121 protein-coding genes and 2 riboswitches (2 of these 123 only partly in view) are annotated in these 115,343 nt (G+C 36.3%); of the genes, 25 read left to right on the top strand and 96 right to left on the bottom strand.

Features of this window, described 5'->3' with window-relative positions:
• The 6 genes from spoIVA to NSQ59_RS11195 all read right to left on the bottom strand — a co-directional run.
• Window positions 1–401, bottom strand: the start of a protein-coding gene (spoIVA, locus tag NSQ59_RS11220) for a stage IV sporulation protein A (RefSeq protein WP_055739432.1). Its footprint begins 1,078 nt before the window's first position; 401 of the gene's 1,479 nt are visible here — the first part of the coding sequence; the start codon lies at window positions 399–401; the stop codon falls past the left edge of the window.
• Window positions 402–693: 292 nt separating this feature from the next.
• Window positions 694–1,404, bottom strand: coding sequence for an LptM family lipoprotein (locus tag NSQ59_RS11215; protein ID WP_055739431.1), 711 nt, complete (start codon window positions 1,402–1,404; stop codon window positions 694–696).
• Window positions 1,405–1,474: 70 nt separating this feature from the next.
• Window positions 1,475–1,678 (bottom strand): DUF2768 domain-containing protein, encoded by a 204-nt coding sequence (locus tag NSQ59_RS11210; protein ID WP_055739430.1) that lies wholly within the window; start codon window positions 1,676–1,678, stop codon window positions 1,475–1,477.
• A 416-nt stretch (window positions 1,679–2,094) separates the two neighbouring features.
• Window positions 2,095–3,135, bottom strand: coding sequence for an NAD(P)H-dependent glycerol-3-phosphate dehydrogenase (locus NSQ59_RS11205; protein ID WP_055741197.1), 1,041 nt, complete (start codon window positions 3,133–3,135; stop codon window positions 2,095–2,097).
• Window positions 3,136–3,154: 19 nt separating this feature from the next.
• The gene (gene der / locus NSQ59_RS11200; protein ID WP_055739428.1) at window positions 3,155–4,465 is read right to left on the bottom strand and encodes a ribosome biogenesis GTPase Der; all 1,311 of its coding nucleotides are present in this window, start codon (window positions 4,463–4,465) and stop codon (window positions 3,155–3,157) included.
• Window positions 4,466–4,736: 271 nt separating this feature from the next.
• Entirely contained in the window at window positions 4,737–5,339 is a 603-nt protein-coding gene (locus tag NSQ59_RS11195; RefSeq protein ID WP_055739427.1) for a YphA family membrane protein, read from the bottom strand.
• Window positions 5,340–5,522: 183 nt separating this feature from the next.
• On the opposite strand from NSQ59_RS11195, the gene NSQ59_RS11190 reads away from it, so the two are divergent.
• Window positions 5,523–5,657 (top strand): YpzI family protein, encoded by a 135-nt coding sequence (locus tag NSQ59_RS11190; RefSeq protein ID WP_083489282.1) that lies wholly within the window; start codon window positions 5,523–5,525, stop codon window positions 5,655–5,657.
• Between the two features lie 63 nt (window positions 5,658–5,720).
• Here the strand turns inward: NSQ59_RS11190 and rpsA are convergent, their stop codons facing one another.
• The 8 genes from rpsA to prsW form a co-directional block, all read right to left on the bottom strand.
• Window positions 5,721–6,860 (bottom strand): 30S ribosomal protein S1, encoded by a 1,140-nt coding sequence (gene rpsA, locus NSQ59_RS11185; protein WP_055739426.1) that lies wholly within the window; start codon window positions 6,858–6,860, stop codon window positions 5,721–5,723.
• Between the two features lie 198 nt (window positions 6,861–7,058).
• The gene (locus NSQ59_RS11180; RefSeq protein WP_055739425.1) at window positions 7,059–7,640 is read right to left on the bottom strand and encodes a lysophospholipid acyltransferase family protein; all 582 of its coding nucleotides are present in this window, start codon (window positions 7,638–7,640) and stop codon (window positions 7,059–7,061) included.
• Window positions 7,637–8,314, bottom strand: a complete 678-nt coding sequence (gene cmk / locus NSQ59_RS11175; protein ID WP_055739424.1) for a (d)CMP kinase — start codon at window positions 8,312–8,314, stop codon at window positions 7,637–7,639. Before cmk ends, NSQ59_RS11180 begins: the two co-directional genes overlap by 4 nt.
• Before the next feature lie 134 nt (window positions 8,315–8,448).
• Window positions 8,449–8,631 (bottom strand): DUF5359 family protein, encoded by a 183-nt coding sequence (locus tag NSQ59_RS11170; RefSeq protein ID WP_055739423.1) that lies wholly within the window; start codon window positions 8,629–8,631, stop codon window positions 8,449–8,451.
• A gap of 285 nt (window positions 8,632–8,916) precedes the next feature.
• Complete coding sequence (locus NSQ59_RS11165) at window positions 8,917–9,567, bottom strand: flagellar brake protein (RefSeq protein ID WP_055739422.1); 651 nt, start codon at window positions 9,565–9,567, stop codon at window positions 8,917–8,919.
• A gap of 136 nt (window positions 9,568–9,703) precedes the next feature.
• Complete coding sequence (gene ypeB / locus NSQ59_RS11160) at window positions 9,704–11,053, bottom strand: germination protein YpeB (RefSeq protein ID WP_055739421.1); 1,350 nt, start codon at window positions 11,051–11,053, stop codon at window positions 9,704–9,706.
• Between the two features lie 13 nt (window positions 11,054–11,066).
• Complete coding sequence (gene sleB, locus NSQ59_RS11155) at window positions 11,067–11,864, bottom strand: spore cortex-lytic enzyme (RefSeq protein WP_055741196.1); 798 nt, start codon at window positions 11,862–11,864, stop codon at window positions 11,067–11,069.
• A 227-nt stretch (window positions 11,865–12,091) separates the two neighbouring features.
• Window positions 12,092–12,766, bottom strand: a complete 675-nt coding sequence (gene prsW, locus NSQ59_RS11150; protein ID WP_055739420.1) for a glutamic-type intramembrane protease PrsW — start codon at window positions 12,764–12,766, stop codon at window positions 12,092–12,094.
• Between the two features lie 149 nt (window positions 12,767–12,915).
• On the opposite strand from prsW, the gene NSQ59_RS11145 reads away from it, so the two are divergent.
• Entirely contained in the window at window positions 12,916–13,890 is a 975-nt protein-coding gene (locus NSQ59_RS11145; RefSeq protein ID WP_055739419.1) for an asparaginase, read from the top strand.
• 101 nt (window positions 13,891–13,991) lie between these two features.
• Here NSQ59_RS11145 and NSQ59_RS11140 read toward each other — a convergent pair whose 3' ends face one another.
• The 5 genes from NSQ59_RS11140 to NSQ59_RS11120 form a co-directional block, all read right to left on the bottom strand.
• Window positions 13,992–14,960, bottom strand: coding sequence for a YpdA family putative bacillithiol disulfide reductase (locus NSQ59_RS11140; RefSeq protein WP_055739418.1), 969 nt, complete (start codon window positions 14,958–14,960; stop codon window positions 13,992–13,994).
• A gap of 361 nt (window positions 14,961–15,321) precedes the next feature.
• Window positions 15,322–16,599, bottom strand: a complete 1,278-nt coding sequence (locus NSQ59_RS11135; RefSeq protein ID WP_055739416.1) for a Glu/Leu/Phe/Val family dehydrogenase — start codon at window positions 16,597–16,599, stop codon at window positions 15,322–15,324.
• 200 nt (window positions 16,600–16,799) lie between these two features.
• Entirely contained in the window at window positions 16,800–17,351 is a 552-nt protein-coding gene (locus NSQ59_RS11130; protein ID WP_055739415.1) for an adaptor protein MecA, read from the bottom strand.
• A gap of 101 nt (window positions 17,352–17,452) precedes the next feature.
• Window positions 17,453–18,226 (bottom strand): metallophosphoesterase, encoded by a 774-nt coding sequence (locus NSQ59_RS11125; protein WP_055739414.1) that lies wholly within the window; start codon window positions 18,224–18,226, stop codon window positions 17,453–17,455.
• A gap of 163 nt (window positions 18,227–18,389) precedes the next feature.
• Window positions 18,390–19,022 (bottom strand): CBS domain-containing protein, encoded by a 633-nt coding sequence (locus NSQ59_RS11120; RefSeq protein WP_055739413.1) that lies wholly within the window; start codon window positions 19,020–19,022, stop codon window positions 18,390–18,392.
• A 166-nt stretch (window positions 19,023–19,188) separates the two neighbouring features.
• On the opposite strand from NSQ59_RS11120, the gene NSQ59_RS11115 reads away from it, so the two are divergent.
• Genes NSQ59_RS11115 through NSQ59_RS11105 form a run of 3 tightly spaced genes read left to right on the top strand, consistent with a single transcriptional unit; the run spans window position 19,189 to window position 20,277 of the window.
• Window positions 19,189–19,407 (top strand): spore coat associated protein CotJA, encoded by a 219-nt coding sequence (locus NSQ59_RS11115; RefSeq protein ID WP_055739412.1) that lies wholly within the window; start codon window positions 19,189–19,191, stop codon window positions 19,405–19,407.
• Window positions 19,408–19,414: 7 nt separating this feature from the next.
• Entirely contained in the window at window positions 19,415–19,675 is a 261-nt protein-coding gene (locus NSQ59_RS11110; RefSeq protein WP_055739411.1) for a spore coat protein CotJB, read from the top strand.
• Window positions 19,676–19,707: 32 nt separating this feature from the next.
• Window positions 19,708–20,277: a manganese catalase family protein gene (locus tag NSQ59_RS11105; protein WP_055739410.1), complete on the top strand. Its 570-nt coding sequence runs from the start codon at window positions 19,708–19,710 to the stop codon at window positions 20,275–20,277.
• A 9-nt stretch (window positions 20,278–20,286) separates the two neighbouring features.
• Here the strand turns inward: NSQ59_RS11105 and NSQ59_RS11100 are convergent, their stop codons facing one another.
• The 5 genes from NSQ59_RS11100 to NSQ59_RS11080 form a co-directional block, all read right to left on the bottom strand.
• The gene (locus NSQ59_RS11100; protein ID WP_055739409.1) at window positions 20,287–20,742 is read right to left on the bottom strand and encodes a DUF2663 family protein; all 456 of its coding nucleotides are present in this window, start codon (window positions 20,740–20,742) and stop codon (window positions 20,287–20,289) included.
• Between the two features lie 110 nt (window positions 20,743–20,852).
• Window positions 20,853–21,569, bottom strand: a complete 717-nt coding sequence (locus tag NSQ59_RS11095; RefSeq protein WP_055739408.1) for a LysM peptidoglycan-binding domain-containing protein — start codon at window positions 21,567–21,569, stop codon at window positions 20,853–20,855.
• 16 nt (window positions 21,570–21,585) lie between these two features.
• Window positions 21,586–22,164, bottom strand: a complete 579-nt coding sequence (locus tag NSQ59_RS11090; protein ID WP_055741195.1) for a CPBP family intramembrane glutamic endopeptidase — start codon at window positions 22,162–22,164, stop codon at window positions 21,586–21,588.
• A gap of 84 nt (window positions 22,165–22,248) precedes the next feature.
• A complete protein-coding gene (locus NSQ59_RS11085; RefSeq protein ID WP_340831194.1) occupies window positions 22,249–23,715 on the bottom strand; it encodes a RecQ family ATP-dependent DNA helicase in 1,467 nt (488 codons plus the stop codon).
• Between the two features lie 5 nt (window positions 23,716–23,720).
• Complete coding sequence (locus tag NSQ59_RS11080; protein ID WP_340831191.1) at window positions 23,721–24,764, bottom strand: helix-turn-helix domain-containing protein; 1,044 nt, start codon at window positions 24,762–24,764, stop codon at window positions 23,721–23,723.
• A 190-nt stretch (window positions 24,765–24,954) separates the two neighbouring features.
• On the opposite strand from NSQ59_RS11080, the gene NSQ59_RS11075 reads away from it, so the two are divergent.
• Window positions 24,955–25,203 carry a ferredoxin gene (locus NSQ59_RS11075; RefSeq protein ID WP_055739405.1) on the top strand — a complete coding sequence of 83 codons (249 nt, stop codon included), beginning with the start codon at window positions 24,955–24,957 and terminating at the stop codon, window positions 25,201–25,203.
• 38 nt (window positions 25,204–25,241) lie between these two features.
• Here the strand turns inward: NSQ59_RS11075 and NSQ59_RS11070 are convergent, their stop codons facing one another.
• The 15 genes from NSQ59_RS11070 to NSQ59_RS11000 form a co-directional block, all read right to left on the bottom strand.
• Window positions 25,242–25,799, bottom strand: a complete 558-nt coding sequence (locus NSQ59_RS11070) for an ECF transporter S component (protein WP_055739404.1) — start codon at window positions 25,797–25,799, stop codon at window positions 25,242–25,244.
• Window positions 25,800–25,953: 154 nt separating this feature from the next.
• Window positions 25,954–26,088: riboswitch (FMN riboswitch) on the bottom strand.
• Window positions 26,089–26,187: 99 nt separating this feature from the next.
• Window positions 26,188–27,054 (bottom strand): peptidoglycan DD-metalloendopeptidase family protein, encoded by an 867-nt coding sequence (locus NSQ59_RS11065; protein WP_055739403.1) that lies wholly within the window; start codon window positions 27,052–27,054, stop codon window positions 26,188–26,190.
• Between the two features lie 397 nt (window positions 27,055–27,451).
• Window positions 27,452–28,618: a hypothetical protein gene (locus NSQ59_RS11060; protein ID WP_340831188.1), complete on the bottom strand. Its 1,167-nt coding sequence runs from the start codon at window positions 28,616–28,618 to the stop codon at window positions 27,452–27,454.
• Entirely contained in the window at window positions 28,611–29,147 is a 537-nt protein-coding gene (gene sigX / locus NSQ59_RS11055; RefSeq protein ID WP_055739401.1) for an RNA polymerase sigma factor SigX, read from the bottom strand. Before sigX ends, NSQ59_RS11060 begins: the two co-directional genes overlap by 8 nt.
• A gap of 381 nt (window positions 29,148–29,528) precedes the next feature.
• Window positions 29,529–31,301, bottom strand: coding sequence for an ATP-binding protein (locus tag NSQ59_RS11050; protein WP_055739399.1), 1,773 nt, complete (start codon window positions 31,299–31,301; stop codon window positions 29,529–29,531).
• On the bottom strand, window positions 31,298–32,014 hold the full coding sequence (locus NSQ59_RS11045; protein WP_055739398.1) for a response regulator: 717 nt from the start codon (window positions 32,012–32,014) through the stop codon (window positions 31,298–31,300). Before NSQ59_RS11045 ends, NSQ59_RS11050 begins: the two co-directional genes overlap by 4 nt.
• A gap of 106 nt (window positions 32,015–32,120) precedes the next feature.
• Window positions 32,121–33,323 carry a c-type cytochrome biogenesis protein CcsB gene (ccsB, locus tag NSQ59_RS11040; protein WP_340831184.1) on the bottom strand — a complete coding sequence of 401 codons (1,203 nt, stop codon included), beginning with the start codon at window positions 33,321–33,323 and terminating at the stop codon, window positions 32,121–32,123.
• Window positions 33,324–33,335: 12 nt separating this feature from the next.
• The gene (resB, locus tag NSQ59_RS11035) at window positions 33,336–34,970 is read right to left on the bottom strand and encodes a cytochrome c biogenesis protein ResB (RefSeq protein ID WP_340831182.1); all 1,635 of its coding nucleotides are present in this window, start codon (window positions 34,968–34,970) and stop codon (window positions 33,336–33,338) included.
• Between the two features lie 17 nt (window positions 34,971–34,987).
• Window positions 34,988–35,527, bottom strand: coding sequence for a thiol-disulfide oxidoreductase ResA (gene resA, locus NSQ59_RS11030; protein ID WP_055739395.1), 540 nt, complete (start codon window positions 35,525–35,527; stop codon window positions 34,988–34,990).
• A gap of 103 nt (window positions 35,528–35,630) precedes the next feature.
• Window positions 35,631–36,362: a 23S rRNA pseudouridine(2605) synthase RluB gene (gene rluB / locus NSQ59_RS11025; RefSeq protein ID WP_055739394.1), complete on the bottom strand. Its 732-nt coding sequence runs from the start codon at window positions 36,360–36,362 to the stop codon at window positions 35,631–35,633.
• Window positions 36,363–36,679: 317 nt separating this feature from the next.
• Window positions 36,680–37,213 carry a spore maturation protein gene (locus tag NSQ59_RS11020; protein WP_055739393.1) on the bottom strand — a complete coding sequence of 178 codons (534 nt, stop codon included), beginning with the start codon at window positions 37,211–37,213 and terminating at the stop codon, window positions 36,680–36,682.
• 5 nt (window positions 37,214–37,218) lie between these two features.
• Window positions 37,219–37,806 (bottom strand): nucleoside recognition domain-containing protein, encoded by a 588-nt coding sequence (locus NSQ59_RS11015; RefSeq protein ID WP_055739392.1) that lies wholly within the window; start codon window positions 37,804–37,806, stop codon window positions 37,219–37,221.
• Complete coding sequence (locus NSQ59_RS11010; protein ID WP_055739391.1) at window positions 37,799–38,917, bottom strand: D-alanyl-D-alanine carboxypeptidase family protein; 1,119 nt, start codon at window positions 38,915–38,917, stop codon at window positions 37,799–37,801. The genes NSQ59_RS11015 and NSQ59_RS11010 overlap by 8 nt, the downstream gene beginning before the upstream one ends.
• Window positions 38,918–39,236: 319 nt before the next feature.
• Window positions 39,237–39,821 (bottom strand): SMC-Scp complex subunit ScpB, encoded by a 585-nt coding sequence (scpB, locus tag NSQ59_RS11005; RefSeq protein ID WP_055739390.1) that lies wholly within the window; start codon window positions 39,819–39,821, stop codon window positions 39,237–39,239.
• Window positions 39,822–40,571, bottom strand: coding sequence for a segregation/condensation protein A (locus tag NSQ59_RS11000; RefSeq protein WP_055739389.1), 750 nt, complete (start codon window positions 40,569–40,571; stop codon window positions 39,822–39,824). It abuts the gene before it with no gap.
• Window positions 40,572–41,039: 468 nt separating this feature from the next.
• Between NSQ59_RS11000 and NSQ59_RS10995 the strand changes: the two genes are divergently transcribed.
• A complete protein-coding gene (locus NSQ59_RS10995; RefSeq protein ID WP_083489277.1) occupies window positions 41,040–41,132 on the top strand; it encodes a YjcZ family sporulation protein in 93 nt (30 codons plus the stop codon).
• Window positions 41,133–41,282: 150 nt separating this feature from the next.
• Window positions 41,283–41,777 (top strand): DUF309 domain-containing protein, encoded by a 495-nt coding sequence (locus NSQ59_RS10990; protein WP_055739388.1) that lies wholly within the window; start codon window positions 41,283–41,285, stop codon window positions 41,775–41,777.
• 37 nt (window positions 41,778–41,814) lie between these two features.
• On the opposite strand, the gene NSQ59_RS10985 is transcribed toward NSQ59_RS10990, so the two are convergent.
• The 20 genes from NSQ59_RS10985 to NSQ59_RS10890 form a co-directional block, all read right to left on the bottom strand.
• Window positions 41,815–42,177: a GNAT family N-acetyltransferase gene (locus NSQ59_RS10985; RefSeq protein WP_055739387.1), complete on the bottom strand. Its 363-nt coding sequence runs from the start codon at window positions 42,175–42,177 to the stop codon at window positions 41,815–41,817.
• 339 nt (window positions 42,178–42,516) lie between these two features.
• Window positions 42,517–43,845, bottom strand: a complete 1,329-nt coding sequence (gene lysA, locus NSQ59_RS10980; RefSeq protein ID WP_055739386.1) for a diaminopimelate decarboxylase — start codon at window positions 43,843–43,845, stop codon at window positions 42,517–42,519.
• A gap of 297 nt (window positions 43,846–44,142) precedes the next feature.
• On the bottom strand, window positions 44,143–45,624 hold the full coding sequence (locus tag NSQ59_RS10975; protein WP_055739385.1) for a spore germination protein: 1,482 nt from the start codon (window positions 45,622–45,624) through the stop codon (window positions 44,143–44,145).
• The gene (locus tag NSQ59_RS10970; RefSeq protein WP_055741194.1) at window positions 45,587–46,180 is read right to left on the bottom strand and encodes a stage V sporulation protein AE; all 594 of its coding nucleotides are present in this window, start codon (window positions 46,178–46,180) and stop codon (window positions 45,587–45,589) included. Before NSQ59_RS10970 ends, NSQ59_RS10975 begins: the two co-directional genes overlap by 38 nt.
• Window positions 46,181–46,213: 33 nt before the next feature.
• Complete coding sequence (locus NSQ59_RS10965) at window positions 46,214–46,636, bottom strand: stage V sporulation protein AB (RefSeq protein WP_055739384.1); 423 nt, start codon at window positions 46,634–46,636, stop codon at window positions 46,214–46,216.
• A complete protein-coding gene (locus NSQ59_RS10960) occupies window positions 46,626–47,246 on the bottom strand; it encodes a stage V sporulation protein AA (protein WP_055739383.1) in 621 nt (206 codons plus the stop codon). Before NSQ59_RS10960 ends, NSQ59_RS10965 begins: the two co-directional genes overlap by 11 nt.
• A gap of 390 nt (window positions 47,247–47,636) precedes the next feature.
• Window positions 47,637–48,395: an RNA polymerase sporulation sigma factor SigF gene (sigF, locus tag NSQ59_RS10955; protein ID WP_055739382.1), complete on the bottom strand. Its 759-nt coding sequence runs from the start codon at window positions 48,393–48,395 to the stop codon at window positions 47,637–47,639.
• A 12-nt stretch (window positions 48,396–48,407) separates the two neighbouring features.
• Complete coding sequence (gene spoIIAB / locus NSQ59_RS10950; protein ID WP_055739381.1) at window positions 48,408–48,848, bottom strand: anti-sigma F factor; 441 nt, start codon at window positions 48,846–48,848, stop codon at window positions 48,408–48,410.
• 2 nt (window positions 48,849–48,850) lie between these two features.
• Window positions 48,851–49,201 (bottom strand): anti-sigma F factor antagonist, encoded by a 351-nt coding sequence (gene spoIIAA, locus NSQ59_RS10945; RefSeq protein WP_055739380.1) that lies wholly within the window; start codon window positions 49,199–49,201, stop codon window positions 48,851–48,853.
• Between the two features lie 116 nt (window positions 49,202–49,317).
• Complete coding sequence (locus tag NSQ59_RS10940) at window positions 49,318–50,487, bottom strand: D-alanyl-D-alanine carboxypeptidase family protein (protein WP_340831170.1); 1,170 nt, start codon at window positions 50,485–50,487, stop codon at window positions 49,318–49,320.
• A 209-nt stretch (window positions 50,488–50,696) separates the two neighbouring features.
• On the bottom strand, window positions 50,697–52,001 hold the full coding sequence (locus NSQ59_RS10935; protein ID WP_126648197.1) for a pyrimidine-nucleoside phosphorylase: 1,305 nt from the start codon (window positions 51,999–52,001) through the stop codon (window positions 50,697–50,699).
• Window positions 52,001–52,831 carry a purine-nucleoside phosphorylase gene (locus NSQ59_RS10930; RefSeq protein WP_055739377.1) on the bottom strand — a complete coding sequence of 277 codons (831 nt, stop codon included), beginning with the start codon at window positions 52,829–52,831 and terminating at the stop codon, window positions 52,001–52,003. Before NSQ59_RS10930 ends, NSQ59_RS10935 begins: the two co-directional genes overlap by 1 nt.
• 11 nt (window positions 52,832–52,842) lie before the next feature.
• Window positions 52,843–54,030 carry a phosphopentomutase gene (gene deoB / locus NSQ59_RS10925; RefSeq protein WP_126648198.1) on the bottom strand — a complete coding sequence of 396 codons (1,188 nt, stop codon included), beginning with the start codon at window positions 54,028–54,030 and terminating at the stop codon, window positions 52,843–52,845.
• Window positions 54,031–54,242: 212 nt separating this feature from the next.
• Complete coding sequence (xerD, locus tag NSQ59_RS10920; RefSeq protein WP_055739375.1) at window positions 54,243–55,136, bottom strand: site-specific tyrosine recombinase XerD; 894 nt, start codon at window positions 55,134–55,136, stop codon at window positions 54,243–54,245.
• A 6-nt stretch (window positions 55,137–55,142) separates the two neighbouring features.
• A complete protein-coding gene (locus NSQ59_RS10915) occupies window positions 55,143–55,364 on the bottom strand; it encodes a YqzK family protein (RefSeq protein ID WP_126648199.1) in 222 nt (73 codons plus the stop codon).
• Window positions 55,365–55,561: 197 nt separating this feature from the next.
• On the bottom strand, window positions 55,562–56,035 hold the full coding sequence (gene fur / locus NSQ59_RS10910; protein ID WP_055739373.1) for a ferric iron uptake transcriptional regulator: 474 nt from the start codon (window positions 56,033–56,035) through the stop codon (window positions 55,562–55,564).
• A 111-nt stretch (window positions 56,036–56,146) separates the two neighbouring features.
• On the bottom strand, window positions 56,147–56,797 hold the full coding sequence (gene spoIIM, locus NSQ59_RS10905; RefSeq protein ID WP_055739372.1) for a stage II sporulation protein M: 651 nt from the start codon (window positions 56,795–56,797) through the stop codon (window positions 56,147–56,149).
• 183 nt (window positions 56,798–56,980) lie between these two features.
• Window positions 56,981–58,162 (bottom strand): class I SAM-dependent methyltransferase, encoded by a 1,182-nt coding sequence (locus NSQ59_RS10900; protein ID WP_126648200.1) that lies wholly within the window; start codon window positions 58,160–58,162, stop codon window positions 56,981–56,983.
• Between the two features lie 14 nt (window positions 58,163–58,176).
• Window positions 58,177–59,346, bottom strand: coding sequence for an endonuclease Q family protein (locus tag NSQ59_RS10895; RefSeq protein ID WP_445669240.1), 1,170 nt, complete (start codon window positions 59,344–59,346; stop codon window positions 58,177–58,179).
• Window positions 59,333–59,890, bottom strand: a complete 558-nt coding sequence (locus tag NSQ59_RS10890) for an NUDIX hydrolase (protein WP_083489273.1) — start codon at window positions 59,888–59,890, stop codon at window positions 59,333–59,335. Before NSQ59_RS10890 ends, NSQ59_RS10895 begins: the two co-directional genes overlap by 14 nt.
• A 233-nt stretch (window positions 59,891–60,123) precedes the next feature.
• Here NSQ59_RS10890 and mciZ point away from each other — a divergent pair, with 233 nt between their 5' ends.
• From mciZ to NSQ59_RS10870, 4 genes are all read left to right on the top strand, one after another.
• Window positions 60,124–60,252, top strand: a complete 129-nt coding sequence (gene mciZ, locus NSQ59_RS10885) for a Z-ring formation inhibitor MciZ (protein ID WP_083489272.1) — start codon at window positions 60,124–60,126, stop codon at window positions 60,250–60,252.
• Window positions 60,253–60,320: 68 nt separating this feature from the next.
• Window positions 60,321–61,232 carry an aldo/keto reductase gene (locus NSQ59_RS10880; RefSeq protein ID WP_126648202.1) on the top strand — a complete coding sequence of 304 codons (912 nt, stop codon included), beginning with the start codon at window positions 60,321–60,323 and terminating at the stop codon, window positions 61,230–61,232.
• A gap of 503 nt (window positions 61,233–61,735) precedes the next feature.
• A riboswitch (cyclic di-GMP riboswitch) is annotated at window positions 61,736–61,819 on the top strand.
• Window positions 61,820–61,845: 26 nt separating this feature from the next.
• Window positions 61,846–61,989 carry an anti-repressor SinI family protein gene (locus NSQ59_RS10875; RefSeq protein ID WP_083489271.1) on the top strand — a complete coding sequence of 48 codons (144 nt, stop codon included), beginning with the start codon at window positions 61,846–61,848 and terminating at the stop codon, window positions 61,987–61,989.
• A gap of 149 nt (window positions 61,990–62,138) precedes the next feature.
• A complete protein-coding gene (locus tag NSQ59_RS10870; RefSeq protein ID WP_055739367.1) occupies window positions 62,139–62,471 on the top strand; it encodes a helix-turn-helix domain-containing protein in 333 nt (110 codons plus the stop codon).
• Window positions 62,472–62,522: 51 nt separating this feature from the next.
• Here the strand turns inward: NSQ59_RS10870 and NSQ59_RS10865 are convergent, their stop codons facing one another.
• The 4 genes from NSQ59_RS10865 to NSQ59_RS10850 all read right to left on the bottom strand — a co-directional run bounded on the left by NSQ59_RS10865 (window position 62,523) and on the right by NSQ59_RS10850 (window position 65,550).
• Window positions 62,523–62,780 (bottom strand): YqkE family protein, encoded by a 258-nt coding sequence (locus tag NSQ59_RS10865; RefSeq protein WP_055739366.1) that lies wholly within the window; start codon window positions 62,778–62,780, stop codon window positions 62,523–62,525.
• A gap of 82 nt (window positions 62,781–62,862) precedes the next feature.
• Window positions 62,863–63,531, bottom strand: a complete 669-nt coding sequence (locus NSQ59_RS10860) for a CoA transferase subunit B (protein WP_340831159.1) — start codon at window positions 63,529–63,531, stop codon at window positions 62,863–62,865.
• A gap of 29 nt (window positions 63,532–63,560) precedes the next feature.
• A complete protein-coding gene (locus tag NSQ59_RS10855; protein ID WP_340831157.1) occupies window positions 63,561–64,250 on the bottom strand; it encodes a CoA transferase subunit A in 690 nt (229 codons plus the stop codon).
• A gap of 112 nt (window positions 64,251–64,362) precedes the next feature.
• Entirely contained in the window at window positions 64,363–65,550 is a 1,188-nt protein-coding gene (locus NSQ59_RS10850; protein ID WP_340831155.1) for an acetyl-CoA C-acetyltransferase, read from the bottom strand.
• A 264-nt stretch (window positions 65,551–65,814) separates the two neighbouring features.
• Here NSQ59_RS10850 and NSQ59_RS10845 point away from each other — a divergent pair, with 264 nt between their 5' ends.
• From NSQ59_RS10845 to NSQ59_RS10820, 6 genes are all read left to right on the top strand, one after another.
• On the top strand, window positions 65,815–66,471 hold the full coding sequence (locus tag NSQ59_RS10845) for a 5-bromo-4-chloroindolyl phosphate hydrolysis family protein (RefSeq protein WP_340831153.1): 657 nt from the start codon (window positions 65,815–65,817) through the stop codon (window positions 66,469–66,471).
• Window positions 66,468–67,646: a toxic anion resistance protein gene (locus NSQ59_RS10840; RefSeq protein ID WP_126649734.1), complete on the top strand. Its 1,179-nt coding sequence runs from the start codon at window positions 66,468–66,470 to the stop codon at window positions 67,644–67,646. Before NSQ59_RS10845 ends, NSQ59_RS10840 begins: the two co-directional genes overlap by 4 nt.
• Window positions 67,647–67,763: 117 nt before the next feature.
• Complete coding sequence (locus tag NSQ59_RS10835; protein ID WP_340831151.1) at window positions 67,764–68,660, top strand: hydroxymethylglutaryl-CoA lyase; 897 nt, start codon at window positions 67,764–67,766, stop codon at window positions 68,658–68,660.
• Between the two features lie 70 nt (window positions 68,661–68,730).
• Window positions 68,731–68,862, top strand: coding sequence for a hypothetical protein (locus NSQ59_RS10830; protein ID WP_268888405.1), 132 nt, complete (start codon window positions 68,731–68,733; stop codon window positions 68,860–68,862).
• Window positions 68,863–69,390: 528 nt separating this feature from the next.
• A complete protein-coding gene (locus NSQ59_RS10825) occupies window positions 69,391–70,311 on the top strand; it encodes an alpha/beta hydrolase (RefSeq protein WP_340831149.1) in 921 nt (306 codons plus the stop codon).
• Window positions 70,312–70,390: 79 nt separating this feature from the next.
• Window positions 70,391–70,603: a CDGSH iron-sulfur domain-containing protein gene (locus NSQ59_RS10820; protein ID WP_055739358.1), complete on the top strand. Its 213-nt coding sequence runs from the start codon at window positions 70,391–70,393 to the stop codon at window positions 70,601–70,603.
• Between the two features lie 36 nt (window positions 70,604–70,639).
• On the opposite strand, the gene NSQ59_RS10815 is transcribed toward NSQ59_RS10820, so the two are convergent.
• The 7 genes from NSQ59_RS10815 to NSQ59_RS10785 form a co-directional block, all read right to left on the bottom strand.
• Window positions 70,640–70,972 carry a YolD-like family protein gene (locus tag NSQ59_RS10815; RefSeq protein WP_340831146.1) on the bottom strand — a complete coding sequence of 111 codons (333 nt, stop codon included), beginning with the start codon at window positions 70,970–70,972 and terminating at the stop codon, window positions 70,640–70,642.
• Window positions 70,969–72,255, bottom strand: coding sequence for a Y-family DNA polymerase (locus tag NSQ59_RS10810; RefSeq protein ID WP_055739356.1), 1,287 nt, complete (start codon window positions 72,253–72,255; stop codon window positions 70,969–70,971). Before NSQ59_RS10810 ends, NSQ59_RS10815 begins: the two co-directional genes overlap by 4 nt.
• A 350-nt stretch (window positions 72,256–72,605) precedes the next feature.
• Complete coding sequence (locus NSQ59_RS10805) at window positions 72,606–72,785, bottom strand: FeoB-associated Cys-rich membrane protein (RefSeq protein WP_055739355.1); 180 nt, start codon at window positions 72,783–72,785, stop codon at window positions 72,606–72,608.
• Between the two features lie 12 nt (window positions 72,786–72,797).
• Window positions 72,798–74,807, bottom strand: a complete 2,010-nt coding sequence (feoB, locus tag NSQ59_RS10800; RefSeq protein ID WP_340831144.1) for a ferrous iron transport protein B — start codon at window positions 74,805–74,807, stop codon at window positions 72,798–72,800.
• A complete protein-coding gene (locus NSQ59_RS10795) occupies window positions 74,804–75,037 on the bottom strand; it encodes a FeoA family protein (RefSeq protein ID WP_055739353.1) in 234 nt (77 codons plus the stop codon). The genes feoB and NSQ59_RS10795 overlap by 4 nt, the downstream gene beginning before the upstream one ends.
• A gap of 190 nt (window positions 75,038–75,227) precedes the next feature.
• On the bottom strand, window positions 75,228–76,025 hold the full coding sequence (locus NSQ59_RS10790) for an SDR family NAD(P)-dependent oxidoreductase (protein WP_340831141.1): 798 nt from the start codon (window positions 76,023–76,025) through the stop codon (window positions 75,228–75,230).
• Window positions 76,026–76,192: 167 nt separating this feature from the next.
• The gene (locus tag NSQ59_RS10785) at window positions 76,193–77,158 is read right to left on the bottom strand and encodes an MBL fold metallo-hydrolase (RefSeq protein ID WP_126649835.1); all 966 of its coding nucleotides are present in this window, start codon (window positions 77,156–77,158) and stop codon (window positions 76,193–76,195) included.
• A 447-nt stretch (window positions 77,159–77,605) separates the two neighbouring features.
• On the opposite strand from NSQ59_RS10785, the gene proC reads away from it, so the two are divergent.
• Both proC and namA read left to right on the top strand, forming a co-directional pair.
• Window positions 77,606–78,421 (top strand): pyrroline-5-carboxylate reductase, encoded by an 816-nt coding sequence (proC, locus tag NSQ59_RS10780; RefSeq protein ID WP_055739350.1) that lies wholly within the window; start codon window positions 77,606–77,608, stop codon window positions 78,419–78,421.
• 80 nt (window positions 78,422–78,501) lie between these two features.
• Complete coding sequence (gene namA, locus NSQ59_RS10775; RefSeq protein ID WP_055739349.1) at window positions 78,502–79,524, top strand: NADPH dehydrogenase NamA; 1,023 nt, start codon at window positions 78,502–78,504, stop codon at window positions 79,522–79,524.
• 51 nt (window positions 79,525–79,575) lie between these two features.
• Here namA and rnz read toward each other — a convergent pair whose 3' ends face one another.
• Window positions 79,576–80,502 (bottom strand): ribonuclease Z, encoded by a 927-nt coding sequence (gene rnz, locus NSQ59_RS10770; protein WP_126649837.1) that lies wholly within the window; start codon window positions 80,500–80,502, stop codon window positions 79,576–79,578.
• Window positions 80,503–80,855: 353 nt separating this feature from the next.
• Between rnz and zwf the strand changes: the two genes are divergently transcribed.
• Window positions 80,856–82,364: a glucose-6-phosphate dehydrogenase gene (gene zwf, locus NSQ59_RS10765; protein WP_055739347.1), complete on the top strand. Its 1,509-nt coding sequence runs from the start codon at window positions 80,856–80,858 to the stop codon at window positions 82,362–82,364.
• A 155-nt stretch (window positions 82,365–82,519) separates the two neighbouring features.
• Here zwf and NSQ59_RS10760 read toward each other — a convergent pair whose 3' ends face one another.
• The gene (locus NSQ59_RS10760) at window positions 82,520–83,977 is read right to left on the bottom strand and encodes an IS1182 family transposase (RefSeq protein WP_340830316.1); all 1,458 of its coding nucleotides are present in this window, start codon (window positions 83,975–83,977) and stop codon (window positions 82,520–82,522) included.
• 216 nt (window positions 83,978–84,193) lie between these two features.
• Here NSQ59_RS10760 and NSQ59_RS10755 point away from each other — a divergent pair, with 216 nt between their 5' ends.
• A complete protein-coding gene (locus NSQ59_RS10755; RefSeq protein WP_055739346.1) occupies window positions 84,194–84,643 on the top strand; it encodes a YueI family protein in 450 nt (149 codons plus the stop codon).
• Here NSQ59_RS10755 and NSQ59_RS10750 read toward each other — a convergent pair.
• From NSQ59_RS10750 to mce, 5 genes are all read right to left on the bottom strand, one after another.
• Entirely contained in the window at window positions 84,640–85,875 is a 1,236-nt protein-coding gene (locus NSQ59_RS10750) for a DNA polymerase IV (protein WP_340831137.1), read from the bottom strand. The genes NSQ59_RS10755 and NSQ59_RS10750 overlap by 4 nt on opposite strands.
• 35 nt (window positions 85,876–85,910) lie before the next feature.
• Window positions 85,911–86,390, bottom strand: coding sequence for a chemotaxis protein CheW (locus NSQ59_RS10745; RefSeq protein WP_126648955.1), 480 nt, complete (start codon window positions 86,388–86,390; stop codon window positions 85,911–85,913).
• 295 nt (window positions 86,391–86,685) lie between these two features.
• Window positions 86,686–87,807, bottom strand: coding sequence for a tripeptidase T (locus tag NSQ59_RS10740; RefSeq protein WP_055739343.1), 1,122 nt, complete (start codon window positions 87,805–87,807; stop codon window positions 86,686–86,688).
• 144 nt (window positions 87,808–87,951) lie between these two features.
• Window positions 87,952–89,499, bottom strand: coding sequence for an acyl-CoA carboxylase subunit beta (locus NSQ59_RS10735; RefSeq protein ID WP_340831134.1), 1,548 nt, complete (start codon window positions 89,497–89,499; stop codon window positions 87,952–87,954).
• 34 nt (window positions 89,500–89,533) lie between these two features.
• A complete protein-coding gene (mce, locus tag NSQ59_RS10730) occupies window positions 89,534–89,932 on the bottom strand; it encodes a methylmalonyl-CoA epimerase (protein WP_126648953.1) in 399 nt (132 codons plus the stop codon).
• A gap of 179 nt (window positions 89,933–90,111) precedes the next feature.
• Between mce and prli42 the strand changes: the two genes are divergently transcribed.
• On the top strand, window positions 90,112–90,204 hold the full coding sequence (gene prli42, locus NSQ59_RS10725; protein ID WP_126648952.1) for a stressosome-associated protein Prli42: 93 nt from the start codon (window positions 90,112–90,114) through the stop codon (window positions 90,202–90,204).
• A gap of 69 nt (window positions 90,205–90,273) precedes the next feature.
• Here prli42 and NSQ59_RS10720 read toward each other — a convergent pair whose 3' ends face one another.
• The 12 genes from NSQ59_RS10720 to NSQ59_RS10665 all read right to left on the bottom strand — a co-directional run bounded on the left by NSQ59_RS10720 (window position 90,274) and on the right by NSQ59_RS10665 (window position 107,306).
• Entirely contained in the window at window positions 90,274–90,711 is a 438-nt protein-coding gene (locus NSQ59_RS10720; RefSeq protein ID WP_055741192.1) for a BrxA/BrxB family bacilliredoxin, read from the bottom strand.
• Window positions 90,712–91,059: 348 nt separating this feature from the next.
• On the bottom strand, window positions 91,060–92,184 hold the full coding sequence (gene meaB / locus NSQ59_RS10715) for a methylmalonyl Co-A mutase-associated GTPase MeaB (protein WP_340831131.1): 1,125 nt from the start codon (window positions 92,182–92,184) through the stop codon (window positions 91,060–91,062).
• Window positions 92,185–94,353 (bottom strand): methylmalonyl-CoA mutase, encoded by a 2,169-nt coding sequence (scpA, locus tag NSQ59_RS10710; RefSeq protein WP_126648950.1) that lies wholly within the window; start codon window positions 94,351–94,353, stop codon window positions 92,185–92,187. It lies immediately after the preceding gene.
• A gap of 7 nt (window positions 94,354–94,360) precedes the next feature.
• The gene (locus NSQ59_RS10705) at window positions 94,361–96,205 is read right to left on the bottom strand and encodes a methylmalonyl-CoA mutase family protein (protein ID WP_340831127.1); all 1,845 of its coding nucleotides are present in this window, start codon (window positions 96,203–96,205) and stop codon (window positions 94,361–94,363) included.
• 532 nt (window positions 96,206–96,737) lie between these two features.
• The gene (locus NSQ59_RS10700) at window positions 96,738–98,021 is read right to left on the bottom strand and encodes a dihydrolipoamide acetyltransferase family protein (protein ID WP_055739338.1); all 1,284 of its coding nucleotides are present in this window, start codon (window positions 98,019–98,021) and stop codon (window positions 96,738–96,740) included.
• Between the two features lie 18 nt (window positions 98,022–98,039).
• On the bottom strand, window positions 98,040–99,023 hold the full coding sequence (locus NSQ59_RS10695; RefSeq protein ID WP_126648947.1) for an alpha-ketoacid dehydrogenase subunit beta: 984 nt from the start codon (window positions 99,021–99,023) through the stop codon (window positions 98,040–98,042).
• A gap of 24 nt (window positions 99,024–99,047) precedes the next feature.
• Window positions 99,048–100,046, bottom strand: a complete 999-nt coding sequence (locus NSQ59_RS10690; RefSeq protein ID WP_055739336.1) for a thiamine pyrophosphate-dependent dehydrogenase E1 component subunit alpha — start codon at window positions 100,044–100,046, stop codon at window positions 99,048–99,050.
• Between the two features lie 187 nt (window positions 100,047–100,233).
• Entirely contained in the window at window positions 100,234–101,658 is a 1,425-nt protein-coding gene (lpdA, locus tag NSQ59_RS10685; protein ID WP_055739335.1) for a dihydrolipoyl dehydrogenase, read from the bottom strand.
• Window positions 101,659–101,674: 16 nt separating this feature from the next.
• Window positions 101,675–102,796: a butyrate kinase gene (gene buk, locus NSQ59_RS10680; RefSeq protein ID WP_126648946.1), complete on the bottom strand. Its 1,122-nt coding sequence runs from the start codon at window positions 102,794–102,796 to the stop codon at window positions 101,675–101,677.
• A gap of 231 nt (window positions 102,797–103,027) precedes the next feature.
• Window positions 103,028–104,125, bottom strand: coding sequence for a branched-chain amino acid dehydrogenase (bcd, locus tag NSQ59_RS10675; RefSeq protein WP_055739333.1), 1,098 nt, complete (start codon window positions 104,123–104,125; stop codon window positions 103,028–103,030).
• Window positions 104,126–104,142: 17 nt separating this feature from the next.
• Window positions 104,143–105,048, bottom strand: coding sequence for a phosphate butyryltransferase (yqiS, locus tag NSQ59_RS10670; protein ID WP_126648945.1), 906 nt, complete (start codon window positions 105,046–105,048; stop codon window positions 104,143–104,145).
• 194 nt (window positions 105,049–105,242) lie between these two features.
• Window positions 105,243–107,306 carry a sigma-54 interaction domain-containing protein gene (locus tag NSQ59_RS10665; protein ID WP_126648944.1) on the bottom strand — a complete coding sequence of 688 codons (2,064 nt, stop codon included), beginning with the start codon at window positions 107,304–107,306 and terminating at the stop codon, window positions 105,243–105,245.
• A 285-nt stretch (window positions 107,307–107,591) separates the two neighbouring features.
• On the opposite strand from NSQ59_RS10665, the gene NSQ59_RS10660 reads away from it, so the two are divergent.
• Window positions 107,592–107,831 carry a DUF2627 domain-containing protein gene (locus NSQ59_RS10660; RefSeq protein WP_055739331.1) on the top strand — a complete coding sequence of 80 codons (240 nt, stop codon included), beginning with the start codon at window positions 107,592–107,594 and terminating at the stop codon, window positions 107,829–107,831.
• A gap of 80 nt (window positions 107,832–107,911) precedes the next feature.
• Here NSQ59_RS10660 and NSQ59_RS10655 read toward each other — a convergent pair whose 3' ends face one another.
• On the bottom strand, window positions 107,912–108,652 hold the full coding sequence (locus NSQ59_RS10655) for a glycerophosphodiester phosphodiesterase (protein ID WP_055739330.1): 741 nt from the start codon (window positions 108,650–108,652) through the stop codon (window positions 107,912–107,914).
• A 289-nt stretch (window positions 108,653–108,941) separates the two neighbouring features.
• Here NSQ59_RS10655 and NSQ59_RS10650 point away from each other — a divergent pair, with 289 nt between their 5' ends.
• The gene (locus NSQ59_RS10650) at window positions 108,942–109,142 is read left to right on the top strand and encodes a cold-shock protein (RefSeq protein WP_055739329.1); all 201 of its coding nucleotides are present in this window, start codon (window positions 108,942–108,944) and stop codon (window positions 109,140–109,142) included.
• A gap of 51 nt (window positions 109,143–109,193) precedes the next feature.
• Here NSQ59_RS10650 and spo0A read toward each other — a convergent pair whose 3' ends face one another.
• From spo0A to NSQ59_RS10620, 6 genes are all read right to left on the bottom strand, one after another.
• Window positions 109,194–109,982, bottom strand: coding sequence for a sporulation transcription factor Spo0A (spo0A, locus tag NSQ59_RS10645; RefSeq protein WP_055739328.1), 789 nt, complete (start codon window positions 109,980–109,982; stop codon window positions 109,194–109,196).
• A gap of 288 nt (window positions 109,983–110,270) precedes the next feature.
• Entirely contained in the window at window positions 110,271–111,566 is a 1,296-nt protein-coding gene (spoIVB, locus tag NSQ59_RS10640; protein ID WP_437177100.1) for a SpoIVB peptidase, read from the bottom strand.
• A 279-nt stretch (window positions 111,567–111,845) separates the two neighbouring features.
• Window positions 111,846–112,004, bottom strand: a complete 159-nt coding sequence (locus NSQ59_RS10635) for a hypothetical protein (RefSeq protein ID WP_161809225.1) — start codon at window positions 112,002–112,004, stop codon at window positions 111,846–111,848.
• Window positions 112,005–112,167: 163 nt separating this feature from the next.
• The gene (gene recN / locus NSQ59_RS10630) at window positions 112,168–113,883 is read right to left on the bottom strand and encodes a DNA repair protein RecN (RefSeq protein WP_055739326.1); all 1,716 of its coding nucleotides are present in this window, start codon (window positions 113,881–113,883) and stop codon (window positions 112,168–112,170) included.
• A 184-nt stretch (window positions 113,884–114,067) separates the two neighbouring features.
• Entirely contained in the window at window positions 114,068–114,517 is a 450-nt protein-coding gene (gene ahrC, locus NSQ59_RS10625) for a transcriptional regulator AhrC/ArgR (RefSeq protein ID WP_055739325.1), read from the bottom strand.
• 167 nt (window positions 114,518–114,684) lie between these two features.
• On the bottom strand, window positions 114,685–115,343 hold the 3' portion of the coding sequence (locus tag NSQ59_RS10620; RefSeq protein WP_055739324.1) for a TlyA family RNA methyltransferase. Its footprint extends 181 nt past the window's final position; 659 of the gene's 840 nt are visible here — the last part of the coding sequence; its start codon lies beyond the right edge, outside the window; its stop codon occupies window positions 114,685–114,687.

Raw genomic sequence — 115,343 nt, 5'->3', positions numbered from 1 at the left:
TCTGCTGCCTCATGAAAGGATATTGGTTCTTCATACCAAGGTGTATGGATCATCCGCGGACCATTTTCATCTTCATAGCCTTTCGCACCTGGCACAGTATACCCTACGCAATCAACGAGACGAATATTTACATCAAGACCTTCACCAACATGTACTGAAACAGCTTGATTAGGAACAAATTTTGGTTCTGTCGTCATGATCGTCTTTCCTGCCGCACTTTGCGGTAATTCATCTTGTGCTCTATTTCTGTCTGCCTCATTGGAGATATTAGGTAAAACAACCAGCTCCATAAATTTTTTAATAAATGTAGACTTACCGGTACGAACTGCTCCCACCACTCCTAAGTAAATGTCTCCACCAGTTCTTTCAGCGATATCTTTAAAAATATCTACCTTTTCCAAGAAATTCCCTCCCCACATTAAGTTACCGGGACTTTACATCCGTTAAATATGATTGGACAATATATGTGTATGATGTTGTCCTATTATGATATGACTATAAAGAGTAATTTTTTTATAGATTTAATTATAATTAGTGTTCAAAAAGATAGATAAGTAATGTTTAGCTTCAAAAATATTGAAGACTAGTACACTGTTTCGTCAAACCTAGTTTGTGTTAGCTTTTTTGAACAACCACTTATAATAAATAAAAACCCTTCCTCTACAATATATATTGTCTGAGAAAGGGTTATGACTATTTTGTCATAAAGACTGGTTCATTTTTTTTATTTATAGTGTAGGGCAATGAATAAGCGGGTACAAAGGAAGAATGTCTTGTTAATAAAGGCCTGATGTCATCACCCTGTTTGTAAGAAGTATGATCCTTTTTAAGTGCTTGATATAAATCCATGCGATAATCAACAAATATATTACCTGAACCATTGATAACAAAAGGAAGATTGTTATTTGTATATGGCGATACAACATATTGTTCATCTTTATATCCTAGTTTCTTAAAGTTAATGGAATAAACATTATATGCAACTTGCTTACCAAACGGCGGATACCCTTGGGCAGCAATACGTATCTTAATTTCACGTATTTTTTCAGCAATACGCAAATCAAATATTTTAACAGCTGGTTTTGTTTCAGCATTGATAATAACATATTGAAAGATTCCGCCATTTTCATATGAATTTCCAGGCGGTTCGGACATGTATCTGTTCTGGATTAATTTATTAAAATCTACTGGATATTTTTCATATATTGATGCACTTTTTTCCTCCGTTTTAATTGGGAGAATTCCATCATTATCTTTTTGAAACTTTTCGACAGCTGTTTGTACTGTTTGTATTTGGTCATCATAAGGAACTTGATTTTTTGCAAGCTTGTCTTGAGGATACAAACATCCGCTCAATAATGAAATAGAGGTAATCAGAATAACGCCAAGTATTATTTTTTTCAAACCTATGGGACATCCTTTCATGGTTATATAAACCAAATAAATTAAATATTAAAATTCCTTTCAAAATCAACTAGCTGTCCGTCGGGCCGCTAAGTACAACATAAAACATCATTAATCCGCCTACTATTAAACATATGTATGCTACTAAAGCAGTAATAAATTTAAACGCCTTTGATTTCAACTTGTATCTGCTTACATATATGGTTACCATTGCTATGGCCATAATCCCCATTGCAGCAATGGAAATCCACATTTTGAGCATGGACAGTGACATCCATCAAACCACCTTTATAAAATATTTATAAAATTAAAAGAGTGCATACCCGCCAAATATTATATCATAAGCGAATAAAAATGGAATGATATGACTTTGACAGGAAAATGAAATGTATTCATATATTCCCTAATAAATTGTATTTTTTGGATGAGTGTTCGGGAAATACAAAAAAAAGAAGTAAGGGAGCGTTACCTTACTTCTTAATAAAAAATAGACAAATACCCATACCTTTGGCTTAAAGCTAATTACTTCATAGCATTTTATGCCACATTGTTCTGGTTGGCATCCTCGAATGCCCATATAATTAAATTCTTGTCTATGGATATCCCTTTTAGACAAAAAATTAATCCCCAGTGAAAAATTCAAGAAAACCTCAGTTGGATATTAGCATTAAATTTTTTCGATGCAAATGGTTAATCAACCAATCCATTAGTTAAATCTTCCATTTCATTTGTTTTTAATCGTCCCATTAATTGATCCACTGCTTCCTTTGGATTATTATCATTAAATAGAACGCCATATAAACTTTCCGTTATCGGCATTTTTACATTATATTTTTCCGAAAGCTGATAGGCCGCTTTTGTCGTTCTTACGCCTTCCACTACCATCCCCATGCTTTCTAAAACTTCATCTAGTTTTTTTCCTTTTCCCAGCATATTACCAGCACGCCAATTTCTAGAATGCACACTTGTGCAAGTCACTATCAAATCCCCAATTCCCGATAAACCTAAGAAAGTTAAGGGGTTTGCCCCCATCTTTGTACCAAGACGTGCAATTTCTGTTAACCCTCTAGTAATGAGTGCTGCCTTCGCATTATCTCCATACCCTAACCCATCAGAAATTCCTGCAGCAAGGGCAATTATATTTTTTAATGCGCCGCCAATTTCCACACCAATTACATCAGGGTTTGTATAGACACGAAAATGTTGATTCATAAAAAGATCCTGTACCATATTTGCCGCATCCATATTTTCAGATGAAACTGTCACAGTTGTAGGATGTCTTAAACTAACTTCCTCAGCATGACTTGGTCCGGAAAGGACGACGATATCTTTAAGTACGGAAGAAGGTAATTCCTGTTCGATCATCTCTGAAATTCTAAGTAGTGAATCTGGTTCTATTCCTTTACTTACATGAACAATGGTCAAAGGGAATTTTTGAAATTCACGTATTTTCCCAAGGACTTCTCGAATAGCCTTTGTCGGAACTGCAAGAATGATTATGTCCATGCCCTCCAAAGCGGCTGACAGTGAACTTATCCCAACAATTGTTTCCGGCAGTTTTAAGTTAGGTAAGTATTTTTCATTAGTGTGCTTACTATTAATCTCGTCGATTTGTTCCTGCTTATGTCCCCACAATCGTACTTCATGGCCATTATCCGCCAAAACTAATGCTAATGCCGTGCCCCAGCTCCCTGCTCCGATAACAGCTACTTTTTCTTTTACATTTGACATGATATCACCTGCACATGTGTTATTTTCTTTGACGTGATAAAATTCGAATTGGTGTTCCTTCAAAATTAAACGCATCACGAATTCGATTTTCCAAAAATCTCTCATATGAAAAATGCATTAATTCAGGATTATTAACAAAAACAACAAAGGTTGGTGGTTTTACCGATACCTGAGTGGAATAATATATTTTTAGCCTTTGTCCTTTATCTGTAGGGGTTGGGTTCATAGCAACCGCATCCATAATAACTTCATTTAAGATGCTGGATTGCACCCTTAAAGCATGATTTTCACTTACCATCTTAATGACAGGTATTAGTGTATTGACCCTCTTCTTCGTTTTAGCAGATAAAAATACAATCGGCGCATAGCTTAAAAAGAGAAAGTGCTCTCTAATCGTTTCTTCAAACTTCTTCATTGTTTTCTCGTCTTTTTCAACTGCATCCCATTTGTTCACTACAATAACGATTGCTCTTCCAGCTTCATGAGCATAACCCGCAATACGTTTATCTTGCTCTCTTATTCCTTCTTCACCGTTTAACACAACACATACTACATCTGAACGTTCAATAGCTCTTAGAGCACGCAATACACTATACTTCTCTGTGCTCTCGTATACTTTCCCTTTTTTTCGCATTCCTGCCGTATCAATTATCACGTACTCTTGATCTTCAAACGTATAAGTCGAATCAATTGCGTCCCTAGTGGTACCTTCTATATCACTTACAATAACACGTTCTTCCCCTAATATAGCGTTCACAAGTGACGATTTCCCGACATTTGGACGGCCGATAAAACTGAATTTAATAACATCTTCATCATATGATGTTTCATCCTGCGCAGGAAAATGCTTCGCAACTTCATCCAATAAGTCTCCTAAGCCTATTCCATGAGCACCCGAAATCGGAAAAGGTTCCCCAAAACCTAGTGCATAAAAATCATATATTTGATCTCTCATTTCAGGATTATCAATTTTATTTACTCCTAATACAACTGGCTTTTTAGAACGATACAAAATTTTAGCCACCATTTCATCAGCAGATGTTACTCCCTCACGGCCACTTACAATAAAAATAATGACGTCCGCTTCATCAATGGCAATCTCAGCTTGGGCACGAATTTGTTCTAAAAACGGTTCATCCCCAATATCTATACCGCCTGTATCGATAATATTAAAATCATGAGTCAGCCATTCCCCTGAACTATATATACGGTCTCTTGTAACGCCGGGAATATCCTCTACAATGGAGACACGTTCCCCCACAATTCGATTAAAGATTGTCGATTTCCCCACATTTGGACGACCTACAATAGCGACAACTGGTTTTGCCACTTTCATCACCCTTTCATATATTTCAAATTTCATCTTTTATTCGACATTTCATATCCGTTATTTTGTCCATCACGCTAGCAAAAACAAATATTTATACACCATCATAAGTGATATATCTCATGGGTAATAATGCATAATAATCAAGAAATCCATTCCATTCATTATAAAGTATTGGAATGAGCACTAGCTTTAATAGTTTAACAATAATATGTTTTGCAATCAATGAAAGTTTATTTTCCTTTTCTCAAAATTTACACCTATTCCCTAACCCTTAACCATGTTTTTGTTTTCCAATTGAGTTCTTTAAAGACATGCTGGAAGATATATACCGGATAAAAAACCAGGTTAAAGAAATAAATAAATAGATGGTATAAGTGTCTAAATAATCACCAGAGCAAGCACTATAAGAAAATCCCCATTTAGACAATATAACCCCATAAACTACTTCTCCCTGAATAGTACCTAGAACGGAACAAACTAGGTGAGAAAATAAATTTTTAGGAAAAAGAATTTGTGCAATAAAAAAAATAAATATTGCCGACATTAAATGATAATCGAAAATGATCCATACGGGATCATATAAGGTCATTAATAAAAAGCCAGTATATCCGGTAACCATGACAATAATAGCAATCATCATAAATAATCTTTTTACAAATGAAAGATAAGTAATATAAACATATCCAATAATAAGAAGAATAATAGCTGGAAGTTGAATGCTAAATGGGGATATATGAATTTTATATGGATATACGATTAATAATATTAAAGAAAGCAAGGCTAACGGAAAACGATATTTATGTTGTTTATGCATAAGAAAAGTGGCGACGATCCATGTCCCCCACAAAAAACCAATAAAAATTGAGCCTGACACTCCAATCCCTCCCATCACTAACCATTATTCATTATGGGAAAATAAAAAAAGTTCTAATCGTGAATAGCAAATATTTATGGAGATATCCTTAAGATATAAGCGGATCAAAACATCAGGGTGTCAAGGCATCACTCAAGTTATCCCTGTTGATCCTTTTTAACATAACTAAAGGGGGTGTTATGGATGGGTAAAGACAGACAAGAAAAGAAGTTAAAAAATAGCAGGAGAGTAGAATCTGATCGAGATCAAGCATTACATTATGACGGCGCAACCAAATTAGAAGGTCCTGAGGAAGCAAGGAAAAGACAGCGTGGATAATTTGCAAGTGAGAAATAAAAAAGGAAAAGAGCTATATTAACGATGAGCCCTTTTCCTTTTTGGTTAATTTTTTAAACCTTTTAATTTATCTCCAATCATTTCACCGAGTTGGAAACCTTTTGCTTCCTCCGGTAATTCGTATTCAACATGATTGTCGGCTTCTTTTTCTTCTAATTCCTTAATACTCAAGGAAAGTCGTTGTTCTTTTTCATTTACATCTAAAACTTTCACTTGAACTTGTTGCCCTTCTTTTAATACCTCATGTGGAGTACCAATATGTTTGTGGGAAATTTGTGAAATATGAACAAGGCCTTCTACTCCAGGTAATACTTCCACAAATGCACCGAAGGATACGATTCGTTTCACTACTCCAGTTAAAACGGAATCTACTGCGGCTTTTTCTTCAATATTAGTCCAAGGTCCAGGCTGGGTTTCTTTTATAGACAAAGATATACGCTCATTATCTAAATCAACAGAAAGTACCTTTACTTGTACCTTATCACCTTCTTGAACAACTTCCGAAGGCATCGAAACATGTTTATGGGAAAGTTGAGAAATATGAACTAATCCGTCTACTCCTCCAATATCTACGAATGCACCAAAATTAGTAATTCGCTGTACAACACCTTCCAAAATTTGACCGGCACTAATATTCTTTAGTACTTGTTTCTTCTTTTGTTCCTTCTCTGTTTCAATAACAGCACGGTGAGACAGGATAAGACGATTTTTTTCTTGATCTAATTCAACAATTTTAAATGATAATGTTTTACCTTTATAATCCGTGAAATCGTCAACATAGTGATCCTCTACTAAAGATGCAGGCACAAATCCCCTTACACCCAGATCAACTACAAGACCGCCTTTCACTACATCATTTACTAAGCATTCGAAAACTTCTCCAGTTTCAAAACGCCGTTTCATTTCTTCCCATGCTTTTTCAGCATCTGCTTTTCGCTTAGAAACAACTAGAGCATCTTCTTCCACTTTTGTTACGACTAATTCTAGTTCGTCTCCTTCTTTTACTACATCTGAAGCATGCTCAACATGCAGACTTGAAAGTTCGCTTATTGGAATAATACCATCAAGTTTACTTCCAATAATTGAAACAAGCACTTGCTTTTCTTCAATTTTGGTTACAGTTCCTTTAACTTTATCATTCTCTGAAAAAGTTCTGACTTCTACTTGATTCATATCCTCTGTCATATGTACTCCTCCTTAATCGAACTGCTGAAATCTTTCTGCTTTTCCTATTTGCTTATTATAAGGAACAAGCGACAAGAATTTTCAGTTAAAAACAGAATGATTTTTATGACTTTATCATTCTAATATCTAATAATTCAAAAAGATATTCTCTCTACTAACTTCTTACAAATATGATATTTTGTCAAGTAAAGTAGTCGCTTATCGATGTTTTTCCAAAAGCATGCGAATATTATTCATAATGACTTCAGTTACCTCATCCGCACTAGCTTTATTTTCTCTGTAGATATCCATGTCAATTGGTTTTCCGTATATAACTTTCAGCTTTTTAAAAGGTTTATACGGGCCGATAATTGCACAAGGAACAATATGTGCATTTGATCTTAAAGCAAAAAAACCTGCACCTGCAAGCCCCTTACCAAGCTCACCAGTCTTACTGCGATGTCCTTCGGGAAATAATCCTAATACTTTATTTTCTTTGAGAACCGCTAAACCTTTTCTAAGCGCCTCACGATCGCTCATTCCTCTTTTAACAGGAAAGGCATTTAAATTAGTCACTAAAGTTTTAATAACTGGTGTGTTAAATAGCTCTTCTTTAGCCATAAAAACTACAGGTCGCGGACATGTAATCCCTACTACTGGCGGATCAAAGTTATCAATATGATTTGAACATAAAAGGACACCGCCTTCTTTAGGAAATGTTTCTAAACCAATAACTTCCATTCTGTATAGCGGCCTAAAAATCGAATTGACTACTGCTTTAGCAAATGAATAAAATGTCACGCCATTCCAATCCTTTCATGGACAAGATGCATAATGTTATCCACCACCTCATTAATGTTTAACGAAGTAGTATCTAACTCAATAGCATCTGCTGCTTTACGCAAAGGAGCTACTTCTCTTTCAGAGTCTAATTTATCCCTTAATTCGATTTCTTCTTTAAGCTTATTTATATCTGAGGGAAATCCTTTAGATATATTTTCTGCATGCCTTCTTTCTGCCCGTTCATCCACACTTGCTAATAAAAATATCTTTAATTCAGCATCCGGTATGACATGTGTTCCTATATCTCTACCATCCATCACGATACCGCCATCCTTTGCCAAATCCTTTTGGCGCCTAACCATTTCTTCTCGTACAGAACGATATTTTGATACGATGGATACAGAATTTGTCACCTCTGACCCGCGAATTTGATTGGTAACATTCGTCCCATCGACAAAAACTAATTGTCCATTTTCACTTGCCATTAGTTTGATATCTGTATTAAGCAAAAGATCTGCCAATGCATTTTCATTATCTAAATCCACCTGATTTTTAATGGCCTTATATGTTAATGATCTATACATCGCGCCTGTATCAATATAAATATATGATAGCTTTTCTGCGATAATCTTAGCTACTGTACTTTTTCCAGCAGCTGCTGGTCCATCAATTGCAATACGAATTTTTTTCATTGCCTATTCACCTACTAATCATAACCTAAGTAATTAATCTTTATTATATTAACACAAAAATGGTAGATAAGTGATACAATCACTTTTGTTTTTGAAGATAAAAACAGAAAAAAAGACAGGAAAACTTTCCGTCTTTATTGATTCTTCTTCCATGTTTCCATGATTGGTGTTTCATTTTGATGATTGACGCCTTCGTAAAACGTTATTCTTTGCAAGTCTTTCATAACTTGAAATTGACCGAAAATAAATTGAAAAAATAGTAGTAATAGGACATGGCAAATAACTATTTTAATCATCCAGCGTTCCACTATTTTCATCCTTCTCACCCCAACGAGTAAATTGCTCTTCCATCGTTTACAGTATAGGGATTTGAAAAATGATTTATACTAAGAAAAGCGAAAGCGCCTTGCTCATCGGCGTACGGATTTCGTAGTCGCAGGCTCGAGATAAAGGAAACACAGTGAGGTAGTTCACGAACTGATGTTGACTTATCGTAGGGAGGAGACGGAGAAATCCGCTAGCCGATAGGCGCTGGAGCTAGACAGTTACACTATTTTTTATAATCTAAATCGTAATTAATTTCTTCTTTTTTAAGAAAAAACTCAGGATAATAATCCTTTTTTCCTGTGTTCTAACTGCCTTTCAAAGCAAAATCTTAATAATGACTGTTTTTCTTTCGCTGAAATATCTAAAAATTTTAGCGATGCTACATTCTTACCATCACTTTCCCACATCCGAATCACAGAAAAAGGCAAGCGAAGGTATACATGTCCCGTTTGTAAAGGAAGAACAAATAAGCCTTCTCCCTCTTCATTTTGATCCACTTTTATATTTCTGGGCAAAAGTACTGCACAACCGCCAGCACTGATATCTTCCGTAATTGTAGGTATCAGTTGTTTAGATTGAGGCAATGATACAGAAACATCTACTGCTGTTTCTATACGTACAAATTGTCTTCGCTGAATCTTTTCTAAATGATCAGCACCTGGAAAATGAAGAATAATTAAAGGAATGTTTTTTTTAACCTTCCCTATTACTTGAGTCCTAAATTTATATGCAACGTTATTTTCGGATATATACACAACATTTAAAGTCATTGAATTTACCAAAAATGTTGTTCTGTTGGTTTTAGTATTAATAGGATAATCGATATAGATTCGATCTCCTTCAAAATCCGCTACCTTACATTTGTATTGTTCATCTGCGTCATTATCTAGTGGTTCTAAAGTTAAAGACATTCCAACTTTTAACATAATTTCCGTAACCCTTCCCTGTCATTTATCTTAATACTATAACTATTTTATCAATAAATAAAGTAATATTGCATTAGATTAATGTTAAATTTTTCATTTTTATAATATAAAAAAGAAAAGCTGATCAGGCTTTTCTTTACAAGGCATTTTTATAAATTGGTTCAGCATTTTTTAGTTTTTCTACTTTTTCCTCTATTCCATTATCAGCATTAATATAAATTCGATACGTGTCATTTCCTAACGTGCCAATAAATTCATAGCAAAGAACTTCCTCATTTAAATCATTCACAATGACAGCTAATCGATCTTCCATAATTTTTAGTTTTGGATTAACATACCCTTTTGCTTCTGCCATACTTAAAGCTGGTTTAGAAATATTCCGCATATGATGATTTTGCAGATAATCTTCCGTCGTGAATCCAATAACCTGCCCATTATCAAGAGCTATTTTTATTTTAATCGTTTCAGGATAAATCCTTACTCCATTTTGAACAGTGGCAAAAGAATATACTCCTACTGTATCATATTGGGAACTTTCAAAAACTTGCATTCCACTAAAATGATGATTATTTAAAAAGCTTGCTGCATATTTTTCACCATTATTTAAACTGATTTTTTGCTTTCCGATAGCACGTTCATTCATATACCAAATCGGGTAGCCGCCCTTTTTACTAATATCCATTACTTCCTCACGATTATCTGTTCCTCTCATTGTTATACTATAGAAACCAAATTTAGCCCCTTTTCTGTTTTCCGTTATGTTCACCACGTTGGCATTTTTAATATTAGAATATTTCTTCGCTATTTGTCCTGCCCTTGCCTTCGAAATAACTTTCCCTTGAATATGTTGGTATTCTTCATCCCTTTTACTGAAGCTGACAAAGGAAGGATTATCCATATTTGCTTCATCATATCCTTTAGCTGTTTTTTCTACAGTTTTAAATCCATCAATAATCGTATTGTCTGACGCTTCTTTTCCGTTTGCCAATGCCATTTCTACATCCATCCATCTTAAATTATTATTTAAAACTAAATGTTGTACATGACGAAGTTCATTTTGGATATTTTCACTTTGGCCATACAATTTTTTTAATGTATTATATTCTTGGTCCGTTAATGGTTTTTTGTCCAAATCTCTAATAGCTGTTTGATAGCTGAAGTTTCCTATTTTCGATAGAAACTCATCTGTCTTGTTAAACGGCAATAATGTTAGCGGCAACTGCCCTACACTGCTGTGTGCTTGCGAAGTCAATCTCCAAACTTCTGCTAGACCAGGTGATAATGATTTTCTAGAATTCATGGCGAGTGTAGTGCCAATCTTATCGTGCAATAAATCCATTTGAAATGCCAGGTCATGGAAAGCGCGTTGATAATTGTTTTCCGAGTTGATTAATATTGCATTTTTTTCTCGATGTTCCTGATATCCCCATACGGCTGTACCCACTACTCCGAGTGACAAAACGGTAATTAATATGCCTCTGAACAACTTTCATCACCCCTTATTTACAAAAGATATGTTTACCTATTTGTTTTATTTGTGGTCTTCCCCAAATCCATTTACTAGTTGCTGTTGCCGGATTAAAGTAATATAAAGCATTTCCCGTAGGATCCCAACCATTAATCGCATCCATTACTGCTTTTTCTGCAGTCTTATTGGGGGTTAACCATATTTGGCCATCTGAAACTGCTGTAAATGCTCCTGGTTGAAAAATAACCCCCGAAACAGTATTAGGGAAAGACGGACTGGAAACTCGATTTAAAATAACAGCTGCTACCGCTACTTGACCCTCATAAGGTTCTCCTCTTGATTCCCCGTAAACTGCATTGGACATTAATCGAATATCATTTTGAGAGTAGCCATTTGGTACATTTGATGCTGTGACATTGGATGTATTATTTGCTGTATTTGGCTTGGTGGAATTTGATTTAGTGGAAGAAGAATTCGTCTTGATTTGTTTATTAATATCGACTCCGCCATAATAGGTAAAATCATTACCTTTTTTTATTTGCCCCATAACAAAATCCCGATTGTAATTCGAAGCTGCTACAAGTTTTGCTTTTGTGTCAGCTCCTGCCAATCCATCTATGGGAAGTCCAAATTTTTCTTGGAAATTCCTCAATGCCCAGTATGTACCCCAGCCAAAGACTCCATCAATTTTCCCATTAAAGAATCCAATATTTTGTAATCGCGCTTGTAATTCTATAACATCGTCACCTGTAGCACCTCGCTGAATAACTTGATTCGAAAAAGCTTTTGCGTCGTGGTGCTGATTTGAAATAGTAAAAAAGGGTACCATCACAATTACGAAGAAAACTTTCAGTAAGGTGCTATACTTCATGAATCTAACCCTCCAAAAATGATGTAGAATTACCACTAGTTTTTGAAATAAGAGGTATTTTATTCAAGAAAATATAAAGAGTGGTGGGATTGGAAAAGAGGAACAACTACGAATATGAAAATTCACAGAGTAGCTTTTAACATCATCATACAAAAAAGTAATAGGATTCGATTTTCCTATTACTTTTATTTTTCCAATGCTTTTCGATGAAGTTTTTCTGTCAATATATGTGCATGCTTTACTTTTCTTAAGCCATACCACCAGAGAAAAAGCATAAAAGGAACCATGCAATAAATCCAATTTTTAACTGAAATAAGGATGAAATCATATATACCGTGAAGAAGAAAGGAGATAAAAAAGGATAAAAATAGCCACTTTATATATTTTTTATCACTGGAGAATTTTCCTTTTCCAAGATAATATCCCATAACGACACCAAATAAAGCATGACTAGAAACCGGAAGCAATGCACGTCCAATGGCAACCTCGATGCCATTGCCTAACAGTGATAAGATATTTTCCACCGTTGCAAAACCAAGGGAAACACTGACTCCATAAACAATTCCATCATATGGTTCATTAAAATCACCATGCATATAAACTGCAAAATACAAAATAAACCACTTGAAAAATTCCTCTAGTAAGGATGTACTTATAAATGCACTCCCTATTTTTCCTTGAAGTACATTTTCCGTTATAAGTACATGTTGTATAAACATAATTGGGAACGTAAGAATAGCCCCATACATAAAGGATTTAAAAACTAACAAGATAGGTTCTTGTTCATATTGATCCTTTAGATAAAAATAGCTTAACAATGCTAGACCAGGTGCAATACCTGCTGATATAATTACCAGCATGAAACGCCCTCTTTTCTTTCTGTTTTCTTAATCGTATCATGTATATATACGGATGGAAATAACATAATCAAAAAGCACTATCCAAATGAACAATACTGCCCTTATATGCAAGGCAAATTAACTAATTATACATCGTTGGGGGAAAACTTATGAAAAAAAATATTTTAATCATTCATACAGGCGGGACAATATCTATGTTTGAAGATCAAGAAACCGGAGCAGTAAAACCCGGAGAGGAAAATCCTTTAACCTCACAAACATCGATTCTTTCTGATCTTGCCAATCTAATTATTAAAGAACCATTTAATCTTCCGTCACCGCATATTACTACAAATGAGATGCTTTTCTTAAAAGACTTAATTGAAGAGGAGCATCAAAAAAATAAAATTGATGGCGTAGTTATTACACACGGAACTGACACACTAGAAGAAACAGCTTATTTTCTTGATCTGACGATACCTTTTGATTTTCCAATCGTGGTTACGGGGGCGATGCGCTCAAGTAATGAAATTGGTTCAGATGGTCTTTATAATTTGATTTCCTCGATTCGAGTTGCAGCTAGTGATGGCGCAAAAGGAAAAGGTGTTTTAGTCGTTTTAAATGATGAAATTCATACAGCGAAAAATGTTACGAAAACCCATACAAGCAATGTTTCCACTTTTCAAAGTCCACAGTATGGACCTATTGGCATCGTTGCAAAGCAAGGAATCATTTTTCATCATCAGCCTACCGATCGAGAATACTATAATGTAAAAGATATTTCTAAGAGAGTTGCGCTTATTAAAGCTCATGCAGGAATGGACTCTTCTCTGTTTTTCGCCATCCGAGATATGAAGTATGAAGGGGTTGTCATTGAAGCATTGGGACAAGGGAATTTGCCCCCTGCAACAGTAGAAGGTATTAAAGCGCTATTGGACGAAGATATTCCTGTTATATTAGTTTCCAGATGCTTTAACGGAATTGTACAAGATGTATATGGCTATGAGGGCGGCGGTAAAAGACTAAAAGAAATGGGTGCCATTTTTTCTAATGGTCTCAATGGTCAAAAAGCAAGAATCAAACTTTTAATAACATTATCTTATACACAAAATATTAAAGAGATTGAAGAAATATTTCATCACTGAGAATAAATCCATAAGTGCTGAAGCCAGACGCAGAAAAAATTTTTAAGTAGTTATCCAAAGGGATAATTTTAAGAAATAAACTCCCGCCTTTTCGCGGGAGTTTATTTCAGTTCACGTTTTTTTATCGAATTTGCAATTAGTCCGCCATGGAAACGTCCATTTTCAATAAAGATTTCATTCGCATTATTTCCAGCAGCAATCACACCGGCAATAAAAATACCTTCTATATTTGTTTCCATTGTTTCTTCATCAAAAATGGGCTTTCCGGTTTCCTCATCAATATTAACGCCCATATTTTGAATAAATCGATGGTCAGGATGATAACCAGTCATCGCAAATACAAAATCATTTTTAATTTCCTTTTTGATTCCATTCACATCATAAATTAAACTTTTCTCTTTAATCTCTACGACATTAGCGTTAAATTCCATTTGTATCGCTTCGTTTCGAACAAGGGAGTCAAATTCAGGCAAAATCCATGGTTTGACGCTTTTGGAATACTCACTTCCCCGATATAAAACAGTGACCCTTGCACCTGCTTTATTTAGCTCAATGGCAGCGTCTACAGCAGAGTTTTTTCCGCCAATAACGGTGACATCCAAATCAAAAAAAGGATGGGCTTCTTTAAAATAATGGTGAACTTTTTCTAAGTTTTCACCTGGGATATTCATATAATTGGGGTGATCATAATAACCAGTAGCGATAATTACATACGAAGTATTATATTGCCCTTTTGATGTGGTTACGATAAAATCACTCTTATGCTTTTCAACCTGCGTTACCACTTCGTAGCGATGTATTCTAATCTCTTTTCTTTTCACCACTTCTCGATAATAAGTTAAGGCTTGATTTCGCTTCGGTTTAAGGTTTTCCGTAATAAACGGAACTTCTCCAATCTCGAGCTTTTCACTCGAACTAAAAAAGGTTTGGTGGGTTGGATAATGATAAATGGAATTTACAATATTCCCCTTCTCTATGATGAGCGGACTTTTACCGATATCCTTCATGGCGATTGCCGCTGCTAAACCACATGGACCACCGCCTACAATAATACAATCCTCGCGTTGCATAATTTCACCTCTATAAATACACTGAAATTCAGAATTCAATTGATATACAATAATGTAATATCGAATGGTGCTTTAAAACATTATATCCTTAAAAATAAATAAAGCCCCTATCAACATGATAGGGGATAACTATTTTTCCTGCAATGAAATTGAATGCAAAAAGAAAAATTAAAATAAGTCCGGCAATAAAGGCTCTTTTCTTTAAGCTTGTTACTTTTGTAATTAGAACTAATAAGTTCCTTAATTCGGCTTTAGAATGGATATCCCTATTAAAGAAAAGATGCCCCAATCCTAAACCTATTTTAAAAGTCTTACTACAATACGAAAATCATAATTTATCAGGAATAAAGTCCATTCAGAATTAAATCCAACCTCTAAAACGTGATGCTTCTGCAGCTTTTCTTACACCAACCATATATGCCGCAAGTCTCATATCAACTCTTCTAGTTTGGGAAGTATTATAAACATTTTCAAATGAATTAACCAAAACTTTTTCAAGTTTTTCATCAATTTCTTCTTCAGTCCAATAGTAGCCTTGATTATTTTGAACCCACTCAAAGTAAGAAACTGTAACTCCTCCAGAAGAGGCTAGTACATCGGGAACTAATAAAATTCCGCGTTCTGTTAAAATTCGAGTAGCTTCAAGTGTAGTAGGTCCATTTGCAGCTTCTACAACAATCTGAGCACGAATATTATGTGCATTTTCTTCTGTAATTTGATTTTCAATAGCTGCTGGCACAAGAATATCACAATCTAATTCAAGTAATTCTTTATTTGAAATCGTATTGTCGAATAGTTTCGTAACGGTACCAAAACTGTCTCGACGATCAAGTAAATAATCTATATCAAGACCATCTGGATCATAAAGTGCACCATATGCATCGGAAATCCCGATTACCTTTGCACCTTCATCATGCATGAATTTGGATAAAAAGCTTCCGGCGTTACCGAATCCTTGAACTACTACACGAGCACCTTTAAGATTAATGCCTCTGCGCTTTGCAGCTTCATGGATACAAATTGTTACACCTTTTGCAGTTGCAGATTCACGACCATGTGATCCACCTAGTACTAACGGTTTTCCAGTAATAAATCCAGGAGAATTAAATTCATCAATTCGGCTGTACTCATCCATCATCCACGCCATAATTTGTGAATTCGTGAATACATCTGGAGCCGGAATATCCTTTGTAGGACCTACAATTTGACTTATAGCCCGTACATATCCACGGCTTAACGCCTCAAGCTCTCGGAAAGACATTTCACGAGGATCGCAGATAATGCCTCCTTTACCTCCTCCATAAGGAAGATTCACAATTCCGCATTTTAAAGTCATCCAGATAGACAATGCTTTTACTTCATTTTCTGTTACATTTGGATGAAAGCGAATTCCACCTTTGGTAGGACCAACGGCATCATTATGCTGTGCACGAAATCCGGTAAAAATTTTAGTAGTACCATCGTCCATACGAACCGGAATTTTTACTGTTAACATTCTCATCGGTTCTTTCAACAATTCGTACACTTCTTCAGGGTATCCAAGTTTTTCTAATGCTTCATGGATAACTGTTTGTGTTGATTTTAAAACATCGTGTTTTTCTTCTAATGCTTTTTGTTCTGCACCCTTCTCGGCTGCCATTATTGCAAACCTCCTAAATAATCACTTAAGTCAAAAAAAGTATCAGCCTTTCAGACATAGTATACACTTTTAATCCATGATTGCAATATAAAAAATGATACTTTTAAATTTTTTGTAACCGCTATCAAAATATTGTTGACAAATAATCAAACAGAAAAGGAAGTCCGTATTTATAAGACCTCCTTTTAATACATTTACATTTATCTTGAAAAGTAAGTTGAAATAACATCCAATGCATTATGCTCAATGATTGGTACCCCATATTCCTCCAAAAACTCAGCGGATGTGTTAGTTTGTGTTCCATATTCTTCACATAAAAAAGGAAAAGTGTTCAAATTATCTGATTGAATAATTATATAATATTGATTTTCAAATTGTATAAGTTTACTGGCAATGTTTAATTGTAAGTTGTGCACACATAATGAAAGCAATATGACATCCTCGATCGATTGAAAGCAATAGATATTTTTTCGATTTATCCCATTATTTTCGATACCCTCTTCTATTAGCTCAGAAATTTCATCAATCGTTAAGATTAAGACAATTTCTTTCGGGTTCAGAGAATAAATTTCTATTGAAATGGAATCGGTAACCTCAAAATGATACTCTTCTTTTGCAACCTCCACCATTTCGTCAAATAAGTCGTGCCAAATAAAGGATTCCAGTCCTTCTTCCAGAAATCCTTTTTTAACTAGTTCCTCAAATGTAATGGAGTACTTTAGTTTGTTCTGTGATAAACGTTCTAACTTCATTTACTTCGCCCCCTGAACTTTGGCTCTTAACACCATAGTATGAAAAGCGAATTAGATGGTTCATTTTAATTAACATTAGGAAAAGAAACGCAAAATAAAGGTTAATTTTCCTCTCTAGTTATGGTAATGAAATGAGTTTCCGGCTTTGCACCGAGTCTTAAAGGCAACATGCTTGTTCCATAGCCATTGCTTACAAACAATGTTGTAATATCTGATTTATAAATCCCGCCTTTTTGATACGGGCTATATCCGAAAAATTGTATTTGACCGCCATGGGTGTGCCCGCTCATTACGAAAGAAATCTTATCTTCCTTTCGCATTTTCTCTGTAATTCGTGGATTATGACTGATTAATATTTTAAAATCTACGAATTCTGTTCCATATAAAGCTAAATCTAAACGATCATTTTCTTGTGATATGTCATCTATTCCTAAAAGGGCAAGAGATTGACCGTTTGGCGCCCGAAAAATAATGGATTCATTTCTTAATACTTTTACATCATTTCTTTTTAGTACTGCCAGCAATTCATTTTCCATCATCTCATAATCATTATTTCCCCAAACAAAATATAGGGGGCCAACTTTTTTCAATAATTGTAAATTGTACTCCACTCTATCCAGAGGTACACCTTTTTCAAGCAAATCCCCGCCTATTATAACAAAATCCGCATTTTTCCCCACATCCATTATGATTGATTCATGAATTTTTCGGCGATGGATATCTGAAATAAAAAATATTTTCAGATCCTTAAATCCTGTCGGAAAATCTGGAAAGGCGATTATTTGGTGTATTACCTGATTTAAAAAGGCTTCTTTAAGCATGTAAAATACCAGCAATCCGATAAAAATAAGCAATACAATCCATAAAAATACCATTTATTACCTCCGATTTATTTATCAGTGTATTTATCATATCATAAAAAAAACAGATGATATTTCAATTAAAACATGGATGAAATATAATAAAAATCCTCTCATAAAAAGAGAGGACTATAGTAATAAATCTATTTTCAATTCATTCCAAATGTGCATGCTCCATTTAGTCTTCAACAATATGTAATATCCTAAATCCGGAGCTTTCCAATTTTGAAACAAATTTATCAATATTATCTCGCTTTTCAATCTTTAACACGATTCTGCGCACAAGCTTATCTGTTTCATCAAAGGTTACTAGTGAAATCACTGATTCATGGAATTGCCCGATAATATCGGCCAATCTTGAAATTCTGCCTTCCACTTCTACCGAACTAAAGGCTATCCTTACACCAGGTTTATACACCCCAAATGCGCTTTGAAACTGCTCTAATACATCAAAACGAGTGACGATTCCTAAAAAAATATTATTCTCATCTACTACAGCAAGTAATGGAAAATCCTTCAGCACAACTAATGTTTCCTCAAAAATTTCATTGCCTTTTAAATATTTATCTTGGTGAGTTGCGACATCCTTTACTTTTTTTGATTGGAGAAATTCCTCTTTTGAAACGTTTAATTCATAGAAATTCTTATAAATATGATAATGAGTAATAACCCCTGCATACTCATCTCCATTAAGCACAGGAAGGCAATCTATTCCTCGTGTTTCCAAAAGATTAAGTGCTGTTTCAACTGAATCATCAACACTTACTACTACACAACGATGTTTAGGAATCATAATACTTTTAGCAAACATACCATCACCTCATCAGAATTTATAAGCTTGAATAAATAATTCAACATATTTCGAGAAAATTCCTTTTTTCGAATAATAGAATTTTCGATTATTGACAAAAAATTAAGACATTTATTATAACAATTATCCATACACTTAAATATGAAATGCATAAGGAGGGGAAAAAATGTCTTCCAATTATAAAAGCTATAAACCTTTTGTCAGCCCGTTTGATCCATGTCCACCCATTCTTGAAAAAACCTATTCTACCCCGCCACATTTATATATGGGATTTCAACCGCCTAATTTGCCGCAATTTTCACCATTTGAAGCACTAAAGAAAGGGACATTATGGCAGCCTTTATATGATCCGTATTATAGCCCGTATGAAAGAGCAAAGGAGTGAGCAAAGCATGAAAGAATTACCGCCAGAATATTATCAAATGCTTGAAGAAATCCAAGCAATTGATTTTGTCATTGTGGAACTAACATTATACTTAGATACTCATCCAGATGACCATGAGGCAATTCAACAATATAATATGCTTATTAAACAAAGGAAGCCCTTAAAAAGAGAATTTGAAAAACGTTTCGGATCTTTAACGAGCTTTGGACATAGTTATTCCCATTATCCATGGGATTGGAAAGAAGCTCCGTGGCCATGGCAGGTTTAAACGTTCATAATCAAAAGGAGTGAGGGAAAAACATGTGGGTATATGAAAAAAAGCTGCAATATCCAGTAAGAGTCAGCACTTGTAATCCCATGCTTGCAAAATTACTAATTGAACAATATGGTGGTGCAGACGGTGAATTAGCTGCAGCATTACGCTATCTAAATCAAAGGTACACTATTCCAGATAAAGTTATCGGTCTATTAAATGATATTGGGACAGAAGAATTTGCCCACCTTGAAATGATTGCAACTATGGTTTATAAATTAACAAAAGATGCTACACCTGATCAATTAAAACAGGCTGGGCTGGCACCTCATTATGTTGACCATGATTCGGCATTATTTTATCACAATGCCGCTGGGGTACCATTCACCGCGACCTACATCCAAGCAAAAGGAGACCCGATTACAGATCTATATGAAGATATTGCTGCCGAAGAAAAGGCAAGAGCGACGTATCAATGGATCATTAATATGAGTGATGACCCTGATTTAAATGATGGGCTTCGTTTTTTACGTGAAAGGGAAATAATTCACTCCCAGCGCTTTCGTGAAGCTGTTGAAATTATTAAAGAGGACAGGGAAAAACGACAATTTTTTTAGATCTACTCCCTACTTAGCTTCATGATATAAATTTATATCATATTGTTTTTTCATCATTTCAAAAATTTCATGACGTGTTTTCCATGCTTCATTCTTCCAAAGGTCTTTGCTTCGATCAATGATTTCACACCGCAATTCATGATATTCCTTTTCATATTTCTCTTTTTTATCGTAAAGCACTTTTGTAGCTCCCAAAAAGAAAACCGCAAGAAATAAGAAGAACATGTGATTTTGATTATTAAAAACAATAGAAAAGATTTCAAAGAAAGAATAAGAGTATGGTTTTAAAATCATATGATACATGAGATATATGGTGATAAAACAATAGAAAACACTAATCCATAAAAGAAAAAAGTGATAGTTTTTGTATCTGTCAAATTTTCTTTTTTTATTCACTACATTTTGCAACATTTGTTTTGTAGCTTTATCCGTCTTTTCACTAAGATTAATTATGGCAGTATCCATTTCATTACAACCTCCACATTTACCGCTCTTACTTTATTTTATGAGGCTGTCCAATAACTATGTCATACCTAAAGAAAAAAGAGCAGCATTTTTTTAATGCTGCTCTTTTCTTATTTAGGTAATGGTATTTGCAATGTTTGGCCGGCCTGTATTTGATTATTAATAATATGATTTTGCATGATTATTTTTTCAATGCCGTCTTTGGAATGATAATATTTCATTGCGATTCTAAACAATGTCTCCTTAGGCTGAACAACATGATTAATGATTTGGATGTTTGAGTTTTCATTTGTTTGTGTATTGCTTACTTGTTCGGTATTATCAGAATTCTTTTGCTCCTGATTCGCTTGCTCTACATTATTTGTAGTGTTTTGCACAGTGGTTGTTCCTTTAGTTGAGTTATCGGGATTGATTTCGGTATTAGAACCAGAACCTTGATCAACTGAATTAGAAGTTTCATTTGAATTTTTATCGGGTTTCCCAACCGGAATGCTATTTTGGGTAGAATCGCCGCTATCAGATTCGAATAATACTTCCTCTCCACCAGAAGAATTAGAATTAGTGTCTGCCTTTAACGTTGGATGTTGAGAAAAATATGTATAGGCAAGAATAGTGCAAACCGGTAAAAGAATAAAAAATGTTAAAAGTACTTTTAATAATGGAAAATTTGCTTTTTTCTTTTTCTTTTTCTTCCTTTTCTTTGCATGATGAAGTTCCATTCTTGTTGGCAAAGAAGATTTTTCTCCGTCATTGTCTTCAATAGTAGTTATCTTTTCTAACCTTTGTTTCTTCTTTTCTACTTGGTCGAGATATGTTTCTGAATACATGAGATCCCCCCTTTCATTATTTTGTTCTAAGCTTAATTGCGATTCCTAAAAAGAAATCAATAACAAAGTGCATAGTAATGGTAGTTAGCAGATTATGGTTGGACCATTCGTAAACAAAACCAATCCAAAAACTTAGAACGACAATGTTTAGAATAAGAAACCAATGTCCCCAATATCTAATATGAACCAATGCAAAGATTGCGCTTGCAGCAATTACTCCGAAATGGGACTGAATCATTCCGCGAAATAAGATTTCTTCGCTAAGTGCAATCATGAGGGTTAATCCGATTATTTCAAGAATGGAACGATCTCGAAAAATTTTTTCATTAATACCACCATCATTATAATAATCATTCGGTAACACTTTCATCAAAAATAAATCTAGGATAACAACCAATATACCATTCGTTATCCCTATTACATATATAGACGAATCAAATCGAAAAAGGTTGAAAAAAGAAGAAAAATCATTTAATAAAAATATACCTAAAATGATAGAAATCGTTAATAGGACTATTTGAGTAGCCACGAGATGAAAAGTTAATTCTTTTTTCGTAAGCTGTTTGATGATTTCCGCTTGATTCATTTTTTTCATGTAAAACATCACTTTCTTCATTATTTGTCTAGCTACAACGCTATCGACCAGCATCTTCCGGTCTTTTCCTACTATAAGTCAACATTAGTCATGCTCTTTTGCTTTTCGTACTAATAAATTTTTAAGCAATACATCCCACGGTTCATTCTGGTTGTCCAACTCAGCTGTTTCGATTGCTTCATATTCGCTAAAGGATATCCCGCAATTGTCACAGCATATTTCTACCTTATACGTTTCTGCTTTTGTTTCATTAAAATAGGTTAATATCTCGTTTCTTCTGCATTCAATGGATTTTATCCATTTATCCATTTGCAGTATTTTTATTTGCTTATATTGAATCCGCTGATCTCTAATTTGTTTAATTTTTTCTATTTGATCTCTTTTAGTTTTATCCGTTGTACAATAAAATTCCAAAAATCGTTGCTGCGTATCGGTTAAGTCTAAAATCATTGATTTTGATGGATTTTCCAAGCCTTCTATATATAAATCAATTTGATAATCTGAAGGGAGTTCATTTTCAATCAATTGCATAGGAAGCTGAATATCGCCGGGACTGGATAGCAATATTGCGATACTCTTTTCACCATCCCTGCCTGCCCTTCCTATTTCCTGCAAATAGGATTCTAAGCCCTGAGGCATATGAAAATGAATAACAAATCGAATATTCGTTTTATTAATCCCCATCCCAAATGCACTGGTCGCACAGATTATCTCCAATTCATCATAAAGAAATTGCTGTTGAATCAGCATTCTTTGTTCTTGATCCATTCCCCCGTGATATGCTGCCGTTTTTATGATTCCTTCTTGTCTTAATAATTGGGCCATCTCTTCACACATTTTTTTACTAGAAAAATAAATAATACCTGGTTTTTCTAATTTTTTTACAAACATACGTAATTCATTGATTTTTTCTTCATAGCTTTGTACTTGATGAACTACCATGGATATATTTGGACGATCAACAGAGAATACACATTCCTTCACCTTATCCAGTTCTAATAAGCGAACGATATCCTTACGGACTTCTTCCGTGGCTGTTGCAGTTAGAGCAAGTGTCGTTGGTTTTCCCAATAGCTTTCTTGCATCACCTAATCGTAAATAATCAGGACGAAAATCATATCCCCATTGCGATATACAATGTGCTTCATCAATTACAAATAGAGATATGGTAATTTTTCTACAATACTCAATAATTGAGGGATTAGATAGCATTTCAGGTGATATATAGATAAATTTATATTGATGTAAAGATTTCAAAATGTAATAGCGTTCATTTGCCGGAAGAAAGGAATTTATTGCAATAACCTTCTTTTCACCCAACAATCTCATTTGCTCTACTTGATCTTGCATCAATGATAAAAGTGGTGAAACAATTAAAACAGAACCTTGCATTAAATAGCCCGGAAGCTGATAACATAATGATTTTCCGGTTCCGGTTGGCAGCATTGCCATTGTATGGTGGCCGTTCAAAACAGAAGTAATAACTTCCTCTTGACCTGGGCGGAACGAATCAAAATGAAAATATTTTTGTAATGCTTCATATACATTCATTTTAGTCACCTATTTTTAGCTAGAGCCAATCTAATTTGAAAGTAAGAAACATTTTCAAGCTTTTCTTTAATGGGCTTAAGCTTTTGTTTTCCTATTTCTTTAGCAATCTGCAAAATTTTTTCTTCTGTATTAGAGTCGATAAAAGGTTGTATACAAAAATTAGGATTATTTAATGCAATTTCAATAATATGGTCTTGAATGGTATTTTCTTTTAAGTTCCTCATTTTCGAAATATCAGCAATCGTGTAGTTATTTAATAAAAGCTGATACGTTTCCATTGTTGATTTTGTCATTGGAAATGGTTGATATACATCTTGAATAATGGAAAATAATAGAGGATATTTATACCTTTTTTCTAATACTTCATCCAATACATAATGAAGTAAATTTAAAAATCGATACCAATATTCCGTAGTTTCTAGTGATAATTTGCCAGCAGATTGTTCTACTGTTTTCCCAATTTGCTTATACCCAGTTAACCTAAAAACTATTATTTCCGGTCTTTCAGGTGGATCATCTAAGAATATAGAATAAAGTTCATCATACAGCGCGGCAGCTAATTGATGCTTTGACATTTTTTGTGACATCATAAACTGCTTTACCCAATATAAAATCTTCGAATCCCTACTAATTGGGTAATATTGACGGTTGTTGTTAACTAAGTTCGAAAGAGCCTGAATAAGAATCCCTAATCTGTCCCAAAAAACAAATGCATGCTCCTGATATTTCATTCCATTTAGGAAAGCTGGAAAGGATTTCTTTGTAAAATAGTCATGCAGTCGATATTCACCTGACTCCGTAATGTGATAATTTGGACCTTCTTTCATTTGTAAAAATGATTGGCTAATCAGCGATTGTATGTTTTCATCAAAGGATGACCTCGTTAAATTAGGTAAAGTATAAAATACTGACTCTACTTGATAAAGATACGCATCTTGAATGGTTTGGCTTGATTTTTTCCCTTTAAATAAATGAAATACTGCATATACAGTACGCTCACTTTTCAATTGTTTTAAAGTCCATAATAATAAAGCCTCTAAAAAGGTCATCATCAACACCTATTGTCTTTTTATGTCTAATTTTAGCATACTATCCTTTAAATACATCATAAATTATGAACAAAATTAGAAGAATTTCCTATAGCGAACCTTTTTATTGAAATGTGGAAAAGGGAGTCTTAGAATGAAGTGTGGGGAATAATATTTTTTTCTATATGATTTACCAGGAGGTTTAACACGTATGCCTAAATATACGATTGTAGATAAAGATACATGCATTGCCTGTGGTGCTTGTGGAGCAGCTGCTCCTGATATATTCGATTATGATGATGAGGGACTTTCCTATAACATCTTGGATGAAAATCAAGGAACAGCGGAAATACCAGAGATTCTTGAGGATGATTTAATGGATGCATTTGAAGGGTGCCCTACAGAGTCAATAAAAATAGCAGATGAACCATTTGATGGAGATCCATTGAAATACGAATAAAAAGCATGCGGCAAATCTGCTGCATGCTTTTTTACTCTTTATTTTACTAATGTATTCTTCTCCAGCCATTTTTGCAGTCGTATAAAAAGCAGCATAAAAAGAATAGTTACCGCTAAGCCTTTTACTATATTAAACGGCAAGACAGCAGAAATAACATATGCTTTCGGAAGTTCAAAATGCATTAATGCTAAATATGCCGGAAGAATGACAAAATAATTTAAAATACTCATTAAAATTGCTAAGGAAACAGTGCCTACTATCAATCCGATTGTCATGCCTTTTTTAGTTTTATTATGTCTATAAACAAAATAAGTAGGCAGTACAAAGAAAATTCCCGATAAAATATTGGCTAAATGTCCAATTGGAATACCCGATTCACTTCCCCATGTGAAATAATCAAGCAGATTTTTAATGACTTCCACAATGATAGCAGCCATCGGACCAAATAAAACTGCAGCAACTAATGCCGGAATATCACTAAAATCGACAGTTAAAAAGTTGGAAAATGGTGTTGGGATTTTAATTAACATCAATACATACGCCAAACTGCTTAGCAGTGCAATGCTTACAAATGTCTTCAATTTCATTTTTTGCAAAATTCCTCTCTCCTTTTGAGATTCATCTCAGCTTGAAGAAAGGTTGCCACATACCTAAAAATAAAATACCCCCAAAGAAAAAATTTCTTTGAGGGAGAATTTAAGGCATGCATAAATAGGTATTCAAACGTAAGCAATTTGAATACTGGCCAACCTTCACCTTCTCCCATCCAGACTATACTGTCGGCTTTGGAATCACACCAAATCCTGCCCTTTACAGGCTCGCGGGCTTAGAAGCATACGCTTCATCACCGCCGGTCGGGAATTGCACCCAGCCCCGAAGATGAATCATATTCATTTTTTTCTTCATTATTATAACTCAATAAGAACGATTTGTGAAGAATTTAGTATTTCACTAATAAAATGTATTTTTAAGAAATAATCCATGCTATCTTGGAAAATTCCCATTGTGCCATTTGTTCATATGTAATGAATCCACAACAATTTTCTGATCAGGGAAAATGAGATCTTTATTTTTTATATGATTTAATGATATTAAAGTTTTGATAGGTATATTCCATTTTTTAGAAATATCAAACAAGGTATCTCCCTTTTTAACTGTATATGTAATTTCCATATCATAAGTATTTTGGACATTCATCGTAGGATATGTTTGATAGGAACTTTCATCATTTAAGCCTATCGATAATTCTTCGACTCTATATATAGGGATAATATCTTTTCCTTGGGATTCTACTTTTACTGGCTGGGAAACTTCTGTAATGCCATATGGATCGTGCTGCAATGCAAATACAAGCTGCCCAATCTCTCCATATCCATAAACAATGAACGGATTAATAGCATTCTTTTTATCGATTGTCCATTCACCCTCGTGAATTTCAAAATGAAGATGGGTTCCTGTAGACTCCCCGGTATTTCCCATTAATCCTACTGTTTCTCCCTGTTGTACATGGTCACCCTCGGAGACTATACGTTTTGCTAAATGTGCATAAACTGTTTCAAACCCATTGTCATGCCGAATAAACACTACATTTCCATATGAATAGGATAAATACGATTTTACAACCACTCCATCCGCAGCTGCGTAAATTGGAGACATATACTTACCAGCTATATCTATTCCCTTATGTTCGCCTCCTCTTGAATCAAAGATATCTGATATTTCCCCTTTTGCTGGAAAAAACCACTTTTCCGTGCTTCTTTTTATATCTACACTAGAAGCGTGAACACTTCCACAATTTATGATAAAAATTACGCAAATAGCCATTAATAATTGGATTATGACCTTTTTCATCATTTTCCCCTCCTTGGACTACTCATGCTTAACCATATGAGCATCTATTCCGCATTAGAACAAATTGTTAAAAATGAGTATACTAGAGCAAATTTTAGTGTTTACTGTTCAGGAAAATATATGCATAAAAAAGTTAAATCTAACCATTCGTGTCTAATAGTACAAATGTGGAAGGGAGAAACTTGCTAGACTGTAGGCATCGGACTGACGTGGACATTTTTTTCAAAAAGGTTATCCACACCTTTCCTAAACGATTAAAAAATAAAAGAAGCCATTGAAATTTTTGGCTTCTTTTTAAATAGCGATTATTATTTTGTATTAAGTCCTATTTGTAGAACATTTATTTAGAGAAGTACATGCAAATATTCTAAATCTACAACTACATGCAATTATAATATTATTCTATATTTATCCGATTAGGTGCGAGTGGAACCTCCACTGGTTTGGAAAAATCAAAACCATTCCATTGTAACGGTTCGATATTTTCAAATTGAATAGAAGAATATCCAAAATTTTTAGCGGTAAGTAAAATAGCTTCAATCATATCCATTGGATTTTTTTCATTTTCTAACTGAACATTTTTCGTAAATTGAACGGTAGCCTGATCCGCATTTTCTTCGTTTACTTTAATACTTAAATCCTGTCCAATAACGGGATGATGAAAATCATCTGGTTTCGTCTTCATAGCTTCTAACGCTGCTTGCAAATTAGAAAACTTCTCATCTGTTGGTAATAAGTAATCTTCACCATCACCGGATGTATATAAATAAAAGGCAGTATGTGGAGTTTTATTTATATCTTTACTCGTTACCTCTCCTAATTCCCCTATTTCTATCGGATTGCCATTTTCATCTGAAAAATCAACTTTTTTCACATCTTGATAAGCAAAAGAGTATTGAATAATTGAATCTAAATTCAATTGAAAAAGTTCCGTAATAGATGGAATATCCTTCTTTTCTATGATAATATGCATCTTTTTGGTAGCAGCATCATACTTCATGTCACCATGTAAAGGCAGGTAGTTATCGAGTGACGGCATTTTTTTAGCAAGGCTTCCGGCTATTTTTTTATACTGAGTTACCCAATCTGTATTTTCTTTAAGAGCCAATACACTCACTGGAACGACAACGGCATCCTTCGTGAAAACTCCGTAAGTAAAAACATTATTCTTTCCCAAGTCTTCTTTATAAATAGCAGTTTTGCTTATTTGATCATTTGCACTTTGGACAGCATTTATATTTGCACTAGCTTTCTCCGTCTTTTTCGGCTGTGCTTTTTGTTTAGCTGCTGACATCACCACTGCATCTTTACGACTTGACACATCCATCGATTTGCTTTCTTGATGGTCTTGCTGAAGAAATACAGGGGATATTAGTATAAAAGCAATAACAACTGCTAGAACGGATAGTACCGGTATGAAAATTAGCTTTTTGTTTTTTGTTTTTTTATTCATTTTCGTTTGAACACTCCAGTAAATATTTTCTGCATTTCGACTATCTGTTATTTTGGGCATATTTCGAAGAAGCTTTTCTAAATGATTTTCATCAATAGGATGATTAGCCATATTGCTGTACCCCCCCTTCCCGTTCTTTTTCGTTCATCAATTTTCTTAGGACATTCAGTGCCCGATGCTGAGTTGTCTTTACCTTACTTTCGCTCCATCCCAATATTTCAGCTGTTTCAGAAATACTAAAGTTATTAATGTAACGAAAAATGATCACCGCTTTCTGATCCTTTGTACAAAGATCCAGGCAATGATAAAGGAGGCGAATATGCTCATTTTTCATAACAATTTCCTCTGGCAATGGACCAATATCACTTATTTGATTTTTCCTCCATTCAAAAGCCTCCATTATTCTATTTTTCAAGCTTTTTTGTTTACGAAAATAGTCTATTGCGACATTTCTGGCTATCGAAAAAAGCCATGTTTTTTCCGAGCTTTTCCCTTCGAAATTGTGATAGGATTTCAATACTCTGATATAAACATCTTGAGCTAAGTCTTCTGCCACATCACGTTTTTTTACCATATACATTAGAAATTGAAATAAGTCTTGATGATATTTGTTATATATTTCTTTAAAGACGGAGTCCATTTTCCCCCTCCTCCGTTATTATTTTAGTCGTATATGCCGCTAAAAAGTTACAAAAAATCTAATAATTTTTTATCTTGTCTTATTCTACCAAAGAACAAAAAGAAATGCGCTAATTTTTTAGCGCATTTCTTTTTATTTTATCGATAAGAAAGAAAAACGGCATTTATTTGTCCAGCTCCAGGTGAACTTTGAACTTCAATTTCAATAGAGCCTATCGGCTAGCGGATTTCTACGTCTCAAGTCAACATCAGTTCGTGAACTACCTCACTGTGTTTCCTTTATCTCAATCGAAGACTCCGAAATCCGTACTCCGATGAGCAAGGCCTTCCGCTTTTCTGTGTTTCCCATGAAACAAGATTTCTCGTCAGAATTAGCACTATTTCATGAAGTGTACGGCAAAAAGAAGGAAAATGTCGTGCCTTGTCCAATTTTGCTTTTAACAAAAATATGTCCATTATGAGCATCTACAATATTTTTAGCAATCGCGAGCCCCAATCCTGTACCTGATTTACCGCGTGTTCTTGCTTTATCCGCTTTATAAAAGCGCTCAAAGACAAACGGTAAATCCTCCTCTGGGATCCCTGACCCATTATCCTGGACATGAACTGTGATTCCATTCTCTTTTCTATCCACCATCACTTTTACATTGCCATTTTGTCCGGTATGTCTAATTGCATTATCTATAAGATTGGTCAATACTTGCTCAATTCTGTCAGGATCCAAATCAATAGATGTATTATTATCAGTTATTCTTTCATATGAAAGATTCACGTTCTTTTCGCGTGCAAGACCTTGAAATTTATTCGTAACCCTTTCAATAAACGGATTTATTTCCGTATCTTCCTTGTACAATGTTATGTGTCCAGCTTCCATTCTTGCTAAATCAAGCAGTTCATTTACAAGTCTGCCAATCCTTAAAGTCTCATCATAAATAATTTTTGCAAATTCTTTCTTTTCCTCATCCGATGCTGCAATATCGTCTATAATCGCTTCACTATATCCTTGCAGCATAGCAATTGGAGTTCGCAATTCATGTGACACATTGGCAATGAAATCATCCCGAAGCTTATCCAGTTTTCGTTCTTCCGTCATATCCCGAAGTACTGCAACTGCTCCACGAACATCTTTTTGATTATACAGCGGACTGACAATAACCACATAGGAATGTCCTTGTATCTTTAATTCATCTGTTTGCTCTTTTTCTGTTTCAATCACTTTGTGAAGTAAAGCTAATATTTCTTCTGGAGCAGGAAGATCTAGATTTTGACTGGGGTCATTTAACCATTGCTGAAGAAACTTCTCTCCTGGAGGATTGGTAATTAATATCGTTCCATCCCTGTCAAAGGTTAATACTCCATCCGCCATACTGCTTAATATGGATGTCAATTGCTCTTTTTCCTGCCGAAGAGCATTCATATTAAATTTTAATTGTTTTCCCATTTGATTAAACGCTGTAGCCAATTCCCCAATTTCATCATGAGTTAAAATAGGGACCTTTGTATCAAATTTTCCTTTTGCCACCTCAAATGCTGCAAGCCTCATCTTTCTTAAAGGAGCAGCGATTCTTGTCGACAAGAAAAATGCAAAGAAAGTTGTTAAAATAATTGCTATTCCTGCTGAAAGCAAAATGATTTTTGTTGTTTGCTGTGTCGTATCTTTTAATACGTTTAATGATTGATAGATAAAAATTGCTCCATTTTCACCCTTTACTGTTTGTAAAGGTACACCTACCACGAGTGTATTATCATAACGATTTCGTGACTTTTCATTTGGGGGTTCTATTTCCTTTTTCTCTGTCTTTTGGCTTTTAAAAACCTTTGAAAGCTGCGGATCATTTAAAATCTTGGCAGGAGTGATATGTTTATTTTTACTTGGAGCTGAGTAAAAAACATTACTTCTATTGTAGGCAATAATAACTTGAGTTGGTTTATCCACTATTTCTAACGCCATCTGAATTCCTACATTATCATTCGGATGTTGCTCAACGATGTGAGCAATTTTATTTGCGGTTGTCTCTAAATCCTGTTCAATTTGGGTAACATGATAACTCTCGAAAAATTCAAGTAGTAATATAGTCAGGATGAAAAGGACAAACGAAACTAAAAGCAAGATAGTTAACCATAGTTTGCCTACAACACTTTTCCAAATTTTCATTCAGAAGTAACCTCAAATTTATAGCCTACTCCCCATACTGTTATAATCATTTTCGCCGCATTTTCCGACACGCGGTTTAATTTTTCTCTTAATCTTTTAACATGGGTGTCCACCGTTCTTAAATCACCAAAAAACTCATAATGCCAAACTTCCTTCAGCAGATGTTCACGATCAAATACTTTATCCGGTGATTTTGCAAGGAAATATAATAATTCATATTCCTTTGGAGTAAGATTCACTTCTACCCCATCAGCGGTAACGCGATGAGCATCATTATCAATAGATAAGTGCGGAAATACGATAACATCCTTTGCCTTTGTATCTGTGTTCAAAAAGCTTGTAGAGGATGATCTTCTTAACAGTGCTTTCACCCTTAAAACTACTTCACGAGGACTAAATGGTTTTACAATATAGTCATCGGTCCCTACTTCAAAACCTTCTACACGGTTTGCTTCTTCCCCTTTTGCTGTTAACATAATCACGGGAGTAGATTTCACAGCTCGAAGTTCTTTACAAACCTCAATCCCATTTTTTCCAGGCATCATTAAATCCAGTAAAATGCAATCATAATCATTTTCAATCGCTTTTATTAAAGCTGTTTCACCATCTTCTGCTTCCTCAATTAAATAATTTTCTCTTTCTAAATACATTTTTAATAATCTTCTAATCCGATCCTCATCATCAACAACTAAAATTCTTGCTTCAAATTCCATTACAATGACCCCCTGTTTCATATTTCGAAAAAAAGCCTCCACATTAGTGAAGGCATTTATTTACCGGACGAAGCGCCGTCCCAAAAAGTTTCATCAAATTTGGAAATTACGCATAAGAATGTAAGCCTGCTATCACTAAATTGACCGCTATTAGATTAAACATAATAATCGCAAAACCAATTACTGCAAGCCATGCTGATTTACTGCCGTGCCAACCTTTTGAAAGACGTAAATGCAAAAATGCTGCATAGAATAACCATGTAATAAGTGCCCAAACTTCTTTCGGATCCCAGCTCCATGCTTTCCCCCACGCTTCTTGTGCCCATATCATTGCAAATATTAGCGCACCTAATGTAAAGACTGGAAATCCAATAATTACCGAGCGGTAACTAATCTCATCTACTAAGTCTAGTTTAATATTCTTTACTAAAGGCTGCAATAATGCTCCGATTCGTTTGCGTGTAATTAATCGAATAAGGATATACAAAATAATTCCTGTAAAGACGGACCAAATCACTGTATTTAACTTCACCGCATTGATGAGAGCAGGAACATAAAATAATGGTTTAAATTGATCCGGATTTTGCATTTTCCCTTCATGCGGTCCAACAATTGCTGGTAGTTCAAAAGTCATACCTTGTTTACCTGCTTGTTCGACACCCTCTTTGTTCACCCAATCAAATTTTGCTGAATAATTCGTTGCGTGGAAGATTGATGTGATAATAATAAATCCAACAACGGATATAAGGGTAAACATAACAAATTCCAGCCAAAATGTACTTTTGCTTTTTTTCGTTTGATTAATACTCTTCACTAAATAGATTAATCCTGCTGCAAAACTGATAGCCAGAATCGCTTCTCCCGTTGCCGCTGTCGTTACATGAATATGAAGCCAATAACTTACTAAAGATGGTACTAATGGATTGACTTCTCTCGGGAACAAACTTGCATATGCTATAACGAGTAATGCTACAGGTAATGCAAATACTCCTAATACTGCAGTCTTATAGATTAAGTAAATGATGATAAAAGCAGCTACAAGCATCATTCCAAAAAATGTAGTGAACTCATACATATTGCTAACAGGTGCATGACCTGAAACGATCCAGCGTGCAATAAAATATCCGAGCTGACAAACAAACCCTATGATAGAAATGGTAATACCTATCAAGCCCCAACGATTCATTGCTCTTCCTTCCGTTTTTTTGGAATCGGTGCGAATCGCACCGCCAAAAAAGAATGTCCCAATTAAATATAAAACGAAAGCTACAAACAATAAATTACTGCTTATACTTAATAGCTGATTCATTTCCATCCCTCCTTATTCGATCTCTTTTTCTTTCTTACTTTCTTGCTGATCTAGTGGTATCGGTACATTAGTACCCTCTAAGATTGCCGCTATCTCGGTTTTGATTCCATAATAATTTTTATTTGTATGAGCCGCAACGAAAATTTTTCCGTCTTTTCTAAGCAGCCAAATTCTTCGATGATTCCAATAAGCACCTTGAATGACTCCTATCATAAAGATAGCACCACCGACTGCCAAAATCCATAAAGTTAAATCCTTATGAACCGTTAAAGCGGAAACATTTCTAGTCTCAATTCCTGCAAATGACATTTTATAATCATTTACTCCAAGAGGCTCCACATTTTGTCTGATTGCAACGAAGCTTACCTCACCCTTAGGGTGTTCCGGAGTAAACATTTTAAATAAAAAGGCAGGATTGTCCGGGATACGTGAACTTGACTGTGGTTCGCCATTCTTTGCAAAACCAGTAAAATTAGGATAATACCCGATTAATTCTACCCTATATCCCTTTTGCAGATTATAAACATCTTTTGGATTGAAAAGGTCTATTTTTACAGTTCCAAATGTTTTTCCAGTTTTTTTATTCGTCAATTGTAAAGACATTGATTTTAATTCGTTTGGTTTATAATCCATTTGATAAACGGAATAATGAGCAAATTTCAAAGGATGATTTACACTTATTTTGTCATCCTTTACTTTTTCTAATTTATCCGATTCACCTGGAAGAGCTCCGTCTTTACGTTTATATAACGTTACATTTGTTTGGAAGTTTTTCGCTACTGTGCCGACTCGATCTAAAGCTTGGTCAAAAGCCTTATTATCTTTCCCTTTTTGATATGTATCGAGAATAAATTGGTGGTTTTTCAGTGCATATTTTTCATTAGTACCGGGAATAACATTTGTTTCTCCCTCTCTTATCCAAAGTAAATCATCCACATACATTCCAGGAACAAAGCGAAGCATTGCTCCAATCAAGAATATGATAAGACCTATATGATTTACATATGGTCCCCACCTGGAAAAACGATTTTTTTCTGCAAATAAATTTCCGTTTTCTTCTTTAACATTATAGTGTTTATCTTTTAATCTTTCTTTTACTTTAGCAAGTGTTTGATCACCTGTATCAGAACCTTCAATAAAAAGACGTTGACGCTTAAGAAATCCTTCATGCCTAGTTACACGCTGATTTTTCAAAGCCCTGTGAAGTGGAATGAAGCGATCAAGACTGCAAATAACCAAGGAAACCCCAATTGCAGCAATTAATAAGAAATACCACCATGATCCGTATAAATTATCAAACCCTACTTTATACCATAACTGACCAACCCATCCATATTCGTCATGATAATATTGTTCAGGAGACAGGTTTGTAGGTAACATATCCTTTTGCGGAAAAATAGTACCTAGTGATGAGGCAACTAAAGTAATAACAATAAGCCATACTCCAACTTTTACGGAAGAAAAGAAATTCCAAATTTTATCTACAATTGTTTTATTATATGTTTGGGAACGTCTTGCACTTCCTTCATAGCGCATATTGTACAGCTTTTCTTTTTCCGCTTCTTCCGTTAGCGCTTTCCCGCAAGATTCACAAAGGATGGTACCGACCGGATTCACGTGTCCGCACTCACATTTCATTTCACTCATATGTAAAACTCCTTAGGTTAAGGTTTAATGCTCTCCATAAACCCTTTAAAATCGTTTTTCGTTAAATTTTCATTGCCAATAATCACTTTTTTTACCTTTCCATCAGGACCGATCAGAACGGAATGAGGCAGATTATCTACTCCATACACACTTTGCACATCCCTGTCTTTATCCATTAAGATTGGAAAAGATAACTTATATTGCTTGACAAATTTGTTAACGATAAAATTTGCTTCCCCGACATTTACAGCCAATATTTCAACACCTTTGTTTTTGTATGTTTTATACACATCATCCATGTACGGCATTTCCGATTTACAAGGCGGGCAATAAGTTCCCCAAAAGTTTAAAAATACACCTTTCCCCTTGTAATCCGAGAGGCGATGTGTATTTCCCTGCATATCCGTCAGTTGAAAATCCGGTGCCTTATCCCCAACACTAAGTTTCCCTTGATTATCCTTATTTAGATTTGCATATAATGTGTAACCAACCGCTGCTAATAAAATAATTAAAATTGCTGTCCGTATGTATAATCTTCGCTTTTTTTTCTGAGACATTTTTGCAACCTCCAATCTATAAAACGGTCACACACTTTTGGCTTCATTATAACATTATTGAAACTATAGCAAAAAAGCATTATTTGAAGGTTATGTGAAACTTTTACATTCCGCTGCCGCTTTCGGCCATTGCCCGTAACTGTTTAACCTCATGCGGGGTCAATTCCCGTATTTCTCCGGCATTTATACCACTTAATGTTAAAAAAGCAAATCGTTCGCGTCTTAACTTTTGAACGGGATGTCCTATTGCTTCGAGCATTCTTCGAACTTGTCGGTTTCTTCCTTCATGTATGGTTATTTCCATGATTGATTTTTGCTTTTTCTTATCGAATGATAATAGCTTCACTTTGGCCGGAGCAGTTTTGCCATCTTCAAGACGAATCCCTTTTTCTAATTGCTTTAAAGCCATTTTTGTCGGTATCCCTTGTACTTTCGCTACATAAGTTTTATTTATTTCATAACGTGGATGCATAAGCAAATTTGCAAACTCCCCATCATTTGTTAATAATAACAATCCGGATGTATCATAATCTAATCGACCAATTGGATATACCCTTTCCTTAATATCCGGCAGAAAATCGGTTACTACTTTTCTACCCTTATCATCTGATACCGCAGAAATTACTCCACGTGGTTTATAAAATAAAAAATATACTTTTTCTTCTTTTTCTAGCGGTATTCCTTCCACTTCAATTTTATCTGATGGAGATACCTTGGTTCCAAGCTCTTTCACTACTTTTCCATTCACTTTCACTTTTCCTTCAATAATTAAACCTTCAGCCTTCCTGCGTGAAGCAACTCCTGCTTGTGCAATTACCTTTTGCAGTCTTTCCATTTCTTTTCACCTCATATTAAGTTCTTTATCAATTGGCTTCTTTCTTCATCTTTGTTGCTATTTCAACCGAAATTCTTTCAAATTCCATATTCAGCACTATTATGGATAACTATCTTTAAAATAGATGCCCTGAAACTAGGACTGAATAGGACTTTAAACTAAGTTCGAAAAGGAACAATGTATTCAAAAAACAGCCTTATCCTTTATGAATTATTACATATGAAAAGGAAAAAGCAAAGAAACTATTCTTTTATCCAGTCTACCCTTTTCAGACAAAATAAAAAACTAGCCGCTAACGACTAGTTTTTTAAGTATCATTACTTACCGAACATTAACGAAACAATAATAATTGCTGCAGCAATTCCTACTAGGTCTGCCAGGAGGCCAACTTTTAAGGCGTCTCCCATTTTCTTAATTCCGACTGCTCCGAAATAAACAGTTAAAACATAAAGGGTTGTGTCTGTACTTCCCTGAATAGTGGATGCCAATCTGCCAATATAAGAATCCGGATGATGAACAGATAATATATCACTCATTAATCCTAATGCAGCATTACCGGAAATCGGCCTTATTAATGCAAGCGGAACAACTTCTGATGGCACGCCAAGCCAATCCAGCATCGGCCGCAGGAATTGTACAAAGAAATCGAGTGCACCAGATGCCCGAAAGACAGTAATGGCTACAAGCATCCCAACTAAAAATGGAATGATTGAAACAGCAATTTTTATTCCTTCTTTTCCGCCTTCTACAAAAGTTTCATAGGCGGGTACTTTTTTCCACACACTGTATATTAATATAAACCCTATTAACAACGGGATAATCCAAATCGAAACAAGCGAAATCCATTGCATTTAATTCACCTCTTACGCGATCTTTTATAATGATAGTAGCGATCAATTAAGATGGCAGCGATGGTTGCGATGAATGTTGCAATTAAGGTAGGTCCAACAATTTCTGTAGGAGAAGCAGATTTATAATTCATTCTAATCGCAATGACTGTTGTTGGTATGAGGGTTAACCCAGATGTATTCAGAGCTAAAAAGGTGATCATCGATCTGCTTGCAATGGGCTTTCCGCCATTTAATTCTTTAAGCTGTTCCATTGCTTTTATTCCTAATGGTGTGGCTGCATTACCCAGGCCAAACATATTCGCCATAATATTGGATAAGATGTATCCTAATGCTGGGTGATCTTCCGGAACTTCCGGAAATAGTTTTTTAATGATTGGCCGAAATAATCGGGACAGTTTATCCAGCAGCCCAGATTCTTGGGCAATTCGCATGATTCCAAGCCAAAATACTAAAATACTGATGAGTCCGATGCATAAAGTTACCGCTTCATTCGCAGAATGAAAAATCGCCTCATTAACTGCCTTCATTTTCCCATTCACTGCTGCAAAGATTAATCCTATAATTGTCATTCCAATCCAAATATAATTAACCATTTGTTTTCACACCTATTTGGATTAAAAAGACATGCAAGAATTCCTTAATCCAACCTTCTTTGGCTTTTTTATTCGTAAAATGATAATAAATTGGAACCGTACGAATCGGTGTTTTATCCAAATATATAACAGCTTTGCCCACTATTTCAGGAATCTTTTCAGGGTCCTTCCAGCTTTTGTTTGGTTTCATCACTTTATATTCAATTTCGACTTCTTCTCTTTCCTGCTTTGTTAGCGGATAATCTACCTCATGTTTGATATACACATTATTTTTTAAGTATTTGTTTTTTATAGCTGAAATTTTTCCTTGCTTTAAAATGATGGTAGAATCGTAATTTTTAAATCCGTATTCGAACATGGAAATATGGTCATTCCAATCGTCCGGGTCATTTAACGTTACAACTATAAGATTCTCACCATTTTTGGAAGCGGTCGTAACAAGAGTACGTTTTGCCAATTTTGTAAAACCCGTTTTTCCACCTGTGCAGTATTTGTATTTTTCTGTCAATAGGCGATTCTTATTTCGCCAGCCTTTATACGTTTTTGTTCCTGCTATTTTTTGATACGTTTTATTTTGCATGGCATATCTTGTTAGCAATGCCATGTCGTAGGCGGTGGAAAAGTGATCCATTTTTCTGCTATCCAGTCCATTTGGGTTAGCAAAATGGGTGTTATTCATTCCGATTTCCTTTGCCTTTTGATTCATTAGAAATACAAAACCTTCAATACTTCCTCCTACATTTTCCGCAATTGCATTGGCTGCATCATTGCCCGAACGCAACATCAGACCGTAGACCAAATCTTCAAGCTTTACTTTGTCACCCGGTTTTAAATAGATGGAAGATCCTTCAGTACGAACGGCCTTTTCACTAATCGTCACTTTCTTTTCTAATTTACCTGATTCAATAGCAAGAATGGCTGTCATAATTTTAGTGATAGAGGCAATTCTGCTAACTTCATTCGCGTTCTTTTCATACAAAATTCTTCCGCTATCTTGATCCATTAATATAGCACTCCTCGCACTAATGGATCCTTTAGCACCTGCTGTTCGAGGAGGAAATACGGTTAGAATTAGAACAAAAATAACGAGAAGGAAAATAATTCGTTTCATGAATTTGCTCCTCTTCCTTTTAATCTTTTATACCTTGTCGAATTTAGATTTCTTCTAAAAAAATTCTTTGTACAAGTCTATGCTGGACAAGTAGGAATATGATTAGAAAATAAGAAAAGCGCAAGCGCCGCAGCTCTAGCGTACGGATTTCGTAGTCGCTCACCTCGAGATAAAGGAAACACAGTGAGGTAGTTCACAAGCTGACGTTGACTCTAGCCGATAGGCAACTGCAGTTAGACAAAGGAAATTACAACAAAATAAAAAGAAGGTGAAGGAACAGTGTGTACACTGTTCCTCCACCTTCTGAACCATTTTTCCATTAGTCCATCGTTTCCTGAAATTTTTCGAAAAATAAATCGGCATCCTCTTGCGGGAAATCATCCTCTACTTTTTCCGGTAACGGAGGTAATTCCTTTAAATCTTTTAAACCAAAGTAATCTAAAAATTCTTTAGTGGTTCCATATAAAATGGCTCTTCCAGTGCCATTCGCACGCCCAACATCTTTAATTAATCCTTTTGAGAGTAATGTTTGCAACGGGCGTTCTGTTTTTACTCCCCTAATTTCTTCAATTTCAAGCCTTGTAATCGGCTGCTTATAGGAGATGATTGCTAATGTTTCCAAAGCCGCTTGTGATAATGTGTGCATTCCAGGAGATTCTACAAGTCTTTTTAAATAGATAGAGTGTTCCTTCTTTGTAGCCAGTTGAAAGGTACCAGCAAGTTCTATTAATGTAATTCCGCGGTTAGGGTTTTGTTCGTACTCTTGTCTTAACATTTCTACAACCTCAACAGCTTGAAATTCTTCAATTTCAAGTACCGTTTTAATTTGTTTCAATGATAGTCCTTCATCACCGGCAGCAAATAGCAAGCTTTCAAGAATGCCTAGCCAATTTATTATTTCCATTCAGTTCACTCCTTTTGGCCGTGATATAAAAATTTCGTGAAAATTGCCTTCCTGCTCTACAAAAATCTCATTTCGTTTCATAAGCTCCAGTATTGCGAGAAAGGTAACAACAATATGATCCTTATTTGGAAATGGAAATAAAGAGTTAAAACTTCTTTTTCCTGAAGATATGGTAACTTCTTTGATAATTTCTTCCATTCGCTTCTCAATAGATATTTCCTGGCGGGTTATTTTTGTTGATAATGGCTTTTGTAATTTTTTTCTTCTTAAAAGCTTGTTAAGAGCACCAATCATATCGTATACAGATATATCGATATCTAATTTATCCGGCTGTATCTCTTTCATATATTCCGTTAAATCACTTGGAGGTTTAGTAAACATTTGGCTTCGATCTTCCTCCAAATGTTTTAGCTCTAGTGCTGCTTCTTTATATTTTTTATACTCAATAAGCTTTTCAACAAGATCATCCCGAGGATCCTGTTCTTCATATTCGAAATCATCTTCCGATAACTCTTCTTCCTGCTGAGGGAGTAGCATCCGGCTTTTAATTGCCAATAACGTGGCAGCCATAACTAAATACTCACTCGCAACATCAAGTTCTAAAACTTTCATTGCATGGACATATAATAAATATTGCTCGGTTATTTCAGCCATAGGGATATCGTAAATGTCTATTTCCAAACGATTTATTAAATGAAGCAATAGGTCTAAAGGACCTTCAAAGGCCTCTATTTTTACACTATATTCCATCGAATCACCAATTCCAATTTTTAAAACTTTTATACACTCGTTTTGTACAGTCTTTGTCCAGCTGCGGCGCCTATCGGCTAGTGGATTTCTCCGTCTCCTCCCTACGATAAGTCAACATCAGGTAAAATTACATTTCAAATTTTACTCGTTGAAAATGGAAGTGCTATTTTCACTTGTTCGTTTACTACCTCACTGTGTTTCCTTTATCTCGAGGTGAGCGACTACGAAATCCATACGCCGGTGAGCAAGGGCCTTCGCTTTTCTTAGTATAGAGGATATTACCTTTAAGGGAAACAAAAATTTATTTTCTGAAAAGTTATTCCCCTTTTTGAATGTAACAATCTTTCCGATATCAACCTTTTAGATAAATTCGCCTAAATCTTCTTCAAATTTAGGCTTTGGCCTATACAACCTATTACACCCATTCATAGTATAAATCGTACAAAACTATTTTAGGAGGTTAATCATATGGCCGATGGATTCGGATACGGCGGCGGCTTTGCGTTAATTGTAGTATTATTTATTTTGTTAATCATTGTTGGAAGTGCATATATTTACTAAACCTTTCCTAGCCTTCTATGAAAAGAAATCGGTTTATAAGCTGATTTCTTTTTTATGAAAAAAAATACAAAAGTCCTCGCTTTTTTCAAACATAGCTATCGCTTTGTGTTAAAATTTATATAGTTTGAAATAGAGAGGAGTATCTTTTTTTTGAGATTTCCGAATGCATATATTCAATTTTTAATACATTTCCATGGTGACAGGGACTATTTCGAATGTCATGAAATATTAGAGGATTATTGGAAAGATACGGAGCCCGGCAATCGAAATTCTATTTGGGTGGGATTTATTCAGCTAGCTGTAGCACAATACCATTATAGGCGCGGAAATGATATTGGAGCAAAAAAATTATTGTTAAAATCCATGAACATTCTTAAACAAAGAAAAATCGAATTAACAAAGCTTGGGATCGATATCGATCCATTCTTTGTATTACTAGAGAGCTTATACACCTCATATATAAATGGCAGTGCATATAAAAATATAAATTTACCTATTTGCGATCAGTATTTATTAAGTATTTGTAAAAAGGAATGTGTTCAATCAGGGTTAGAATGGTGCAGTGATGATGACCATATTTCTAATTTCATTGTTCATCGTCATCTGTATAAGGACCGAGCTGATGTTGAAACAAGACGGAAATAACCATAATTTGAAGAATAATGCATAGAAAAGGCACAGACTATTCGTCTGTGCCTTTTTCATGAAAATCGCATTTATCAAAAAAGCTTTCCGTTTGTTCATTAGGTAATAAATTTTTATCTTCGTAAATATGCTTTAAAGCTTTCAGCATATTTTTGCCAATACCTTCATGGCGATGTGACGGATTAACAGAAATATGTTGTATTTCAACCTTATCGCCTTTTAAGACTACTCCAACAAGTCCTATTACATCATCCTCTTTCCACAAGAAAAGTTGCCACTCATCGTCCGTTTCATACTGTTTCATGGTTTGCTGCAACTTTTTTAAATCCTTTTCATTTGGCATAAATGATAAAAGTCCCATAGCAATTTTCTCAAAGGCCTTCTTATACCTAATTAACATAAAATATCCCTCAATTATCGTTCTTTTACTTTTTTACCATTATGAACATTTAGACATAAAAGTAAACCTGTATCATTTAGTGTGCGATATAAACGATTCCTATCATACTAGAATCCTATAAAATGTACAAGCCAAAAAATTACTTTTTAACAAAGAAAAACCAATAATACAGTCCCCATCCCAATGCAATTATACAAATGATGATGAATAACAATATGTTATTTTTCTTCAAATTATTACACTCCCCAAAACAGAATAGCACTATTAAACAAAATAGTTTATTATCTTCCACTTGTCAAATATACAATCTATCTGAGGAGTGCGATTAAAAAAATCTAATTAAAGGGTTTCAATAACAGACCGTTCTATTAAGGGCATGTCTAAACGGATAATATCTTCATATGTTTCCCTTTTAATGACGAGCTGAGCTTTCCCTGACTCCACAAAGACAACTGGAGGCCTAGGTATACGATTATAGTTATTTGCCATGGAATAACCGTAAGCACCTGTACAAAAGACAGCCAATATATCAGAACAATCCGCTTTTGGCAGCGGTAAATCCCATATAAGCATATCTCCGGATTCACAGCATTTTCCAGCTATCGATACCGTTTCCTCCACTTTATCATTTGGACGATTTGCAAGTACCGCTTCATATTTTGCTTCATAAAGTGCAGGACGGATATTATCACTCATTCCACCGTCAACGGCAATATATTTTCTAACATTAGGTACTTCTTTACTCGAACCGACACTGTATAAGGTTGTTCCTGCTTCGCCTACTAATGATCTTCCTGGTTCAATCCATATTTCTGGCATATTTAATCCGAGGAGGCTGGTTTGTTCGCGTACCTCATGAATAATTTCACTGACATATACCGAAGGAGATAAAGGCGCATCGTCCACCGTGTAGCGTATTCCGAACCCTCCGCCTAAATTTAACACTTTAGGAAAATAGGAATAGCGTTTATTCCAGCTTGCTAATTTTTGAATTATTTTTTTGGCAGCTAACACAAACCCCGTTGTTTCAAAAATTTGTGAACCAATATGGCAGTGAATTCCTAATACATCTAAATATTTAGATGCTAACGCTTTTTCTAATGCAATATCCGCTTGACCGTTTTGCAAATCATAACCAAATTTAGAATCTTCCTGTCCTGTTAGTATATAGTCATGAGTATGCGCCTCTATACCGGGAGTAACCCTTAATAGTATTGAAATATTCTGATTCCTCTCCTTGCACAATTGATCCAATAATTCTAATTCGTAAAAATTATCGACTACGATACAGCCGATTTGATAGTGTAAAGCCATTTCTAATTCTTCTTTACTTTTGTTATTACCGTGAAAATGAATTCTTTCCGGTGGAAAGTTAGCTGCAATCGCGGTATATAATTCTCCTCCTGAAACAACATCCAACGATAAGCCTTCTTCGTTTACTAGATTTATCATTGCTATGGATGAAAATGCTTTACTGGCATATGCCACTTGTGCATTAACAGCTAATTTCTCAAACGTATTTTTAAATCCTCTTGCACGATTTCTAATCAATTCAACATCATATACATATAAAGGTGTTCCGTACTTTTCCGCTAATTCAACAGTATCTACTCCACCAATTTCAAGATGACCCTTTTGATTTACTTTTGATGTTCCATGAAAATACATATTTTTCCCTCTTCCCTTTACGATATCCTTTCAATTTCCAACCTAACTTTTATAAGAAAATAGACAGCCCGTCCAATGACAAACTGTCCAAAATATCCGTTGTAAATAAGAATAATTTATCACATTAAAGCGTTATTTGCAAAGGCTCTTTTCTTAAAATTAGTTGTTTTTGTATACGATAACTTTTGATAATCACCTATTTGGGCTAAAATGATAAATTTTATAAGAAAAGATGACCTTTAACCAAGTCTGGGTAGGGATTTATAACTGATATGAAAATATCCTTGTCAAAGCTTTTTAAGAATTTGGCGGCTGCCTAAATCGATCCCTCGGCTGAACAATGCTTGGACGAACTGCAGATCCCGGAACTGTCCGTCTAATTAATATTTGTACAAATGCTTGTGGGTTAAAAGGAAGGAACGGCCATAAATATGGAGCATTTAACGTTCGAACATTAGCTAAAAATAAGATAAATAATGTGCTTCCAATCATAAACCCCGGAACTTTAAAAAATGCTACGCAAAGCAACAAAAATAGTCTTACGATTTTATTTGCCACACTTAATTCATAACTCGGAGTTGCAAATGTTCCAATTGCCGCAACTGCAACATATAAAATAACTTCAGGAACAAATAGACCAACATCGATTGCAATTTGTCCGATTAATACTGCTGCTATTAAACCCATTGCAGTCGCAAGCGGGGTTGGAGTATGGATGGCTGCAATCCTTAAAAAATCAATCCCAATATCCGCAATGAAAATTTGTACAATCATTGGTATATGAGTATGTTTATTTGGTCCGATAAACTCTAACTTATGCGGAAGCAATGAAGGTTCTACAACAAATAAATACCATAAGGGCAACAAAAATACGGAAGCGATTATACCTATATAACGAATCCAGCGCACAAATGTCCCGACTGCCGGAGCATTTCTATATTCTTCTGCATGCTGAGAATGATGGAAAAAGGTAGCAGGTGTTATCATCACACTTGGTGAAGTATCGACAAAGATTAAGACATGACCCTCCAGCAGATGAACAGCACCCACGTCTGCTCTCTCCGTATAGCGCACGAGCGGATATGGATTGTATTTTTGTTTTAATATAAATTCCTCCACCGTTTTATCTGCCATCGTTATTCCATCGACATCAATTGCTTTTAAATCCTTCTTGATTGTTTCCACTAAGTCCAGATTCGCAACACCATCTATATAGCCTATAGCAACATCTGTTTTGGATCGTTTCCCAACTTTCATAATTTCAAAGCGTAATCTTTCATCGCGGATTCTTCTTCTTGTCAGTGCAGTGTTTAAAATAATATTTTCAACATAACCATCCCGTGAACCTCTGACTACTTTTTCTGTATCAGGTTCTTGAGGCTGACGTCCAGGATAATTTCTTACGTCAACTATGATTGCTTCCCCGACACCCTCCACTACAATACCTATCAAACCTGATAAGACTTGAATTACCATTTCATCAATCGTTTTGACAATTTGTACTTGCTGGTGAACAATTCGGTTTTTTACAATATCATACACTTTAGTAGAAAGCCGTTCTGTATCATTTAACGTAACTAGGTACTCTAGTATTTCTATAATAAAGCTTGTATCTGACAATCCATTCACATAATAAAAGTGAACATTCTTTTTGAGTACTGTAATTTTTCTAACTCCTATATCAAAGCTAGTACCCAATCCAACCCTTTTCTTATAAAAATCCTCTAAATCATCAAGACTTTTAGGAATTGGTTCCTTTGTCAAATCTGCTTCTGCCATAAAACCCACTCCTTTCCAGAATTAACTTTATTGCCTCCATGGTAATTGGTGCCCCATTCTTGTAATGATCCACTTTCCCCATCTTACCAATATCTCCAATCCCGACAATAATGGGAACATCCAATTGATCAAGACAATAAACTGTATCTCCATTAATTCTTTGCAGTTCCATATCAGGTTCTCCAAATTTATCAACACCATAGGGGGTTAAATTTCCGTTACGATCAATACTAACGTCCACTTTTGCCCATTCTCTATCATGCGTATTGGAAGAAACAGCAAGTACACCTAATACCTCGATATCATTATGTTTTGCCACATACATCAAGGCTTGTTCACCCCTGCCCTCGCCTACAAATCCACTGTCATCGAACATTACGAATACAGGGTCACTTGGAGCGCTTTTAATCATTTTTACAATCTCTTCTCCTGTAAATAACGAGGGATTTCCTCCTGATTGCGAAATACATCTGCCTCCGATTTCTTTTGCAACCAATTCAATCGCATGCTTCGCATATTCATCACCATCTGTAATTAATATCACCTGGCGCTTCATATTCATTCAAAAAATTCCTTTCAGGCTCAGAAATTAACGATCAACGAAATAAATCCAATGAAACAAAGATCCAAAAACCTTCCCAAAAACAATGGCCATCAACGCGATTATCAAATGCCCTTCTACACCGATACGTTTTGTTAAAATGGGAATGACATTTACTACTTCGGTTAAGGCAGCTGCTAACATCCCTACAAAGACTCCACAAAATAGTCCGATTGGAACGAGAAATAAGGAAGAGATAGAAAAGGTCGTATCCTGTAGTCCGACCCAATCACCAAAAATCGTTCCTAATACGATGGACCACTCATATTGATAAATCTTATTATATGTTTTTGTTAATTGCGTCAGCCTAGGCACAATCCCTAATACTGTTAAAAAGGCTACAAAACCGCAACCCACAATTAATCCACCAGCAAAACCTATAAATAGCAGGATAATTGTATTAATGATCATCTAGGTGTCTTATAGCTTCCTTATTTTCATTTACTATCACATATTGATCTAAATCTTGCTGGTAGTTAAATATTTCAACTTCTAGTGGGCTTGGCTCTTCATTGAAACGTTTTTTGAAGATATGATTAAAAAAAATAATCATCCCTAGACCAAGACCAATCGAGTAAGGAATTTGTAAAATTAATGGTTTGTTCACTGTTCTTCCAGTGATCATTTTATAAATCTTTTGATGTACTTCCTGCATACTTACATCTTCATGAAAATTCATAATAGCTAGCGCGGATCCAATGAAAAGCAGCAGCCAAATGATAATAAAAAAGGGAAGGGATACCGTTCTTTTTTTATAAATTACCTCCACAATTGTCTGTGATGGTCCAACCAATTGGATATCCAATTCACTCCATTTCTTTTTTAATACATCAATGATTTTCATAACATCGATTACCACCGTGTTTTTATCTTCTTTTGTAACTTGATAAATAAAAATCTCTTTTAGCTGTTTCAAATATTTATCTGGTGCGATTATTTGGGCAATATCATTTAAGGTGATCCTGCTATTTTGATTTACTTCCACTCTATTTCGCATTCGTAAATAAATGGAATCTTCCATGTTTATTTCATCCCCTGCCATTTTATTTCTGTATACTGTAGTATGTGGAAAGGGCAATATTATCATTCATAGAAAAATCAAATGCGGAAGCGCCTTGCTCATCGGTGTATGGATTTCGTAGTCGCTCACCTCGAGATAAAGGAAACACAGTGAGGTAGTTCACGAACAAGTGAAAATAGCACTTCCATTTTCAACGAATAAAATTTGAAATGTAATTTTACCTGATGTTGACTTATCGTAGGGAGAAGACTACGAAATCCACTAGCCGATAGGCGCTGGTGAAATTTGAAGTACCAATTTCACTTGAAGCTAGACGTAGACAACTTTAAAAAAAGGTTATCTATAGTGTAAAATTAAATAATTTCCTGAAACATTAAAAAACCGCAGGAATTATAATTCCATACGGTCTTTCATTTGCTCCAGTATTTTCTTCTCCAGCCTAGATACTTGAACTTGTGATATACCAAGTCTTTCGGCTACCTCTGATTGGGTTTGGTCTTTATAGTACCGCAAATAAACAATCAGCCGTTCCCTATCATCCAAACCCCTTATTGCCTCTTTTAAAGCTATTTTGTCAAACCATTTTTGATCATTTTGATCAGCGATTTGGTCTAATAATGTAATTGGATCACCATCATTTTCATAAACTGTTTCATGAATAGAGGATGGAGCACGACCCGCTTCTTGGGCCATGATGATATCTTCAACAGGAATATCTAAATAAAGAGCAATTTCATTAACAGTTGGTATCCTACCATTCGTCTTGGACAACTCATCCTTTGCCTTGCGAATTCGATTGCCAATTTCCTTCAAAGACCTGCTTACCTTTACAGTCCCATCATCACGAATAAAACGCTGAATTTCACCAATGATCATCGGAACTGCATAGGTGGAAAACTTTACATCATATGATAAATCAAATTTATCTACAGATTTCAATAAACCAATACAGCCTATTTGAAATAAATCATCCGGTTCGTAGCCTCGGTTTAAAAAGCGTTGAACGACAGACCACACAAGCCGCATGTTTTTTTCCACAATTTGATTACGTGCTTCCTGATCTCCATCCTGGCTTTTTTGGATCAAATCCTTTACTTCTTGATCCTTTAAAAAAGTCTGTTTATTCTCCTTCTTTACCTCCACATCCATTGGCACGACTCCTTAATTACATAAGGCATTTTTTAAAGCCAAATGCTTTTTTAAACGAACAATGGTGCCTAGTCCTGGTTGTGATTCAATCATACATTCGTCCATAAAATTTTCCATGATTGTAAAGCCCATTCCTGATCGTTCAAGTTCAGGCTTGGTTGTAAAAAGGGGCTGGCGCGCTTCCTCGATATCCGTAATCCCGACTCCTTCATCCCGAATCGATAAGTCAACAAAGCCATCTTCAATAGCAAGATCAATGTAGACTATTCCGCTTGGATTTCCTTCATAACCGTGAATAATTGCATTGGTAACAGCCTCGGAAACAACTGTTTTTATTTCCGTTAATTCATCTAAAGTTGGATCCAATTGCGCTATAAAAGCTGCTACTGTCACCCTTGCAAATGACTCATTTTGGCTTAGTGCACAAAACTGTAATTGCATTTCATTTCTCATTGCTACGCAACCCCCAATCTTTGTAAAGCATATTGTTCAGATTCATCTAAACGAATAATCTTAAACAAACCCGACATTTCAAATAATCGTTTGACTGCCGGTGAGATTGCGCAAACAACCATTTCACCATTTTTCTGTTTTACCTGTTTATATCTTCCAAGGATGACCCCTAAGCCTGAACTATCCATGAACGATAAATGTTCTAAATTTAAAACAAGATGCTGAATATCATATTTGTCAATAGCATTTGTTACATCGTTGCGAAGAGTTTCCGCTGTATGGTGATCTAATTCTCCCTTTAATCGAATACACAAAACATCTTGCTTCACTTCTAAATCAATTGTAAGACTCACTATCCACAGCCTCCTTAAATCTGTTATAGTGAGTCAATTCGATATTTTTACCCCATTTTCCTTCCTGTTGACAAAACTAGAAGCAGGTCGCTAAAATTTGCGAATATTCGACTACTTTAATTCTGAGTAAATAGTCCAAATGACCGTTTAAAAAGCTTCCACCATCCGGCACTTTTCACATTTTCTTTTGCAACTAGGTCAGACTTAACCAACACTTTTCCATCTTTTTGTACCGTTAATGTTCCAACAATATCGCCTTTATGAATCGGTGCTTTTAGATTCTTTCTAAAAGTCTTTGTTTTTACAATATTATCTGATTTTTCCCCTCTTTTGGTTAAAACAGATATTGGTTCACTAGTTACAGCATGAATATATTTTTTCTCACCTTTACTCACCTTTACTTCTCCTAATGATTGCCCGCTTTTATATAGAGGATGTGTAACATATTGGGAAAAGGCAAAATCAAGCATTTTTGATACTTGTGCATTTCTCACTTTTGTGGAAGGTGCACCAAATACAACTGCAATGATTCTCATATTATTTTTCTTCGCTGTCGCTGTTAGACAAAATTTTGCTTCGTTGGTAAAGCCCGTTTTCAAGCCATCTACTCCTGGATAAAATTTAACAAGTTTATTGGTGTTTACTAACCAAAATTTTTTATCCGTATTTTCCCGCAAGTAATCCTCATATGTACCGGTAAATTTCGTAATTTTTTCGTATTTTAACAACTCTTTTGCCATAATGGCCATGTCATAAGCAGAACTATAATGATCTTTTACAGGCAATCCGGTTGTATTTTGAAAATGGGTATCTTTTAATCCAAGTGCTTTTGCCTCTTTATTCATCATAGCGACAAATGATTCTTCACTTCCGGCAATTTTTTCAGCCATCGCAACCGCTGCATCATTAGCAGAACCGATAGCGATCCCTTTCAACATTTGTTCTACCGTCATCTCCTCCCCCGGTTCAAGGAAGATTTGAGACCCCCCCATAGATGCCGCATATTCACTCGTACGAACCTTTTCGTTCCATGAAAGAGTACCTTTGTCAATTGCTTGCATAATAAGGAGCATCGTCATTACCTTTGTCATGGATGCCGGAGGAAGTTTTTCATGGCTATTTTTTTCATATAAAATACTTCCTGTATCTCTCTCGATTAAGATAGCCGATTTTGCTTCAGGTGCTAACTCTGAATTGCCTTCTGCAGCATAGGAGTAGGCACTCCCTATCACAATACTTGAAAAAATAATAAACGAACAAATGATGAAACTGCATATCTTTTTCATAAAAGACCCCTCCAATAATTTCCTTTTAGTTGTTTAAAAAATTGCTAAGTTTAAATTGTTTACATTACCATAAGTGTCTTTGCCTTGATGGAAATTTTACAATATACATAACCACATTTTTTCCATTTCAAGTATTTTTATTCAAACTTTTCCTTTACAAAAAAAAAGAAAAAACTGTTGAGATTTCTCCCAACAGTTTTTTCTTTATATTAAATGGTTATTTCTTCTTGAATCAGTTTTGGAGCGGATACTTTTTGTGTTGAAATTTTGATATTTTGATAAAGCGTCTCTTTTACTTCCTCAATATCTTGTTGGTTAGCATAAATGGTTACAAGTGATTCGCCTTTTTTCACTTGATCTCCGATTTTTTTCTTTAAAACAAGGCCTACAGCAAGATCAATTTCGGATTCTTTTGTTGCTCTTCCTGCTCCTAACATCATGGCAGCAGTTCCAATTTCATCAGCAACTATTTCGGAAACATATCCATCCTCAAGAGATGGAAGTTCAATTTGAAACTGTGCTTGTGGCAGTTTCGAAGGATCATCCACAACCGAAGAATCTCCCCCTTGTGATTGTAAAAACGTTTTAAACGTTTCAAGTGCCTTACCATTCGCAATAACTTCCTTCAATTTTTCTCTCGCTTCTGCGGTAGAAGATGCTTCTCCTCCTAGATACACCATATAGCTGCCTAAGGTTAAACATAATTCTGTTAAGTCCTCCGGTCCATTCCCGCTAAGTGTATCAATTGCTTCTTTTACCTCTAACGCGTTTCCGATTGCAAAGCCAAGGGGTTGGCTCATATCGGATATAATTGCCATTGTTTTTCGTCCAACATTATTCCCAATATTCACCATTGCTGTCGCTAGTTCTCTTGCGTCATCCAGTGTTTTCATGAACGCGCCTGCGCCTGTTTTAACATCTAAGCAAATCGCATCTGCACCAGCTGCAATTTTTTTACTCATAATGGAGCTAGCAATTAATGGAATACTGTCTACTGTTGCTGTAACGTCTCGGAGCGCATAAAGCTTTTTATCTGCAGGTGTAAGATTACCGCTTTGTCCAATGACAGCAATTTTATTTTCATTCACTAATCTGATAAATTCATCATTTTCAATCTCAACATGGAAGCCAGCAACGGATTCCAATTTATCGATTGTTCCACCTGTATGTCCTAAACCGCGCCCACTCATTTTTGCGACTGGTACTCCAAGTGCAGCTACAAGCGGTCCCAATACAAGTGTTGTAGTATCTCCAACACCACCAGTTGAGTGCTTATCTACTTTAATGCCCTCGATACCAGAAAGATCAATCGTATCTCCCGAATGCACCATTGCCATTGTTAAATCTGCACGCTCTCGTTCCGTCATTCCTTGGAAAAAAATAGCCATTGTCAACGCACTTACTTGATAATCCGGGATTGTATTATTTGTATAACCATTTATGATAAATTGAATTTCTTCTGTTGATAATTCTTTGCCATCTCGTTTTTTCTCAATTAAATCCACCATTCTCATCATTCTTCACCCATTTTTATATTTTTTACAATCTCTTTTACATATGTTAAAAACTGAGATCTTACTTTATCCGTTGTTTCTATTACTTCATCATGTGTTAATGGCTGATCTAAAATACCTGCAGCCATATTGGAAATACAAGAGATACCTAATACTGAAAGATCAGCATGTCTCGCTACGATAACCTCTGGAACTGTAGACATTCCGACTGCATCCCCACCAAGTGCACGGAGCATTCTCACCTCAGCAGGTGTTTCATAGGTTGGCCCTGTATTGCCAACATATACACCTTCTTGAATGGTTATATTCAGCTTTTCTGCCACTTCTTTAGCAAGCGCACGTAAATCCTTGTTATAGGCTTGAGACATATCTGGGAATCGCGGCCCTAAACGACCATCATTCTGACCAATTAACGGGTTATAGCCCATATTATTAATGTGATCAGATATAATCATTAAATCACCAGGCTGAAAGTTTTCATTTATCCCGCCAGCCGCATTGGTCACAATAAGGATTTCAACCCCAAGCTGTTTCATCACGCGGACCGGAAAGGTAACTTGATCTAAACTATATCCTTCATAGTAATGGAAGCGTCCTTGCATTGCGACAACTTCCTTTTCCCCTAGTGAACCAAATACGAGTTGTCCTGCATGCCCCGCCACAGTTGAAACTGGAAAATCTGGAATCTCATTATAAGGAATTTTGATAGGGTTTTTGATTTCATCTGCTAAAACACCTAATCCAGATCCTAAAATTAATCCAATTTTCGGTTTTCCCGTATATTTGTTCTGTAAAAATTGAGTGGCCCTTTCAATTTGACTATAATCCACTGCTACTCCCCCTAGTTTTGTAAGTCTTTTAAAAAGCTTGTTCCATACTGTGGCATCTTCACATGGAAATTATCCGCGACAGTCGCACCGATATCTGCAAAAGTTCTTCTTAAAGGCAATTCTTTACCGCCATCAAAACGTTTGGAATAAATAAGTAATGGCACATATTCTCGAGTATGGTCCGTTCCATGGTGTATTGGATCATTACCATGGTCAGCAGTAATAATCAATAAATCATCATTTGTCATTTTTTCAAACACTTGAGGCAGTCTCGCATCATATTCCTCTAGTGCTTTCCCGTATCCAATTGGATCACGGCGATGGCCGTATAGCGCATCAAAATCAACAAGATTGATGAAACTTAGCCCGGTAAAATCTTTATCAAACGTTTGAATGAATTTGTCCATTCCATCCATATTAGAAGTAGTTCTAATAGCTTCTGTGACACCTTCACCATCATAAATATCAGATATTTTTCCGATTGCAATCACATCAAATTGATTATCCTTTAATTCATTCATAACCGTACGATCAAATGGCTTTAATGCATAATCATGGCGATTTGGTGTTCGCGTAAAATTACCTGGCTCTCCGATGAAAGGACGCGCGATGACACGGCCAACCATATATTTTTCGTCTAATGTTAATTCTCTCGCAATTTCACAAATTTTATATAGTTCATCAAGCGGTACAATGTCTTCATGTGCTGCAATTTGCAATACAGAGTCAGCAGAAGTATAAACAATGATAGCACCAGTTTCCATATGTTCTTTTCCAAGCTCTACTAATATTTCGGTACCGCTTGCAGGTTTATTTCCAATCACTTTCCTCCCTGTTTTTTCCTCTAATTCCTGTATTAATTCGGGAGGAAATCCTTCAGGAAATACTTGAAATGGAGTTTTAATATTCAACCCCATAATTTCCCAATGCCCCGTCATCGTGTCTTTTCCGTTTGAAGCTTCTTGCATTTTAGTATAATAAGCTAATGGTTTTTCTTCCTTTTTAATTCCCTGTATCTCTCTAATATTCGAAAGACCTAATTTCCCCATATTCGGCATATGAAGGCCATTCATTTTTTCTGCAATATGACCAAACGTATCTGCACCCTTGTCATTAAATTTTTCTGCATCCGGCGCTTCACCAATTCCTACTGAATCCATTACAATTAAATGAATTCTTTTATATGTATAATCAGACATGATAAAACCTCCATTCAAAAATTTAAGCGCTTTAATTTTTCTTAATAAATATCATTCCCTCTACTTTTACCAATAATCGAACAATTAACTTGTAAGAGGTCTGACCTCTATTTTTATTTTACTAAATTTAAAACATAATAGACAAGGAAAAACCGCTAAAATATTTTAGCGGTTTTTAAATAAACTTTTTTGCTGCTACTAATCTATCTAAATTATGCACGTGGATGATGTTTTGAATAAACATCCTTTAATCTTATTTTTGTCACATGAGTATATATTTGAGTGGTGGAAATGTCCGCATGTCCCAGCATTTCCTGTACAGCACGTAAATCGGCACCGTTCTCTAATAGATGTGTGGCAAAAGAATGTCTTAAAGTATGCGGTGTTAAATCTTTTTCTATATTTGCTTTTTTTGCAAGTCCTTTTAAAATTTTCCAAAATCCTTGCCTAGTTAAACGATTACCGTGATGATTCAAAAATAAAGCTTCCGTTGAATTTTGTTTTGACTTGAGTTTTGGACGTCCAATACTAATGTATTTCTCAATTACATTACTTGCTGTTTTCCCAATCGGAATAATTCTTTCCTTATTTCCCTTTCCAATACAGCGAATAAAGCCCATTGTCAGATGGAGATCATCTAAGTTAAGTTGAATTAATTCACTGACACGAATCCCAGTGGCATATAGCAGCTCTAACATTGCTCGATCTCGGATTCCTAAAGGAGAATCTTCATCAGGGGATTCCAACAAAGCCTCAACTTCTGATAAGTTCAAAACCTTTGGAAGGGTCTTTTCAATTTGCGGCGATTCAATATGCACAGAAGGATCATGCTCCGTAGCTTTTTCCCGTAATAAGAATTGATGAAAGGATCTGACAGAAGCTACATGTCTAGCCAATGTTTTAGCTGATTTCCCCTGCTTCTTTAAATGATGCAGAAAGTGAACAATATGTACCCTTGTTATATCATTTAAAGAGGTAATTTGTTCTACTTTTTGAATATATAAAAGATAATTTTTTAAATCCCGTTCATAGGACAGAATCGTATTTTTAGATAACCCTTTTTCCACCACCATAAAGTGGATAAAATCCTGTAACCGGTCTTCCATTAAGCATTACTCCCCATCCAAATAAAAAAGTAACAGTCGATCTACCCAATTAGAATCCTTTTTATTAGTAGAATTCACTTTAATCGCTGTCCCTTTTGGCTCATCATAATGATGATAATTCTCGTATTCTTGATTTACCCACATAATACCATAATAGAAGAGTAATGTGCACCCGGTAAATAAGATAAACACCTTCAATGTTTTAAAAAACAGCCTTATTCCAGACATTCTTCCTTCGTCCTTCCCTCAAACATTTTCATTATGCTTAATACAAGCTATGACAGATCTGAGGGATTTTATACCTGAATCTATGAAATATTAGAACAAATGCGAAAGCGCTGGAGCCAGACATGGACAATTTTTTAAAAGTTATTCACAAGGTTAAGTTTTATCATTTCCTTCAATATAAAAAAGACTGACTCCTATTATTCTGAGTCAGTCTCTTCTTCTTTATTCTCTACTTTATCATGGCATCGCCAGCAAATTCCGTGAAATGTTAGACGATGATCCTTAATTTTAAAATTCCAGCGTTTTTCAACAATTGCCTCAACATCTTCAAGCAAATCTTCTTGTATTTCATCCACTGCACCACATTCAATACATACTAAGTGGTGATGAAAATGGGCTGCGCCTTCCTGGCGTAAATCATAGCGAGAAACTCCGTCACCGAAATTAATTTTATCGACAACCTTTAATTCCGTTAGCAACTCTAAGGTACGATAAACAGTAGCTAACCCAATTTCTGGTGATTTTTCTTTTACAAGGAGGTAAACATCTTCAGCACTTAAATGGTCTTCTTCATTTTCAAGCAACACACGTACGGTCGCTTCGCGCTGTGGAGTTAGCTTATAGCTTGCTGAGTGTAATTGCTTTTTTATCCTCTCGATACGACTTTCCATCTAAAGTATCCTCCCTTGCCCACTATCACACTAATTATAGCAGAAGGATTTCATTTTTCAAAATAAAATTATTCTCATCTGGAAAGTGTACTTCTTATTAATTAATAATAATTATTTCTGAATATACGTGACTACTGATTTCATTAATGCTGGGGATATATATGCCTCAATTCCGGCAGCAGCGGCAATTGCCCCTGCTGCTATCAGTATGAAAACAACATAACTCGAAAAGAGCGGAATTAAAGGAAAAGCCATTGTTTGTTTAACAAATATTTTTCGTATTAGCTGTAATGAAAAACAAACAGAGACTACAGCGATAAAAATAAACATCGGGATGATAAAAAGGTTTTGCGGCAATACTGTTGCAAAAGATAACAAAAAACCACTCCAGCCCATCTGATTAACTAAAAAACCAACTGAGAAGCCTACTACTACGCCTTTTAAAAACAACAAAATAAGAATGAGCGGAAGCCCAATAATAGAGATCCCTAACAGCCACATAAATCCCAAAAATTTTATATTATGAAGGAAGCTTAGCCTAAATAAATCAGAAGAATCGGCAACTTTATCATTAGAAACTACTCCAAAAAATTGATTTAAATAATAATATAAATCATCCTTTTGAGAGGGAGAAAGACTATTGACAATAATCGCTCCAAAAACAATACCCATTAAAAATAGGACGATAACAAATAAATAGATCGAGGAGTATTCTTGGACATGAGTTATGATAGGATTAGACTGCAACTTTTTTTTCCGCATTTTCTATCCTCCTGCTTTACATTTAATAGAAACCCTGCTAGCCTTTCGCCATTCAAGATATCTATTAAACTTTATGCACTCATTTACTAGGTTATTCCTTTCCTGCGTGATAAGGAGCAAAAATACTTAAAAAGAAGGAGAGAAAATAGTATGGCCGCCATTAAAACGGCGACCATTCATAAATTATATCTTTCTAGCGACTAATGTAAAAGTTTTCGGCAATCCGATATCATGAATTTTATGATTTGGTTCCTCTTCAAGGACTTCAATAAGCATCTCACTCTGGCCGACTGTCGTAATCAATTCACCTAATGTCCATTTTCTTTGTAAGACCTCTTCCGTATCTTCTCTTTTTTCTTGTGGCATATGCTTGCTAAATGCCACTTCCCGTTTGGAGATTGCTGGGTCAAAGTAATTACCTGTTACCTTATGTTTTTTACCTGAAGAGGTAATTAGTTTTGTGGAAACAGGGTGAAATTCATGTAAGATAAATTTACCATTTGGCCGAAGGAGACTTGATACAATCTTTACTAATGGAAATAAATCTATAAAATAGTGGAGGACACCAAGCTCCATTAAAACATAGTCATATTGCCCTCTATGCTCTTCTATAGGGATCGATAAAATATCGGAAACTACATATTCCAATGGTACTTCGGCTGCACTTGCTATCTCCTTGGCATATGCTTGATTTTCCTTTGAAAAATCAACAATAGTTACCTGAGCTCCCAGTAAAGACAGTGCTACTCCTTTAATCCCGTTAGATCCCATTAAATGAATGACTTTTTTACCTGACAGATTGTCAAAATATTTATTAAAAGGATAGAGTCGCCAATTTGGATTTTGTTTTATTTTTTCTGCTACAACTGCAGGGTCTCCATGACGGTTTAATAGTGCTTCATAATTATGCTGATTCCATGCTTCCTCATTTTGATTCGTCACTATCTGCTGCTGTTTATTTAGAAAGGCATGTATCAACTCAATTTCTACATCACTATTTCGATAATAGAGATATTGGTAGAGAGAGATACACCAAAATGAAATGCCATCCTTTTTCAATTCTACACGATAAGGATTTGTACGAATGGTAGTATTAAAAAAACATTCGATAAATATCGTATATCCTTCATATTGTACTTGAAAGGATGCATTTACTTGGTTCTTATTGATCTCAGATAGGGTGGAAGGTGGAAAAAGCGAATAGGCTTTTTCAAATACATCCCATTGAATCTCTAAAAACACTTCATTTGAATGGTCTATTTCTACTCCTTGTATCCTAAGGGAAGTCGTTTTCACAAATTGATATGGAATCCCTTCTTCATCCAATCTCTTGGTTAACTCAGTTAATAATTCAATGTAGTTCATTTTTCTCCACCATATTATTTAGTATTATCCACTTTTCCATATTGACCGCCTCCTCCAGCCATAAGCTGAAGCGTTCCTTGTCTTGCTTGCATTATCATATCAGCTAAATCCGCTTTCACCACTTTTTTCAATTCTTCAATCGGTACATTGTGTAAAATATTCATTTCCGTATCAAAGTAATCTAATAATTTGTGCAATGTTTTCGGACCTAATCCTGGTAGGAAATCAAGCGGGACTTGATGTACATAAGGAGGTCGCTTTGGGCTTACTTGATCTGTTGCCAGTTCTTTTATTCGTTCAGACACTCCCTTTGTGAAATGAGTGGATCCACAGTGAGGGCAAATGTCAGCCACTTTTGGCTCAAAGCATTTCGAACAGGTTGTTCGATAGTACTTGCCAAGATATGGATTCAATCCGTAATTTGCGACAATTCCATTACCGTCTTTACCATGTAAGGCTTTTTCTAATGCAGCAAATGTCGGAGATTCGAGCTTCATTATCTGATATTCACGGGCAATTTTCCCTAAAGAATGCGCATCGGAATCACTGACAAATGTAAAGTGATGCAATTCTTTAATTCGGTCCGCCATTTCTGTGTTAGAGCTCAACCCTAATTCAATCCCGTCAATTAAATCGGGATCCAGAATTTCGGATATTGATTTTTCTACACCCTTTCCATACAAACTTTTGAATGGGGTGAAAACATGTGCAGGAATAAAAATTCCGCCTAATGATTTTATTTTCTTTTGTAACGGTACAGCACTTTCATGTATCCTTTGTGTGCTTAATTGGACATTTTTGACCTTTGTTTGATACCACATCGAAAAATTCTTTAAAGCCTCTAAAGTAGGAAAATAGCCAAGGACATGAATTGGACCTTTACAATTCTCGTCATTTACTTCAATTTCTACTCCGGGAATGAGTGTAACCGTTTCTTGAAAACGGAATCCCCCCTCTGCCATTCCCCTTAGGTCTCCACGATAAATCAAGTCTTCTATTTCAGCAATGACTTCCGGAGAATGACAGTCAATGATGCCTACCATATCTAAACCTTTAGGGGACTTTGCCGTATTTAAGATATTGGTAAGCGTTAATGATTTCGATGCAGTAATTTTTACTGGTTTTCCGTTTTTCGTCCTCCCGATATGAATATGGAGGTCGACAAAATAATTATTCACTCTTATTCAACGCCTCTTTTAATTGTAGATATTGAATTGCGTACAGTGTTTTGGCATCATAGATTTTCTTTTCCTGAATTAATTGAAGTGCTTCTTCCAGTGTAACCTCTAATAATTCCACAAATTCGTCTTCATCAGCACTTTTTGGATTTTCTACTTTCTGCAAGCCTTTTGCTAAGTATAAATGAATAAGTTCATCAGCGAAGCCTGGTGATGTATAGAATGAACAAATAAGTTCTAGTTTTTCACATGAGTAGCCAGTTTCCTCTTCTAGCTCCCTTATAGCCGTTACATCTGGCTTTTCTCCTGGTTCTAATTTACCTGCAGGAATTTCAACTAATGCCCTATCCATTGGTTTTCGATATTGATCCACCAAAATAATTTTATCATCTGGAGTAATAGCTAATATGGCAACTGCCCCTGGATGTTTAATAATTTCCCTCTTTGCCGTTTTACCATTTGGCAGTTCTACTTCATCTATTTGCAGACGGACAACCCTGCCCTCAAAAATTTTCTCTGACCTGATTGTTTTCTCTTCAAATTTATGCATCATAAACTCTCCTTGTTCTATTCCATAGACTACTATTCATACATTTTAACAAACGGCTCTGTTAAATAATAGTGTTGACGTCTTATCGTCTTATGTGTACATGTTCCCTACCGTTAATGTTCCCTAGTAAAACCCGCACATGTGTATGCGTATAACTAAACACTATTATAGCTTAACAAATTTTAAAAAGCGGAGGCTAATAGGAAGCCCGCTAAAAAGAAGGTGACATACCCGTGAAAATATTTGTACATTCGAAAGGAATTACAATGAGCGGCAAGGCATGGGAAATAAGAGAGCAATTAAAATCATATAGAAAACAGTATTACTATGTGCTTGATTGGGTAAAGTTAATCAATCGTTAGCAAATATTTTGTTAAAGTAAACTGTTTTTCGCTACAATAGTAGGAAACAAAGTGAAAGGAAACCTGTCATGAAAAAAAATAGACTAGGAAACTCAGATTTATACGTTTCTGCACTTGGATTAGGATGCATGTCTCTTGGAACAGATGAAAAACATGCACAAGAAATTATATACGCTGCATTAGAGGAAGGTATTAATTATTTTGATACGGCGGACCTATATGATGTTGGAGCAAATGAGGAGATTGTCGGGAAGGCATTAAAGGATGTCCGTGACCAAGTCATTATTGCCACAAAAGTAGGAAACCGCTGGAACAAGAATCATTCCGGGTGGAGCTGGGATCCTTCTAAAAAATATATAAAGGAAGCTGTAAAGGAGAGTCTTAAAAGATTACAAACAGATTATATTGATTTATATCAATTGCATGGGGGAACGATCGAGGATAATATCGAGGATACAATTGAAGCCTTTGAAGAATTAAAATCGGAAGGAATTATTCGGTATTATGGAATTTCCTCTATTCGTCCTAACGTGATTCGTGAATATATTGAGAAATCCTCCATTATTAGCATTATGATGCAATATAGTCTTCTGGATAGACGACCTGAGGAAATTTTTCCATTTATTAAAGAACACTCAGTAAGTGTTGTGACAAGAGGACCGCTTGCTAAAGGATTATTAAGCGAGAAATGGACTAGCAAGCTATCTGAAAAAGGCTATTTGGAATATTCCCATCAGGAGCTTCACGACTTACTTTCTAGTATTCAAAATAAATTGGTTTCTGAGAATAGATCCATGACGGAATTAGCCCTTCAGTTTAATTTAGCGAATGATACTGTAGCTTCTATAATTGCTGGAGCGAGTTCAGTCAAACAAGTTCGCATAAATGCACAAGCCACTAGGTCTGATTCTTTAAACGAGGATGAACGAAAGATTCTTCTTACGTTAACAAAGGAAAATATCTATAAGGAACATCGATAAAAGAAAAGGTCTGGATTGCCGGACCTTTCTTTTGGTTGTCTAGCATAATGCCAATCGATAAGTGAATCTCCGGGTCTCCTCTCAACGATAAGTTAACATCAGCTCCTAAAATACTTTGCAGTGTTTCCTTTACCTCAGTCAATGCCCCTACAGGTAAAATTTGCACTTCCATTTCAATATGAACAAGGCATTTCCACTTTTATGATTTTTGGGGGTAACTATTCAAAAAGTTTTCAACAAATTCTTTTCTTTTTTTACAAATAAGTATTCGTTTTTTCAAATTATATTTTAGAAGAAATAAAAAGTTGCGATGTCATAAAAACTTTTTTTACCATATAACGACAAAATCATTTAAATAGTATGATAATTCATTTCTCGTTTTATTCATTTTGTGGCATTATTTCAATTATTCGACATCGACATAATTTTCGAGTATGGCTAAATCATTTTCGTTATACTCAAAAATGTAGACAAAAAGTAGTAGATAATAAGAATGAATTATTATCAGAAAAAGGCAAACTTATTGAAAAATAAGGACGCAAAGTCACAGGTCTAAGGTTTAATACGATGACGGCTGGGCTACCTGAAATACATGGTATTTTAGGAGGTAAAAATGGAGAAAAAATTAATGGCAAGTACACAAACACTGGATCAGGAATGGATTGATTTAATTTTAGCAGCACTCGATATGGGAATTTCTGTTCAAGAAATAAAAGACTTCTTTCATAAAAAAACCTCTGGATTAGATGTAATGTAAAAAATTTTCCTAACATTCTACTATACATACTATTATTCACATCTTAAAATATTTATTGCAATTATTATAATTTTTTTGCAAATCCGTTCTAAATATGGAACCCGAATTTCGTTATATGTTATAATGAATCGAAGGAAGGTGACATACTTATGATTGGACAACGCATAAAAAATTTCCGATTACAAAGGCAACTATCATTATCAGAGCTTGCCGAAAGAGCAGGTGTCGCAAAATCTTATCTAAGTTCCATTGAACGTAATATTCAATCAAATCCTTCTGTTCAGTTTCTGGAAAAAGTATCAGCTGTTTTAGGAGTATCTGTAAATGCATTACTCCATGATGAGGGGGAAGAAGGATTTGACCACGCAGAACTTGACTCTGAATGGGAACTGTTAGTACGTGAAGCGATGAATTCTGGTGTCTCTAAAAATGAGTTTCGAGAATTTCTCGAATTTAATAAATGGAAAAGGAATAATAAATAAAGCGTTCGTTATGATGATTTGAACGCTTTTTATTTTTCCTTTTTCCAAACCCTATTTAAATTTCTTCCAGTCCATTGGATTTTCATTTAATAATTCTTCAAAGGATTTATTCTTTTCCTTTCTTCTTCTTTCTTCTCTCTTTCTTTCTTCCTCTTGAAGCTTTTCATTTTCTTCCTTCTGCACTAAATCATGCTGTGCTTGTTTTAATTTTAATAATATATCTTGATTTAAAGAATCCTTCAATGTAAGCTTTTCATCCTGCTTTTCCTTTTTAGGTTGATACTTTTGCTGTTTTTTTGTTTTTGCCATTTTGATTTCTCCCTTAAGTTTAAAAATGAAGAAAAAGAATAGGTATCATGTAACCTACACTCCCATCATTTTACTACAGTGACTAATAAGCTTCTAGTCTTACATCTTCAGCTACCATTACAGTTGGCTCCGTCGAAGCAAGTACTTCCTCCACTGTGTATCCTTTTGCCACTTCCCTTAAAATAAGTCCTTTATTGGATACATCGATAACAGCTCTATCCGTAATAATTCGGTTAACAACGCCTTTCCCTGTTAAAGGAAGACTGCATTCTTTGAGAATTTTAGGCTCACCATTTTTATTCACATGGTCCATAATAACAATGATTTTTTGGGCACCATGAACTAAATCCATCGCTCCCCCCATGCCCTTGATCATTTTCCCCGGGATCATCCAATTAGCTAAATCACCTGAGGCCGATACTTCCATTCCGCCCAAAATTGCTATATTTATATGACCGCCCCGAATCATCGCAAACGATTCTGCACTATCAAAATAAGCTGCACCCGGAATTGCCGTCACCGTTTCTTTTCCGGCATTGATTAAATCTGCATCAATCTCCTCCTCATTAGGATATGGGCCAATTCCAAGCAAGCCGTTTTCCGACTGTAAAACAACTTGTTTATTATCGGAAATGTAATTGGCAACTAATGTTGGCATTCCAATTCCCAGATTTACATAATGGCCATCTTTAATTTCCTTTTCCGCTCTTCTAGCAATCTTTTCCCTTATTGAACCTTTATCAGCTGACATATTCTTCTCTCCCTTCCTTAATGTGCAAATTATTTTCTAATGGTTCTTCTTTCAATACGTTTTTCTTGATCCCCTTGAATAATCCTTTGCACATAAATGCTTGGAGTATGAATAAAATTAGCATCCAGCTCCCCGACTTCATAGAGCACCTCTACCTCTGCAATCGTTACCTTTCCTGCAGCCGCGATCATCGGGTTAAAATTACGAGCTGTTTTGTTGTATACTAAATTCCCCATTTTATCACCTTTCCAAGCACGAATTAAACTAAAATCTGCCGTTAATGCTTCCTCCAAAACATATTCTTTCCCATTAAACGTCCTCGTTTCTTTCCCTTCTGCAATTGGTGTTCCCACACCTGCGGGAGTATAAAATGCAGGAATTCCCGCTCCTCCTGCTCGTATTTTTTCTGCCAAGGTGCCTTGCGGGGTTAATTCCACTTCTAATTCGCCAGCTAACACCTGGCGTTCGAATTCTTTATTTTCCCCAACATATGACCCTATCATTTTCTTAATCTGTTTATTTTGCAAAAGCGGTCCTAATCCCCAATCATCTATCCCGCAGTTATTAGAAATAACCGTTAAATCCTTTACCCCTTTTTCGACAAGTGCAAGAATTAAATTTTCAGGAATTCCGCAAAGACCGAAACCGCCAACCATTATTGTCGCACCGTCTTGAATATCTGCTACCGCTTCCTGGAAGGATGTATATACTTGCTTCAATTATTCTCTCTCCCCTCTGGTTTCGTAAAAATATATTATTGATGATCAAACCGCCTTATGCGTAAACGTTCACGTGTACGCAATCGAGGTACCAATCAGTAATTAACCGCTTTTAAGCTAATTCAACAATCGTGGCTACCCCTTGCCCCCCGCCAATACAAAGGGTAGCTAATCCGTTTTTCACTTGTCTTCTTTGCATTTCGTGAATAAGGGTGACAAGGATTCTTGCCCCACTTGCTCCAATCGGATGGCCAAGAGCAATCGCCCCGCCGTTTACATTCAAGATTTCTTTATTAAACTTCAATTCCCTATCAACTGCTAGGGATTGTGCAGCAAATGCTTCATTTGCTTCTATAAGGTCCATATCCTCTAACGACATATTTGCCTTTTCCAGCGCTTTCTTGACCGCTGTTACAGGACCAATCCCCATTACACTTGGATCCACCCCGGCATTGGCATTTGCTTTTATCGTTACAAGTGGTTTAATCCCCAATTCATTTGCTTTTTTCCTAGACATTATGACTAATGCTGCCGCTCCGTCATTTATTCCGGACGCGTTTCCTGCTGTAACCGAACCATCTTTCCTAAAAGCAGGTCTTAATGAACTTAATTTCTCCACCGTTGTGCCTTTTTTAGGATATTCATCTGTTTCGAAAATGATGGCATCCCCTTTTCTTTGCGGAATTTCAACAGCTACAATCTCGTCCTTGAACTTGCCTTCTTCGATTGCTTTTGCAGCTTTGCTTTGACTCTCCGCAGAGAATTGGTCCTGTTCCTCACGGGAAATTTCATAGCGGTCACAAAGATTTTCTGCTGTTATTCCCATATGATAATCATTAAAGGCACACCATAATCCGTCTTGAATCATACTATCAACTAGCTTTTGATCTCCCATCTTAAAGCCGTCCCTTGCACCTTTTAATAGATATGGCGCCTGACTCATGTTTTCCATCCCACCGGCAACAATTATATCTGCATCTCCTGCTAAGATTGCTTGTGTGGCAAGATGAACAGCCTTTAGTCCCGATCCACAAACTTTATTAATCGTCATTGAGGAAACACTTTCCGGAACCCCAGCCTTTATAGCTGCTTGCCGCGCTGGATTTTGTCCCAGCCCAGCCTGCAAAACATTTCCCATAATAACCTCATCAATTTGGTCCCCTTGTATCCCGGCTCGTTCTATTGCACGTTTGATTACGATTCCACCAAGCTCTGGAGCTGGTATATTTTTCAATGATCCATTGAAGCTTCCAATAGCCGTTCTAACTGCACTCACAATCACAACTTCTTGTTTTTCCATCCTTTGGTCCTCCTCTTATATAAAAGTCAGCTTGAAACCGCTAACATTTTCTCTTCTTTGTCTATTTTCGATAAAAAATTGATTTTTCCTGCTGAAGCAGGAAGTTGATTCTTATCGTTTGAGTACTTAAGATGTATAGTACAATACTACTAGAGATGTATTTCTTTCATAGCTGATTTTTTTTATAATAAAAGTTAATGAAACCTTTTTATTCATCATTCGTATTTGAGTTGTAGCTGCTCTAGATTGGAGAGTCGATTAATAATGAAAACATTTTTTTCCTTCATTACCCGTATATTTGTTGCAATACCTGTTGCGGCACTCGTATGGCTGATTAGTTATTTTGGTTTTGAGCAAACCCTTTTATATTCATCCGGTTCCGCAATACTCGGAGGCGCAATCATATATATTGTGATAAAATGGATCACCAAAAGAAAATTTTTGAAAATACATCAGCTTTCTCGAAAAGAATTTGCTTATATTGTCCAAAACCTTAAGGAAGCTAAGAAGAAAATTCACCGTTTGCAAAAGGTATTCTTTAACGTGCGAAACATTGGCGCATTTAAGCAAATGCTTGATCTTATCCGTCTTGTAAAAAGGATCTACGCGATTATCAGAAGAGAACCAAGAAGATTTTATCAAGCAGAAAAATTCTTTTTCTATCATTTAGATTCTATTGTGGAATTATCTGAAAAATACGCGTTTTTAGCTGCACAACCGGTAAAAAATAATGAATTATATTTTTCTTTAAAGGATACCCGCAATACTTTAAAGGAGTTAAAAAGGACGATAGAGAATGATTTATATGAAGTGTTATCGAAAGACATTGATCATCTTGAGTTTGAACTGAATGTAGCAAAGCATTCTTTAAAACCACCAATAGACACTTCTTTAGATGACGAAAGGAGATCAACAAAATGAGTGAGTCAAAGGAAAGCCTATGGCAAGAAGATATAAGTGAAGGATTGGATGATTTACTAACCAATCCATTTGGAGAAAAGGAGCTTGTAATTCATGATGCTCCTGCAACAGCCCAGGCGGAAAAGCCGCAAAGGCTAATTGATGTTTTACCAGAACAGAACCGTGAAAAAGCAAGACAGTTGGCTGAGCAAATTGATCCAAAAAATCATCAGGCAATTATTATGTACGGAACCCAAGCTCAATCAAAGCTGCTAAATTTCTCCCATTCCATGCTTGACCATGTCCAAAAAAAGGATATTGGAGAAATTGGAGAAATATTAGGCGATTTAATGAAGAAATTGGAACAGGTTAACCCCGAAGAATTAGCTCCTGAAAAGAAAGGGCTATTTTCGAGAATGTTTGGAAAAATCTCCAGTTCTGTTCAAGAGGTATTATCAAAGTATCAAAAGACTGGTGCGCAAATCGATAGAATTAGTGTTAAATTGGAGCTTTCGAAAAAAACACTTTTATCCGATATCAATATGCTCGAACAACTATATGAAAAAAATAAAGATTATTTCCATGCCCTAAACATTTATATTGCTGCAGGTGAATTAAAAGTTGAAGAATTATACACAAAAACCATTCCAGAATTAAAGAAAAAAGCGGCAGAAACCGGCGACCAAATGGCCTTTCAGGATGTTAATGATATGATACAATTTGCAGATCGCTTAGAGAAACGATTACATGATTTAAAGCTAAGCAGGCAGATTACGATTCAAAGTGCACCACAAATCAGGTTAATTCAAAATACAAATCAAGCATTGGCGGAAAAAATTCAGTCTTCGATAATGACTGCCATTCCGCTTTGGAAGAATCAAATTGCGATTGCGTTAACACTTATTCGGCAACGTAGTGCTGTTGAAGCACAAAAACAAGTATCGAAAACAACCAATGATTTACTCCTTAAGAATGCGGAAATGCTCAAATCAAATACAATCGAATCCGCGAAAGAAAATGAACGCGGACTTGTTGATATCGAAACATTAAAGAAAACACAAGAAAATCTTGTTTCGACATTGGAAGAAACGCTTCGCATTCAACAAGAGGGCCGTGCAAAACGCTATCAGGCTGAACAAGAGCTGATCACGATGGAGAATGAATTGAAGCAAAAGCTGTTAAATTTAAAATCATAAAGCTAAAAGCAATGTCTAATTCTATGGCATTGCTCTTTTTTTATGAAAAATCATATTATTATTGCAATTCCATCTCTCCTCTTTTTACAATAGACTTATAACAAAGGGGGAGAAATCATGGTATTACCAACAAAGGCTGTTATTATCGAGGTCGGGCCTCGTGATGGATTGCAAAATGAAAAAAGCTTTGTTCCAACGGATATCAAAAATAAATTTATTGAGCAGTTAAAGTCTTCCGGGGTAACAGAGATGGAATTAACTTCATTTGTTTCGCCTAAATGGGTTCCGCAAATGCAAGATGCTGCAGAGATTGTTTTGGTTAATTCCTCGGATACCTATCGAAATATTATACTTGCTCCTAACCGAAAAGGAGTTGAACGCGCTTTAGAAACAGGCTGCAAAGCCATTGCTGTATTTGTCGGAGTCAGCAATAGCTTTAATAAAAAAAATATAAATAAAACGACTAGAGAAAGTATGGAGGAGCTTAAACCAATTATTGCTGAACTAAAGGCCACTAATGTTTTTGTTCGGGCATGCATTTCCACTTCGTTTTATTGCCCATTTGAAGGGAAAATAGCAGAAGAAGATACCATTGCACTTTGTAAAGAGTTTGCGGAATCAGGGGTCGATGAATTAAGTGTTGCGGACACTATCGGAATGGCTGTCCCTACTGAATCGTATTCCCTCTTCTCTCAATTAAGGCAACAACTTCCCGAGATTTTGCTAACCGCTCATTTTCATGATACAAGAAAAATGGCACTCGCCAATATTTATGCTGCACTCGAGGCAGGCATTGATCGTTTCGATACATCGGCAGGCGGTCTTGGAGGCTGCCCATTTGCTCCGGGAGCAACCGGAAATGTGGCGACGGAGGATGTTGTTTATATGCTGGAGAGGATGGGGATTGAAACCGGCATTCATTTAGATGAGCTCGTCAAAGCCATTGACATTATTGCCCCATCCATTTCTCGAAAAATTGAAACCGGATATTATCAATTAGCGAAAGCAAAGTAAAATGGTATAGTTTTTATTGATAATGCTCAATTTAATGATATCGTCTATTTTAAGGAGGTATCATGCAACTATGACAAAGCAGCGTGAAAAAGGCTATAGTCAAAAAGGCAAACCAACTGCTGACACAACCAAAAATGTGTTAGCTGCTGAAGAACTGAATAAAGCGATTCATCCGACTAAGAGACAAAATTCTGAGCAATAATTCCACTTACCTCGATAGGCCTTGTCCTTCATCCACTTGATGAAGGACATTTTGCTTTTTGCCCTAGCGTTACTTGTCCTTCATACTCTTGATGAAGGACATTTTCCTCTTTGTCTTGGTGTAACTTGTCCTTCATCCACTTGATGAAGGACGTTTTGCTTTTTGCCCTGGCGTTACTTGTCCTTCATCCTCTTGATGAAGGACGTTTTCCTTTTTGTCTTGGCGTTACTTGTCCTTCATCCTCTTGATGAAGGACATTTTGCTTTTTGTCTTGGTGTAACTTGTCCTTCATCCTTTTGATGAAGGACGTTTTGCTTTTTGTCTTGGTGTAACTTGTCCTTCATCCTCTTGATGAAGGACGTTTTGCTTTTTGCCTTGGCGTTACTTCTCCTTCATTCCTTCGTTGAAAGACAGTTTGCTTTTTATCTTGTGTGTAACTTGTCCTTCATTATTGTGATGCCTTCATTTTTTATGTCATCCTTTTCATATGGTAAAATGAAGAAAATGGTATTTTGGAGGTGGCTATCATTGAAGAAAGTTCTTTCTATTCTTGGAGGAGCTACTTTACTTGCGGCAGGTTTGGGTTTCTATATGTCACAACGCATCATCTATATGATGAAAAAGGATGAAAAACTTATTTATGATCGTGAAGTTAAGGCAGAAAGAATCGATCCTATCCACTATGAAGATTTACCAAAACAAGAAGTTTGGATCGACTCTCCTTTCGGCTATTTAATTAAAGCAATTGTGATACGACCCTATCCCGATAGAAAAAAATACATGATTTTTTCACATGGTGTAACGGAAAACAAAACGAATTCCATCAAATACATGAACATTTTTCTAAAAAGAGGCTTTAATGCGATTATTTACGATCATCGCCGGCACGGGGAATCAGAAGGTAAAACAACAAGCTATGGATACTATGAAAAATACGATTTAAAAGCGGTTGTCGATTATTTAATCTCAACCGAAGGAGAAGATGTCTTTTTTGGGATTCACGGGGAGTCGATGGGTGCTGCTACAGCCCTTTTATATGCCGGCAGCTTAGAAGACCGAGCTGATTTTTATATCGTTGACTGCCCTTTTTCCGACTTTCGTGAACAGCTGGCCTACCTGTTTTCAAAAGAGATGAAACTCCCTGGAAAATGGTTTCTGCCTCTTGCTGACTTCTTTGTGCGTATTCGAGGCGGTTATAGCCTGAAAACTATTTCCCCTATCCAGGTTATAGACAACATAAAAAAACCCGTTCTATTTATACATAGCCAAAAAGATGATTACATCTTGCCGGAAATGACAAAGACGTTATACAACAGGAAGAAAGATCAAAAAATGTTATTCATGGCTACTATCGGAGGGCATGCACAATCTTTCAATGAGAATAAGGAAGAATACGAGCAAGCAATTGATGAATTTTTTAGTTTGTATTTGAGTGAAGAAGTGATCTAACTTTAGAAAAGGTTGCATTTTTTTCATTTTCTTTATACCATCTAAGAAGACATGATAATTTTAGAAAGGGTGGTTACATATGGCAAAAGTGCAAATTAAGGTGAATGATAATGGGTCTTACCGTGTATCCGGTGACGTCGAACTTATTGATGCAGAAGGAAATGTTTTCGAAACAAAGCCATCGTTTTCATTATGCCGCTGCGGATTATCCAAAAATAAACCGTTCTGTGACGGTTCACATAAAGGGAATTTTGAATCATGTGTTCGCGCAGAGAAAAAGGAAGTAGAATAGGTTCATCGCGAAAAAATAACCGTCCAAATGGGCGGTTTAATCTTTTATTTGTACATTTATTATTTCGTGGAAATGTACGAATTCTATGTTATCATTCATCGTTTTGACTTTCATTTTTTTTTCTAAAGGGTCCATTTTCATTACGCTGCCAACCATATTCTTTATAAATCCATTTTCAAAAATAGAAAATTCTAAAGGCAGCTTAAATTCCTGTGCGTACTTTATCCTCTCTTCAAACTCCTGAATTTGATATTCATCCAGCACTGGTTTGTTTTGCCGTTTTAAATCTACCGACATATCCCTTAACATTTTTACATGCTCTGGCAGCATTAAGGAGACCCATTTTTTATTTCCTCTATCACGGATCATGCTTTATGCCCTCCCACAAGTGCGGAGCGTTTTAAAGATGTCCCAGCTTCAGTAAAAGAAACAGCTCTCAATATCGATGCAGAACCAAACTTATCTCTAATTTTATCTACCACATATCCTAAATCATGTAATTTTGCTTTATTAGGCTCAAATAAATTCAGCTGCATGCTTCTATCATTCACAATATTGGAGAGAGTGATGGTTATTTGACGAACATTTTTGCCTGTATAAAACTTATCAAATAACTTCAAACACACTTGATAAATGGTCATGGTTACATTGGTCGCCTCTTCCATTGTATAGGAGCGATGAAAGCCTCCTCCAAAATCAGAATCACTGTATCCAATTCCTAAACTAATCGTTCTTCCCGATTTTTTTGATGCACGGGCTCTGCGTGCTACTTCCTCACACATTTCTAATATGACTACTTTGATTTCATGCTCTTCTTTATAATCACGCAGTAATATTTGGCCTTTTCCAAAGCTAATTTGCCCATCTATAATAGGAGCTCCCAACTCGGATAAATCTACACCCCAAGCATGATGGTAAAGTTGGTTTCCCATAATACCAAATTCTTTTTCCAATAATTTCAGGTCATATTTTGCCAAAGTACCTACAGAGAAAATCCCCATTCCGTTTAGCCTTTTTTCCAGCCTTCTTCCTATCCCCCACATTTCCCGTAATGGAGATACGGACCATAGTTTGGTTGGGACATCCTCATAGGTCCATTCCGCTATTCCATTCTTTGCTTTTTTCGATTCCAAATCTAATGCCAATTTTGCCATCAGCATATTGGGGCCAATGCCAATCGTGCAAGGCAGTCCAAAGTTTTCAAAAATCTCATTTTTGATCATATGCGCGATTGTTTTTGTGTCACCAAATATATTTTTCAGGCCATCCACTTTAATAAACGATTCATCCACACTGTAGACATGAATATCTTCCATAGGTGCATACTTATTAAAAATTTTTATTAATTCTGTGGAGATTTGTAAGTAAGTCGACATTTGCGCTTCAACAATTTGAATCCTGCTGTCATTAGGAATATTAAACAACCGGGAAGATGCTGATTTAATGCCAAAGTCCTTTTTTAATTTCGGAGAAGCGGCGAGCACAATACTTCCTGGCTGCTCTTTGTTTCCAACCACAGCTAGATAGCATTCCATCGGATCTAGCCCACGTATAACAGCACTGCAACTTGCATAGAAACTCTTCATATCGATGCATAAAATCTTATGATGCGGGAGTTTGCTGTAATCAACGGTCACTTTCTTCACCTTCATTAGGTTTTATTTATTTCGCATTAACGAACTTATGTTCTTATTATATTCTATATTGTATTCGAATATACGTTCGATTTCAATTTATATTTTTTGGAAACAAGTTATTGGATGGGTTGAAAAACATGAATACTAATGAGGGTTCACTTTTTTTGCGGACCCTGATTCCGCTATTTTCAATAATAACGCTATTTGGGAGTCGTTTGCGGACACTGATTCCGTTATTTGCTAAAAAGCGCACTAAATTAGCCACCTTTCAGCTAAATAACGGAACGTATGTCCGCTCATTTTCACATTATGCTAAAAAGCCTAAATCGCAATGCGATTTAGGCTGAATTCTCCACTAAGCAAAACTATTTAATTGAAAAGGGGTTTACTTTTTTATCTTTTAACACCGTGTTACAGGCTGATTGACAGTTATTTTTTAAAGAGCAATGGGCACAGGCACCTTGCTTACTCTTCTTCATAAATTTATACAATGTAAAGGCAGCATATCCGAAAATAAGTACCCCAATAATAATACTTGCCAACATTCGTATCACTCCTTATATTCCGAGAATGAGCTTTCCGCCATGGTAAATAATCAACGATAGTGCATATGCAATAACAAGCGCATAACCAATGCTAAACAGCGTCCATTTCCATGAAGAGGATTCATTTCGAATCGCTGCCACCGTCGCTACACATGGAATATAAAGCAAAACAAAAACTAAGAAGCTGTAAGCTGATAAAGGTGTGAAATAATGCGACAATAACCCTTGAAGAGCTGTTGAGTCTGGCGTATGGTAAATAATCCCCATCGTCGAAACAACCACTTCTTTTGCTAAAAATCCTGTAATTAAAGCAGCACCTGCCTGCCAAATTCCGAATCCAAGGGGAGCTAATAGTGGAGCAAACCAACCGCCAACGATTGCTAAAAAGCTATGGTCCAAATCTACTCCCATGCCTCCCGGTCCAAAATACGATAAAAGCCAAATCACAACAGACCCGCCAAAGATAAAGGTACCTGCCTTTCGAACAAAGCCTTTTCCTTTATCCCATGTGCTTCTCCATAATGTTAAAGCATGTGGAACACGGTAAGGAGGCAGCTCAATGACAAACATGGAAGGTTCATTTTTCATTAGCACTTTTGAAAAAAGCTTCGCTAGTACAAGCGCCACGACAATACCTAAAACATATAATGAAAAGACGATAATAGCTTGATGTTTTTGGAAAAAGGCACCAACAAACAAAGCATAGATCGATAATCTTGCTGAACAAGACATTAATGGAGTTAATAGAACCGTTAATAATCGCTCTTTCGGCTGTTCAATCGTTCTCGCAGCCATAACACCGGGAACATTACATCCAAAACCGATTACCATAGGAATAAATGCTTTTCCATTCAATCCTACCTTTTCTAACACACGGTCCATGACAAGCGCCGCTCTAGCCATATAACCCGAATCCTCGAGGAGTGAAATAAACAGAAACAACACAAAGATTTGCGGAACGAAAACAAGAACACCGCCAACTCCTGCTACGATTCCATCGAGAACAAGAGCTTGAATAAATGAACTGGCACCAACGGCCTTTAATCCTGCATCAATCCAATTGCTTAACGAACCTGAAATAAAGGAATCCAGCAAATCGGATAATGGCGTCCCAATCCAATCAAAAGTAACCGTAAACATAAGAAACATAAAGGCTAAAAAGATTGGGATTCCTAACCAGCGATTCGTAACAATTTTATCGATACGATCCGTCCAATTCTTTTTCTGTTCGACCTGTGTATTGATACTATCTTGAATAACTTGTTCAATCCAGGTTCGACGTTTTTCAAAGATCAGTCTTGAAGCGGATGAGAAGGAAGTCGTTTCCTTAACTTCACCTTCCACCGAATCGATAATCTGGGTTAAAATCTCTTTAGACACCCACCGCTCTATGTATGTGCGAGCATCGGGATTCCCTTCCAGAACCTGGAGGGCAAGCCAACGAGCGGGAAGATGCAACTCTTTATCTTTTAATATATTGGTGATTTTCGTAACTCCAGTTTCGATTGCATCACCATATTGTATATTTGGAATGTTACTTTTTACATCATTAATGGCTGTAAGCTGCAGTGTGAGCTCATGACAACCTTTCCCGCTTCTTGCAGTAATCGGGACAACGGGGATACCCAGCTTTCTAGAAAGCGTTGCCGCATCAATGTGAATGCCCCTTCTTTCAGCGACATCGATCATATTCAAACCGATAATAACGGGACTCCCAAATTCAAGGAGCTGAATAGTAAGTTGTAAATTTCTTTCAAGCTGTGATGCATCGACAATATTAATAATATTTTCAAATTGTTCGTTTAGGAAAAATTGAATAACAACAGATTCGTCTTTTGAAAATGGATAGAGAGAATAAACACCTGGCAAATCAATAAGATCGCCTTTTATTTCCTTCAATCTTCCTACTTTTTTCTCAACCGTAACACCGCTCCAGTTTCCCACGTACTCATAGGAACCAGTTAAATGATTAAATAAAGATGTTTTTCCGGTGTTCGGATTTCCAACTAGTGCAGTAATCATGATTCACACTCAACCTTAATTTTTTTCGCATCGTCTCGACGAATCCCAATTAATTGGCCTTGGCATTCCACCATACAAGGTCCACCAAAAGGCATTAAACATTTTAATTTTATTGGACAACCTTCAAAAACGCCTACATGGAGTAAACGGTGCTTTAATGTCTCATCAACTTGAGAAAGATCAGAAATACTTCCTGCTTTGCCTTCAAGTAATTCTAATAAAGTCGCCATGATCATTTCTCCGTTCTAATATTAATTGAGAATGATAAATCTTCTCATTTACTAAATTTATTTTATCACGAACCTAGGCAATAAGGAATAAAAAAATGCATTGGAAATGAGAATTTTTATCAATCGTTCACAATTCCCCTTCCTTAAATGAAAAAAGAACCGAAAACAATCGGTTCAGACAACTTCACCCTTACTTTTTATAAAATGCTTTTCCCCCTACCTTTTCAACAAGACGTGGAAATAATGAATAAAGAATACTGCCTGCGTTCATCCAACGCGGCAAATTGATTTCTCTTCTTTTTGTATAAATGCTTTGCACAATAATATTCGCTAATTTTTCCGGGTTCAGCATATACCGTTCAATATTTTTAATGTATGATCCTGATTTGTCTGCTATATCAAAAAAACCGGTTGCTATTGGTCCAGGATTAACGGTTGTAACAAATACATTGTATGGCGCTAATTCCATGCGCAGACTGTTGGAAAATCCAATAACGGCATGTTTTGTTGCAGCATATGCACTGGATTTTGGTGTTGCCAGTTTTCCAGCTTGAGAGGCGATATTGATAATGTGACCGGATTGTCTATTTCTCATAAAGGTGAGGACTTCTTTCGTACAAGCTATTAATCCGATTACGTTTACGTTAAACATTCCTTGAATATCCTTAAGAGTTGCTTCATGTGCTTCATCAAAAATACCGTACCCTGCATTGTTAATTAGTACATCTATGGGACCAACTTCATCATATATTTTTTTGAAAACGCTCGGGATATCTTCCACAAATGAGACATCAAGCTTTTCAATAATACATTTTATAGAAGACGTTGTTTCAATGGTTTTCTTAATAGTTTCCAGTTTTTCGAGATTCCGGGCAAGCAACACGACATTGGCACCGTTTTTTGCAGCTGCAAACGCTATTTGCTCACCAAGACCGCCGGATGCCCCTGTGATGACAACGGTCTTCCCTTTTAATCTTTCATTAAACATATTTACCTCCAATTATTATAGACGGACTCCTAAAAGAGATTTCCTTTCGCATTTTCCTTAATTGTTTTCCCTAATTAGTAGATTATACAGCATTATCAGTACTAGCAAACGGGTTTTATTCGTAACGAAGACTATCCTGAACATGAAGCACAAGGCGACATGACCCGTTAACGTATTGAAAAATAGGCAACTCCTTTTTCATCTATCCTTTTTTGAATTTCATCAATAGATAATAGAAAGTCAAGCTGAGCAGTTGTTTCAGATAATGTCAATCCAAGTTCTTTTTGGTAGACAGCAGGAAATAGCTTCTTACAAATTTCATATGTAGACAAAGGACTTTCCTTTAACATTTCTTTTACTTGCATTGCACGATCATACTGTCTTTGTATTCGGCGTTCAATTAGCGGATGAACTTTTGCTACATCCGCTCCATGACCAGTATAAGTCGCCGTAATATTGTACTCTAATAATTTTTTTAACGATGCATTATATTGTAATTGTGGCTTCGGACGCTCTTCACCAGCAACCAATGGAGGTTCCAATAAAGGATTCGAAGAAATCGTTGCCAACACATGGTCCCCCGCAATTAAGATGCCATCCTTTTCCTGATAAAAAGACAAATGACTTTGTGCATGACCTGGTGTCTCCAGTACAGTCCAATCCGTAAGTCCAGGGATTCGATAATTCTCCTGAATAGTGTCTGTAACAGGGCGATATGCTCCAAATTTTAATGGCGCTTTCCATTTTTTCAAAAGAACCGGAAAATCACCTTCAATACCAAATTCCTGAAAAAGTTGAAAATAAAACTGGTCATGATCAGCAAAGAATTGCTCATCTTCCTTTAACCAAGGAACACAATATGGATGTCCGAATATTTTTATATCCTCCGGCAGCCAATCTAAGAAGCCGACATGATCTGGATGATGATGGGTTAAAACAACTTGCTCAATATCCTCAGGTGTATAGCCTAATTGAGAAAGCTGAAAGATAAAGCTGTCCCATGCTTCCTTTGTTTTCACCCCTGCATCTATTAATGTTAAAGCATCCCCTTTGATTAGATACATATTCACGTCTCCCACCGGAAAAGGTGTAGGTACAGTTATTTTCGAAATATTCTTATCCCACGATACCATATGGTTCCCTCCAACCCTCATCATATTTATATAATCAGTGACCTATTATTTAAGGAATTAATATTTATATTGTAGTCTTTTCATCATGGATTGTCATTATATCAATATAGAATAGCCAGAAAATTTTAAAAAAGGTATTGACAGACAAGCAGTTTCTTTAGCATAATCTATAATAATTTAATCTTTAAAACTAGCTGTGACCAAGGCTATTAGATGAAAAATGATGAAAGAGAATGAAGTTCATTGGCTGGAAGACTTCATCATCCCCTTTTTCACTCGAACCTACCTTGCGAGCTGATTGGAAAACCAATACGTATCTCGGCGTTAACGACCCAAAGATGAATGCCAAGTGCATTCAAATTAAGGTGGTACCGCGAAAAAATTTACCCTTCGTCCTTTGGATGAAGGGTTTTTTGTCTTTAGAAAAATCTTCGGGAGGAATGAGTGATGAAAATATCTTTTATAGGTGCAGGATCCATGGCTGAAGCAATGATTAGCGGATTGATAAGCAATAATGTTGTAGAAAGCGGTCAAATTTACGTCACGAATCGCTCCGAAAATACAAAGCTCCATCATTTGCAGCAAAAATATGGTGTGCAAACAACTTACGATCTGAGAGATCTATTCCATCAAACAAATATAGTTGTGTTAGCTGTAAAGCCGAAGGATGCAAAAGAAGTCCTGCAGAAAATAAGCCTCTTCATGCAACCAGAAACTCTCATTATTTCTGTTATTGCAGGAGTATCAATTGCAACCATCGAGAACATATTAAACATACATGCACCTATTATTAGAGCAATGCCAAATACATCCGCGGCGATTGGTCAGTCAGCAACCGCTATCGCAAAAAATTCGTTGGTTAACAACGACCACTTAGAATTAACACTTTCCCTATTATCGGCTATTGGAATGACGATGATAGTAGAAGAAGAAAAACTCGATGCGGTTACCGGGTTGTCCGGAAGCGGACCAGCTTACATATACTACATCGTTGAAGCAATGGAAAACAGTGCAAAGGAAATTGGTTTAGAATCTGAATTAGCAAAGAAGCTCATTGTTCAAACCCTTTTAGGTGCAGCGGAAATGCTAAATCATTCTAAAGAGAAGGCGGAGAAATTAAGAATCGCTGTCACAAGTCCTGGCGGAACCACAGAGGCGGGAATCCGTGTTCTGGATCAACACAAAGTAAAGGATGCCCTTGTGAACTGTATTAAAGAAGCTACATTGCAATCAAAACGCCTTTCGAAGCAACAAAGCAGCTAAAGAATTGTAAGCAAGTTTCTTTTATACAAAAGGGAGGGTTGATATAATAAACATATTCAAAAAAAAGGAGGTATATTTTATTGACAGTAAAATTATTTGAACCATATAAACTGAAAAATGTGACACTTAAAAATCGAATCGTCATGTCTCCAATGTGCATGTATTCTTGTTATAAAGAAGACGGAAAAGTAACAGATTGGCATTATACACATTATACAGCTCGTGCAGTCGGTCAGGTTGGCTTAATCATCCTAGAAGCAACAGCCGTCACTCCGCAAGGCAGAATTTCACCGCAGGATTTAGGAATTTGGAGTGATGATCATATTGAGGGACTTACGAATTTAGTAGGAATGCTAAAAGAGCATGGGGCTGCAGCGGGAATTCAGATCGCACATGCGGGAAGAAAAGCTGAGCTTGATCAGGAAATCATCGCACCTTCCGCAATTGCTTTCAATGAAAAAATGAAAACCCCTAAGGAAATGACCTTGGCGGATATTAAAGATACAATCGAAGCATTTAAACAAGCTGCTGTGCGTGCGAAAAAAGCTGGCTTTGACGTTATCGAGCTTCATGGTGCACATGGTTATCTAATTAACGAGTTTCTCTCTCCGCTTTCCAATCATCGTAATGATGAATATGGCGGATCCTTGGAAAATCGCTACCGTTTCTTAAAAGAGGTAATCGATGCAGTGAAAACGGTATGGGATGGTCCATTATTGGTTCGTGTATCTGCAAATGACTATCATCCAGAAGGACTTAACATTGACGATTATGTACAAATGTGCGGGTGGATGAAGGAACAGGATGTTGATTTAATTGATGTAAGCTCTGGGGCACTTGTACCTGCCAGAATCAATGTTTATCCTGGTTACCAAGTAAAATATGCAGAAGCTATTAAGCATGAATCCAATATTGATACGGGTGCAGTAGGCCTTATTACATCTGCAAAGCATGCGGAAGAAATTTTACAAAATGAACGTGCTGATTTAATCATTATTGCGCGCGAATTATTAAGAGATCCATATTGGCCGCGAACTGCAGCAAAAGAACTTGGAGTGGAAATCAAAGCTCCCGTACAATACGAACGAGGCTGGAATATATAATAATCACAAAAGACCTTTGCTTATGCAAAGGTCTTTTGATAACTACCTACTCTACTTACGAGTGGGAATCTCTATTTCAAAAAAATCATGGGCAATATATGTGTTTGGGAAAATACTCTTTGCTTCTTCGACAAGTTGTTTTGAATCTTCCAAGCCATATCTAGAGCTAATATGTGTTAAACACAAGACATTTACATCCGCCCGTTTTGCCGTTTTGGCAGCTTGTGATGTAGTAGAATGAAAATATTCATACGCCATTTCCTCGCTATCTGCTGAAAAGGTAGATTCATGTACAAGAATATCTGCATTAGAAGCTAGTTTTACTGCATTTTCACATGTTCGAGTATCCCCTAAAATAGTTATTATTCTTCCTTTGATTGTTGGACCGAGGTAATCACCTCCATGAATAATCTTATTGTTTTCCAATTCAACCGATTCACCTTTTTTCAATTTTGCATAAATAGGTCCAGGTGGTACCCCCTCTTCTTGCAGCTTCTTAGCATTTAAAGTACCAGGCTTGTCCTTCTCAATAATACGATAACCAAATGATTCTACTGCATGATCCAGTTTTGCAGCCTCTACTATAAATTGATCATCTTCAAAAATAACACCATCTTCTATCTCGACAATTTTAAGAGGGTATTGCAGATGTGTATCGCTAATTTGCAAGGATACAACAATAAATTGACGCAATCCTTTAGGACCATAAATGGTTAATTCTGTGTCTCCGCTTTGAAATGAACGGCTCCCCAGTAATCCCGGCAGGCCAAAAATATGGTCTCCATGTAAATGGGTAATAAAAATTTTTTCAATCCTTCGAGGTTTTAAAGCTGTATGTAAAATTTGGTGTTGGGTTGCTTCCCCGCAATCGAATAACCATACAGTTTTTCGCTCTTCCAATAATTTCAAGGCAATGGAAGTAACATTTCTGAGTTTAGCAGGGATTCCAGCACCAGTCCCTAAAAACAATAATTCCAAACATTAGCCCTCCCATCACTTCTTTTCTATAGACTGTTTTCGTATCGTTTGTTGCTATTTGTAAATCGTGTTATAACCTTAAATAGACTTAGTTTCATTCCTTTCTTAAAAAAGCTATACATTTAAAACCCTGATGTTTATAAGGGTTTCGTCTACGAAAGCTACATAGCTTTTCTAAATAATACCATAATAATAGAAGCAATTCCTATTTTTAAAGTTGAGTAGCAAATATATTGCTATTCATGCGTGCTAGCGATAGAATTATGAACTTGTAGGGACTTTTTTATTTAGTATAAATGCGAATTTTTGGCATCCTATAGAGTAGAAACATGAAAAGGAGAGGTATTACCATTATGAAATCAAATGAAACTCCATCGTCATTAATCATGATTTTTGGTGCAACCGGCGATTTAGCTAAACGTAAACTTTTCCCATCCCTTTACCATTTATACCAAAAAGGGAGATTAGGCAATAATTTTGCTGTAATTGGAACAGCAAGGCGTCCATGGACACACGAAGAATTAAAAGAAAATGTGAAGGATTCTGTTCTAACGTCTATCGGTAATTGCGAAAATATTGATGAGTTTGTTTCACATTTCTACTATCAGGCACATGATGTAACAAATACAGAATCATACATAGAATTAAAACAATTAGCTAATCAGCTTGATGAGCAATATTCATTAAATGGAAATCGAATTTTTTATTTAGCAATGGCACCTGAATTTTTCGGTACGATTGCCGAACATTTACAAACAGATGGTTTAAATGATACATCTGGATTCAAACGATTAGTCATTGAAAAACCTTTTGGACATGATTTAGAGTCTGCAAAAGCTCTAAATACCCAAATTAGAAAGGCTTTTAATGAGGAAGAAATCTATCGTATCGATCATTATTTAGGGAAAGCAATGGTGCAAAATATAGAAGTAATTCGTTTTGCGAATGCTTTATTTGAGCCGCTATGGAATAATCGTTATATCTCCAATATTCAAATCACATCCAGTGAGATTCTCGGTGTAGAAGAACGGGCAAGATATTATGAAAAAAGCGGTGCACTGCGTGATATGGTTCAAAACCATATGCTGCAGATGGTGGCACTACTTGCAATGGAACCGCCGATTAAATTATCCACAGATGAAATTCGCAGTGAAAAGGTCCGAGTATTTCGTGCGCTCCGTCCAATAGAAGGCGAACATGTAAAGGAATATTTTGTTCGCGGCCAATACGGCGCTGGGCAAATTGATGGTCAAGATGTACCGGCTTACCGGGATGAATTAAATGTTGACCCAGCTTCCAATACAGAAACATTTGTTGCAGGAAAATTAATGATCGATAATTTCAGATGGGCAGGAGTTCCATTCTATATACGAACAGGAAAGAGAATGGAAACAAAATCTACTAAAATTGTGATTCAATTTAAAGATATACCGATGAATTTGTATTACAATACAGAGCAGCAGCAGCAGTTGGCACCAAATCTGTTGGTTATTCATATTCAGCCAGAAGAAGGCATTACACTGCATCTTAATGCCAAAAAATCAGGACAGCATATGGAAACAACCCCTGTTAAATTAAACTTTTCCAATACAAGTACACACGGCATTAATACGCCGGAAGCATATGAAAAGCTTTTGGATGATTGCCTGCGCGGCGATGCAACAAACTTTGCCCATTGGGATGAAGTGGCCTTATCATGGAATTTCGTTGATAAAATTTCCGAGGTTTGGGAAAGTAAAGAGCAAACAGAATTTCCTAATTATGCATCCGGTACAATGGGACCAAAAGAAGCAGATGAGCTTCTTGAAAATGACGGTTATTTCTGGTGGCCGGTATCAAATTTAGATATTGATAATTGTTAATGTGTGCTAAAAAAAAGACCTCATGTTGATGAGGGCACTGAAAATCCTTCATTTTTTCAAAAGAATTAAATTGTAATATAGAAAAAGACGACATGAACATTCAAAAAGCGAATGTTGTGTCGTCTTTTTTGATTATTTTAGGGGTCTTTGCCCCATTATTTTGCATCCATTAGTTTTAGTATTCTTTTTAGATTCACAGTAAATATAGTCACGGCACCTTGTAATTCCATGCCAATTAGACCCGAGGATTCCGCAACATCGTACCCGTGTCTGTGTTTTAATTCGCTATTTTTAGCTTCTATTTTATATCGTTCTTTTGATTTTTCCTTAAAATAATCACTTTCTTGGAATTTTGCTTGTTCGGTATGATCATTTGATTTGATACTTACAGAGTAAGTCTTACTTTTCGCCCCTTCTTTATAACACCCTTCTTTGAAAGGGCATCGTTTACACTTTTCAATGTCAAAGAAGTATGTGTCCACTTGATTAGTAGCGACTCCTTTTTTTCCTCCTCGCGCTTTCCTTATAGCCATATGTCCAGCTTTACAAACATACATCCCTGCATCTTTATTGAATTCAAATTCATCTTCTTTTTTTCGAAAACCTTGTGTTACAGAAGGGTTTAACTTGGCTACTAATTTTATTTCCTTTTCTTTTGTGTATTCGATATTACCTTTTTCTGAATAGGCTGTATCACCAATAACCGTTTCAACTTTCATTCCAGCTTTGATACTTTTTTCAATCAGTGTTTCTAATTGCTTTCCATCATTCTTTTCTCCAGTCGTAACGGTTGCGGAGGTTATAATTCTTTCTTCGCACATGGCAATGTGTGTTTTATAACCAAAAAAGGATGAATCAGCGGTTTTATGACCTACTTTTGCATCTTTATCTTCGGAAATCTGTAAGTGTTCAATATCGTCGGTAACGGTTTCTTTTAAAAGGTTTAACTGCTCTTTCACCTTTGGATACTGGGTTAGGGTGTCCTCTTTTTCAATTACATCCATGAGTTTTTGACAATAGTCGATTTCATTTTCTAAGACGTCCGTTGTATTTTTAACGGGAAATTTATCTTTCATCGTTTCGTCGATGGAATAAATAGCTTTTCTTAGCTTTTTAGAGCGATCCATTAGGATTTCTCTAGGTGATTTCTGATTGTAGCGAGCTTTTGTATGGGTGGCATCCACGATAATGGATTTACTTTTGATGATTTCTTTCTCGATGGCAATTTCTACAGATTTATTAATAAGCATGTCTAATAGGTTTATATCTTTTAAACGAAGTTTTCGAAACTTCGTTAAAGAACTTGGCTCCATTACTGGCTCTTCCGGGGCCATATGAAGAAAATATTTAAAGGACATGTCGTATTTTGAACGTTCGACAACGTCAACATCAGATAAGTCATAGATGGTCTTTAATAATAAATATTTGAACATACGAATAGGGTCGATAGCGTTTCGACCATTATTATGGCAATATTTTTCCTTAAGTTCATCATAAACAAAAGAAAAATCGACCAAGTCATTTAGTCTACGTAACATATTATCCTTTGGAACAACTAAATCATAAATACCCATATAAGGACTTAGAATCATGGATTGTTGATTTTGTATCATAGTACCCACCCACTTGAAATTGATACTTATAATTATACAGCAAAAAAAGGTATAATTCCCTCAGATTATGAGGTATTATACCTTTCTCCATTAATTAGGGGGACTTTTTCAGTGCCCTCTGTTGATGGGGTCTTTTTTAGCAAATTAGGAACCAATTTTTCCTTTAAAGCTTATTTTGTATAGAGTAAGGAACAAAAATTTAGGAGGTACATTCTCTTGAGAAACCCTAGCCTTGAAGATTATTTGGAAAAAGGCTTGTACGGTGAAAAACAGATAAAGCCTGCAGAAAAAAAGAAGTTTTTAGGAACATTTAGAGAGAGGATTGTTGTAGCTCTAACGAAAAGCCAGGTAATGGAAAAGGATGTCTATCCCGAAGTAGATCATTTTATCAAACAGCATCCGACAGCGACTTTATTGGTAAATGGAGACTTGAATTATTCCGCCATTTCCAAATACATTCAAATCGCTAAATCAAACGGAATGTCATTTTCCATCGTTACCAATCATACAAGCTCAACAAATATTGGCTTAGTATTAGCATATGATTATGCTATTGATAAAGAAGATATTTTTATCCAAAAAACGAAAATCACCTCAGAGGTCGAAAACAAAAAAAAGGAAGGTTTGTGGTCCTCCCTAAAAAGTAAATTTAAGAAAAAAAGCTAAGTTGGTTCGTTATCATTTTTGGAAGAAGGTTGATGTGTTCTCCCTTTCAGGGAAACCCCTTTCGTTACGGCATGTTCCCCAAACTTTTCACGAAGCATTTCCATCGCATTATAAAGGGGTTCCTTCTTTGCTTCCTTTTCATAAGAAAATAAATCTAATTGTTCCACAGCTTGATGCTGTTCTACTAAATCCTGTCCAGTCACCCCTAATAGTCTTACAGGGTTTCCATTCCAATGCTTTAAAAACAAATCCTTAGCAGCTGCATAAACATCCTCTGCTTTATTGATTGGATTTTGTAATTTTCTACTGCGAGTTATCGTTTGCCGATTTTTATAGCGAATGGAAATAGAAACATTTGTCGCATAATATTCTTTCTTTTTTAATCTATTTGAAGTCTCTTCCGATAATTTTTTTAAATATGCTAACAACTCGTTCTGGTTAGCAATATCTTTAGGCAATGTTAACGAGCTTCCCACACTTTTATAATCATTAGCGGATTCAGGATCAACCTTTCTCTTATCTTCGCCATTAGCCCTTTCCTTTAATTGCAATCCTCTTATACCTAGTAGATGGCGTAACCTAATATCGTTCGCCTTTGCTAAATCATGTATTTTTTCAATGCCTTCGGACGATAATTTTTCTGCTGTTTTTTTTCCAATTCCATGCATTTCAATCAATGGCAAGGGCCAAAGTTTTTCCGGAACATCCCTTTTTCGCAAAATGGTTATTCCAAGCGGCTTTTTCATATCTGAGGCCATCTTTGCTAAAAACTTATTTGGTGCAATTCCAATACTGCATGGCAAGTCTAATTCCTGTATTAACTGTTTTTGAATTTTTTCTGCAATCTCTATTGGAGTGCCGTATTCACTGCTATCTGTAATATCAATATATCCTTCATCAATAGATACCGGCTCCACCAGATTGGAATATTGCCGTAAAATAGAAAACATGGCAGATGAGGCTTCACGATACCGGTGAAAATTTGGCCGCAAAATAATTAATTGCGGGCATAGTTTTTTAGCTTCCCATACAGTCATTGTCGTTTTTACACCGAATTTTCTTGCCTCGTAGCTGCATGTAACGACAATTCCTTTTCTCTCCTCGGGATTCCCTGCAATAGCTAGCGGTTTCCCCTTTAAGGAAGAATCATGGGCCATTTCAACCGCTGCAAAAAAACTATTCATATCAACATGAAGAATGACTCTACCATTTTTAGGATAATATTGGTTCATACTTAGACACTTCCTAAAGCAAGACTACTTAATTCTCAATTTACTTCTTGTGAATATTCCTTCATATATTCTTTAATTTCCTTTATACCTTCTAGGGAAGAAAGAAGTATATTTGGATCAATCATCGTGATAAGACGTTCTTCAAGATTGGCAACACTCGTAAAATAAGCGGTTTTTGAATATGCAAGTAATCCTATTTGCTGCAATGATTCGTTAGCAATGTCAAGAATCTCCTTTGCTTCCTTCACAAGTAATCCAATTGATAACTCATCGGTGTTTAACACAATCATTCTTACATCATCATTTTCTTCCATCGGTCTTTGATAAAGAACCATTTCAAAATCAATCACAGGAATCAGTTCTCCACGAGACTTTACAATCCCCTTTACGAATGTTGGTAATTGCGGAATAGTTGTTACTCCTTCATTTTTCTCTATTGAAACAACAAATTCCACTGGTATTCCATATTCTTCATTTCCAACTAAAAAAATGACTGCTTTACTGCTGAGTGACAAAAAGTATTCCTCCTAAAAGAGCAGACTTTTAAAAGTCTGCTCAAGTTTTTCAATTTTTCGGAAAGTATATTTACTTTTTTTATATAAAGCTAAAATAGTCTAGGTTACTGTCTAGCGTAAGCAGATATCGGCTAGCGGATTTCTCCGTCTCCTCCCTACGATAAGTCAACATCAATTGAAAATGGAAGTGCTATTTTCACTTGTTCGTGAACTACCTCACTGTGTTGTGTTTCCTTTATCTCGAGGTGAGCGACTACGAAATCCGTATGCTAGAGCTAACGGCGCTTCTGCTTTTCTACTCTCCTGCTACCTCTTGAACGATGGCAACAACCATCTCAGAAAGCTTAACAAGTTCTTCAATTGGCATTCTTTCATTTGTTGTATGAATTTCCTCGTATCCAACGGCAAGATTTACGGTTGGAATTCCAAATCCGGCAATCACATTCGCATCACTGCCTCCGCCGCTTTGTTCCAATTTACATTCACGGCCAATTTTAGCAGCTGCTTTCTTTGCCACTTCCACCACTTGGTCTCCATCTGCAAATTTAAAGCCTGGATACATTACTTGAACTTCTACATCTGCTTTACCGCCCATTTCCTTAGCAGCTTCTTCAAATGCCTCTTTCATTTTTGCAACTTGAGCTTCCATTTTCTCAGGAACTAAAGAACGTGCTTCTGCAAGAATATCAACGCGGTCACATACAATATTCGTTGCTTGTCCGCCTTCAAAACGTCCGATATTCGCAGTTGTTTCTTCATCAATTCTGCCTAAAGGCATTCTAGATACTGCTTTTGCAGCGATGGAAATGGCAGAAATTCCTTTTTCAGGCGCAACCCCTGCATGAGCTGTTTTTCCATATAACACGGCTTTAATTTTCGCTTGAGTTGGTGCTGCTACTACAACATTCCCAACTTTTCCGTCACTATCAAGCGCAAAGCCATATTTTGCTTTCAATAAAGATGGGTCTAGCACTTTTGCCCCTACTAAGCCAGATTCCTCGCCTACTGTAATAATAAATTGAATCGTACCATGTTCAATATTTTGTTCTTTTAAGACACGGATGGATTCAAACATTGCAGCAAGACCTGCTTTATCATCAGCACCTAAAATCGTTGTACCGTCTGTTACTACATAACCATCTTTAATGGAAGGTTTTACTCCATTACCAGGTACAACCGTATCCATATGGGAAGTGAAATAAATCACATCAGCAGATGCTTTTGAACCTTTTAAAGTACAAATTAAATTTCCTGCTCCATGTCCTGTCTGAGAAGTAGTATCGTCTTCGAAAACTTCTACCCCAAGCTCTTCAAATTTCTTTTTCAAAACCTTTGCAATTTTAGTTTCATGTTTTGTTTCGGAATCAATTTGAACTAATTCCAAAAATTCATTTAATAAACGCTCTTGATTAACCATTGTAGTACCTCCTGCTATGTAATAGAATCTCGATTTAATGTAGAATCTTATGTTAATTACTACATTAGTATATCGCTATTTCTTCATGTGGACAAATAAACTTTTTCGGTATTCCTACAATCGTTACTTTTGCTTTTATTCATGTTAAAGAGGGATATTCCCATGTTTTTTATATGGTCTTTCCTCTTGTTTATTCCCAAGCATTTCTAATGCTTGAACAATTTTCATTCGCGTTTCGCGTGGATCTATAATATCATCCACCATTCCTTGTGAAGCTGCTATATATGGATTAGCAAATTTTTCACGGTACTCAGCAATCTTCTGTTTTCTTGTTTCTTCCGGATTAACACTCGCCGCGATTTCTTTCGCGAAAATAATATTTGCTGCACCCTCTGGTCCCATCACTGCAATCTCTGCATTTGGCCATGCATATACAATATCTGCCCCTATCGATTTACTGTTAAGTGCAACATAGGCACCACCATAAGCTTTTCTTAAAATAACAGTAATTTTTGGAACTGTCGCTTCTGAGTAAGCATATAGAATTTTCGCACCGTGACGGATAATTCCTCCATGTTCTTGTTTAATCCCCGGAAAAAATCCAGTCACATCCTCAAATGTAACAATTGGAATATTAAACGAATCACAGAATCGAATAAATCGTGATGCTTTATCAGATGAATCAATATCCAGGCCGCCGGCCATAAATTTCGGTTGATTGCAAACTAAACCGACTACTTCTCCACGGATTCTTGCAAATCCTACTACAATGTTTTTAGCAAATTCCCTTTGCACTTCAAAGAAGGAGTCCGCGTCCACTACTTGCTCAATTACTAAGCGTACATCATACGGACGAACAGCATCAAAAGGTACAATATCCGTTAGATCTGGACGATAATCATCCCCATCCCAGGAATTCTTTATCGCCTTTTCTTTACTATTTTGGGGTAAGTAACTAATAAGTTTTCTTACCATTTGCAGCACTTCTTCTTCCGACCCCGCACGAAAATGAGCATTTCCGCTAATGGTGTTATGTACTTTTGAACCCCCTAGATCCTCGGATGAAATTTTTTCACCAGTTACTGTTTCAATAACCTTTGGACCTGTAATGAACATTTGACTCGTTTCATCCACCATAAAAACAAAATCTGTAATAGCCGGAGAATAAACAGCTCCTCCTGCACACGGCCCCATAATAACGGAGATTTGCGGAATTACTCCGGAATAAATAGCATTTCGATAAAAAACATGTCCGTAGCCATCCAGCGATACAACACCTTCCTGGATGCGTGCACCACCTGAGTCGTTAAGACCAATAAATGGAGCTCCATTTTGAGCTGTCAAATCCATAACATTCGCAATTTTCTTGGCATGCATTTCCCCTAAAGCTCCGCCGAAGACGGTAAAGTCTTGTGAAAACAAATAGATAGGACGGCCATTTACTTTTGCATAGCCAGTTACAACACCATCCCCAGGTCCCTTTGCATTTTCAAGTCCAAAATCATGCCCTCTATGCTCAATAAAGGCATTCAGTTCCACAAACGAGCCAGGGTCTACTAATAACTCAATTCTTTCTCTGGCCGTTAATTTCCCTTTTTGATGCTGTTTTTCAATTTTATCATCGCCACCGCCTAGTTCTATCTCCCTTTTTCGATCATATAGTTCATTAATTTTCTCATATATATCCGTCATCGTTTTTCCCCCTTGATGTGTATCGATATTCCTATTATCCCTTATCACAAAGTTCATATAAAACTCCATGCCCTGCTTTTGGGTGCAGGAATGCAACCTGCGCTCCATGTGCACCAGGCTTTGGAACGTCTTGAATCATACGGATACCCTTTTCCTTTAATTCCTTTATGCGTTCTTCAATATTATTTACATCAAATGCGATATGGTGAATTCCCTGACCGCGAGATTCTAAGAATTTCGCGATGGCACTTGATTCATTCAAAGGTTCTAGCAATTCTAATCGTACATTTCCTGCATCAATAAATGCTACCTTTACATTTTCAGATTCAACATCCTCTATTCCGATGCATTTTAAAGAAAGCGTTTCCGTATAAAAAGGCAACACTTCCTCTATAGAGGTAACAGCTATGCCAATATGATCTACATTTTTCATTTTTTTGCCCCCTTGCTGTAACAACCTACTATATTATACTTATACAGCTATTGTCGAAAATCCTGCTTATCACTAGATTTTCATAAAACTGCCGTAATTCGTACCGAATAGTGCTTGTCAGTCGTTCATTTCATCACTACAATATACATAAGTACAGGATAATCAAGGAGTGAATAGAAATGTCAAAAAAGACACAGAAGTTTGTGGTCTATTTGATGCTAATTGCCATGATTGCCTCCACGCTCTTAGCAGGATTAGCTTATCTTCTTTAGTTATTATTAAAGACTCATGTCCAAACATGGGTCTTTTTTGTATAAAAAAACCCGGAAATTCCGGGGTTTTTATACTTCTTCACAATATTTTTCAAATGTATCTTGTAATTTATTTACAACAGACATTGGGTCATGACCCTCAATTTCATGTCTTTCCACCATAGTACAAAGTTTGCCGTCTTTTAGTAGTGCGAAGGATGGTGAGGATGGGGGATATCCAACAAAGTAACTGCGTGCCTTCTCTGTAGCTTCCTTATCTTGACCTGCAAACACCGTTACAAGATGATCAGGGCGTTTATCGTAATGTACAGCATGTGCTGCTGCTGGGCGTGCAATTCCACCTGCACATCCACAAACTGAATTTACTAAAACAAGTGTTGTACCTTTTTGATTTAATGCTTCTTCTACTTCATCTGCTGTTTTTAATTCTTTATAACCTGCACTGACTGCTTCGTCGCGTGCTTGACGTACAACATCATTCATAAAAATATTAAAATCCATGCTCAACATTTTCGCTTCCTTTCCTATCATAACTCAAATTAATAATAACAGGTTTTTCATCGGATTATCAAATGTTCTAGCTTATTTTTTCATTTAAAAAAACCTGTTTGAGTACAAAATATTTTTTCACTCTTTATGTAAATAAATATGTTTCTGAAAATCTTTTAGTATAGATGGATCCATCCTAAAAAAATAATATCCAAATCTAAGAAAAGAGCCATTACAAATGTTTAAGTTTCCCTAATCGGGGTATGCTAATAATACATCTAGATCCATACCCCTAAACTCCCTAGATGTTTTTTGGATAGCGTAAATAAACGCTATCCCTTTTTGTTCTTCTTTCATTACATATTTCTAACCATTTTTTAAGCTTGACTGATATTTTTGAAACAGTGTATCGACTGCATTCGATACCGTTATCGTTTCTTCCATCACCGCGTTCTGGATAAAAGGCAAATACTGCTTTATTTCTTCATGCTGAAAAAAGGAATTCTCCAACCTCTCACGTATCATAGCAAACAACCATTCTTTTATTTGTGATTGGCGCCGTTCCGTAAAAGTCCCACTATTTTTCGTTTTTTCTATAAATAGTTTAATGGTATCCCATAATTCTTGAATACCATCGCCATGTAACGCGGAACAAGTATACGCCTTTGTTTCCCATCCCTTCGTTGCCGGCATTAAAAAATGCAGAATTTGATTATATTCCCGCTTTGTTTTCTCCGCTAATTTTTTATTTTCACCGTCCGCTTTATTTACAACTATAGCATCTGCCAGCTCCATAATACCCTTTTTCATTCCTTGCAGCTCGTCACCTGCGCCTGTGATGGAGAGGAGCAAAAAGAAATCAACCATGCCTCGAACAATCACTTCACTTTGCCCTACTCCAACCGTTTCCACAATGATAATATCGTAACCAGCTGCCTCACATGCAATCATGCTTTCCCGAGTTTTCCGATGAACACCGCCAAGTGTCCCTGTTGACGGTGATGGTCTAATAAAGGCATTAGGATGTTTCGCTAGTCTTTCCATGCGTGTTTTATCACCTAAAATACTCCCACCGCTTACAGTAGAACTTGGATCTATCGCAAGAACAGCTACTTTATGCCCTTTTTCACATAATGAATACCCAAATTCCTCAATAAACGTGCTTTTTCCAGCACCAGGCACCCCTGTAATTCCAATTCTTATGGAAGGGTATGCATTTGGCAATAGGAGGTTCAATAAGTCTTGAGCTTTCTGATAATGATGTTTTGCATTGCTCTCAATTAATGTAATGGCTTTTGAAAGCATGATCCTGTCGCCACCCATTACCTTTTGAGCCAACGCCTCAATCGATAGACTTGAATCTTTCGCTTTTTGAAATTTCTTTTTCCCGGAAGACTGAAGACCATCATGTGTAGATTCGACTCCCGGCATATACGTTGAAGAAAACGACTTGTTCCCAACTGACCATTCCGGACTTTTTTGGTCTCCCATCTATTCCATCACTTCCTCATAGCCTAAACGACGATAAATTTCTTCAATGACTTTTTGTGCGGCTACAGGGATGACGGTTCCCGGTCCAAAAATTGCTACCGCGCCGTTTTCTCTTAAAAATGGATAATCTTGTGCCGGTATTACTCCGCCAATGACAACAATAATATCCTCCCTGCCGATTGCCTTTAGCTCCTTCACCAGCTCTGGCAACAGTGTTTTATGACCTGCTGCTAAAGAGCTTACCCCTATAACATGTACATCATTTTCTGCAGCCTGTCTCGCTGTTTCCTTAGGAGTTTGAAATAATGGACCGATATCAACATCGAATCCCAAATCTGCAAATGCAGTGGCGATTATTTTTGCCCCTCGGTCATGACCATCCTGCCCCATTTTTGCAATTAGAATTCGCGGTCTTCTTCCCTCATTCTCCATGAACTGACTCGTCATTTCTACTACTTCCGCAATTTCCTCTTCATTGGAATAATTAGATCCATACACTCCTGAAATGGAACGGATAACTGCTTTGTGTCTGCCCGAAACCTTTTCAATCGCATCGGAAATTTCTCCGAGGGTTGCCCGCACCCTTGCAGCAGCAACTGCTTTCTCCAATAAATTACCTTCTCCCGTTCTTGCTGCTTCCGTTAAGTCTTGTAATGTTTTTTGAACCTCCATCTCATTACGGGAGGCTTTTAAACTTTCCAGCCTCTCCATTTGCTTCTGACGTACAACGGCATTGTCGATATTGAGAATATCAATTGGTTCTTCCCGCTCTAAACGGAAACGATTCACACCGATGATGGCCTCTTTTTTCGAATCAATAAAAGCTTGCCTTCTTGCGGCTGCTTCCTCGATTTTCATTTTCGGAAGACCTGTTTCAATTGCCTTTGTCATCCCGCCTAAGCCTTCGATTTCTTCAATATGCTGCCATGCTTTCTTCATTAATTCATCTGTAAGAGATTCCACATAATAAGAACCTCCCCAAGGATCAATTACCTTCGTAATTCCGGTTTCTTCTTGCAAATAAAGCTGCGTATTTCTCGCAATGCGTGCAGAAAAATCAGTAGGCAGGGCGATCGCTTCATCCAAAGCATTCGTATGTAGAGACTGTGTATGCCCCATTGCGGCAGCATGTGCCTCTATTAACGTCCGAATGACATTGTTATACGGATCTTGCTCAGTAAGACTCCACCCAGATGTTTGACAATGAGTTCTTAAAGCTAGTGATTTCGGATTTTTCGGTGTAAATTGTTTCATTAATTGTGCCCAAATCCGTCGCGCGGCTCTCATTTTTGCCACTTCCATAAAGTAGTTCATTCCAATTGCCCAGAAAAAGGATAGTCTTGGTGCAAAGGAATCAATATCAATGCCTGCTTTCAGTCCTGTTCGAACATATTCGAGACCATCTGCAAGTGTATATGCCAATTCAATATCCGCAGGAGCACCTGCTTCTTGCATGTGATATCCAGAAATAGAGATGCTATTAAATTTCGGCATTCTTTTTGAGGTGTACTCAAAAATATCTGCGATAATTCTCATCGACATTTCAGGAGGATATATATACGTATTGCGAACCATGTATTCTTTTAAAATATCGTTTTGAATCGTCCCGGAAAGCTTTTCCGGATTTACGCCTTGTTCCTCTGCAGTAACGATATAAAAGGCCATTATCGGCAGGACAGCACCATTCATGGTCATAGAAACAGACATTTGCTCTAATGGAATACCATCAAATAATATTTTCATATCTTCTATCGAATCAATTGCAACACCGGCTTTTCCTACATCCCCGGTTACGCGTGGATGATCGGAATCATATCCGCGGTGTGTTGCCAAATCGAAGGCAACCGATAAGCCCTTTTGGCCCATTGCCAGGTTTCTGCGATAAAAAGCATTACTTTCCTCCGCTGTAGAAAAACCTGCATATTGTCTTACTGTCCATGGCCGATTTATATACATAGTTGGGTAAGGACCCCTTGTGAAAGGTTCAAGCCCTGGGAAATCCTGAAGATGTGAGAATCCTTTTATATCTTCTTTTGTATAGAAAGGTTTAATTTTTATTTTTTCATTTGTCATATACCCAGCCGGTTGACCATTATTTTGTTTACTTTCAGCAGCAGGTACATCTTTTATATCATAGATAGGATGGATATTTTGAAAATTCGGTTTCATCTTTCGATTACACCTCCCACAAATTCAATAATGAAGTTATTTTTTCCACTATGTTTTGATGTAAATAGATGGAGCCAGCTATCCCACTCGAACGGTAGCTTTCCATTTCCTCCGCTGAAAATCTGCCAGCTATCTCTACATGAATAGATGGATAATTTGCATGTATCCATTCTCCTATTCTCTTCCCATATTCTTTGTACATATCATCCGTTCCGCAAATACAATAGTAAGGTAACTTTGTTTCTTCTATATATTTTTTTACATCCTCCAGTGTAGTGCATTCGTGCCCCCAATCCGTTTTGATACCACCAGTAGCCAACACGCCTGTTACAAAATCTGCTCTCGGTTTATAGTCTTTTAAGGAACCTAAACATATAAGTCCGGCATTCAAGCTTTTTCCATTTGAAACTAAATCATCGGCTCGTTCTCGCAGTTTTTCCAAAGCCTGTGCTATTCTCACTGGATAAATAGGGATAATATTGCAGTCTCCTTTTTCTGGTGTACCATGGATGAACGAAATTTGTTCAGTTGGATTTGCATATACATTGGCTCCAATAACAGATTGTTGCCTTTTTTCTACATCTAAAAGTCTGTTATTTAATACTTGATTGATTTCATTTTGAATCCATCCTGATTTTAACCCTTCTACTATTCCACCTAATGCATCAATTTTTTGGAAAAGCTCCCATGCTTTTTCTATTAATTCATTTGTCAAAGACTCAATATAATAAGAGCCACCTGCTGGATCTGAGATTTTGTTTAAATATGCCTCCTCTTTTAATATAAATTGCGTATTTCTTGCAATCCTAGCAGAAAACTCTCCATTTTCCCGGAAAGCCTCATCATATGGAGAAACATGTAAATAATCGATTCCCCCTAGAATAGCAGCGAATGCCTCATTTCCTGCCCGCAGCATATTCACATAAGGATCTAAAACGGTTTTTGTAAATGTTGAAGTTTCAGCACTAACTGCTACGCGATCCTCGGATGAAGATAATCCATATGCTTTTTCTATTGTCGTCCAAAGCGCTCGAAAAGCCCTCAGTTTCGCAATTTCCATGAAAAAGTTACCGCCAATAGCAAAATGATAAACGAGCTTTTTAACCGTTTGACTTGGCTGCCATCCGTAATGTTTCATGTGCTCGATATAAAAAACAGCCTCTGATAAGGCAATTGCTAATTCTTGGACGGCATTTGCACCACCGTTATGATAAGGAGTTGTATCTATTAATATAGTTTTAATACTTGGTAAGGTTTGGTTTGCAAGTAAGATTTGCGAACCCCATTTTTCTAAAATGGAAGGATTATCTGCATCCAATTCCCCTTGATGAAGATTACATGAAATTGGATCTGTAGCAATAACTCCATCGGGTGCCAATGTTTTTATTTTTAATGCTTTTTCCAAAAGCAACTGAAAATTCTTTTTTGTTAATAAGAATAGGGGAATATTTTGAGTATCCAACTCAGAGAAATCAATTTCTTCCATATTACTTAAGTAATCAACATCAAAGGAAAGTGAATCCTGTCCATTTGCAAGTGCTCGTGTCAATAATGTTTTCACTTCATCCCAATTTCGATTCATGATTCTTTGCGAGACTTTCCATGATGGTTGCTGCCCCCCTATTGAATCAAAACCACGTATTCGCAGGTTTGCACCGGGAATTTGTTCCACCATTGTGAATTCCAAATCCTCATTGGAATATAAGGGTTTTAACCGAATATTTTCATATGTTTCACTATACAGTGAATCAATTGTATTGTTTTTCAATGAATTTTTTACCGAAGTCACCCAATCATCCACTGTATATGATGGAAATGATTGGTATTTTAAATCTTTATGGTTAATTGTCACGCTGTAATACCTCCTTCATCAGGGTATGTAACCGATTGCAATTACCTGAAAATAAAATGGAATTGGAATTTACCTAATATTATTTTAGTATAAAAATGAAATAGATTCCATATTTTCATAAAATATAGGCGATCGAAACCTTCGAATAATGGTTATAAATAGATGAAAAGCTTCATTATTGTACTAGGGGAATATTGCAAAACTGATTCAATTAATAAATTCACGTTGTTACACGAGGAAATGGGTGAACGCGGATTTTTTCAAGTCTTCAAACCATGATCTTCCCTATGAATCGACTTTACCGGACACACGTTCCGTTATTCACATGAAAAACCCTCTTTTCATCATATTGGCGGACACACATTCCGCTAATGGATGAAAATCACTCAAAAAGAACTGCCTTTTGCCCCAATAACGGATCGAGTGTCCGCTAAACTCAAAAAAGCACCACTTTTGTCACAGATAACGGATTCTCTGTCCTAATATAGAATTTCTCGCAACAAAAAAACCGCTGTTCGACAGCGGTTTTTCATTAATATACAGATGTATTTTCTTTTGATATGTTTTCTAAAATGGCTTTTACCCTTTGAAGGAATCGGCCACATACTAATCCGTCCAACACACGATGGTCTAGTGACATACAAAGGTTTACCATATCACGAACAGCAATCATCCCATTATTCATGACAACAGGACGTTTCACAATGGACTCCACTTGGAGAATTGCCGCTTGCGGATAATTAATGATTCCCATTGATTGGACAGAGCCAAAAGAACCAGTGTTATTTACAGTAAATGTTCCGCCTTGCATATCATCTGATTTTAAAGTACCAGTACGAACTTTATTTGCTAAATCAAATATTTCGCGTGCAATGCCTTTGATAGACTTATCATCTGCATTTTTAATAACCGGAACGAACAAGGCATCATCAGTTGCAACTGCGATAGAAATATTAATATCTTTCTTTTGAATAATTTTATCCCCAGCCCACATCGAATTGATTTGCGGGTATTCTTTTAGAGCTTGTGCTACCGCTTTTACAAAGAAAGCAAAATAAGTGATATTAAAGCCTTCGCGCTTTTTGAATTCGTTCTTAATGGAATCGCGATATTCCACGAGACTTGTTACGTCCACTTCCATCATTGTCCATGCGTGCGGTGCTTCATGCTTGCTGCGAAGCATATTCGCTGCAATTGCTTTTCTGACACCTGTTACAGGAATCTCAATATCTCCTGGAATAACAGGAATATTTGGAGCTTGCGCTTGTGCAGCAGGTTTTGCTGCTTGTACTGCTGGTGCCTCATTGACAGCTGCTGGTTCTACCACTTTTTGCTCTTGTGGTGCCGGAATCGTTCCCGATTCAATGATTTTCAATAAATCCTTCCTAGTAATACGGCCTTCCTTGCCAGTTCCTTTGACTTGGGAAAGGTCAATATTATGCTCCTGTGATAATTTTAAAACGGCCGGAGAATATCTTACCTTTCCGGCAAGGTTTGCCGGGGCTTCCGCTACAGGTGCAGCTGCCTCTTCATTTTTTGGAGCCTCAGCCGCTGAAGTACTTGCACTTTCTCCACCTTCGACTTCGATGGTACAAATAATTTCTCCTACAGCTAATGTATCCCCTTCGGCAGCAATAAGTTCTTTTATTACACCAGTAAAAGAAGAAGGAACTTCAGCATTTACTTTATCCGTCATTACCTCTGCTAGCGGGTCATATTTATTTACTTTATCTCCAGGAGAAACAAGCCACTTGCTTATGGTACCTTCTGTTACACTTTCCCCTAATTGAGGCATTGTAATGTTTTCGATTGCCATATAGTTGACCTCCTTCTATTAAAATTCTGCAAGCTCACGCATTGCTTTTTCAACCTTATCAGGATTTACCATGAAGTATTTCTCCATTGTTGGAGCATATGGCATTGCAGGAACGTCTGGACCAGCAAGACGCATAATCGGTGCATCAAGGTCAAACAGACAATTTTCAGCAATAATTGCAGAAACCTCACTCATAATGCTTCCTTCTTTCGTGTCTTCTGTTAGAAGAAGGACTTTTCCAGTTTTGGATGCAGCTTCAATAATAGCTTCTTTGTCAAGTGGATAAACAGTGCGTAAATCTAAGATATGTGCTTCAATACCATCCTGAGCCAATCGTTCAGCTGCTTGCAATGCAAAGTGGACGCAAAGTCCATATGTAATTACCGTTATATCCTCGCCTTTACGCTTTACATCTGCTTTGCCGATTGGTAGAACATAATCATCCTCAGGAACCTCTCCTTTTATAAGACGATATGCCCTTTTATGTTCAAAGAATAGAACCGGATCCTCATCGCGAATAGCAGCCTTTAATAAGCCTTTGACATCATAAGGTGTAGAAGGCATCACAATTTTCAATCCTGGTTGGTTGGCAAATACAGCTTCAACAGATTGTGAATGATAGAGAGCACCATGGACACCGCCACCATATGGAGCACGAATAACAATAGGACAGTTCCAATCGTTATTAGAACGATAACGGATTTTTGCTGCTTCTGAAATAATCTGGTTTACAGCTGGCATAATAAAATCAGCAAACTGCATTTCAGCAATTGGTCTCATCCCGTACATTGCAGCACCAATTCCAACTCCTGCAATGGCCGATTCTGCTAAAGGTGTATCCAGCACACGATCTTCTCCAAATTGTTCATATAAACCGTGGGTTGCTTTGAATACCCCACCTTTTTTTCCTACATCTTCCCCTAAAACAAAAACTTTAGGATCACGTTCCATTTCTTCACGAATAGCCATTGTTACAGCATCTATATATGAAATAACCGGCATTATTTTTCCCTCCTATTCTAGAACTTATTTCTCTTGTGCATAAACATAAGTTAAAGCAGCTTCCGGATCTGCATATGGTGCATTTTCCGCATAGTCTGTTGCTTCATTTACGATTTTCATGACACGATCATTGATTTCTTTTTCTAATTCGTCACTCATAACGCCGACTTCTTTTAAATAGTTTGCAAAGGTGAAAATAGAATCTTTTTCTTTTGCAGCATCGACTTCTTCTTTAGAACGATATGTACGATCATCATCGTCAGAAGAATGCGCTGTTAAACGATAAGATACTGTTTCAACTAAAGTAGGACCTTCTCCGCGTCTACCTCTATCTGCCGCTTCTTTTACTGCTTGGTAAACTGCAAGAGGATCGTTTCCATCAACTGTTACTCCTGGCATTCCATAGCCGATTGCACGATCGGACACTTTTTCACATGCTAATTGCTTTTCTATCGGGACTGAGATTGCATATTTATTATTTTCACACATGAATATGACTGGTAATTTGTGAACCCCTGCAAAGTTAGCACCTTCATGAAAATCTCCTTGATTGGATGATCCCTCACCAAATGTTACAAAGGTAACGAGATCTTTGTTTTCCATTTTACCGGCTAATGCAATCCCTACCGCATGTGGTACTTGTGTTGTTACTGGTGAAGATCCTGTTACGATACGATTTTTCTTTTGACCAAAATGACCAGGCATTTGTCTTCCACCTGAATTCGGATCTTCCGCTTTCGCAAAACCGGAAAGCATTACTTCCGTTGGAGTCATACCAAATGTTAGAACAACACCAAGATCACGATAATAAGGTAAAACATAATCCTTGTCACGATCTAATGCGAAAGCTGCTCCAACTTGTGCCGCTTCTTGTCCTTGACATGAAATGACAAAGGGAATTTTTCCGGATCGATTTAATAACCACATACGTTCATCAATACGTCTTGCCATTAGCATTGTTTCATACATTTTTAAAACAGTTTCATCACTTAACCCTAGAGCTTGATGACGATTTTCAGCCATTTTACTACCTCCTATTTAAAAAAGTTTAATCTTTGTCTAGCGTTAGCAGATATCGGCTAGCGGATTTCTCCGTCTCCTCCCTACGATAAGTCAACATCAGTTCGTGAACTACCTCACTGTGTTTCCTTTATCTCGAGCCTGCGACTACGAAATCCGTACGCCGATGAGCAAGGCACTTCCGCTTTTCTTATCCATGTATTGCTTTTCCATCAACCGCTAAAGCAGCTTCTCCAATTGCCTCACTTAATGTTGGATGTGGATGGATGGTATGCGCAATCTCCCATGGAGTTGCATCGAGAACACGTGCCAGACCTGCCTCGGAAATCATATCTGTAACATGTGGGCCAATCATATGTACACCTAATACATCATTTGTATCCTTATCTGCAATAATTTTCACGAAACCATCCGCTTCACCGTAGACAAGAGCTTTTCCAATTGCCCTAAAGGAAAATTTCCCGACCTTTACATTATATCCTTTTTGATTTGCTTCATCTTCTGTTAAGCCTACACTAGCCATTTCCGGGTTACTGTAAATACATTTTGAGATGAGTGTATAATCAATTGGAGATGGATTTTCTCCAGCGATATGCTCTACCGCAACAATGCCTTCATGGGATGCAACATGTGCAAGCTGTAATCCACCAATAACATCACCAATTGCATAAATATGGGATTCTTTTGTTTGATAAAATTCATTTACTTGAATGAATCCTTTTTCTACAACGATTTCGGTATTGTGTAATCCGATATTTTCTGTGTTAGCAGCACGTCCTACAGATACCAGAAGTTTTTCAGCAGTAAATTCTTTCTTTTCCCCATTCCATTCAGCACTAATGGTTACCGAACTATTTCCTTTTTGCAATGTCTCGGAAAGAACCTTCGCTCCCGTAACAATGTTAACTCCTTTTTTCTTCATTAATCGCTGAATTTCCTTTGAAATATCCTTATCTTCTGTTGGCACTATGCGGTCCGCATATTCAATGACAGTTACCTCTACACCGAAATCGGAAAGCATGGAAGCCCATTCAATCCCAATAACTCCTCCGCCAACTATAATAATAGAATTTGGCAAAGCTTTAAGTTCTAATGCCTCATCAGAGGATATAACCAACTCTCCATCTATATCTAATCCAGGAAGAGATCTCGGTCTGGATCCTGTGGCAATTATAACATTCTTCGGAATTAGCATTTCATTTTCCTCACCGGATTTCATTTCTACTGAAATTGTTCCAGGCATAGGCGAAAAGATCGAAGGTCCTAATATTGTACCAGTACCCTCGTAGACATCTATCTTTCCTTGCTTCATTAAATGCTGGACACCCTTATGGAGAGTTTCTACTATCCCATTTTTTCTTTCTTGCACACGATCAAAGTTAAGAGAAACTTCACGTGCTACAACCCCGAATTCTTCACCGCGTTTCGCTGTTTTATACACTTCAGCACTTCTGAGTAATGCTTTACTTGGAATACACCCGCGATGAAGACATGTACCGCCAAGTTTTCCTTTTTCTACAATCGCTGTTTTCAAACCTAATTGTGAGGCACGAATAGCCGCTACATAACCGCCGGTTCCGCCTCCCAAGATGACTAAATCATATTCTTTTGCCAAAATGGTGCTCCTCCTTTTATAATGCTTTTTCCATAACTCCTGGGTAATCTTTTGCAGTTTCTTCGCCATTTAGTACTCTATAGGCACCTTCAGCTAATGCTTGGAGCTCGTTTTCTCCTGGATAAATAATGACATCGGCAATCCAGCTGACATATTCACTTATAGATTGTACAAAAGATTTGCCATATGCTAAACCTCCAGTTAAAACAATCCCATCGACTTTTCCCATTAATACAGCACTTGCAGCGCCAATTTCTTTCGCTACCTGATAGGCCATTGCATCATAAATGAGCTTAGCATACTCATCTCCATCAGCAATCATTTGTTCCACTTTCACAGCATCATTTGTAGCTAAATAGCCTACAAGACCGCCGCCGCCTACTAATTTCTTTGTCAACTCATTTCGATAATACTCGCCGGAAAAACAAAGGTCAATAAGATCGCCTGCAGGAACTGTACCTGCTCTTTCGGGACTGAATGGACCTTCCCCATGAAGACCATTATTAACATCTATCACTCTTCCGTTTCTATGGGCTCCTACTGTAATCCCGCCACCCATATGAACGACGATTAAATTAAGTTGATCATAATTTTTCCCCAATTGTTTTGCTACTTTTCTAGCAACAGACTTTTGATTTAATGCATGAAAAATACTTTTTCTTTCGATAAGAGAAAACCCTGATATTCTTGCAAGTGGTTCTAATTCATCTACAACGACAGGATCTACAATAAAAGATGGTATATTTAATCCTTTAGCGATTTCATAGGCAATAATTCCACCAAGATTAGAGGCATGCTGTCCGGAATAACCAATTCGTAAATCTTCGAGCATCGCTTCATTAACAGAATAGGTACCACCTTCAATAGGTCGGAGTAGTCCGCCTCTTCCGCACACAGCATTTAGTTTGGATATATTAATGCCTTCTTCATCTAAAGTTTCCAATATAGTTTGTTTGCGAAATTCATATTGATCGATTACATTTTCAAACTGTTGGATCTCCTCTGTTTTGTGGCGAATTGTTTTTTCTAAAATAGAATGTTCATTATCAAAAATACCGATTTTAGTAGAAGTTGATCCAGGATTAATAACAAGTATTCTGAAATTAGCACCTGATAAAGACAAAAATGTTACCTCCATTTGATGTTCTATAAAAGCGCTCTCGCGTCCTTCTACAAATTAGAAGTTAGAGGTTGGGTTTAAAGAAATAGGCAACGCAGCCGTTTTCTATATTCTTAAAATTCCATTGGACTTCAGATTAAGTTGCTTTATATTAGGCAAGAAACGCCACACTTTTAGCCATTTAACGGGCTTAAGGCATCTGCCTATACCACAGAAGAGAAGCTAGAAGTGAGGCGTAGTTTCTACAAATTATGCACGGTTGCTTAAGATATGGCGGCTGTTCAATAAGAACTGGCTTCTTGACTTAGAAACTTTCGCAATTCTTTCCTCTGCCATTCGATCTGCCGCTACATATGTTGGAATTCCATCGCGTTTTGAAATTTCAATAATTTTTTCAATGCTATTATAAATACCTTCAACCTTTTTCATTGCACGGTCACGATTATATCCATAAAGCTCGTCAGCAACATTGATTACTCCACCGGCATTAATAACAAAATCTGGTGCATATACGATGCCCATTTCATGGATTTGATCACCGTGACGAGTTTCCTTTAATTGATTATTGGCAGAACCTGCAATAACTTTTGCTTTTATTTGCGGTATCGTATCATCATTTATGATTGCTCCAAGTGCACATGGTGCAAAAATATCACAATCTACACCATAAATTTCATTTGGATCTACTGCTTTTGCGCCAAATTGTTCTACCGCACGTCCTACCGCTTCTTTATTAATGTCCGTTACGATTAATTTTGCACCTTCTTCATGTAAATAACGGCACATTTCAAAAGCAACGTTACCAACACCTTGTACTGCAACAGTAAGACCTTCTAATGAATCAGTTCCAAATGCTTCTTTTGCTGCAGCCTTCATCCCGACATAGCAACCATAAGCAGTAACTGGAGATGGATTTCCCGAAGAACCAAATGCTGGTGATATACCTGTTACGAAATTTGTTTCTTCATGAATAAGGTCCATATCAGCAACGGTTGTACCAACATCTTCCGCTGTAATATACCGTCCGTTCAAACCTTGAATAAACCGTCCGAAAGCACGAAACATTTCTTCGTTTTTATCTTTTCTTGGATCACCTATTATAACCGTTTTTCCTCCACCGAGGTTTAACCCTGCAGCAGCATTCTTATAAGTCATACCGCGAGCTAAACGGAGTGCGTCTTCAATTGCCGCCTCTTCAGATTCATATGTCCACATTCTTGTCCCACCTAATGCTGGCCCAAGAGTCGTATCATGAATAGCGATAATTGCTTTTAATCCTGATTGTTCGTCTTGACAAAATAAAAGTTGTTCATAATCATATTTTCCCATGTATTCAAAAATTTTCATTGTTCATTCCCCTTTTATCATTTTTTAGTTGAACAGATTGCTAAAGCAAGAGATCTGAGCTTGCTTATTGCACTATCAGATCGTGATGTTAAAACAATTGGTGCTGCAGCTCCAGCAATCATAGCACCGACTTGTGCATTAGCAAAATAAATCAATGATTTATAAAGTGCATTACCTGTTTCAATATTTGGAACAAGCAGAATATCCGCAGCACCTGCCACATCATTTTCAATCCCTTTATGCATTGCTGCTTCTTTAGAAACAGCAATATCGAGTGCTAATGGCCCTTCGATACGACAGCCGCTTAAGGATCCATTTATATTCCTTTCCCTTAATGCAGCTGCATCAATTGTTGCTTGCATGCTCGGATTAACCACTTCTACTGCAGCTAAAGCAGCAACCTTCGGATTATCGATTCCAATAGCATGAGCAAGCTTTACAGCATTTTGCACTATTTGTTCTTTCTGATCGAGATTAGGAGCAATATTCATGGCGGCATCGGTTAAAAGGATGAAACGATCATAGCTTGGGATTTCAAAAACAGCAATATGTGATAGAACATTACTAGTCCTTAATCCATAATCCCTATTTAAAACTTCCTTTAAAATAGTGGATGTCGCAACATTCCCTTTCATTAGAACATTAGCTTCATGGTTCTTGACTGCCATGACAGCTTTTGTACATGCCTCTTGAGGTGAATCTACATGTTTAATATTAATATCATCTAACTCAAGAAGATGTGGTGCATGCTTCTTTAATAATAAATGAATTTGATTAGAATCACCAAACAAGATAAATTTTGCTATTTTCTTTTGAATGGCTAAAGAAACTGCTTCGAGTACTTCAATATCTTCGGCGACCGCTACAGCCACAATAGCCTCTTCGTTTTGGGTTGCTTTATTTACTAATTGGTCTAAATCCATTCCTGCTGCTTCAACCCCTTTTGCATCATTTTTTACGACATTTTTTTAATATGCAATTATCGTACCAACATTCATTTATCATTGTCGAAATTGATAAAAACCCCTAAAACATCTAATTCTCGTGAAAACTTCTTGGTAAAGTTTTTTGCCAAAAACTTCTTATAGAATGCGCAAAAAAATTCATACCATGAAAATTATTGCATGTCATTGTTTGCAAGATTGTATTTTTCTAATTTGTAATAAAGATTTCTTAATGAAATTCCTAATTGTTTTGCTGTAGCAGTCTTATTTCCATTATTGTTTTCCAATGTTTCTTTTATAACTTGACTCTCAAAATCCTCAACCATCCGTGTTAATTCCTTATTTTTCACATGAATATTAGATGAAGCAGTATGTAGGTTTTTATCGGATGATAAAAAAACTAAATGTTTAACATCTATATTAATTTCACTGTAATCCATGAAAATAATAGCACGACCTAAAATATTCTCAAGCTCTCGGACATTGCCAGGCCAGTCGTAGTCCATTAAAACATTCATGGCCTTTGGTGTTACTCCTTCTACATTTCTTCCATAATCACGATTAATTTTTTGAATAAGACGATCGCATAAAAACGGAATTTCCTTTTTTCTATTTCGTAATGGCGGTATTTGAATGGGCATCCGATTTAACCGATAATATAAATCTTCCCTGAAGGACCCGTTTGCAATAGCTTTTTCTAAATTAACATGTGTCGCAGCAATGACTCGAACATTAATTGGAATAGGTTTTGTACCACCAACGCGTATTATCTCATTTTCTTGGAGAACACGTAACAATTTTGCTTGGGTATTGATACTTAATTCGCCTATTTCATCAAGAAAAATGCTGCCATTATTTGCTTCCTCAAACAAACCCTTCTTGCCGCCTCTTTTAGCTCCAGAAAAAGCACCTTCCTCATATCCAAATAATTCACTTTCCAACAACGATTCAGAAATCGCTGCACAATTTACGCGAACAAACTTATTGTATCTTCTATCACTTGCATTATGTATAGCGTGAGCAAACAATTCTTTCCCCGTTCCAGATTCTCCTCTTAATAGAATCGTTACAGGTGTTTTTGCTGCCAGTTTTGCTTGTTCTACGGAAATATTCATTTCTTCTGAATGGCTGATGATATCGGCAAATGTATATTTTGCTTCCAGTGTTCGAATGATTTGTCTTGCAAGATGAAGCTCTTTTGTAAGAGATTGGATTTCCGTGACATCGTGAATAACACCTACACTCCCCTTTAGTTTTCCATTTACAATAATAGGTGCCACATTTACTATTACTTCTTTTTTCATAGGGCCTACCCGCATTTTTGCACCACGCACTGGTCTTCTTGTTTGGAGAACCTTAAAATGCATGCTTTCTCCCTCAGAGATATCTGCTGTTGCAGGCTGACCGATGACCTGTTCTTCCGTTAATCCAGTAATACGTGTGTATGCAGGATTAATTAATATCCCCCGCCCGTATTCATCCACTACAGAGATGGCATCGTCACTCGATTGTATAATAGCTTCCAGCATGGTTTGAATTTCTTTTAGATTCGTAATTTCTTCAGCAAGAGAAACAACTTCCGAAACATCTTTAAAAACAGCAATCGCTCCAATTATCTCATTGTTATCCGTTATCATTGGAATACGAGTTGTAATAATTTTTTTTCCATTCTTTAATTCCGTTTCTTGGTTTGCTTCGATTCTTCTCGTTTGAATGACCCTTAATAGCTGGCTGTTTGGGATAATCTCCAATATATGGCTGCCCACTGCCTCTGACATAGTCGCATCTGTCATTCGCTCTGCACTGCGATTAAAGAAGATAATAGTCCCCTCGTTATCGATCACAACCATTGCTTCATCTGTAGAATTTAAAATTAGTTGATGTTTATAGGATTCATCCTTTAATTTTTTGATTAAGTCCTCTTTTTCATCTAGTAATTTTGCAATGAGAAATGCAATACTTCCCGGAATGAGTATAGTATCCTTTTTACATTTTTCATGAATTTCCCGATAGACTCTTTCCTCTCCAGTTACTTCTACAATGAGATCAATGGGATTGTTAATAAAAGTTCTCCAGTCCTTTCCGACTGTAATTCCATATTCTTTTGCAAGTTTAATTCCAATAGCATTTTCATTTGGATCTGTAATCGCAACTACCTTAAAATCATGACTATTTTTAAATATTTTTAAAATAGCAGTTCCACCCTTACCGCCACCTACCACTAACACGTTTTGCAATTTTTTTCCTCCTAAAATTGCAATATTTTTCATATTTCTATTGTAAGAAAAAAGTGTTCACTTGACAAATTTAATCAGTAATATATCATTTTCTTAGGTAAGGCTCTTTTCTTAAACTTCGTTGTTTTTGTGAGAAAATCTTCTAGCCTTCCGTAGTCGACTTAAGCAGGGCAGCCTTTTAAGAAAAAATGCCCGAAACTAAGGCTAATTTAAGATTTAAAACAAATTACAAAAAACTATAATCTATACAAAAACAACCCAGGTGAATAATAAGGAGTTTTTAGGATGATTCGATTAATTGCGCTGCTTATTTTAGTAATACCCGGCATTTTCGCAGCAATCGGTATAAAATTAATGAGGGATATGCTGTTCGGAATATTACAACATCCATTTCCATATTTATGGCTACAGTTTTTAGTGGGCCTTATTTTCTTTGTCGGTGGGCTTGGTTTTATTGCCGGTTTCATTTTCCATCGTGATCGGAAGCGTAATAAAGTACAAAAACGTTTCAGTAAAAAAGTGTAATAAAAAAAAAGGAAGCGCCGCTAGCCGATGGCTGCTTGCGCTTATACAAAAAAATCTGCATTTTAGATATGCAGATTTTTTTATTTTGTATAAGCGTTTCTTAGTTGAATTGCTTCTTCTGGAAAATCTGTAATAATAGCAGAACAGGACAGCTTTAAAAGCCTATTGATATCCTTTTCTTTGTTTACCGTATAGGGACGAACCTGAATTCCATATTCCATTGCAGAAGTAATGATATCATCCGGTGCAATTTTATAATTCGGATGGATTGCTTTAGCATGAATAGAGGAAGCGTATATCCAAGGCATGAACAGCCCATCTGAATATAATGGCGCGATTTCGACTTCAGGTGCCAAACGGTAACAATGGATAATCGAATAATGATTAAAGGAAGAAATAATAATCCTTTCTTCATAATGATACTCCCGAATTAATTGAATGACTTTTTCCTCTATTAAGGGATATTCGATTTTCCCTGTTTTTAATTCAATATTGCATAAGAGGTTATTTGTTTTCATCCATTCGAAAACTTCCCTTAATGAAGGAATATGTGGTGCCTTAAATAAAGTTTTAAGACTTTTTGACTGGTAACTGGCATTTAACTTTTGCAAATCTTTTAAAAGATAATCTTTAACAAATCCTTTTCCATTCGTGGTTCGATTAACCGTTTCATCATGGATGACTACAATCTCACCGTCTTTTGAAAGTTGAACATCTAGTTCAATCCCATCGGCATTACTTTTTTCTGCTGCGATAAATGCATCCATTGTATTTTCTGGATATGTACCGGCTGCACCACGGTGAGCAAAAATAAGAGTCATGCTGTCACATCCTTAACATTTTTTCTTTCCTACATTTTATTATATGGTTTGAATAATGAACATGAAGAAATTCCAAATTATTGTTTTAAAAAATATATACTTTCATTTGTTAAAATTCAAGTCATAGTAACTACGTCATACTTGCTTATTTTTGCATAAACTGATATTCTTAAAGGGAATTATTTTTGTTCGGTATGTAAGGAAAGAGAAAGTGTTATAACTTATCGCCTAATATCACTTGAGCAAGGATAGTAATACATTGTGTGTTTACACACTAGGAGGAAATAAAATGACACAAGGTACAGTAAAATGGTTTAACAGCGAAAAAGGTTTCGGCTTCATCGAAGTTGAAGGCGGAGACGATGTATTCGTTCACTTCTCAGCGATTCAAGGCGAAGGTTATAAAACACTTGATGAAGGCCAAAAAGTAACTTTTGACATTGAACAAGGAGCACGCGGACCTCAAGCTGCTAACGTTCAAAAAAACTAATTTCCAAAAACAAAAAAACAGACTCTTTTCGAGTCTGTTTTTTGTTTATTCCTAACTTGCCTTATGCTCTAACCGTAACTTATCCGCAACCATTGCGATAAATTCTGAATTTGTTGGTTTTGCTTTAGACATGCTAACAGTATATCCAAATAAGGAGGAAATGGAATCGATATTGCCACGGCTCCAAGCAACTTCTATTGCATGGCGAATAGCCCTTTCCACACGACTGGCAGTAGTGTTGTATTTTTTCGCGATATCTGGATAAAGTACCTTTGTAATAGATCCCAATAACTCAATGTCGTTATATACCATGGAGATAGCCTCCCGTAAATATAGATAGCCTTTGATATGGGCAGGCACACCAATTTCATGAATAATACTTGTGATACTTGCATCTAAATTTTTCGTTTTTGTTTCACCGGAAGTTCTAATGGATGATGATGTTCTTTTTATAACAGAGCTTCCTTTTCCACTTACTTGACGTATCTGATTTGCTAAATTCTCCATGTCAAATGGCTTTAAAATAAAATACGATGCACCAAGTTCAACAGCCTTTTTCGTTACATCCTCTTGTCCAAAGGCAGTCAGCATAATCACGTTAGGCAAAGAGGATAGATTTAATTCTTTGATTTTTTCCAATACGCCTAGTCCATCTAAATGAGGCATGATAATATCTAGTATAAGTACATCTGGAGCAGCATCCTCAATTAATTCTAAACATTCTTGGCCATTATAGGCTGCACCAGTTATCTCCATATCATCTTGAGAAGAAATAAATTCCTCTAATAATGAAACTAACTCTCGGTTATCATCCACTACAAATACTTTAATTTTCTTCACTAGCAGTTTCCTCCTCAGTTTTAATCCCTTTTCAATTTTGTACTATAAACATTTTCGACAATTCCATTTAAAATCCTTCTATTTATTGAAAATTTCCCAAAAAAATAAGTTTTTCTTTTGTTTTCTTTAAATTTCTCTCGTTTTCGACCGTTTTCGATACAATATGTTAATTTTGTCGAAAAATCTTTATTTTTATCATAACATATTTTACAAAAAATTAACTATGGCGTTAAGCATTTTAAATATGAAAATGGAATTAAAAAAAAGCAAGCTGAAGAGATGGCTCTGTCAGCTTGCTTTTTCTTTCTCATTATAAATGTTTATCCCGGCCTTGTTTAACATCCATTCAATATGAACTCCGTACCCGGAAGTTGGATCATTGACAAAAACATGAGTGACAGCACCTATTAATTTTCCATCCTGGATAATGGGGCTTCCGCTCATCCCTTGCACTATTCCTCCCGTTTTAGCAAGGAGTTTAGGATCCGTTACTTTAATGATCATTCCTTTAGTTGCAGGAAACTTTTGAGGAATAGTACTGACTACTTCTATGTCAAATTCCTCGACCTTATCACCATTTACAACGGTTAATATTTTTGCCGGACCTTCTTTTACCTGATCAGATAAGGCAATAGGTAAAGGTTTATCATAATTACCATTTTTGATTACTTTGTGTAAATTACCAAATATCCCAAATGGACTATTTTGTTTGATATCACCAATTACTTCTCGGTCAGATGAAAATCGAGCCAGTTTTTCACCAGGATTACCATTGCTACCTTTTTCAATGGATGTGACAGTTGATTTTACAATTTGGCCATTTTCTACTACAATTGGTTTTTTTGTATCCATATCCGAAATAACATGTCCTAATGCTCCATATTTTTTTGATTTCGGATCAATGAATGTCATGGTACCGATTCCGGCAGCAGAATCTCTGATATACAATCCTAATTTATAAATTTTTTCCATTTCATCTTTTTGTGGCTCAATTTCTGTATTAAATTTTCCAGAATCGCGTTGAATAGTTACCTTCAGGGCAGTTCCATTTTCCCCAGCTTGCTGAACAAATGGAGCTACATCTGACATTTTTTCAATGGTATGACCATTTAATTTTGTGATGATGTCCCCTACTTTGATACCTGCTTGATCCCCGGGTGATACTTTGCCATTTTTGGTATCAACCAAATGATGCCCGACCACTAGCACACCCTTTGAATTTAATTTAACTCCAATTGATTGTCCACCAGGAATGACTCGAAAATTTTTTAATACTTTGACGTCAACTTTTTTTATCGGCAAACCTGCTAATTCTAACAGTATTTCATCTCGCCCGGCTTTTTTCCCTTTTATCGCAAGAGAATTTTTTTCTTCATGTACATTCACATGTTCCGTGGAAGGATTAATATTCGCCGAAACTTCAGCAGCTTTTGAGAAATTTATTTCATCACCCTGAATGAGGGTGACACTTTTTGGAATGTGGAGATAGTCTTGAAAAGGTTTTGAAAACCCTATAAAACATAGTGAAACAAGGAGAAATCCACCTAACAATTTTCTAAGAAGTTCCCATTTCAAACTTTTCACTCTCCTCGCTTCTAGTCCACACTTATTTCATCTTTTTATTTATCTTTTGTAGCAGAAATAAGCCTTTTTCTTTTTAATTGCTACAGTTTTAATTTAGCCTTGAAACGCTCGAAATATAACACAAGCTGATGAAAAAAAGCTACCCTTTATGGATAGTAATAACAATTGAATAACCATAAGAAACAACGGATGATTGATATTTATTTATTTTTTCGTATTTCACTTAATAAATAAAGAAAAAGTACCTCTAATTCAAGGTACTTTTCTGAAATAAATAAATTATGGCGCTATACATTGGCCATACTTATTGCAATTTGGATTTCCGCCGCCTCCATCATGATCACGATCATAGTTAGGCGGACTGGCACTTGCAGTCGAAGAAAACAATAAACTTAAAATTAAAAAAGCACCAGCAGCAGAACCAACTACCTTTTTCATGCAGAACACCCCCTTTAAAATTAATTATTAACAATATTCTACATTTTCTTTAAATAACCTGCTTATAATTGTAAAAATTTATATAAGTTAGAAAATTTTTTCAAGAATGGAAAAAGCCATGAAATCTATTAGAAATAAGTTTCATGGCTTTTGTTTATTATTATTAATTAGTCGCTTTAGTTGCATAGGCTAGTTCAATTAATTCTTTGGCGTGTTCCTTCGTTACATCGGTAATTTCCACTCCGGAAATCATACGGCCAATTTCTGTGATTTTTTCATCATGTGATAATAGCTTTACACTTGTTCTTGTTCTTCCGTCTGCCATTTCCTTGCGAATAAATAAATGGGTATCAGCCATAGCCGCTACTTGAGGAAGATGTGAAATACAAAATACCTGTGAATTCGTAGAAATTTGATGTATTTTTTCTGCGATAGCCTGGGCAACACGACCGCTTACACCAGTATCCACTTCATCAAAAATGATGGAAGTAATTCCTTGATGTTTAGAAAATATCGTTTTTAATGCCAGCATCATTCTGGAAAGTTCTCCGCCAGAGGCTACCTTTGCAAGTGGTTTCAAAGGTTCTCCAGGGTTTGTTGAAATATAAAACTCAATTATATCTAAACCATCTTTTCTGAAAGGAATATCTTGCATGTCCAAGAAATTCTCTGCGCTTTGATGGAATCTAACTTCAAAAATAGTTTTATCCATGTAAAGCTGCTTTAATTCGTTTGAAATAGCTTCCGTCAGTCTTTTTGCCCAAATATGCCGTAAATCACTTAACTGTTTGCCTTCGAGGAACAAATCCTTTTGCATTGTGGATAAACTTTTTTGTAATTTTTGGATGTGACTTTCACGATTGGTAATCGTTTCAATTTCCTCTTCTATTCTCGCACCATACTCTAATATTCCTTGTATGGATTGTCCATATTTGCGTTTCAATTGATTTATTTCATTTAAACGGCTTTCAATATCGTTTAAGCGATCAGGTTGGAATTCTAGTTTGTCCAGCTCATCACTTAAATTTCTTGTAATATCTTCAAGTGTATAAAAGCAGTTTGATACCGCTTCAAGCATCGGCTCGTATTCCTTATTTAGTTCGGCTGCAGTTTCCATTTGACTCATTAACAAACTCACCCAGTCAAGTCCCCGCTGTTCTCCTTGCAACGCGTCGAAACTTGTTTTTAACGCATCAAATAATCTTTCAAAATTCATCAGCTTTCTTTTTTCATCCAAAAGTTCTTCATCTTCATTTAACCGAAGATCTGCATTATGTATTTCTTTCAGCTGAAATTGAATTAGATCTAACCGATGAGCCATTTGTTGTTCGTTCTCACTTAGCTTTTTTAAACGAGATAATGTTTGTTCATAATTTTTATAAACTTCACTGTAATTAGCTATAGCTTTTTCAATGTCCGCTTTCCCATACTGGTCAAGCAGATGTAAATGCAACGATTCATTCATTAATTCCTGGTGCTCGTGCTGACCGTGAATATCCACTAATGTGCTCCCTATTTCCCGCAATACAGAAATAGTAACGAGCTTACCATTAATTCTGCAAACATTTTTTCCGTTAGTGGAAATATTACGATGAAGAACCATCATCCCTTCTTCTATTTCGATGCCAAATTCACGCGCTCGCTCTATACATGGATGTTCATTGCTTTGAATGGTAAAAAGTCCTTCGATTTCGGCTTTTTTTTCCCCATGACGGATAAATTCTACAGATCCTCTTCCGCCGACAAGTAAATGAATGGCATCGATAATTATGGATTTACCTGCACCGGTTTCTCCGGTTATCGTTGTTAATCCTTTATCAAACGATAAGTTTAACTCATCAATAATCGCAAAGTTTCTAATGGTTAATTCTTGTAACAAGACATTGTCACCTCAATATTATTAGGGCTGTTTTCGTATATATTATTGCTTTTCGCTCTTTGCACAAAAAAACTAAAATTGTATTAGTTTCAGGGCTTTTCTTAAACAGAAGCCATTTTATAAGCATAGAAATTTAAGAAATATTGATTAAACAAGCAAAAAAACTTAAAGAAAAGAGCCTTTATTAAAGCATGTCTAATATTTTTTCAGAAATTTTCTTTGATTTTTCCTGATCCCTGCATATAATAAGGCATGTATCATCTCCACATAGAGTACCTACTATTTCTTCCCAATCAAGAATATCAATCAATGCGCCGATAGAATGAGCATTTCCCGGCAAGGTTTTTAAAACAATTAAATGCCCAGCATGATCGATGCTAATAAAAGCATCTGTTAAATTTCTTTTTAATTTTTGTAAAGGATTAAATCTTTGATCAGCAGGCAGACTATATTTGTATCGCCCATCATTTAAAGGAATTTTTACTAAATGAAGCTCCTTAATATCTCGTGAAATTGTCGCTTGCGTTACATTAAATCCCGCATTCTTCAATCGGTCTACTAATTCATCTTGGGTTTCAATATCATATGTGGTTATTAATTCTCTTATTTTAATTAGACGTTGACCCTTACTCATCCAAAAACCACCTCATACACGAATCATAAATAATTTCTCTATTTATCAACATGTTAGCTTATTTTAAAATAAATGTACACAGATAAGAAAAGCACCTTGCTCATCTGCCTAGCCACATGGAGCTAGTTACAAAATTTATTCATTCTTATATCATAAAAAAGAAGCAATCAGTGAGATGCTCCTTTTGATAATTCCATATGTGCTTCTTCCACAAGTTGTTTAATTCCAACAGGTATTAGATTATTTCCTTTTTCCTGAGACTCTCCACACCATTTTAAATGGATTAAAAACTCTATATTTCCTTCTCCGCCTGTTATAGGGGAATACGAAATATTTTCGGTGTTATAACCTAATTCAAGCGCCAATCCAATTATCTTATCAATTACTTGTTCATGTACTTTCTTGTCGCGTACAATCCCTTTCTTTCCCACTTGCTCTTTTCCAGCTTCAAATTGGGGTTTAATAAGCGCAATAATGTCACTGTCAGGAACTAATAATGTTTTTAAAACAGGAAAAATTAAGGAAAGTGAAATAAAGGATACATCAATGGTTGCGAAATTAGGCATTTCACCCGCTAGATCCGCAGGGGTTACATACCTAAAATTAGTTCTTTCCATAACGATAACCCGTTCATCTTGCCGAAGCTTCCATGCGAGTTGATTATATCCAACATCCAGTGCATAAGACATTTTTGCTCCATTTTGCAATGCACAGTCCGTAAAACCGCCTGTCGATGCCCCAATATCCAATAAAATTTTATCCTGAATATTAACATTAAAAACCTTTAATGCCTTTTCAAGCTTTAATCCGCCTCGACTAACATAAG

The organism is Margalitia sp. FSL K6-0131 (genome assembly GCF_038008735.1).
Classification (GTDB): domain Bacteria; phylum Bacillota; class Bacilli; order Bacillales; family Bacillaceae_C; genus Margalitia; species Margalitia shackletonii.
This window is presented reverse-complemented; position numbering and strand designations above follow the sequence as displayed.

What these genes read in the sequence shown, in the direction of transcription:
- cmk (WP_055739424.1), bottom strand. Translation starts at nt 8,314, where the DNA reads ATGAAAAAAATTCGTATTGCAATTGATGGACCAGCAGCTGCTGGAAAA.
- NSQ59_RS10760 (WP_340830316.1), bottom strand. Translation starts at nt 83,977, where the DNA reads ATGATACAAAATCAACAATCCATGATTCTAAGTCCTTATATGGGTATT.
- NSQ59_RS10690 (WP_055739336.1), bottom strand. Translation starts at nt 100,046, where the DNA reads ATGGCTGAAAATCGTCATCAAGCTCTAGGGTTAAGTGATGAAACTGTT.
- NSQ59_RS10890 (WP_083489273.1), bottom strand. Translation starts at nt 59,890, where the DNA reads ATGCATAAATTTGAAGAGAAAACAATCAGGTCAGAGAAAATTTTTGAG.
- meaB (WP_340831131.1), bottom strand. Translation starts at nt 92,184, where the DNA reads ATGGGAGACCAAAAAAGTCCGGAATGGTCAGTTGGGAACAAGTCGTTT.
- NSQ59_RS10700 (WP_055739338.1), bottom strand. Translation starts at nt 98,021, where the DNA reads ATGGCAATCGAAAACATTACAATGCCTCAATTAGGGGAAAGTGTAACA.
- NSQ59_RS10875 (WP_083489271.1), top strand. Translation starts at nt 61,846, where the DNA reads ATGGAGAAAAAATTAATGGCAAGTACACAAACACTGGATCAGGAATGG.
- NSQ59_RS11080 (WP_340831191.1), bottom strand. Translation starts at nt 24,764, where the DNA reads ATGACCTTTTTAGAGGCTTTATTATTATGGACTTTAAAACAATTGAAA.
- NSQ59_RS10935 (WP_126648197.1), bottom strand. Translation starts at nt 52,001, where the DNA reads ATGAGAATGGTGGATTTAATTGAGAAAAAACGAGATGGCAAAGAATTA.
- rluB (WP_055739394.1), bottom strand. Translation starts at nt 36,362, where the DNA reads ATGGAAAGACTGCAAAAGGTAATTGCACAAGCAGGAGTTGCTTCACGC.
- ahrC (WP_055739325.1), bottom strand. Translation starts at nt 114,517, where the DNA reads ATGAGTAAGGGTCAACGTCTAATTAAAATAAGAGAATTAATAACCACA.
- NSQ59_RS11015 (WP_055739392.1), bottom strand. Translation starts at nt 37,806, where the DNA reads ATGGTTAATTATATTTGGATTGGAATGACAATTATAGGATTAATCTTT.
- NSQ59_RS10815 (WP_340831146.1), bottom strand. Translation starts at nt 70,972, where the DNA reads ATGATCCGTGATAGAGGAAATAAAAAATGGGTCTCCTTAATGCTGCCA.
- NSQ59_RS10880 (WP_126648202.1), top strand. Translation starts at nt 60,321, where the DNA reads ATGAAAAAAAATAGACTAGGAAACTCAGATTTATACGTTTCTGCACTT.
- NSQ59_RS10650 (WP_055739329.1), top strand. Translation starts at nt 108,942, where the DNA reads ATGACACAAGGTACAGTAAAATGGTTTAACAGCGAAAAAGGTTTCGGC.
- NSQ59_RS11105 (WP_055739410.1), top strand. Translation starts at nt 19,708, where the DNA reads ATGTGGGTATATGAAAAAAAGCTGCAATATCCAGTAAGAGTCAGCACT.
- NSQ59_RS11060 (WP_340831188.1), bottom strand. Translation starts at nt 28,618, where the DNA reads ATGGCTAATCATCCTATTGATGAAAATCATTTAGAAAAGCTTCTTCGA.
- NSQ59_RS11050 (WP_055739399.1), bottom strand. Translation starts at nt 31,301, where the DNA reads ATGAAAATTTGGAAAAGTGTTGTAGGCAAACTATGGTTAACTATCTTG.
- NSQ59_RS10735 (WP_340831134.1), bottom strand. Translation starts at nt 89,499, where the DNA reads ATGACGGATATATATGAGAAAATTAATGAACTATATGATCGAAAAAGG.
- spoIIM (WP_055739372.1), bottom strand. Translation starts at nt 56,797, where the DNA reads ATGCGGAAAAAAAAGTTGCAGTCTAATCCTATCATAACTCATGTCCAA.
- resB (WP_340831182.1), bottom strand. Translation starts at nt 34,970, where the DNA reads ATGAGTGAAATGAAATGTGAGTGCGGACACGTGAATCCGGTCGGTACC.
- NSQ59_RS11065 (WP_055739403.1), bottom strand. Translation starts at nt 27,054, where the DNA reads ATGAAAAAGGTCATAATCCAATTATTAATGGCTATTTGCGTAATTTTT.
- NSQ59_RS10960 (WP_055739383.1), bottom strand. Translation starts at nt 47,246, where the DNA reads ATGGAAGATTCCATTTATTTACGAATGCGAAATAGAGTGGAAGTAAAT.
- NSQ59_RS11075 (WP_055739405.1), top strand. Translation starts at nt 24,955, where the DNA reads ATGCCTAAATATACGATTGTAGATAAAGATACATGCATTGCCTGTGGT.
- NSQ59_RS10975 (WP_055739385.1), bottom strand. Translation starts at nt 45,624, where the DNA reads ATGGCAGAAGCAGATTTGACAAAGGAACCAATTCCTAAAAGTCTTGAT.
- NSQ59_RS10940 (WP_340831170.1), bottom strand. Translation starts at nt 50,487, where the DNA reads ATGAAAAAGATATGCAGTTTCATCATTTGTTCGTTTATTATTTTTTCA.
- NSQ59_RS10850 (WP_340831155.1), bottom strand. Translation starts at nt 65,550, where the DNA reads ATGGAAAAACAAGAAGTTGTGATTGTGAGTGCAGTTAGAACGGCTATT.
- NSQ59_RS11000 (WP_055739389.1), bottom strand. Translation starts at nt 40,571, where the DNA reads ATGGAATATAGTGTAAAAATAGAGGCCTTTGAAGGTCCTTTAGACCTA.
- scpA (WP_126648950.1), bottom strand. Translation starts at nt 94,353, where the DNA reads ATGAAACCGAATTTTCAAAATATCCATCCTATCTATGATATAAAAGAT.
- NSQ59_RS10785 (WP_126649835.1), bottom strand. Translation starts at nt 77,158, where the DNA reads ATGGTATCGTGGGATAAGAATATTTCGAAAATAACTGTACCTACACCT.
- NSQ59_RS11135 (WP_055739416.1), bottom strand. Translation starts at nt 16,599, where the DNA reads ATGGCAGCCGAGAAGGGTGCAGAACAAAAAGCATTAGAAGAAAAACAC.
- zwf (WP_055739347.1), top strand. Translation starts at nt 80,856, where the DNA reads ATGAAATCAAATGAAACTCCATCGTCATTAATCATGATTTTTGGTGCA.
- NSQ59_RS10810 (WP_055739356.1), bottom strand. Translation starts at nt 72,255, where the DNA reads ATGAAGGTGAAGAAAGTGACCGTTGATTACAGCAAACTCCCGCATCAT.
- NSQ59_RS10805 (WP_055739355.1), bottom strand. Translation starts at nt 72,785, where the DNA reads ATGTTGGCAAGTATTATTATTGGGGTACTTATTTTCGGATATGCTGCC.
- buk (WP_126648946.1), bottom strand. Translation starts at nt 102,796, where the DNA reads ATGGAGGTAACATTTTTGTCTTTATCAGGTGCTAATTTCAGAATACTT.
- NSQ59_RS10915 (WP_126648199.1), bottom strand. Translation starts at nt 55,364, where the DNA reads ATGTCTGGAATAAGGCTGTTTTTTAAAACATTGAAGGTGTTTATCTTA.
- NSQ59_RS11145 (WP_055739419.1), top strand. Translation starts at nt 12,916, where the DNA reads ATGAAAAAAAATATTTTAATCATTCATACAGGCGGGACAATATCTATG.
- NSQ59_RS10790 (WP_340831141.1), bottom strand. Translation starts at nt 76,025, where the DNA reads ATGTTTAATGAAAGATTAAAAGGGAAGACCGTTGTCATCACAGGGGCA.
- NSQ59_RS10985 (WP_055739387.1), bottom strand. Translation starts at nt 42,177, where the DNA reads ATGTTAATTAGGTATAAGAAGGCCTTTGAGAAAATTGCTATGGGACTT.
- NSQ59_RS10970 (WP_055741194.1), bottom strand. Translation starts at nt 46,180, where the DNA reads ATGAAGCGCCAGGTGATATTAATTACAGATGGTGATGAATATGCGAAG.
- rpsA (WP_055739426.1), bottom strand. Translation starts at nt 6,860, where the DNA reads ATGACAGAGGATATGAATCAAGTAGAAGTCAGAACTTTTTCAGAGAAT.
- prli42 (WP_126648952.1), top strand. Translation starts at nt 90,112, where the DNA reads ATGTCAAAAAAGACACAGAAGTTTGTGGTCTATTTGATGCTAATTGCC.
- NSQ59_RS11125 (WP_055739414.1), bottom strand. Translation starts at nt 18,226, where the DNA reads ATGGTATTTTTATGGATTGTATTGCTTATTTTTATCGGATTGCTGGTA.
- NSQ59_RS11100 (WP_055739409.1), bottom strand. Translation starts at nt 20,742, where the DNA reads ATGGATACTGCCATAATTAATCTTAGTGAAAAGACGGATAAAGCTACA.
- NSQ59_RS11205 (WP_055741197.1), bottom strand. Translation starts at nt 3,135, where the DNA reads ATGTCAAATGTAAAAGAAAAAGTAGCTGTTATCGGAGCAGGGAGCTGG.
- NSQ59_RS10740 (WP_055739343.1), bottom strand. Translation starts at nt 87,807, where the DNA reads ATGGTTAATCAAGAGCGTTTATTAAATGAATTTTTGGAATTAGTTCAA.
- NSQ59_RS11095 (WP_055739408.1), bottom strand. Translation starts at nt 21,569, where the DNA reads ATGTATTCAGAAACATATCTCGACCAAGTAGAAAAGAAGAAACAAAGG.
- NSQ59_RS10820 (WP_055739358.1), top strand. Translation starts at nt 70,391, where the DNA reads ATGGCAAAAGTGCAAATTAAGGTGAATGATAATGGGTCTTACCGTGTA.
- NSQ59_RS11140 (WP_055739418.1), bottom strand. Translation starts at nt 14,960, where the DNA reads ATGCAACGCGAGGATTGTATTATTGTAGGCGGTGGTCCATGTGGTTTA.
- resA (WP_055739395.1), bottom strand. Translation starts at nt 35,527, where the DNA reads ATGTCTCAGAAAAAAAAGCGAAGATTATACATACGGACAGCAATTTTA.
- NSQ59_RS10750 (WP_340831137.1), bottom strand. Translation starts at nt 85,875, where the DNA reads ATGAACCAATATTATCCTAAAAATGGTAGAGTCATTCTTCATGTTGAT.
- deoB (WP_126648198.1), bottom strand. Translation starts at nt 54,030, where the DNA reads ATGTCTGATTATACATATAAAAGAATTCATTTAATTGTAATGGATTCA.
- NSQ59_RS10795 (WP_055739353.1), bottom strand. Translation starts at nt 75,037, where the DNA reads ATGGCGACTTTATTAGAATTACTTGAAGGCAAAGCAGGAAGTATTTCT.
- NSQ59_RS10660 (WP_055739331.1), top strand. Translation starts at nt 107,592, where the DNA reads ATGATTCGATTAATTGCGCTGCTTATTTTAGTAATACCCGGCATTTTC.
- NSQ59_RS10845 (WP_340831153.1), top strand. Translation starts at nt 65,815, where the DNA reads ATGAAAACATTTTTTTCCTTCATTACCCGTATATTTGTTGCAATACCT.
- scpB (WP_055739390.1), bottom strand. Translation starts at nt 39,821, where the DNA reads ATGGAAATAATAAATTGGCTAGGCATTCTTGAAAGCTTGCTATTTGCT.
- NSQ59_RS10865 (WP_055739366.1), bottom strand. Translation starts at nt 62,780, where the DNA reads ATGGCAAAAACAAAAAAACAGCAAAAGTATCAACCTAAAAAGGAAAAG.
- NSQ59_RS10860 (WP_340831159.1), bottom strand. Translation starts at nt 63,531, where the DNA reads ATGTCAGCTGATAAAGGTTCAATAAGGGAAAAGATTGCTAGAAGAGCG.
- NSQ59_RS10840 (WP_126649734.1), top strand. Translation starts at nt 66,468, where the DNA reads ATGAGTGAGTCAAAGGAAAGCCTATGGCAAGAAGATATAAGTGAAGGA.
- NSQ59_RS11170 (WP_055739423.1), bottom strand. Translation starts at nt 8,631, where the DNA reads ATGAAAATAGTGGAACGCTGGATGATTAAAATAGTTATTTGCCATGTC.
- NSQ59_RS11090 (WP_055741195.1), bottom strand. Translation starts at nt 22,164, where the DNA reads ATGAAAAAAATGAATCAAGCGGAAATCATCAAACAGCTTACGAAAAAA.
- mce (WP_126648953.1), bottom strand. Translation starts at nt 89,932, where the DNA reads ATGAAAAATGTAGATCATATTGGCATAGCTGTTACCTCTATAGAGGAA.
- NSQ59_RS11115 (WP_055739412.1), top strand. Translation starts at nt 19,189, where the DNA reads ATGTCTTCCAATTATAAAAGCTATAAACCTTTTGTCAGCCCGTTTGAT.
- NSQ59_RS11120 (WP_055739413.1), bottom strand. Translation starts at nt 19,022, where the DNA reads ATGTTTGCTAAAAGTATTATGATTCCTAAACATCGTTGTGTAGTAGTA.
- bcd (WP_055739333.1), bottom strand. Translation starts at nt 104,125, where the DNA reads ATGAAAATTTTTGAATACATGGGAAAATATGATTATGAACAACTTTTA.
- NSQ59_RS11130 (WP_055739415.1), bottom strand. Translation starts at nt 17,351, where the DNA reads ATGAAGTTAGAACGTTTATCACAGAACAAACTAAAGTACTCCATTACA.
- NSQ59_RS10695 (WP_126648947.1), bottom strand. Translation starts at nt 99,023, where the DNA reads ATGCCGGTTATTTCATATATAGATGCTGTAACAATGGCTATTCGTGAA.
- NSQ59_RS10995 (WP_083489277.1), top strand. Translation starts at nt 41,040, where the DNA reads ATGGCCGATGGATTCGGATACGGCGGCGGCTTTGCGTTAATTGTAGTA.
- proC (WP_055739350.1), top strand. Translation starts at nt 77,606, where the DNA reads ATGAAAATATCTTTTATAGGTGCAGGATCCATGGCTGAAGCAATGATT.
- yqiS (WP_126648945.1), bottom strand. Translation starts at nt 105,048, where the DNA reads ATGGATTTAGACCAATTAGTAAATAAAGCAACCCAAAACGAAGAGGCT.
- NSQ59_RS10655 (WP_055739330.1), bottom strand. Translation starts at nt 108,652, where the DNA reads ATGACTCTTATTTTTGCTCACCGTGGTGCAGCCGGTACATATCCAGAA.
- NSQ59_RS11165 (WP_055739422.1), bottom strand. Translation starts at nt 9,567, where the DNA reads ATGTTAAAAGTTGGAATGTCTTTAACTTTAGAACCACTAGATAATGAC.
- NSQ59_RS10965 (WP_055739384.1), bottom strand. Translation starts at nt 46,636, where the DNA reads ATGATCATTAATACAATTATCCTGCTATTTATAGGTTTTGCTGGTGGA.
- xerD (WP_055739375.1), bottom strand. Translation starts at nt 55,136, where the DNA reads ATGGAAGACCGGTTACAGGATTTTATCCACTTTATGGTGGTGGAAAAA.
- sigX (WP_055739401.1), bottom strand. Translation starts at nt 29,147, where the DNA reads ATGGACTCCGTCTTTAAAGAAATATATAACAAATATCATCAAGACTTA.
- lysA (WP_055739386.1), bottom strand. Translation starts at nt 43,845, where the DNA reads ATGTATTTTCATGGAACATCAAAAGTAAATCAAAAGGGTCATCTTGAA.
- feoB (WP_340831144.1), bottom strand. Translation starts at nt 74,807, where the DNA reads ATGATTACTGCACTAGTTGGAAATCCGAACACCGGAAAAACATCTTTA.
- sigF (WP_055739382.1), bottom strand. Translation starts at nt 48,395, where the DNA reads ATGGATGTGGAGGTAAAGAAGGAGAATAAACAGACTTTTTTAAAGGAT.
- NSQ59_RS11020 (WP_055739393.1), bottom strand. Translation starts at nt 37,213, where the DNA reads ATGCAATGGATTTCGCTTGTTTCGATTTGGATTATCCCGTTGTTAATA.
- NSQ59_RS11045 (WP_055739398.1), bottom strand. Translation starts at nt 32,014, where the DNA reads ATGGAATTTGAAGCAAGAATTTTAGTTGTTGATGATGAGGATCGGATT.
- NSQ59_RS11010 (WP_055739391.1), bottom strand. Translation starts at nt 38,917, where the DNA reads ATGAAACGAATTATTTTCCTTCTCGTTATTTTTGTTCTAATTCTAACC.
- NSQ59_RS10635 (WP_161809225.1), bottom strand. Translation starts at nt 112,004, where the DNA reads ATGAAAAAGGTAGTTGGTTCTGCTGCTGGTGCTTTTTTAATTTTAAGT.
- NSQ59_RS10835 (WP_340831151.1), top strand. Translation starts at nt 67,764, where the DNA reads ATGGTATTACCAACAAAGGCTGTTATTATCGAGGTCGGGCCTCGTGAT.
- NSQ59_RS10900 (WP_126648200.1), bottom strand. Translation starts at nt 58,162, where the DNA reads ATGAACTACATTGAATTATTAACTGAGTTAACCAAGAGATTGGATGAA.
- NSQ59_RS11085 (WP_340831194.1), bottom strand. Translation starts at nt 23,715, where the DNA reads ATGAATGTATATGAAGCATTACAAAAATATTTTCATTTTGATTCGTTC.
- prsW (WP_055739420.1), bottom strand. Translation starts at nt 12,766, where the DNA reads ATGCTGGTAATTATATCAGCAGGTATTGCACCTGGTCTAGCATTGTTA.
- ccsB (WP_340831184.1), bottom strand. Translation starts at nt 33,323, where the DNA reads ATGAATCAGCTATTAAGTATAAGCAGTAATTTATTGTTTGTAGCTTTC.
- NSQ59_RS11190 (WP_083489282.1), top strand. Translation starts at nt 5,523, where the DNA reads ATGGGTAAAGACAGACAAGAAAAGAAGTTAAAAAATAGCAGGAGAGTA.
- NSQ59_RS10830 (WP_268888405.1), top strand. Translation starts at nt 68,731, where the DNA reads ATGACAAAGCAGCGTGAAAAAGGCTATAGTCAAAAAGGCAAACCAACT.
- NSQ59_RS11210 (WP_055739430.1), bottom strand. Translation starts at nt 1,678, where the DNA reads ATGTCACTGTCCATGCTCAAAATGTGGATTTCCATTGCTGCAATGGGG.
- NSQ59_RS10870 (WP_055739367.1), top strand. Translation starts at nt 62,139, where the DNA reads ATGATTGGACAACGCATAAAAAATTTCCGATTACAAAGGCAACTATCA.
- sleB (WP_055741196.1), bottom strand. Translation starts at nt 11,864, where the DNA reads ATGGTACCCTTTTTTACTATTTCAAATCAGCACCACGACGCAAAAGCT.
- NSQ59_RS11110 (WP_055739411.1), top strand. Translation starts at nt 19,415, where the DNA reads ATGAAAGAATTACCGCCAGAATATTATCAAATGCTTGAAGAAATCCAA.
- fur (WP_055739373.1), bottom strand. Translation starts at nt 56,035, where the DNA reads ATGGAAAGTCGTATCGAGAGGATAAAAAAGCAATTACACTCAGCAAGC.
- spoIIAB (WP_055739381.1), bottom strand. Translation starts at nt 48,848, where the DNA reads ATGAGAAATGAAATGCAATTACAGTTTTGTGCACTAAGCCAAAATGAG.